This is a genomic window from Acinetobacter sp. WC-743 (assembly GCF_000335555.1).
Classification (GTDB): domain Bacteria; phylum Pseudomonadota; class Gammaproteobacteria; order Pseudomonadales; family Moraxellaceae; genus Acinetobacter; species Acinetobacter bereziniae.
In genome coordinates, this window is record NZ_AMFQ01000060.1 from 1 (window position 1) to 89,894 (window position 89,894).

Genomic DNA, 89,894 nt, shown 5'->3' on the forward strand with positions numbered 1-89,894 from the left:
CTGATGTGTGCTGAGAAAACAGGAGGTTTTAACTTGGTAAACTATAGACACTCATCAGGAGTTTACCATGAGCAAGAAACAGAAGACTTACACCGCAGAATTTAAAGTTGAAGCAATAAAATTGATTGAAGCCAATCAAGGCAATGTATCGGAAACAGCCAGACAACTTGGCATTTCAATGCAAACTCTTTCAAATTGGAATAATAAAGCAAAGACTGGCACCTTAGCAGGCACTAAACAATATTCACCTGATCTAAATGCCTTACTCGAAGAAAATAAAAAGCTCAAACAACAGCTCAAAACAGCTGAAATGGAACGTGAATTTCTAAAAAAGGCAGCAGCGTACTTTGCGAAAGAAAGTCAGTAAGGTACGCCTATATGAAACAGCAAAGATATTTATTCCCGATTAGCTTTATGGCTAGATTACTTCACGTTTCAGTGTCACGATTTTATGATTGGCTAAAACGAGGCATGAATAAAAGATTGGTTCAGCGAAATCAACAGACAATTTTGGTCAAAATAGCTCATGAGGAAACTAAACAAAGCTATGGCTATATTCGATTAACTAAGCATTTACAAGCGCAAGGTATCAAAATCAGTACGTATGCTGTACGTCAAATAAAAAAGCTCAACCAGCTGTATTGTAAGCGTCATAAGCGTTTCAAAAGAACTACGAAGAGTGATCATAATCGAGCGATCTACGCAAATTTACTAGAGCAACAGTTTTCAATGACTAAGCCCAATCTTGCATGGTCAAGCGATATTACATACATTTGGACTGCTGAAGGTTGGTTATACTTGGCAGCAGTAAAAGACCTGTACACGAAACAAGTGGTTGGCTATAGCTTAAATGAGCGTATGACCGCACAACTTGTTTGCAATGCACTGACTATGGCGATTCGTAATCAAAAACCAACGAAAGGCTTAATTATTCATTCGGACAGAGGCAGCCAATATTGCAGCCATGAATATCGAAAGATACTGGAAAAATGTGATTTTCAAGGTTCAATGAGCAAACGTGGGGACTGTTACGATAATGCACCGATTGAAAGTTTCTGGGGCATACTCAAGAATGAATTAGTGCATCATTGCAACTATAAAACCAGAGATGAAGCTAAAGCAGATATTACAGAATACATTGTGTTATTTTATAATCAGCGAAGAATTCAAAAGAGTTTGGATTTTAAAACGCCAAATCAAATAGCAGAGAACTTTTATCGGTTAGCTGCCTAGCATATCCCAAGTGAAAGTCTCCTGCTAATTCAGCACATATCATATAGGTCAACCCCTTATAAAAGAAGATGGAACCTTATTTGGTACTCTTTGTGCTATTGACCCCAACCCTCAATCCGAATCACTACTACAGGAAGAGGAATTAATTAATCTTTTTGGTAAAATTTTAAGCTATATTTTGCAAGTTGAATTAAGGGAAAATGAACAAAAACGTCAAAAAGAGTTTTTTGAAGCCGTAGCCTTAAGTGATTCTTTAACAGGGTTATTTAATCGCAGAGGATGGGATCAACTTCTCGCACAAGAAGAAGCTCGATGTAAAAGTTACGGTCATCCTGCTGCTATTTTTATGATTGATCTAAATAATTTAAAAATTGTAAATGATCAATTTGGACATTTTATCGGAGACGAATTAATAAAAAAGACAGCAAATCTATTAAAAATTTGCGTCCGTAATAATGATATTGTGGCTCGGATAGGTGGTGATGAATTTGCAATCCTCAGCATTGAAAATACAAAAGAGGGAGCAGAACTTTTATTTGATAGAATTCAAGAAATTTTTGCAAATGCTAACATCAGCATTGCTGTTGGCTTCGCAATTCGAAATCCTTCTTATAGTTTATTAGAAGCGGTTCAGGAAGCTGATGAAAAAATGTATGAAAATAAACGCATGATCAAAAATTAAGATTCAATCAATTTAGTAAACTTCACATCACAATTAGCGTGAGATTCCTTTTCCTTAAAAAACCTATGAAGAACCTATATTATGGAAACCGTATCATTTATATGTTTGTTAACTCTTTCTATATTTGGTTGCGATAATTCAGAACAAATATCACCTGAACGCCAACACCTTATTGAAAAATTTCAAGAAGTTGATTTAAAAATGACTATGTATCTTGCAACGCTAGCAGGTCCCTCTACCCCATTGGAAGAACGCAAAAAAGTTATTTGCGAGGATTTCCCTGTTACCTACGAACAAGAATACCTTCCTATTTCTTTAAAGCTGGCTGATCCAAAAGATCTCAATACAAGTAAAGATCTTCAAAAAACAATAGATTCATATAAAGCTAGATACAATATTGATTGCTAATACAATATTTTAAAAAAGAAACCCCTCCTATGTGGGTTTTCTTTTACCTTAAATAAAATCCAAGACAAAGCAAAAATACACCTGGTAACATGCATAGAAGACCAACAGCTTTGGCATCATGGACACTATTTACATACTTATGAAAATAATGTGGACCAAATACAATTCCCACAAATGATAGTAAAAAACCAAAAATTATTAAGAATGGTGACATAAGCATGATCCATATAGATTGATTTTATTGTACATCACCTCAAGAGTTGTTTGATTTCGTTTACCTGTAACACCGAAATCTTATTATTACCACCAAGGTTACTGAAGGATAACCTGTAATGACTAAGTTTGACCTATCTCGCCCTGCTATATGTAGGGTTTTCTTTTGTCTATTAAAGTATAAAAATTCTAAAAATATCGGAATAAAAATAAAAATATCGGATTACCTATTGACTAATAATATCGGAAATGCGATATTAATTTCATCAGCTAACAAAAAAGCACATCCGACCTCGAAATCAAATGTGCTTTTACTCAATGAGTGAGATAAGTATGAACACAAAACCAAATTCAATCAATCCCATTGTTACACATCGTGTACAGCCTTTTAGCTTCTTTAAAATCGCCACTGTTAGTGGACTATTGACCGCTGGGGCAATCGGTCTTGCTTATGACCAAAAAACGACTGAATACAAGCCACCTATCACTGCTCCTAATGTAACACCATCAACCTATAGCGTTAGTGCTCTAAAGCTCACTTCTGAAACTTCAGGGAAAGCGGTTATCAAACTTGATAGTTTTCTGGTTTTAGTCGGCTTTGATTTTGAATCTCATCCAGATAACTACGGCGTACCTGGTTCTGAATTTACAGCAGTAGATATTACTAATTTGGCGGTTGAACAAATTACAGATATGAACGGTAACGATTGGAATGATTTCACCGATTACAACGATCACAGAAATATCAATCAGATGATTGTTGGTTATATCGAACGTAATCGATTAGTGGAGGCAGACTAATGACCTCTATTCCTCAAAAGAAAACTGAATTTATCAGCAATGAAAATGGCGAATTCCGCATGCGTATCTATTCATACGAATACATCCAAAAAGATGGCGAAATTTATCGAGTAAGTAAATCTGGCTATTTATTTCTTATCGAATTTGCTGAGCACTTAGAAAAGCCTTGGATTCGCCTCAGTTTTGAGCGTGAACGTAAATTTCAAAAGCGTAAAGCATTGGCTATTGGTCTTCAAAATTCAAATATTCCCTCTTATGAACGTCGTGCGTTTAAAAAACGTATGGGCTGGGTTGGAGCATAATCATGACAAATTCGAATAATACAAATATGGATCTTTGGAATTCTTTATGCATAACAGATCCAAAGAAAGTTAAGCCGATTACAGGTAAATCTTATAAAGGCTCATCACCTCAACCCTATTGGTTAGTTCAACGTGCTACAGAAACTTTTGGTCCTTGTGGTCAAGGTTGGGGAATTGAAATAGTTCAACAAGGTTTTCAGCAATGTAATACCGAAACAATGATGCATTATGCGACAGTCCGTGTTTGGTATATGCAAGACGGAAAAAAGTGTTCAGTGGAACACATGGGCGGAACAATGGCTATGTATAAAACCAGTACAGGCAAAATGATATACGACGAGGATGCTCCTAAAAAATCAGTCACAGATGCAATGGTTAAGGCACTTAGTTTTATTGGTTTTGCTGGCGATATTTTCTCAGGCATTTGGGATGACTGGAAATATCAGGAAATGGCTGCAGCTCATTACAATGAACAAAAACAACAGCCCTCTCAAAATCAAAATAATCAACAAAACTCTAGGCAGGCTCAACAACCTAATCGCAATCAAAACAACCAGACTAATGGTCAGCAACAAAAGCCATTGGCTCAACGTTTTAACGATGCACTTTTAGCTATAAAAGACGCCAAAAATCCTAAAACCCTTGATAAAGCAATTAACACGTTCAAAGGTACTCAATATGAGATTGGTATTTCGAATGCATGTCGTGCTCGAGCAGATCAGATGGGATGGGTTGAAGCCCCTCCTCCAAAACAAATACAACAACAGAATCAAATACATCATTGATCAAAATTATTAAATGAAGTTGTTGAACAAATATCTGCACAAAATACTAATTTTCTAAAGATTTTGTGCATTTATTTGTTTATCGATTAAGGAACAAAATTATGATTAAAACTTTAGAAATTATTTGGTTAGAACATTGTAATAAGTGTGGTTGTGGTATTGCGAATGTCCATACCAAACAAGGAAATGAAAATTTCCTTTATGAAGGCGACAAAATTAATTGTTCAAATTGCTTACATACTGATCATATTGATGTCACACATGATTATTTAGAAGATCGTGTTGCTTTTGCAGTTTGGGATGAGCTGAATACAATGGAGGAAGATTGATGGGTGTCCTTAAATATATTATTACTGTCGAGAGCGATAGTCCTCCACAGGTAATGCTCGGTCAAAATATTGGTGGTGGAATTGTTAAAGAATTGAAGGAAGTGGATGTTGAATTAGTTTCTGCTGCACAACTAGCCGAAAAATATAGTCTATCCACCACGACAATTAGAGATCGTCTTGCTTCAATAGATCAAGGTACACCTGGCAAAGCGTTATACAACCCTCGCTTAGCCCATGATTTACTCAGCACTAAAAATAAAAAAAGAGGCAGACCGAGAGCTAATTAGCTCTCACTGTCATTAAACATCTCAACTAAATCCTGCGCATCCGGATTGTAATAAGTGTTAATTAATATCCCAATTGTCTTATGTCCCGTAATTTTTGCTAAAACCTCAACTGGTAATTTGCGAACCTTAACCATCCTAGTAATAGCTTCATGTCGAGTATCATGAAAGTTGATTTCAGGAAGTTTTGCTTTTTTCTTAACCCTCATCCACATTGCACAAAATATATTCTTATCAATTGGCAATAATTTGTCATTTTCTGCAGGTATCAATGAGAGCAAGCGTTTGGCTTCTTTTGAAAGTGGTACGTTACGAGACTCACCGTTTTTAGTCATTGGCAAATGAATAAAACCATCACGTAAGTCTGCTCTACGCATAGATAATATCTCACCCTGCCTCATTGCTGTTTCAAGAGCAAACAAAAAAGCCCACGCGACATATTGTCTAGAACTGACAGGTGTTGTTGTACTGTCCCACTGCAACACTTTCAATAGAGTTTCTTGTTGTTCTGGAGAAATTCTTTGATCTCGTGATTTTTCTTTATTTGGCATTGTTACTGAGTGCCAAACGTTAGACTCAATTAAAAACAACTCTTTCATTGCATAGGTAAACACTGCAGAATAAATTGCATGTTCATTTCTTAATGTAGCTACTTTAACTTCTTTTTTTCTATTATTGCGCCATTCTGCAATATCTGCAGGCTTAAAATCATAAATTGACTTCTCAGCCAGGTTCGGGGCGATACGGTCTAAGTTTTTTATTTTAAAGTTGATGGTACGAGCCGATCGCATGTGTCGACCATGTTCTTCATAATATTTATTACATAATTGTCGAAATGGATAAGCAGGTTTTATACCTTGTTCAAGATCAGCTTTACCAGTTTTAAGTTCAAGTAGCTTGAGTGATGCCCATTGTTCACATTCTTTTGAAGTATCTCTTGTCGCTGAATATCTCTTATTATCAAAAGTTACAGTAATACGCCAACTTGATCCACGTTGTATTGGTTTTGGAAGCTTCATTCTTGGTGCAGATTTGGTGTAGATTTAGATTTATTTTAGCTAATTTATGGAAAAAAGGAAGAAAATATAGGGAATTTCGTGCAGATTAAATAAGATCTATAGTGACTTTGGAATCCGAGAAAATTAAGTAAGTATTTGTTTATTAATATATTTTATTTATTTATTTTTTTTAAAATTGAGAATATCATAAAAATGTCACCTAAAATCATTGTATACTACCTATCATTATCAAGTTTGAATGTTGCAAACTGTCCATTCTCCAAGTGAATCGCCATCAAATGAGTACTTTATTACTAATCACTGCTGCTCCAAGTTCAATTCATGCATGGCATGCATTGGGGTTAGCTCAGGCTTTAAAAGCAAAAGATCAAGAATTTCGTGTGTTCTTCTATCAAGATGGTGTACAAGTTGCCAACAACTTGCAATGGATTCCTGATGATCAACGTAATTTATCTGTAGAGTGGCAAAAACTCGCAATTCGACTTCCTGTCTGTGTGAGTGCCGCTTTAGCGCGTGGAATAACAGATCAAGAAAATGCTAAACGCCATCAAATTCAAACACATAATCTTGCAAAAGGTTTTAATCTCGTTGGACTTGGAGAACTTGCAGATGCAGTCCAATCTACAGATCGTCTCATTCAATTCTAAGTTGATCTTCCCATTAGAGTGTTGCATTTAAAAGGTGATTTGTGTGAATACTGTACTCGTGGTTATAACCCAAGCAAACTTAACCAATCTACAAGTTTATGAAAGCTTGTCTGCCACTATGGTTTTAGCTACTTTTGGTTGTAAAGTCAAAGTGTTACTCAAGGGTGCTGGACTAAGTTTGTTAAAATCCGAACTGGCGTTTGATGGTTTAAAACAAGCATTTAAACTCGCGTCAAACATGGTGGATAGCTTTGAATTTTATGATTTAACACCAGTTTTAGTAGAGAATATGAATAAAAGCTCTGCTTTTGTTACTCAATCACAACAAGAGATTGAGTTCATCGATTTGAATAGTGAATTTATTCAATCTTTTGACCGTGTTTTATATTGGTAAGATGGGCAAGGTAGATTTAAATGTCAGATAAAACACTTTACTTAATTCAATCATGCTTTTCACATACAGATCAAGTTTTAACCCAACTGGATCAAATATACTCAGTAGATGATCATATTCTTTTAATGGGAGATGCAGTGCTATATGCATCTGATCGCCGTTTAGAAAAGAAAAAAAATCTGTATATCTTGGAAAATGATACAGAAATACTTGCCGAAAAAGTTCCTGAGCATTTTAAATTGATCAATTATGCGCAATTCGCAGAACTGATTTTAGACTTCACACGTTGTATCAGTTTAAAATAAATCGCTATTTTACCCTTTGTTATCTCCCAAGTAATTTAATTGCTTTTTCAATCGAGTTACATCATTTAGGTTGTTTTATGAGTTTAGAATTAGACCAAGACGGTCACTTAGTTGATTATACGGTTTGGAATGAACAGGTTGCTCAAGAGCTGGCACAGAGTTTAGAACTCGAGCTTACACCTTGGCATTTCGAAGTTTTATATGCAGTTCGTCAATTCTATACTCAATTTGGACACTCTCCTGCGACTCGCCCATTGATTAAATTTTTAATGAAAAGCGTAAGCCCTGAGATTGATAATGCAGTGTTGCAACAAAAATTTAATACTGGACTGGTTGCTCGACATTTGAGTCGTTTGGCAGGTATTCCTAAACCCGCAAATTGTTTATGACCTATTTATATAAATTGATTCGTTCACATATCTATTAACGTGAACGAATCCCTGTAGATTATGGCTTAGATAAATAGATTATTTCACTCTTTTTCTAAGTAAATCCCATTGGTATTTGAAAAAATAGCTCAACGAAAAAGTGGGATTGGGTACATATTTCTAAGTTATGAATTTTTTAAATTTAAATAATTATCAAATGCTTAACACTTATGCCTTTCAATTAAAACATTTGTTTTGACTTCAAAAAAGTCAAATTTTCCATCCTTTCTGATGCCAACTAAATCAATACCATGATTTTGAGAATTTTGTATTGAAATAACATTACTGTATTTACCAGAATTCAAGAGTTGTGTTCTGACAAAACTTTCTCCCCACTTACCAAGTGATGTTGGTGACAAGCCTAATGGATCCACCCACTCAACAGGATTCGGCGCATATTGAAATTGATTTTCACCACGCAATAAACCAATTCTCTCATGGCTCAAGTTTCTTATAATTAAAGTATAGGTATTTAATTTTTTATTAAACAACCATTTTATCTAGGATTAAAAATATTAAATAATAAAAAAAATTGAGCTTAAATAATAATTCAAGCTCGACATTAAAAATCAATGCAAATAAAAATCAATATTTAGATAAAATTTATTCATTGCTAGTTACACAATTTGACATTTCAATACTATATTCTAATCCTTGAATATTTTTAAGAAAACTGATGTCCTTATCTACTAATTTCCCTCCTGACTCAATCGTAAGCTCTTTTAGCTTTGTAAGCTTACTTAATGGTTTCAAAGAATCAAAATTTCCCATATATGCTAACCAAACAGATTTTAAAGAGGAAATATTTGATATTCCCTCAATACAATTTTCTATTTTCTTACAATAAGTTAGCTCAATATCTTCTAAGTAAGAAAGATTTGAAAGCCAAGAAATATCTGTAATACTTGATATACTAACTAAATATAGAGCTTTTAGTTTTTTAAAATTTGATAGAGTTGACCATTTACATTCAGCACTTTTTTCAAGAGATAACGATTCCAACACATTGTTTAATGGGAAATTGAAATCTAAACTATTAAATCCTTCAATAAATAATGTCTTCAATTTCGGATGGTTAAATAAATTTTCAAACCGCTTGCTATATATTGTAAAAATTTCTTCAAGGTTACTAAATTCATGAAAATTAATTGGCTCTTTTCCACTAAATTTACAGTTTTTTATCTCAAATCTATTCGCATTTTTAAATTGATATAAATAACTACTTTTCTTTAGATCAATATTAGCTAAGTGCACTATTTTTGCTTTTTCAAAAATATGATAAAAATCCACATTATCTAGTATTGATATATTACATAAGTTAGCATCAACAATTAAATTATTTACATTTTTTTCTTCCATAAATTTAAAAACTTCTGATGCACTATCATTCTCTTCAATAATTAAAAAATTATCTAATCTTTCTTTATTAGTATTACCAATAAACATCAACCTTACCCTTATTTTTATCTACGATACATAGAACTAGTATCTAAAGTTGAAAGCGAACCTGTATTTGGTGGTCTAGCCACATTTGCTAAATTATCACGTCCTCCTTTTCTTGACATAATTAATGCTTCACTAATATTTAAATCTTTTTCTTGACATGTACCTATAGAAATATTTGGAATATCATTCATTTTTAGTTTATCTGATCGTAAATGTTGCATCAATCGTGTTCTTAAATCAACAGCTTGCCCAACATAATCACGAACAGTTCCTTTAGGTAGCCCTGAGGATTTCAATTTACGGTTATTAAGTTTTGATGGAAACACATAAATACCAGAAGCTTTTCCATTTATTCCTAATTTTTGCAGTTGCGCATCCAATGTTTTGATTATACTAGGATTTAATCTTGCCCAACCTAATAAATCCCCCCACTCAACAGGATTCGGCGCATATTGAAATTGATTTTCACCACCCAATAAACCAATCGGATCATGACTCACAAATCTTCCAGCATCAGGATCATAATACCTAAAACGGTTGTAATGCAAATCTGTTTCTATATCATAAATATAATTTTGAAAGGCTTAAGAAAAAAATTATTTATATATTTCTAAATTTTATATAAAAAAATCTTCATAAACACTAAATCCTCTTTTATTTTTTGGCCAATTATATTGCATCCTAACTAAATCTTTTTCATTTAGATTTTCAGAAAATTTTTTCTTTTTTGATTCTACTGGGCTAAAAATTTTAACATGAATATTTTCATTAAATTCCAAATCAATAATTTGAAAGCCGATAATATTATTTGGCACTGGAATTGATTGATCACATACTTTAACTATATCTATATAATCTAAACCACATAATTTTTGTGAACTTAAAAAGTTTAACATTTTAAAGAAAAAAGAATATTCCGTATTCAAATATTTTTCTTGATTATTTAAAGGCCAATCAAAAGGCAACAAGATCATAAAGACAAAATTGTTTATATTAGTAAATATATAATTTGTTTTTTTTCCAATAAAACCAATAAAAATCGATGTTTTAAAATCATTAAAATCGAAATAAAAATCTAAAACCTTACCAAAGTATTCAGACAAGACTAAATTTAGTTCCCCCCCCAAATAGTTATTATTTTTTTGAAAATAACCTCTAGTTGAAATAGCACCATGCTCAATTAATATTCTTTTATAAAACTCATAACTTATTTTGTTTTGTTCATCATACATAAAAGCTGTATCTAAAATTGTTCTATTATGTCTTGGTAAAAAAAAATTCAAATCAGCACCTTTTAAAACTAACTCTTTAAATACTTCTTTATTTCCATCAATCAATGAAACTTCCAAAGGGTTAAAAAGTGAAAGTGGATTACCATTAATATCTTCACCATACTTCAATAATAAATTCAACATTTTTAAATCATTTTTTTCACAGCATAAAGAAATTAATGATTTTCCAAATTTTTCTTTATATACATTAACTAAATTATAATTCTTAAGAAGATAATCTGCAATAAAATATGCATTACATTCAACTGCATAATAAATATAATCTAATAAATCATCATCAATATTAATTTGACTCTTAAATATTTCTAATTCATCTTTTTCAATATTTTCATAAACTGACATATATGTTATCTCATACCATTAAAAATTTTGCCTAAATCTGATAAAGCACCTTCTAAAGCATTTCCAATATCCTTCCCTTGCTTCATTGCTTTTCGTCTTGCTTTACTTAAATGATCATAAACCATTTTCGCGCTATCTTTAGTATGTACTCCGCAACCATTTTCAGCCCAAACAAAATTACGAGGATCTCTATTGATATCAAATTTTTTACCATTTGTTTTCAAATATTTTTGGACCATAAGTTGTGAAGCCAATATATATCTTCTGTTCGAATCAGACCAATTACAAGGAGCATTTTCTCTTACAATATGATGCCTATGGGGATCAGCCATATCTTTTGGCTTTGGTCCCATAGCATTTTTATCTTTTTTTGACAATTTACATTTTGCTAAACCATATGGATCCACCCACTCAACTGGATTTGGTGCATATTGAAATTGATTCTCACCACCCAATAAACCAATCGGATCATGACTCACAAATCTTCCAGCATCAGGATCATAATACCTAAAACGGTTGTAGTGCAAACCTGTTTCTATATCATAAGTCTGACCTTGAAAACGATGCGGTTGTAAAAGATAAGATTTTTCGATGGCATTCAATTCAATTGGCTGTGCTTCAACAGCTTGCCACTCAACTGCAACTGTATTACCCCATGCCTTATATACTGCTTCCCATGCAATGTCACCAGAGTGAGTTGTCAGTTCTCGTGGTGTGCCCAAATGATCATTTTGATACCAATAGATCTGATATGCTGAGTGTCGTCGCTGTTCATCATTTGCAACTTCAGGTATTGTTTGGAGACTACCTAGCCCTTCAAGTTCACCAATATTCTGTAAAGCAATGTGCTTCAGCTGATTGATCTTTTCCGTGTCCACATGAGGTAATAGATCATCATTGGCTGCCTCAGATAATTTATCATCAAGCCAGACTAGACGGGCAAGAGGTACAAAGCTATCTGCTTCATATACAGTCGTAAAAACATGCTGACCATTATAATCTTGTAAAATTCTATTCCCATCCCAAACATTCCAGACGGCTTGTTTTTGAATCAATGTTAATTGTTCTGTTTGTACTGTTTTTGAAGTAGGTTGGGTAATAGAGCGGCTCAGTACACTCGGCTGACTTGAATTCCTACCACCTAAACTGAGATTAATTGAAGAGCCAAGCCGATTCGAACTTTCAAGATTGGGTTGGATATCTTGATTTTCGATAGCTTTCGTTTTGAGCTTTACTTGATGCGTAATTAATGCCTTTTTATAGATTTGGCTTTGTTTAGCAATACGGCGACCAAATGGATCATAACAATATTGTGTTTGAATAATTTCTTGTCCACCACAATCATCAGGCTTTATCGATGTCGATGCTTTTAACTGGTTCTGCTCATCCCAATCTAAATCAATCTGTCGAGTGCTCAACTGATGTAAGACATGGTTATTGCTCAAATGTTGCTGAATATAACCAAATGCTTGTTGATCTTTCATCTGAATCCGTTTTTGAATTACCCGTCCTAGGTCATCATATTCAAAATCAACAGTTTGATGTGATTGCTCTAAATGTTTGACACGATTGTCTTTTATTTGATGATTAGATATTGAAGCATTATTTTCACCACTCGATGTAATTGGTAAAATATTACTTGCAGGATCAAATGCAAAACGTTCACGAATTTGTATAAAGTTTTCACTCTGACCTTGTGTTATCAATTCACTACTTGTTAAACGTGACAATACATCATATTGATAGATCTGTTTACGTTGCCAACCATGACTATTAGTCGTTCCAATTGCCAGAGCATTTTGTTGAGAAGCGGTTTGATAAAGATAACGCTTATCTAAAATCTCTTTCAACTGACCCGCTTTATCATAATCATACAAGCGCTCTAAACGTTTACGAGCTGGAGCATTCTCCCAAGCTACTTGCTGCTCAGTCAGTCGTCCCATTGGATCAAGTTTAAAGGTAGTATGGAGTTGTCCCTGTGTCCGTTCACTTTCCTGATGTAAGTTATCGCGTTTTAAACTGCTGATTTCATGTATACCTTCGCTGTCTTGCAATGCATAATGCCAAGCATGACCAGAACCATAGTACATGGTTTTCAATTTTCGACCATCGGGCAATATTGTTTGTATGCGATTACCCAGTTCATCATATAAATGTGTCAGATTATGTGAACGTTGTACATGTTCTTGGGAAATTTCATTATACCAGTGTGCAATTAACTGCTCTTTTGTAAGTTGCCCAATCTCGTCATAACTCAGTTTAACATGGCTATCCATATTTCGAGCTTGTAGCAATTGCCCAGCTAAATCATAGTCGTAACGTATACGCTTTTTCTCTGTCAAATCTTGATGATCGACAATATATTGTTCTAATAACTGTCCAAGCATATCCCGTTTGAAGACTGTGCCATATCGTACTTGCTTGTTTTCAGTGTACTGTCGATGTTTAACCAATTTCCCTGCTGGGCTATATTCATATTCAGTTCGTATATTGTCAAACGTGGTTTCAGCAATGACTTGATCATTGCTATCGTACTCCAAAGTCCACATTTGACCATTTTCATTGGTTAATCCAACAAAACGGCGCAATTGATCATAATGATAGGTGACAACACCATGGGCAGGATCTATACGACGTATAGGTAAACTGTCATGGCTATATTGATAGCCAGTCGTTCGTCCTAAAGCATCTCGATACTCTACTAAACGTTCTAAAACATCATATTTAAAATGCTCAATACTTTGATCCGGATAAATAATTTCACACGGTTGCTCCTGACGAGCATAGTATTTGAATCTAGTTTCATAACCTAAAGCATTTTTGACAGCAATCAAACGCCCATAATGGTCATAATCATATTGGGTAATTTTATCGCTACAGTCTTTGTATTTTTGCAAATTTGCATATCTGTCCCATAACATATGCTTATGCCCCCCTTTGGCATCAACAACAGCATAAGCCATGCCTGTAGGCGTATATTTAATTTGAGTTTTTTGCCCCAAAGCATCAGTAACGACTAGAGGTTGTCCAGCAAAGTCATAAGCTGTTGTTTGATTATGCCCTAAAGGATCTGTCACTTGAGTTAAATGACCATTTGTCCAAGATAATGAAATTTCACGCCAAATAGGAAGTTTTGTGACTGGATGATAGTCAATTAGGCTTCTAATTTTTGTCAGTTCTGCACCACTATATTGGTATTCTGTAATACCGCCATCAGCATCGGTCTTTTTAAGAAGCTGACCTGAATTATTGTAAGTATAATATTCGGAATAACCTTTTGGATCCACATATTGGATTAAATCGAAAGTATCATTGTAGTAAAATTTTTCTACTTTTTCGATTACTGTATTGGGTGCTGAAATAACATTGGTAAATCCTGCCTGATAATCAAATATAAACTCTTCACCCGTATTGATCCAATGTCGAGTAACCTTCCCTAGAGGCGAATATTCATTATATTCATAAAAACTACTCACACCACCAATCTCGTGATGTGCAGTAAGAATATGATTTTTCCATTCGTATTTGCGGCTTAGACGCAATTTGTATTGTGAAGGTTCATTAGCTTCAACAGGACTATCATCAATGTAAACATTGATTAAGTCAGCATCTTTGGAATATTCATAACGCACCAAAACTTTGACATTTAAAACATCTTCTAAATTTTCAAAGTTTCGATGGGCTTCATGTTCAGCTTGAAACAATCTTTCTTGTAATGAAACTGCATGCGCTGTAGCTGCGATGTCTAAAGGATCTCGTGTTCCCAAACCTTGTAAGAGCTTTATCTGTTTCAGTCGTATGTGATCTTGAACTTCAATAAAATCAAATGCCAGTACACGTCCTATACTATCTACAATATGACTTGGATAATTTTTCCTGACTTCATCTTTATGTAAGTACTCCAGCCCGATTCGGTTACCATAAAGGTCGTAAGTGCCTGTGCACAATAGTAAATGTTCAGGCTTTTTGCTTAGGTTTTCGACTTGATGGTGAAATTCATAATAAGTGGATGCTGACTCTAGTGTACCAATGGCAATGCGAAATTTATAAGATTTAGATTCATTTGTTTCATTTTCAACTTCACGAATGAGTGTGAAATCCTCATGAATTGAATAAAAACTATCCTCCACCTCTAAAAAAGGAAATTCAATCACTCTGCCAAAAGGCAATAGCACATCAATTCGATCATGTGCAGGTAGAACTTTTATTTGGATCGCATATGGACAATCCCATCCCTGACCAAACCATGTATATGGATTCTGTACAGTGCCTATTTCACTATTACTCGCGTAGCTACGCTGCCAAACTAAAGGAAATGCTGAGTTTAATGAGAAATCAGTATCCATATCTCCCATTAAAATCTTACAACCTTGCATAGGATTTACAGGCTTCCCTTTTAAAGCTTTTTTTGCTGCTTTCTTACAAGGCTTACACTTTTTCGGTTTTTTACCTTTGCCCTTAAAACTTGCTCCATTTTTAGCTTTTTTTGCCTTTTTCGCTAATTTTGCTGCATCGGCTGCCTTATCAGCAGCTTTAACAACTTTACGTCCGACTTTTGCACCTGTCGCAGCCCAACCTGCGAAGGGAATCATAGCAGCAGCCGAAAGTGCCGCACCAGCATAATCTCCACGTGCAAGACATATGACACAATTTAAACCGTCAGCAATTTCTCCTAGCCCTGGAATCAATCCGACCACATCTAACGCAAGTTGCAAGCCATCCAAAGCAGTATTTAACATCTCATTAAGAGATGGCATTTTGACCACTTTACCCCGTGTATTGCCTGTTTTACCGTCAGAGCCATTCATCCAAAAGCCATCATCGACTCGAACCGTCCACTTTCCATGAACTTTAAAAGTATTACTTTTATCAAGTGGATAACACTCGCCACCCACCGTTTGGCTTTTAATTCCTTTTAAAATACCGAGTTGATCACCAATGGTACGTGATACACAACTTTTATCATGTAAAACAAAAGGATGGCTATTCGCTCTAACATTATCTTGAACTTTAGCTGAATCTTTTAAAAATGCCACAACTGGATAAGGCACAGGGATATTGGGTGGTGTCTTACATACATCTGGGCATGTAAATACCACCATCCAACCCGACTCTTTTCGAAGCATTAAATTATCAGCCATATTTTTTCCTTATTATTTTCTATTTTTTTTAAGATGCCATTTCAAATAACACACCTTCAGCTTGGTCACTAAAACGTGCTTCAACTTTGGTGATTGGGGCTGTATCAGAACGAATCCATGCTTTATGGGTTAAACTGATGGTCATATTGTCTGTATCAATGAATACCGTTTCAGTGATCATTGGAAACGGAACTACTCCACCACTTTCAAAAAACATCACAATAAAGGGACGGTGCCCTAAAAAATCAACTTTTAAATAACCTTTATTTGAATCTTCTGGTTTGGTTAAATTCCAAAGTTCTAAACGGGCATTGGGGTAAAAAAATTCAATTTGCTGATCTTTAGGTGCACCATTCCAATACGCATAGTCTGTATCCTGAGGTGGGTAAGGATGTTGCTCTTCTAACCATTTTTCATCATAAGTGCCTGCTAGTGCAATTCGAGGAGACCATGATCGTCCCAAAAATCCAAAACCTGCAGGTTGATAAGGATATTGATCACTCACCTTGTCCATGATCTTTGCTGTAAGTGTGGTCTTTTTAGGATGCTTAACAATTGCAGGCTTCGGCTGACGTTGCATGTGATACTCAATACGTGGGGCTGCAATTGTTTTAAAGTTTTCGATTTTTTCATCTTTTTTACGATAAGAATTTACCTTTTCACACGCATCGAAATAACCATCTTCAACCCAACCTCGCCCAAGTGGATTGGTAAAACACATCTCATTATATAAAGTGGTACCTGTGCCATCACTTCTTTTATTTAAATGATGATGCCCTCCAAAAGCATAATCCCAACGTATAGGCAGTTGTGTAAACGGTTTTATTGATGTTCGTTTCCATCCAGGCATCAAAGTGTTTTGTTTAAACTCACTTTCACCCAGCACACTTAAGGTTTTTTCAAGTTGAGTAATATATTTCCGATGTTGTTGTTGCTTTAACGCGCGTTGATAAATTTCCTGATCTTTTTGCCATTGTCTTTTTTGTGATTCAGTCAAAGACATTAAAGGATTTAAAGGTATAGGTTCTTGAGGTTTGTCAATTTCCGACAGCGGTTCTGGGTAGCTGATTTTTAAGCGTACTGCAATTGCTGTCATTTCCTTAGCTTCAGGCGTATATGCATTGCCATTTAAAATAACATCACAAAAAGGTTTATAAGGGGCTAAATCACTCTCGACTTTTACACTACTGTGTCCAACTTCCCCCCAAAACTCATCAGCAAGACATAATGGTACAGAACCATCTGTGATTAACTCTAAACTCCACTGATCATTGCCATTTCGAACAATCTTGTAACTCACTTTCATGACCACAATTTGATGTTCTTCTTTATTTGGATCTGCTGCACTATAAAGTAATGCAGGAAATGGTGTTTGATTTTCTAATTCCACTTTAAATTCTCAATATAAAAATATAAATATTTAAAATATCCACTTTCTGATTTATCAAATCAAATATTTGAAACTATATAGATCAATTAATATCAACATCATTGCCATTAATTTGTACCAAAGTTTCACCTTCAATTAAAATCTTAACGCCTGAAATTGTGATCGTTCCATCAGACTTCAATACTAAACTTGCGGAGCCCACCTGCAATTCAAATTTATCTGCAACATCAATATTATAACTATTTCCTACACTGACATTTTTTGCCAAACCCACTTGTTCAAATTGTGCTAAGCCAACAGCTGTATTCATCGCACCAGCAACAGTTAAAGCGTGCCCTGCACCTACTGTCACAGCATAAGCAGCACCTACATTTAAAGCTTTAGCAACGGCAACACTTTCAACTTTATTTAAACCCACATTGACTGTTTGATTTTGTCCTACTGAAGTCGATTGATTCTGAGCCACTGAAACTGACTGATTTTGTGAAATATTGGCATTTTCATTTGCAACAACAGTTTTGGTACGGTTTTGCTGGATGGTGATGGTTTCGTTACCTGTTACGGTTTCTGTACGATTTGCTCCAATATTAATAGTCTCATTACTTCCAACGGTTTCCGTACGATTTACACCAATGCTAATCGTTTCATTATTTCCAACCGTTTCTGTACGATCAGCGCCAATGCTAACCGTTTCATTGCTACCGATAGTTTTGGAGCGATCCACACCGACAGAGTGAGATTCGTTATTTTCAACCTCAATTCGTTGGTCTTTTTCTGCGTGAATCCAGACTTCCTCGGCACCTTTTTTATCTTCAAAGCGAATCGCATTAGCATTATCAATCGTCGCTCCTGTGGACGAACGTGAAAGAATACCAGACTGTGTTGCATTATTCGGAAGATCCCAAGGTGGTAAATTATCTTCGTTATAAACACTTCCCGTAATAATCGGTCGGTCAGGGTTACCCTCTAAGAATTGCACAATAACCTCTTGTCCTATCCGAGGAATAGAAACCATACCAAAATTACTGCCCGCCCAAGCCGTAGCTACACGCACCCAAGCAGATGATTCTTCATTCTTTTTGCCTAAACGATCCCAATGGAATTGGACTTTAACACGACCATACTTGTCGGTATAAATCTCTTCACCTAATGGTCCTACTACAATCGCTGTTTGTAATCCATAAATTCGAGTCATTTGACTATTTAAATAAAGTATAGGCTTCCAAGGAACATCTCGTTGAATGCATGTCATTTCACAGCGATATTGCGCAGTTTCACGCTCTGTTTCGAATAAATAATTATTTCCTGCGCTGTGCTGAATACCTGTCACCAAATATTCTTTTTCTTCACCTCCGGTCCGAGATAGCTTAAACCAATGACCAATCTCGGCATAAGCATCATTGGCAACCATAAACTTCTGATTATTCAACGCAAAATCAGCTTGGCTTCTTGACACCAAATCGTTTTTACCTTGATCAAAGTCTTTAAACCCATATGCGCCTGAATATGTATAGTTTTCTAAATCCGTGAGTTGGTCTGGTGCATGAGACGAACTAAATTCAGCCTGTAAAGGATCGGGTGATTTAAAATCAAAGCTGCTCGCTGTATATTTGCTAAAACTCATTTGTGATTGATCAGCAATTGAAATGACGCCTACACCAGTATTATGTGCTTCATTACCTCTCCAAATGAGTTCTTGGTTTTGATTTTGAATCGAGTTTGTAGTTGTGGATTGATCAATAATATGCAACGTATGACCATCTTTACGGTGTTCATACCAATAAATCCACCCAGCCGCTTCCCATTGACGTTGCAAATAGTTGTAATCACTTTCATTAAACTGAACAGAAAAAGTTGTTTCAGGATCTTCACCACGAATATTCCAAGCAACATCGTGATTAATACATTTTTCAAAAAGCCTAGAACTTCTATCCTTTAATGTTTTTTCTTGGAATATCTGACAATCTTGACGATACTTTAAAAATGCTAACCACGGTTTAAGCACCATTTCATATCTGACATATGCGCCGTCATTCTTTAAAAATTTAAAGCTAAAGATATAACCATTAAAAAAACGTGAAGAACCATCGAAACGCTTCATTTCGACAGTTGCCATTTTTCCGATCATTTCTTTGAGTGGGATGTCTATACTATCCGCAAGAATTTCTATTTTGAACTCAAAATCTTGATTAAAATTTTCTGTCGCAACAATATGGTTGGCAACCATTTGATTTGCGAAAGGCACATTATTATCAGGAAAACTTAGTTTTAACATTCTGTTTTGTTGCTGAATTGAAGCAACAAGTTGTTCCATCTTTTTTGTGTAACTCATAATATTCTTCTAAATATACAAATAAAAATTTTTAAGCTTACTTTAAGAAATATAAAAGAATCATTGATGTCTTTGCGTTTATTTTTGTAGTTTATGCTGTTACCTTAATTTATATAAAATATAAACATATGAAATTCATATAAATTTTAGAATTATTTAATTCGTATCAAAAAATACTACGTCACTTACCACCAAGCGATGCATGCTGTACATTTGATTGTTATAAACTTATTTGCTTGTCCACACGTCAATCAATTATTAAATAAGGGGCTAAATACTTTCGCCCTCAATTATTTCTGTAAAAAATCATGCCTGTTTACTTTTCTCCAAATATTTAAAAAATGCAGGTGTAACGATTGGCTTTACTTGACGTGCAGTAATCGCTTGCTGACATTCCGAACAGACCAAAATCGCAGTAAATTGATGCCCACATGTTGTATGTTCAAGTGCCATTGGTGCACCTAAGCCTTCATCCATCCACTTATCTGCCCATGTCACCATCGTTAATAAAATTGGATAAAGCTCTAAGCCTTTCTCAGTTAAACGATATTCAAAACGCTCTTGTCGTTCAACATATGGAACTTTGGTAAGTATGCCATGCTCAACCAAACGCTTTAAACGTTCAGCAAGCACATGTCGGGTTACACCTAAATTTGCTTGAAAATCATCAAAACGACGCATTCCCATAAATGCATTACGAAGAATAAGCATCGTCCAACGATCGCCCAAAACTGACAATGTGCGCGCAATTGAACATGGTTGATTGCCTATTTCTTCCCACTTCATACAAACGTCCAGATAAGCTATTAGCATCTAAAATTACTTTATGTATACTATGAAAGAAACATGATAATAAAGATAGTATATTTAATGAGAATATTTTTTTCTTTGAGTTAATTTTAATGAGCAAAATTTTTATCCTCCCCCATTACGTTATAAAGCATACACTATAACTAAATGATCAATTGCCTATCGATGATGATGCAGCTCAATGATGATTGAATAAAAACAATACATGTTATTCAATATTAAAATCGCAGGATACCTCAAAGAGTTAAATGCAATAAAAGCCCAATATTGGGCTTTTATTGCATGTTTCATGTTTACTTATTGAGCAATTTGTCGATTACACCAAATTTCTTAAAAATACTGGCACGACGTTTTGGATAAATATTGGCTTTATTCAAATCACCTTTATAGTGGTCAAATACACGTTTATCCATGATCTTGAACCACCAAGCAGGGATCAAGGCTGGCAATAACATACTTGCATAACCACTTGGTAACTCAGGTGCTTCATCAAAATGACGTAATGCCTGGAATGGACGTGTAGGATAAGCATGATGATCTGAATGACGCTGCAACTGATACAGGAACAAATTCGTCACAATATTATTATTATTCCAACTGTGTTCAGGCATGGTACGTTCATATTTACCTTTTTCATCCTTTTGACGCAATAAACCATAGTGTTCGATATAGTTAATAATCTCAAACAGACCAATACTATATGCAGATTGCGTAGCCAAGTATGGCAAAATTCCTTTACCAAACAACCCCACCATTGACGAATGGAATGCTGCAGTCATGCCCCAACCTTGCAACAACTCATTGTCTTTACACCAAAATCCAAGCCCTTTTCGTTTAAGGCGGTTGGTTTCGATTTCAATTGCAGACTTAAATGATCCAATGACTGTTCGAGGTAAAAACTCATAAAAAGTTTCACCCATTTGTGAAGATGCAGGGTCTTCTGGAGTTGCTGCACGCTTATGGTGTCCATATGGATGCTCAATCCGGAAATGATTATAACCAGATGGAACTAATGCCAAGTGTGACAAAATATGATCTATACGATCATGCTTATGACTGAGTTCATGCGCTGTATTGATGGCGATACCATTAATCGCCCCCATCGAAATACCCAAGAGTATCTTATCAAGCAATGAAGTCTGCTTACGACCAACCAAATAGCATGCATACACATTTGCTGCATATTGAATCGGAATAAAAGATTTAACTAATCGAGAATAATAAGGGTCTTGTTCAAGTAATTTTACATCTTCAGCAGTTGGATTGTTTTGATCTTTACCAATCAAGGAGTCGATGGCTGGAATAATCACATGCAAGACAATCGGACCACCCAGTGCAAACACTTTTTTAAGTGGCTTAGGTGCAACATGATAGCCCGCTAAAATCCCTAAACCAATCACTGGCAAAGATGGACTAATCATCCAAAGGTAACGCTTCTTATCAAGTGCCAAACCTGACTTTGGTTTTATGTCCAGCAATTGCTGTTCAGTCAGTTGAACTGGTGCATTCATGGCTGTATCTTCCCTATCTTTCTACTTATCTATATATTTAAATAAAGATCACTTGAAAGACAGTTGTAAGCGTCCATAAAACCTATGAAAAAGTCTTTGGCATCTTCAACATAGAGATTGTCCTTTACGCACATGTTTTAATGACATCAAACCTTTTTATTATTTGAAAATAGGAAATTTAAACCATACTTATGGATGCTTTAAGTAAAATTTTTGATGATATTCATCTCAACCATTCAGAATATATTTATCTTCAAGCGCAAGGGGATTGGTCATTTCAAAGCCCTAAACAAGAAGCTGTCATTGCACATATTGTCTTATATGGTCACGCTTATTTAGAGTTTTCCCCATCGATGCATGTCACCTTACACACAGGTGATATGTTTTTAATTCCTGCAGGTTTAGCCCACACCGTAAAAAATCAGCCCAATACACAACTGGTCGAAAACTTAAATATTGAATCTCTGTTTGATGGACTTAGACAGGATGCCATTGAATTTGGTCAGGGAAGCTCGGAAAAAACTTTAATACTTACTGTCCGATGCCATATGAATGCCATTATGGCACGCCCATTAATTAATGCACTCCCTCCCTTTCTACACATTCAAAATGCGCTGAGTGATGAAGCACCTGAGTGGCTTAAAATTGGACTTTATTTTGTATCCGCTGAAACGCGTAGAACTGTCGCAGGCAAGAATAAGATCATGGATCATGTGGTCAGCATTTTAATGATTGAGTCTGTACGAGATTACATTGAGCAAATGCAAGATCATAATAACTGGTTGAATGCTTTGATTCATCCTGAACTATCAAATGCCTTGGCAGCCATCCATAGCCAACCCCAACATAACTGGACTGTTGAAAGTTTAGCTGAAACCTGTTGTATGTCCCGCTCAAAATTTGCCAGCCTGTTTAACCAAATTATTGGCGAGACACCATTGGCTTATTTACAACAACATCGTTTACGTCTTGCCAGTCAGCTGCTTAAACAAGGTCAACTCTCTATTCAACAAATTGCCCATCAAGTGGGCTATTCTTCCGAAACCGCATTCAGTCAAGCATTCAAAAAACAATTTGAGCTTAGCCCGAGTCAATACCGCAATCAACTCTAAAACTTTACGAGACAGTTCCAGAATACATAATCCAATAAAAAAAAGCGCCGAAGCGCTTTTTTTTATTGGATGTTTTCTCAATTATTTAATCTTAGCTTGAGATTTTAAATAACGAGAATAATCATCAAGCAATTGTTCCCCACGGAATTTTTGGTACATTTGAGTCAACTGCTGAACTTCAGCAGGATTCATTTGGGCAATATCTACTTTTTTCACATTGGCAACCGCTACAACAACCAATTCATCAGGTAACTTCGCAGTAGTCACAGACCACATACCTGCTTTGGGTACAGGTTGACTAAATGCAGCACGCTCAATTTCGCGTTTAAGTCCCTGTGAACGCGTAAATGTTCCTGCATGTACAAAATTAGATTGGTATTTCGCTGTCACTGCTTGTGCAGGTAACTTTTTAAAATCTTCAATCATTGCATTTAATTTTGCGTGTGCTGCATCAAATGCTTTTTGTTCAATCAACTGTGCTTTTACACGCGCTGTTGCCTGAGCCAGAGGTTGAGTGCCCGCTGGGTAGTATTTACGAACTTTTATCCATACCACATCACCATTGGCAGTTTGTATATTACCTGAAGCTGATGTATTGCCGTTTTTAATATCTTCAGCAAATAATTTCGTTTTAACCGCAGGATCTGCTAAAACTGGATTAGTTGTCGCTAAATTCACATTCTTCGCTGATTGGACCTGTACTGTTTTCACTGCTTGTGCCACAACATCAAGCGAGTCGCTATTCACAACCTGGTCATTTAAACTATTTACAGTATCAGAGAAGTAATTTGCAGATTTGTTTTTCAGCACTTCGGCTGTTAATTCTGCTTTTTTGCTTTCCAATGATGGAATTGTTCCAGCGGGTGTATTGACTTCAATAATATGATAGCCGAACTCTGTTTTTACAGGTTTCGCCACTTGACCATTCGCAGTTGAAGCCACAGCTTTATCAAAATCAGCACCAAACACACCTGGAGCATAGGCTGCAAGTGCACCACCTTTTGCTTTAGAATCTGGATCTTCAGAATATTGTGCAGCCGCTTGAGCAAAAGTCATACCTGCTTGAATTTTTGCATAAACCTCATTCGCCAAAGTTGCAGCTTGCTCAGGACTACGTGAATCCGTTGTAATCAGGATGTGTTTTACATCATGCTTTAAATTTTGCTTATATTTTTCTACAAATTGCGCATAGGCTTGATTTAAATCCGCATCAGACACCGCAGCATTTGGTTGAGTCAATGTCGCAGGACTAAGCACAACATAATCAACATCTACAGCCGCAACCTGTTTAAATTTATTGAGATGTTTGTTGTAATAATCCGCAATTTCTTGATTCGTCACTTTAACATTCGCTTTATAATCATCCAGCTTCACACTCGATAAAAATAATTCACGTTGTTCAGATTGAAGATTAGCAATTTGTTGAATATCAGATTTACTAATCAAAGCATTATCTGAAATCGTTGAACTCAGAATACTCAATGCAAAATCTTGACGAATATTTTGAATAAATGCCTGACTGGTTAAGCCTTGTGAACGTAAATAATTCGCATATAGATTATTTGAAAATTTACCATTTTCCTGAAAAGCAGGAATCTGTGCAATTTTCTGTTCAATCTGAGTATCGCTTAAAGTCACACCTAATTTATCTGCCTGTTGTCTTAGAAGACTTTGACTGATCAGATAATCAAGTGCTTTATTTGCAATAAATTCTTTATTCAACAGTGACTCGTCCCCATGCACACTAGGATTTGCCAATAATTGATCCGTATAGCTTTTGGTGACCGTTTCTAACTCTTTTTTAGAAATATCTTGACCATTAACAGTTTTAGCGACATCTGCTTTTTGCCCACCACTGAAATAACCTTCAATACCGACCACGGCAAATGGCGCTAAAAATAACACAAGGAGAACTTTACCAAACCAGCCCCTTATGAGAGTGCGAAACGATTCCATGAGTATTCCAATATTATATTTCGTAAGGATTCTAACTGAAATTGTGAAATGAATGAACGAGCAATCACTGATAATTTAATTTTATTTCATAAAAAACGCGCCACGAGGGCGCGCTTTCGATAAGCTCAGATTAAGCTACTGAGTCTTTTAAGCCTTTACCAGCTTTAAAGCTAGGTACTTTGCTTGCTTTAATCTGAAGCTCTTCACCAGTTTTAGGGTTACGACCAGTACGTGCAGCGCGGTCTTTAACACTAAAAGTACCAAAGCCTACTAAAGTCACTGTGTCGCCTTTTTTAAGCGCTTCACCAATTGAAGCAATAGTCGCATCTAATGCTTTACCTGCATCAGACTTTGACAATCCCCCTTTTTCTGCAATCGCATCGATTAATTCTGATTTATTCATGAAGATTACGTCCTCTTATTTCGTTTGTTTAAGTTCCAAGGCTGTAGATCAAAGGCCATGACGACTTTATAGCAATGCTTTGGGGGGAAACGCAAGACTCCAAACACGCTTTTCTCAAAAATTACGACTAAAAATGAGTTTTTTTTTTGATTCACCCCAATTATTTCATTTTTTGAGCAACTGCTCGCGTAAGTTTTGGTTCTCTTCTACTAAGGCATCCACCTTGTGATGTAATTGCATTATTAAGTTCTCTAGGTGCTGAAGATCCTTTGCAGTGACCAAACCAATTCGATTAAGCGAATGATTTACGCCATGATCGAGAAGCTTTTCTACCTTGTCCTTAGTTTCTGTGACAGACTCTTTAGTTTTCTCCGACACTTTGTTCACTGTTTGATCAGTAACTTCAACCGTTTTTGATTCAAGCTCTTCTCCAACTTTGACTAAAGAGTCAAATAACTTATTGCCTTCTTCTTCAGCACGCGAAAAAGCCCCCAACCCGGCCAACCAAATCTGTTTTGTATATTTTCTAAAATCCAATGCTGATTTTTTATGATGTCTAGGTTTTGTATGTGATTCATGCTGTTCATTTTGGTCTTCCTGAAGACCGAATTGTTCTTTATTGCTCTTTTTCATATCCTGCTCCATTTGCCCAAAACTCCAGCTTTTAATGACCTATATGACCAAATTATGTAGAAAATATATCTATAATATCAAATAAAACTATTGAACCTTTTGCTAAACTGTTCTACAAAAGCAAAGTAATTGTTTAATGTTAAGGAACACTTGCCAATTCAACAATGGTCATTCAATTATTTTTTTTATATGATTGTTGAAATAATGTGTTTCATATCACGGATGAAATTGTTTCAAAGTTATTTTAGAGATCGGATTCTCAATTTGTTATAGGAATGTTTTATGAATGAATCGCAACAAAAGCAAGGTCACTCTCGTTTGTTGCTAAACATTGTCATGATTATCTTGGAAACCATTTATTCTTTTGTATTAAAACATGATCGTGTTGTTCGCTTACAAGCTAAAAAATTTGTCGAACAGCAAATGACCATCAAGATAAATAGTTACATTCCTTATTTTGATTTCTATATTCAATTTACAGACCGTGGCATTTTGTTTGACTTGCAAGCGCCAGAAAAACCTGTCGATCTTTCTGTGAGTAGCACATTAATTGATTTAATTCAGATTTTTGTTTTTGCCAATCGCCGTAGTATGAAAAAAATGCGTTTGGAAGGCAGTGATATGGTGAAAGATCAATTTCGAGATCTGGTCATTCATTTAACTGCACCCAAACTCTTGTCCGATTGGAAACAGTGGTTAACTCATCCTGATGATGACAGTCAGACACGTGCATCAAAAAAACGTATTGCACCCTTACTTGAAAAAATTGATCAGCAACGCTCAAAGATCAACACCCTTCAGGTTGAGGTAAAGCAATACCAAAATCGAGTTCGACGCCTACAGCAAAATCAACAGCGTTTATATACGGCTTTAGGTGTAATAGGCTTTCTATTTGTTGCACTAATCATGTATAATTTATGGCAAATATTCATGTAAAATATTTTATTAGATTTCATCCTTATAACAATAATAATTAATTCTGACTAATTTAGTCAGAATTAATCTTAAAAATACTTGACTAATTTAGTCAGGATTCATAAAATTCATACATCTAGTCTAAAACATGTGTATCGAATCATGCGCCTAACTACTCGCGGTCGCTATGCAGTGACTGCACTACTCGACCTAGCATTGCAGCCTACTGAACAAACGATTACGCTTGCAGAAATTGCAGCCCGCCAAACGATCTCTGTCGCTTATCTTGAACAATTGTTCGCTAAATTAAAGCGTCATGGCTTAGTTTCAAGTGTTCGTGGCGCGAATGGTGGCTATCACTTAGCGCGTCATGCTGAAGAAATTACTGTCTTAGAAATTATTGAAGCTGTAAATGAAACTGTGGATGCAACTCGTTGTGATCATAAAGGCAATTGCCAAAATGGTGCGATGTGTTTAACTCACGATTTATGGCAAGAACTCTCTCTCCATATTGCCGATTATTTAGCTAAAATCACCCTTGCCGATTTAGTCGCACGCGACAATGTACAAACCGTTGCAGTTCGCCAAAATTCAGCACCACATGATTCAGCCCTTTTATCGGTTACAGGTATTTGACATGAAACGTCCGATTTATCTTGACTATGCAGCAACTACGCCTGTTGATCCTCAAGTAGCAGAACGCATGATGGAGTGTTTAACCTTTGATGGTACCTTCGGAAATGCAGCTTCTCGCTCTCATGCTTATGGATGGCAAGCTGAAGAAAAAGTTGAATATGCACGTGAACAAGTCGCAAATTTAGTTAAAGCTGATCCACGAGAAATCGTATGGACATCAGGTGCTACTGAATCTGATAACCTTGCGCTAAAAGGTATTGCTCAATTTTATGGTTCGAAAGGCAAACATATCATTACTAGTAAAATTGAACATAAAGCAATTTTAGATACCTGCCGTGAATTGGAAGAAGAAGGTTTTGAGATTACTTATCTTGAACCAGAACCTAGAACAGGTTTAATTACGCCAGAAATGGTTCAAGCTGCACTTCGTCCAGACACCATTCTTGTTTCATTAATGATGGTGAATAATGAAATCGGTACAGTAACTGATGTTGCTGCGATTGGTGAACTTACTCGCGCCAACAAAACTTACTTCCATGTAGATGCTGCGCAAGCTGCTGGTAAAGTTGAAATTGATCTTTCAACCATGAAAGTAGACTTGATGAGCTTCTCTGGTCATAAAGTTTATGGACCTAAAGGTATCGGTGCATTATTTGTACGTCGTAGCCCTCGCGTACGTCTTAAAGCACAAATTCACGGTGGTGGTCATGAACGTGGTATGCGTTCAGGCACACTTGCTACTCACCAGATTGTGGGTATGGGTGAAGCATTTGAACTTGCAGGTAAAAACTTACATGCAGAACAAGCGCGCTTACGTGTACTTCGTGACAAGCTTTGGAATGGTTTACAAGATTTAGAACAAGTGTTCTTAAATGGTCACCCTGAATATAACGTTGCAAACTACTTAAATGTAAGTTTCAACTTTGTTGAAGGCGAATCATTGATGATGGCATTGAAAGATGTTGCGGTTTCATCAGGTTCAGCATGTACATCTGCAACACTTGAACCATCTTATGTGCTTCGCGCACTTGGTCTTTCTGATGAATTGGCGCATAGCTCAATTCGTTTCAGCTTCGGTCATTATACGACTGAAGAAGACATTGACCATGTGATTAAAATTTCTAAAGCTGCTGTAGAGAAATTACGTGAACTTTCTCCGCTTTGGGATATGTACAAAGAAGGTATCGACTTAAATTCAGTTGAATGGGCTGAACACTAAGTTTCTAAAATCAAACACGGCATTTTATTGAAAATCAGTGAAATGCCACCATATTAGACTGTAGCAATACATATTATCAACGCTGACCCCGAGGTTTGGAGAAGCATCATGGCTTATAGTGAAAAAGTAATTGATCATTACGAAAACCCTCGTAATGTTGGTGTTTTGGATAAAAATGCAGAAAATGTTGGTACAGGTATGGTGGGTGCACCTGCATGTGGCGATGTGATGCGTTTACAAATCCAAGTAAATGACAATGGTGTGATCGAAGAAGCACGCTTTAAGACTTATGGTTGTGGCTCTGCAATTGCATCCAGCTCATTAGTCACCGAATGGTTAAAAGGTAAAACTTTAGACGAAGCACAAGCGATTAAAAATATTGATATCGCAACTGAACTTGCTCTTCCTCCTGTAAAAGTGCACTGTTCTGTACTTGCAGAAGATGCAATCAAAGCTGCTGTTGAAGATTACCGTAACAAGAAAACTAAAGCTTAATATCTGTTGCTTAAGTTTTTACAGATAATTTTTTAATGGAGTTTTCATGATCAATTTAACTGAAAATGCTGCAACTCATATCAGCAATTACTTAAAGAATCGCGGTAAGGGTGAAGGTATTCGTCTTGGTGTGAAAACTTCAGGCTGTTCTGGTTTGGCATATGTACTTGAGTTTGTTGATGATATCGATGAACACGATCAAATTTTTGAACAGTTTGGTGTTAAAGTTTTTGTAGACCCTAAAAGCTTGGTGTATCTCGATGGCATGGAAATGGACTATGTAAAAAATGGTCTCAATGAAGGTTTCGAGTTTAATAACCCCAATAAAAAAGGTGAATGTGGTTGTGGTGAATCTTTCACTGTATAATCACCCTGCACTTTTTTCATGTTAAAACAGTGTCTTGCACTGTTTTAATCATATTTAATTACCCTGTTTTCTTGTAAAACATCGTGGATGAGTATCTCCCATGAGTCATTTTGAGTTGTTCGATCTCCCTGAAGCACTCGATATTGATTTAGCAACATTAAAAGCTAATTTCTTAAACTTGCAACAGCAATATCATCCAGATAAATCGGATGATAAAGACAAAGCTTTAATTAAATCGAGTGAGATTAATCAAGCGTATAAAGCCCTATCTCATGTAGATAGCCGTGCAGCATATTTACTTTCACTCAAAAAGCAAGATCATCACTTAGATCAATCCATTAATGATTTTGAATTTTTGCAGTCTGCCCTCGAAATTCGTGAACAACTCGATGAAGCAACCGATACAGAACAGTTGCATTCTCTCAAAAAAGAAGTGCAACAATGGATCGAGGGCTTAGTCCGGGAATTCAAAATTGATTTTGAAGAAGAAGACTGGGCTGAAGCACGTGATACTGTGCGAAAATTGCGTTTTTTCCAAAAAGTCATGAATGATATTGATAAAGCCGAAGATCAACTTCTTGATGATGAAGATTTTAGCTTAGATGATGATTTCTAACTTTTAATTTTAACTACATGTTGAACATGACTTTGTTTTTTAGCTTTTATTTTAAGGATGTAACAAATGGCACTCTTGCAAATTGCTGAACCAGGACAATCAAGTGCGCCACACGAACACCGTATTGCCATTGGAATAGACTTAGGTACAACGCATTCGTTGGTTGCTACAGTACTTTCAGGCAAAGCCAAAGTACTGAATGATGAACAAGGTCGTGTGTTACTTCCCTCTATTGTGCATTACTCTAAAAACTCAACAGAATACGGTGATGCAGCAAAACCATTCATCACAACTGATCCTAAAAATACGATCGTTTCTGTAAAACGTTTTATGGGGCGTTCAAAAGCTGATATTAAATTTCAACATCCGCATACTTTAACAGGTGCTGATAATGAAATGCCAACTTTTGAAACCACACAAGGTCGAAAAACACCTGTAGAAATCTCAGCTGAAATTTTAAAGCAACTCAAAGATCGTGCTGAAAAGAGTCTAAGTAATCCTGTAAATGGTGCTGTCATTACAGTTCCTGCATATTTCGATGAAGCTCAGCGCCAAGCAACACGTGATGCAGCAGAATTGGCGGGGCTGAATGTATTACGCTTATTAAACGAACCTACTGCGGCAGCCGTAGCCTATGGTTTAGATCAAGACACCAACCTTGCAACAGATCGTAATTACGTCATCTACGATTTAGGTGGCGGTACTTTTGACGTTTCTATCTTACGTTTCTCGCAAGGTGTTTTTGAAGTTTTAGCCACAGGCGGTCATACCGCACTCGGCGGCGATGATTTAGATCGTTTGATTGTGAAATGGGCAAAAAAACAACTTAATATTGAGACTTTGGATGATGCAGAATATGCACATTTCATAGTTTCTGCACGCAAAGCCAAAGAAGCCTTGAGTGATGCAGAATCTGTTGATATAAAAGTACTGACACACCATCTTACACTAGATCGCGCAACCTTCGAACAAATTATCCAAGTAGCACTTGATAAAACAATAAGTGTATGTAAACGCGTAATGCGCGATGCAAAGCTTACACTTGATGATATTCAAAATGTGGTACTTGTAGGTGGCTCTACTCGTTCTTATGCTGTTCAAAAAGCTGTTCGTGAAGTATTTAACCAAGAACCACTGTGTACAATTAATCCTGATGAAGTCGTGGCTATCGGAGCGTCTATCACGGCGAATCAACTGATTGGTAATTCAAAAGATGGTTCATTACTGCTCGATGTAACCCCTCTTTCACTGGGTCTTGAAACCATGGGTGGGCTGGTTGAGCGTCTAATTTCTCGCAATACGGCAATCCCTGTAGCACGCCGTCAAGAATTCACGACCTATCAAGATGGTCAAACTGCCATGTTGATTCATGTTGTTCAAGGTGAACGTGATTTGGTCGAGCACTGTCGTAGCTTAGGGCGCTTTGTATTACACGGTATTCCACCTATGACCGCTGGTCAGGCGCGTATAGAAGTGACATTCCAAGTTGATGCCGATGGTTTACTTTCCGTGTCTGCAAAAGAAACCACTTCTGGTGTTCATGCCAAGATTGACATCAAACCTTCTTACGGTCTTTCAGAAGCAGATACGGAACGCCTTTTAATTGATGGTTATAAGTTCGCTGAAGAAGACAAGCATTTACGTCACTTGAATGAAACAAAGGTTGAGGCTCGTCGTGAACTCGAGGCATTAGAACAAGCATTGAAAGTGGACAGCAAATTACTCGATCCTGAACAATTACAAGGATTAAATCTTGCAGCTGAACATTTAAAAGCACAGCTTGAAACAGACGATATCAAATCTATCGAACATGCTGTTGAGCAATTAAAAATTCATAGTGATGCTTTTGCTGCAGAGCGAATGAATCAGCATATCGATCAAGCGCTCAAAGGCACCAAACTTGATGACTGGTCAAACTCAAACTAATTTTTAAGGTAAAGACTATGCCACGTATTAAAGTACTACCTCATGCAACAATTTGTCCAAATGGTGCTGAGTTTGAAGTTGAACCAAATGCCAATCTTTGCCAAAGCTTATTAAGCAATGGTATTAAAATTGAACATGCCTGCGATATGTCTAAGGCATGTACAACATGTCATGTCATTGTACGCAAAGGTTTTGATGCACTTGAAGAAATGGATGATATTGAAGCGGATTTACTTGATCGTGCTTGGGGCTTAGAACCTGACTCACGACTTTCTTGCCAAGTTAAAATCACGGATGAAGATATGGAAGTTGAAATTCCTAAATACACCATTAACCATGCTTCTGAAAACCACTAAATAATTTTTAAAAGTGCTGAATAAAAAGCAAATAAAAACCACTCAACATGAGTGGTTTTTATTTGCTTTTACTTATTGCTCAGTCTTTAAGTGATAACAACAGACTTAAATGTTCAATGTAAAATTTTAAACCTGCCTAGCGAATTTCATCTTCAGCATTTAGTCTTGCAACACCTTGCGCATTGGTCAGTCGCTGCTGAACTTTAATACGATCGACCATTTTTTCAAGTACTTCAACCAGCTCTGGATACTCAAAGTTTTGCACTTCTTCTAAATTAAGCACCAAATGAAAACCTTTATATTCATAGTCAAACCATTGCTGATTTTCATTTTTACTGGCTGAGTATTTCTCCATGACCTGCCAAGTTCTCACTTTACCTTGAATACCTTTTAATTCAATTGGTGATTTTGGCGCACAGAGATAATCATTTTTAATCAATTTATAGGTTTCATCTGAAACAAGAATTTCATCAATATCCGCAGCGTACTGTAAACGCGCTGCCAAATTTGCATCGCGACCAACAATCGTATAAGCCATACGATGTACAGCACCGTAATTTCCAACGTGACAATAGCCTGTACTTACCCCCATACGGATATGCAATGGCGCATAGCCCATTTTCACCCAACGTTCACGTAGAAACTTCATTTGCTGTCGCATGGCAATTGCCATATCGATGCAGTTTTTAGCATCCTGTTCCACACCTTGTGAATCTGGATCACCAAAGAAAATCAGAATCGCATCGCCCATGAATTTATCAATGGTCGCACCATATTGCTTGGCAATTTCAGTCATATGACTAAGATAATCATTGAGTACAAATGCCAAATCATCAGGAATTAATGTTTCTGATAACTCAGTAAAGCCCTGAATATCTGAAAAGAAAACAGTGATCTTTTTACGTTTATATTCAATTTTCGCTTCGGTATCGCCACGCATGATCGCTTGCCAAAGCTGCAATGGAGCATAGCGACTGAGTTGATTTGACAACTCAATGTAGCGATTCATTTCATTAAAATAGGTATTTTTTTTGATTTCTACACTTTTAATACGACGATTTTGATAATAATTACCGATATTAACAAACAAAATAATTCCAATAAAAGACAGCACAGAAAGTTCAGGGCTGGTTTGTTGGAAATAATCGTAAAAGCCAAAAATGAAAATAATATTGGTATAGAAAACAATGAAAGCAATCAAGATAGCCAAAGAAGCCATCATGAAAGAAATTTTACTGTTGATGGCGGTATAGATCAGCGCAAATAAAAGTACAAAAGAAACAACTAGACTTAAATGTACTGCTGCTAATGCTGTCGAAACAACAATAACATCCACCAAAAAATAGATATTTTTACGGATTTTTGAGCCGTATGAATATTCCAGCCATCGAGAAAATTTGGGGCTGGCTAAGAAAATAAAACCAATAAAAAAGGGAACATAGAACTGATAGTTAGCAACAGGAGAAGTAAAATAATAAATGATAACAAGCAGTGCAATAATCAAATATCCCATAAAGCGCTGGAATATTTCAAATTGCTTAGGCTCTTTATCTAACATACGTTCAAATGGCAAAATATTTTACCTCGAATGTCATTTTATTAAACACTTCCCTTGTGCTGTTTTAAAAACTTAGTCCATACGCCAATCAAACGGCATATCACCTTGACCACGCAATGCCAACATTAATGTCTGACGCATATGTGCCAACACTTCATTGGTATATGGAACAGCTTGTAAACCAAATACAGGCTTAGGCCAAGCTACATCATTTTGATAACGCACGACATGATGAAAATGCAATTGTGGGACCATATTACCCAATGCAGCCACATTCATCTTGTCAGCGCGGAAAACACGTGACAGTTGACTAGATAACCAGCTCGACTCACGCAAAAACTGTTCTTGATCAGCTTGACTCAATTCATATAATTCAGTGATACCAGGTACACGTGGAATAAGAATTAACCACGGAAATTGCATATCATTCATTAAACGACATGTTGAAAGCGGAAAGTCGCCTACAAAAAAAGTATCTTGAGCAAGTTGTGGATGCAAACTAAACATATCTTTATAAATGACGCAAAATTAAAAGGATGGCTAATACTAACACATCGGTTTTCGTGTGAATATTGGTTATCTCGTGTTTCGGTACAAATAAACACAGTTTGCTTTGAACCTGATCACAATTACACTTTATAGAATCATTGTTTTTTTTCAAGATCATCTCTGAAAAAAAACAATGATTTTTTCTCAGTTCTGAATAAAGATTATTCATCTTCAACATATTGATAAATTAACGCTTTAATTCAGCAAGCAAGTTATTCAATAAATCTTGCACAAACTGAATGCGCTTCTCATATTCTTCCAACATCACCATCACTTTCAGACGTTGACCACCTTCCATACGGAACCAGGTCGGATGTTTTTGCATCATTTGAATGATACTGATTGCTTGCACGGGTGTATCAGGTGAAAATTCAATCACCCCACCATGTGCCCCGATATCAATTTTGGTGATTTCTAACTGCTCTGCCTTGATACGGATTTGATGCACACTAAATAACTGCTTGACGGGTTGTGGCGGCACACCAAAACGGTCTATCAGCTCCATCCGAATATTGTCTAATTTGTCGGCTGTATCTGTATTACTGATCCGTTTGTAGAACATCAGTCGTTGATGTACATCACCTAAGTATTCATCAGGTATTAATGCTGGCATGTGTAAAGTAATTTCAAAGGTGAGCGAAAGTGGTGTATCAAAATTAGGCGTTTTACCTTGTTGAATTGCTTTCGTCGCTTTGGCCAACATTTCCATGTATAAACTATAACCGATAGCATTCATTGAACCACTTTGTTGTTCACCCAGTAACTCACCAGCGCCACGTATTTCTAAATCCTCTGTCGCTAACATAAAACCAGCACCAAGATTTGATGCTCTTGAAATTGCGTCTAAACGTTTTTCTGCATCACCTTTTAGACCTTTAAGCGAAGGTACCATCAAATATGCATACGCTTGATGATGTGAGCGCCCTACACGACCACGCAGCTGATGTAATTGTGCAAGCCCTAGCTTGTCAGCACGTTCAATGATAATCGTATTGGCATTCGGGACATCAATTCCCGTTTCAATAATGGTCGAACACACCAAGACATTATATTCTTTATGATAAAACTGCTGCATGACTTGTTCTAATTCACGCTCACGCATTTGACCATGTGCAACAGCGACACGTGCCTCAGGAACCAATTGACGAATATTCTCTGCAGCACGTTCAATGGTATCTACTTCATTATGTAAGATGTAGACCTGACCGCCACGAAGCAATTCACGCAAAATTGCTTCCTTCATGGTTTCATTAGTTTGCTCATTGACAAAAGTTTTCACAGCTAAACGGCGTGCCGGTGGCGTTGCAATGATCGAAAGATCACGCATTCCCCCAAATGCCATATTCAGCGTCCGCGGAATCGGTGTAGCTGTCAATGTCAGCATATCGACATCAGCACGCATGGCTTTAATGCGCTCTTTATCTCGCACACCAAAACGATGCTCTTCATCCACAATCATCAAACCTAAGTTTTTGAATTGCACATTTTCCTGAAGAATTTTGTGGGTTCCAATGACAATATCAACTTTTCCCTCGACCAAATCCTCAATTGTTTTGACATGACTTTTACTGGTACCAAAACGTGAAAGTACTTCAACACGGATGGGCCAATCAGCAAATCGGTCTTTAAAGGATTCATAATGTTGTTGTGCCAACAATGTGGTTGGAACAAGAACCGCCACTTGTCGATTGTTCTGAACGGCAACAAAGGCTGCTCGCATCGCAACTTCTGTTTTACCAAATCCCACATCACCACAGACCAAGCGATCCATCGGTTTGGCTTGTTGCATATCATACAATGTTGCTTCAATTGCATTGGCTTGATCTAGCGTTTCTTCATAGGCAAAGCCACTGGAAAACTGCATATATGCACTTTGATCCAATTCAAAACTGATACCCGGTTTTGACTGGCGTCGCGCTTGAATATGTAATAATTCAGCAGCGACATCGTGAATTTGTTCGAGGGCTTTTCGTTTCGCTTTGTTCCATGCATCAGTTCCAAGCTTATGCAAAGGCGCTAAGTCTGGATCACCACCACTAAAACGACTAATAAGATGTAGATTTGTCACAGGCACATAAACTTTTGCATCATCTGCATAGTTGAGTTGCAAAAACTCATAATCCTGATCATCGATATTCAGTGTAACCAAACCCGCATAACGACCAACACCATGATCGATATGAACCACAGGTGCCCCAATATTCAGTTCAGTCAAACTTCGAATCAAAAACTCTTCTGAAACTTCTTGTTGACGCTTACGACGGCGCTGTACAACGCGATGTTCATAAAGCTGATTTTCAGAAATTACCGACAACTCATCACTAATCACTAGACCACGGTCTAAAGGCGCGTTAGTGATCGCAACGGAAAAATTTGATTGCTGAAAAATTTGGAAATTCTCTACAACAGGAATTTCCCCTAAACTTGCTCTTAACGCATCTTTTAAGGTTTCACGACGTCCAGCACTTTCGGCCACCAATAACACAGGATGATTGGCATCATCGACATATTGCTTGACGACTTTAAAAGGTTGCTCTTGCTTCGGATCAACAGGTAATTTTGGCGGTATTTCAACAGATAAATTAATACAGCCTGCTTTTAATTCAATCTGCTCTGTAGACGCAATAATTCTTGCAAATTGATTCAACTGTTCAAACAGCTGATTGGGTTGTATAAAAATTTCTTCAGGAGGCAGTAATGGCTGATCAATATTGTGCCGTCTATCTTCATAACGACGCATGACATCTGCCCAAAACTGGATTAAACCGTCCTCAATATACTTATCTGTAATGACAATTGCATTGCTTGGTAAGTACGATGTCAAACAACTTTGTGTCTGCATTGCAGTTTGGGTAAAAAATAATGGAAAATAAAAGTCTAATCCTGGCGATGCAATTCCCTCTAATACATCTTGATAAATTGGATTTTTCTTAGGATTTGCTGTTGGAAAGCTTTCCGCATAGCGATCTCTAAATATAGAGCGTGCTTCTTTTAAAGGAAATTCTTTTGCGGGTAATACAGTGAAATGCTCAAGTTTTGTTGTGGTTCTTTGGGTCTCAGGATCAAAAAATTTTAAACTGTCGATTTCATCATCAAACAGATCTATACGAATCGGTGCACTTTGCCCAGATGCATAGATATCCATGATGCTACCGCGTACCGCAAACTCACCGTGATCATAAACCGTATCGACTAAATGATAACCTGCTTGAACTAGTTTTAATTTTTGTTGTTCTAAATCGAACTTCTGACCAACCTTAATATCAAAATGTTCCCCTAAAATCCATGATGTAGGTGCAACACGCTGTGCCAATGTTGTAGCCGATACCAACAAAATACCTTTTTGGGGCATATTGGCAAGAATAGACAGCCGTTCAGACACAATATCTTGATGAGGTGATAAACGATCATATGGCAATATTTCCCAATCCGGAAAAATTGTCGGTTTAACACCATAAAATTCAAGTTCACTTTCAAGTTGTGTTAAGTGCTGATTATTACGCGCGACCAGCACAAACAGTTGCTCAGACTTCTCCGTTATTTCCTTAAAAAGTAAGGCAGCAGAAGAACCAAGCATTGTACCAATCCAGCGCTTTTCGCCTGCTTTCAATTGTTTTAAATTAAGGTCAGAGATTTCTTGTTTAAACATATTTGTATCGGGTCTAAAAGACATAAGTCATAGTTTAACATGATGACTTTGTTGAGTTCAGTGATTTTCTTTGTTCAATTTATTTGGCTGATGACTAAATACGACTAATTTCCCATCAGGATAAAACCCACGCCAACCACAAGGCAGACCGCCTGCATAATAAACCTGTAAAATCTCTTGCCAAATCGGTGGAAAATAGCCATTTGCATAACAATTAAAAATATAACCGATATCATGCATGATTAATTCGTGAGCTATTCCTATTCCATCAAATGTTGTCCACTTTTCAAGTAATCCATTCAAATTTTTTGTGAACAAATCGTAATAGTTATTTTGCTGTAATTGATAATCAATTCTTGAATTCAATTTCCAATCAAAATCTTCTGGAAACTGTGAATCAATGACTGTTTCCCAATCTGTAAATTTCTCCCAACTATTGTCCGTTGCAAAATCCATCGCTAAGCTGATGTCTGAAGTAATAAAATAATCTTTATTCGATGTATAAGGTTGACTAAAAAAATTATCACCCTCTAGAAATTGAATAAATTCTCCAGCTAGCTCAACAACTTCAACCCAATTATTTGCAATTAACATTATCTACCTTTTCCGGTTCTTGTCATCATTAAAAAAATTTCCGCACATGCTTCAAATCATTTATCTATATCTATGAATATACATTTTGCGAAAAGTTAATAATCGTCATGGAGCCTAACATTTATATAATGATTTATTTTTCTCTTTTAAATTCTTTATAGTAATCATTTAGTTTCCGAACAATTTCTTTAAACTGCTTTAGATTTTCTTCAGTATTGCCTAATCGAGCGACATAACGACCAGAGGCAATTTCTAAATCAATCTTTTCATTGATCAAGATTGCTTTATAAAACAGTGCCTGCAAATCATCAAAATTATTCAGTTTACGATTAGAAAAGTATTCAAGTCGTTCCGCCAATTCTGTATTTAAAACTATACCATCAACAACAAAACCATTTTCAGCATCAATTTGAATATGATGTTGTTGTAAAAAAGCTTGTTCCGCTGAGTTTCTATTGTTTTTAAATAAAGCTGCTATCTTCGTTAACATGTTTAAAACTCAACCCATAAACAATACAAACCAGTATCTTAACAAATTCAGCTAGAAATCGCTGTAAGAAGGACGTTTTCACGCCCTTCTTTGCTCATACCAATTAATGATTTATTCATCGCCCAAGTCATCTAAGAAATCTACGGTAGGTACAAAGAAAAGTGTTCCTGTTACAGCCGTACTAAAATCAAGCAGACGATCTAAATTTCCTTCATCATCCCCTTGAAACATATGCTCCAACATTTGTCGAGTGACGCTAAATTTTCGGGCATAACCAATAAAGAAAGTACCATATTCGTTCTTAGATGGATTGGAAAAAGGCATATTTGCACGCATGATTTTTAATTCATTACCTTGCTCATCATGCGCCTTACTGACCACATTGTGTGCTGTTTTGGGTTTGACATCATCCCCCAACTCAACATCGTTAAACTTTTTCCGTCCAATCACTTTTTCTTGTTCTTCATCACTTAGCTCTCGCCACTTATCCATATCGTGCATATATTTTTGAATGAAGGCATAACTGCCACCTTTAAATAATGGATCTTCATTACCCACTAAAGCGTATTCAGCGGCAATTTCCGTTTCAGGATTTTCAGTACCATCCACAAAGCCAATAATCGCACGACCATCAAAATATCGAAAACCATTCACCTCATCAATCGGATAACTCACCTCTTTTAATTGCGTATTGATGATATTCGCCAGTTCAAAACATAATGCTTGGCGATTTGCACGGATATGAAAGAATAAGTCTCCATCAGTAGATACAGCGGTGTATTTAGGTCCTTGTATTTCTTTAAACGTCTCTAATTCTTGTGGCTTTGGGTGATTTGGAAATAAGCAATCCCAAGCACGTGCACCAAATCCTAATACAGCACTAAATTGTTCATCAGGATAACGGTTGCTTAAACTACGTGTTAATGCAGAAAAGTTAGCTGCGAAATCAATCACCGTATCGACAACCTCAGCCCCTTGTTTTAAACCCAATACAATAAATAAAGCATTTTCTCCTGGGCGATTTATCACAGGTTGAATTCGAGTTAAAGTCATTCCAGTTCTCAAGTATATTTTATTAGTGACAATCTATCATAGACTGATTTTAAGCTTAAGTTTTATCCGTGTAATCATGATATTTTTCTATGGAATTGATGGTTTAGACAACAACAAAAAAGCATAGTTCACATATTTAAAAAACAAAATCAACTCGCTAATTACATAAGATGCTGATGAATGGTGTTTTCAATCCTTTTGCTATCGGTATGCATAAATCTTAAAACTACCGTTGTGTTCGTATTCCTGATACATCACATTCAAACTTTTCAAAATATTTCGAAATTGATCAGTCTGATCTAAAATTTTGTCAGCAATTAAACGTCCTTGATGTTCACTTAACATCGGTTTTACAATCAGATATTCAATACTGTTAAAAATAGGCATGCCTTCTTGATAAAATGGTTGCCAATCCCCAAAGTACCACGGGACTGTATTTAAGAATTGTGTTTCCGTATTTTGATCAATTGGATCTTTGAGCAGTTTCGTCATAAAAGCAGGTGGAAAATCCAAGCGATTGATGGCATCTAAAAGTTTGATCCATTTTGAATCACTCATATAGGATGCCAACTGTCGCTGCTGTACAATTTCTCGGATCTTCAAAACCTGCTTTTTATAATTAGAATCATTTTTCAATGCATCTATATGATACTGATATTCGATATAATTTTCAGGGATACCCACATTACACTCTTTACACAAAGCAGCTTAAATTAGGTGCTTTAGTTATGTTAACTCGCCATATTGCTTTTGCAAATAATTCACAATTGACTCAGATTCAAACAATTTTGCGCCTGTATTTGGATCTTCCAAATATGGTACTTGAATGTCCTGCTTAACTCTGCCCATAACAGGAACAATTTTTTCACGCTTTCCACCCTTTAGTGGTACATATTTACCTGGTTTTAAACGTAAAGCTGCTGGACCTTGGTCTTGCCAGCATTCTTTTGCAACATTGTGGAATACAAATGGAATTTCCAGTTCTGTTAATACACCCCGTACGATACGCGTGTATGGGCTTGCTTCAAAACCCCACAAGTTGAGCAATTTTTCAGGCGCAGCACGATCAATAATTTTTGGATTTACCCATACACCACGTGCGCCATTAATAACCGTCCCCACCAAAGCAACCACTGGATATTTCGGATAATGTGCGTATTTCTTTGGAGTTTTACCACTTTTACCATAATGTTTGAATAAATAATCAATAATAGCCACTGATTCATACATGGCTGTTCCAGTATTTTCATCCACAAAATAAGGAAAACGTAACTTGCCACCATTTTCTTTGACAATCTTACGGTATTTATTTCCACCTTTAGGACATGGATAAACTTCATAGTCCAAGTTCAGCAAAGTTAGAACTTCTCGCACACGGCGGCAAAATGGAGAACCTTCAAACTCATAGAGCTTTAAGGCTTTTTGAGGTTGATTCGGAAATGCTGTTCCAGTCACTCCGCGTCCTCCAGCAGTCAGCGTTGAAGCTAATGCTTGTACAACTTTAATTTGATGATGCACCATTTTGCTACCCTCGAGCAGTCACTCTATATTTTTTATAGAGCGCCTATAAATCCAATAGTTTTTCTTTTGAAACCACAATTCCGTTGTTGTCTGCATAAACATAATCACCAGAATTAAAGCTTACACTGCCAAAATATAGTGGAAGATCAACTTCGCCTATGCCCTTACGATGACTTTTTTGCGGAATTGAAGCCAATGCATGCACCCCCAAATCAAGCTCAGCAAGTGCATCTACATCACGAACACAGCCATAAATAATGACACCATTCCAGTGATGTTTTACCGCAGATTCAGCAATCATATCGCCCATTAATGCACAACGCATGGATGCACCGCCATCCACAACCAAGACTTTACCAGCGCCCTCTGTCGCCAATAACTCTTTTACACGAGAATTATCTTCAAAGCATTTCACTGTTACGATTTGACCGCCAAACGTTTTGCGCGCCCCATAACTTTTAAAGAACTTGCCATCTAATGAAGGGATCAGCGTTTGAATTTCTTTATCTGGATTGTCATCGAGTAAATCACAAGTTACGAAAGGTACTGTTGTCACGTTAGTTCTCCCTAATTAGGCATTTTGTATGTGTAAATTATCATAAATTTCAATTTTCTGAGTTTGCGTTTGTGCAGCCTCGACCATAGTATGAGCCACTTGCTGTGCTGTCACTGGCTTATATTTAAAAGAATTGGGTACCCAGTGTGAAAATCGTCTATAAAGCTTTTGTGACACATCCTCAAAAAATCTTTTTTCATTTCTTTCACCCAACAATAAAGATGGTCGAATAATTGAAAAGCGATATAAATCTAGTTTCTGAATATAGGTCTCAAGTTCACCCTTAACCCTGTTATAAAAAATTGGTGAACCCGCATTTGCGCCCATAGCACTGACTAAAATTAAATGTGTTTCTGTTGTTTCAAATAAATCTGCAAAGTGCGCATTAATTTCAAAATCAATATTGTAAAAAGCTTCTTTAGAGCCTGCTTTTTTGATGGTAGACCCTAAGCAACTAAAGGCATGACTATAGCCATTCACATCTTGATCATTTAATAACAGAAAATCCTCTAAGACGAATTGCTCAACTTTTTTGTATGGGTTAAATTCAGCAATTTGACGACGAACAATTACGGTAATTTTTTCACATTCTGCAAGCGAATTAAGTTGCTCAATTAAACATTGACCGACTAAACCTGTTGCTCCAATCACAATCGCATTTTTTATCGAATTAGTCATTTTTTAAACAATCTCCTAGATTTACTACTAATCTAACGTTTTATTTCAAATTTTTCTTCAACAAAAATGTTGTCAAAGCATGTCAAGACTTGACTTTGCCGACCTCTTTAATCACAATATGGCACTTGTTTACGGGCTGGTGATAATCCTCTGATGTTGGTTTTCAGATGTGATTTCAGCCCGCCCAGACCAATCTAATCAAGGAGTGCACGAGTGGCAAACTCTGCTCAAGCAAAAAAACGTGCTCGTCAAAACGTTAAAGCACGTAAACACAACGCAAGCTTGCGTTCTATAGTACGTACTTATATCAAACGCACAATCGCTGCAATCGCTACTGGTGAATATGCTGCTGCAACTGAAGCTTATAAAGCTGCGGTTCCAGTAATTGACCGTATGGCTGATAAAGGTATCATCCATAAAAACAAAGCTGCTCGTCATAAGAGCCGTTTAAATGCACAAGTTAAAGCTTTAGCTAACTAATTTATGCATGTAAAAAAAGCCCTTTACAGGGCTTTTTTTGTACCTAAAAATCAATCACTTACACAAGGTATCTACAATATTTTTGAATAAATCAAATGCACTTTATTTTTTAGAGATCATGTATTGACTATCTGCTTATATAGCATTTAGGTCAATTAAATGTTCTTCAATAAATGCTTGTTGCTTTGCAGTGAACTTTGACATATTTCCTCCTGCAAAACTCTAGCCCCCACCTTATAAGCCATTTATCTAAATTAAAGCTTATTAGCTTTTCTATCTCTGATAGCTATCACATTCTCTTTAAAAAAAGGCAAATATTATTTCTACTCACGCCTTAACATGATGTGAAATCAAAACTGTTGCTGTTGACAATATTCCTTCCTGACGCCCTGTAAAACCTAATTTTTCTGTGGTTGTTGCTTTCACACTAATTTGAGTTACTTCAACATCTAACACATCAGCGATACTTTGACGCATTTCCAAATTATGCTTGGCTAGTTTTGGACGCTCACAAGCAACCGTAATATCGGCATTATTCAACACATAGCCACGATCCAAAACCAATTGATAAACGTGTTTTAATAATTTTCGGCTATCTGCCCCCTTAAATTCTGCATCCGTATCAGGAAAATGCTGCCCAATATCACCAAGCGCCAGTGCGCCTAACAAGGCATCACACAATGCATGAAGTACCACATCACCATCTGAATGTGCTTTTAAGCCATGAGTATGAGGAATTTGAATACCTGCCAAAGTAACAAAGTTACCTTCTTCAAAGGCGTGTACATCCATTCCTTGCCCTATACGAATCGGTATGCTCATTTTCAACTCCCTTTATGCAGTTTTTAAGTTTTAAAAATCTTGTATTCGTACTTTCTCTTTCGCTATAGTACGTATGCAAACATTGTGAAAGTATAAGCGATCATGCTGTTGAATACAGAATTTAATCAAATTAAAACACTTTTATCTGGTCTCATTTTGAGCTGTATCAGCACGTCTGCTGTTTATGCACTCCCGATTGACTGCAAACATGAAGACTCTGCTTTATTAAAGAAACTGTGTAGTACACCCTACAAAGAACTTCGTGGTCAGCTTAATGAAAGTTACCTCACCACCTATCTGGTCACTGATGCACCTGTACGCTTAGTCAATGATACCCATCAATTATGGCTTAACCGTTTAAGCCAATGTAAAACTTCAGATTGCATCAAACAACAGTTTGATATTCGCCTTGAAGATTTAAACTTTTACACATCGATGAATCAAAGTCTTACACAGCACTTTATTAAATATGAACATGGAAAAATTGCAAAACAACCGATTCATTTGCAAATACACCAATTAAGTAAGGATCGCATTAAAGTTGAAGGCATTGCATACCGCAATCCTAATAATCGCAAAGAAGCTCAAACCGTTTCATTGCTGGCATATACGACCCCTGAAAAAAAGAATGAAATCTTAGACAACGAACACGACTGTAAATACACATTAAACTTCCAAAAAGCGATTTTATCTGTTTCCACACAACAAAAAGGTTGTGAACGTTTTAGTGGTATCTATCGCCTTTATGATTAGCAATTAAAATACGATCAGGAGAAAATAATGAATATAAAACTTGAGCTTGATCCAGAAAAATTAGCGATATTATCAGAATGCATACAAAACTATGATGTGGGTTCAGACCAAGATGAATGGCCAAATAATATTCTTTCACGCTTTACCCAAGTCTATAATGATGGAACGATTACAAAACATCCAGCACGTCTAAATCACATAATTGATGAGAACGAATTAGCGTTGTGCCAAAGGCTCAGTACTCAAATTGCCAAGATTATGGCAAATGTAGAAGTTGGCATGGGATCGAATTCTGGTGATTATTTTCAAGCATTTTATATCGCCTATCCAAATGGTTTAAGCAATAAGACAATTAGCGCTGAGCTCATTCAACACGCATTTGCCAATACGATTTTTCCGCTTGCAACAATTACGGTAGAACCATTCACTACGAATACAATATGGTGGAATGAAGTTGAACAAGATGGTGAAGGATCACCCGAAAGTTATTTTGAACCTTGGCAAAATATGCGAGCTTGGTTTACTCAACAACAAGATTTTATTGACTCCGCCTTTATCCGTATCGGTGATGCAACATTATTAGAGCAAATTGATGATAAAAACTATCCCAAAGGAACAGTGATTACGGGTTGTGTATTACCAAGGCTTGCCTTAGGTTTAACAGCCAATGGGAGCTTAATAGGGTTGTTTGGTTATGTTGTCCAAACTTAGTTTTTTCTAACATATTCAACCAAACTTGGGCGATATTTAACATGGATAAAAAATTTATTTCGCTACTATTACGCAATCAATTCTATCCACTTTTAAAAGCACAAGGCTTTACTAAAAAAGCTGATGTATTCTGGCAAGTGGATGGTGAAGTGATTCGAATTGTTGATATTCAGCATTTCAAAAAAAGACACTGTTTTCAAATTAATCTAGGCATACATCTTATTCCATTAGGTGAATATGTAATGGGTTGTACGGGGAGACGCTTAGAGTTTGAAAAAATGCGTGATTATGACTGTGCATGGCGTGGTTCAATTATTTCTGGTTTAGTGAATGACTATGATAGTGATTGGTCATATACCCAATCAGAGCAAGATGCGATTCAAATGGTTGAATTTTTAGTTTCTGAATGGAATCGCCAAAGTCAGCTTTTTTTTGGAGAAATGGCACAATGGCCAGAAGATTTCATCAAAAAGGCAACACAGGCAATCAAAGAACCTTTACATCCAAGTGAAATGTGTACTTTATGCTATGTCTCTGCTGCAGCAGGTGATTTGGAACTGGTAAAAGATTTAGCAGAAGTTGCACTTCCCTCTGTCCCTGAGCGTGCAACATCCTTAAAAGCCCGTTTAGAAGCTTTCCTTCAAGACCCAAGTTTGGCTATTCCGCAAATCACCCAATGAATCTCTAAATTCAAACTCAGTGTTTATTCATCAAATTGAAATATTTGTTATATTTTCTAACAACTTTAAATATACGATTTAAATCATTACACTTTATTTCCCGCCCCATTTCACTTATATATAAGTATATATAAATAGTCTGATGACATATTTGTTGTAAATACCGAACACCAAATGATAGAGGATAAAAGGTGTTGCTATGGATTTGAACATGTATATCACCAATAAGTTTAAGAATTTCAATGAGTTTCTAGAAACTCATTGGCATGACTACCCCAATAAATACAAAGAAATCCAAACCTTGTTGTTTTTTCAGGCTTACACCACCACCCCATTTTCTGATAAATTTGAAATCAACATTTACCAAGCTTTAAAATATCCAACACTTAGACATTATTTCCAACTAATTGAAAAATATATTAATACCCCGCCGAAACAACTTTTTCCAAGCTCATTTCATCGCCCTTATGAACACATTTTAAATGAATTAAAATACTTGAGTTTTTATCAGGATCCTTTTGAGGTTCATAAAAAATTAGAAAAAATCAGAGATACCTTCAATAAAATTTCTATACCTGTTTCAAGCCATGACATTTATAGAGACATTTTGCAGCAACTTAGCGCGAGCTTTGAATATATTGCAAACCCCAAAGTTGCAAATGAGCTAAAAACCAAACTGATTTATCAATGGCAAGATATTCATAATTTAGAAACCGTAACGGCTTATAAATCATTAGAAAAAATTAAAAATACTTTAAAAAATTATCAACAGATTGCTCACTCTGACTTCTATTTGAATCTGATACAACTGGGTGAAAATCAAAGGGTCGAATTTAAAGAGCGCACTACAGATTTACTCACCAATCGTAAATCTGACAAATGGGTGAAAGCCTGTTTTGCCTTTATGAATACAAGAAATGGTTATGTGTTTATTGGGGTAGCTGATGATCTAAAAATCGTGGGGGTTGAACAGGAACTTGCTGAACATTTTAATGATTCACTTGATTTAATGAAAAGAAGTTTGATTGATAAACTTGCCCATGAAAGCAATAAAATCTCAAATATTTACACGACTTTGGAAGAAATACAGATTCAAGGAAAAACTATATTGGTGTTCAAATGTAATAAGTCCGATCGCCCTTTATACTATAAAGGTGAATTATTTATGCGAACCAATGGACAAACAACACGAGTCCCACCTGAACTTATCGAAAGTTTTCGTGTAGAATTTTATTGTTAGCCTCGTTACTTAAAACATTGATCGAGAAGAATTAAAATATGAATTATCCCCAGTTTAAATATCATCCCAATGCATACAAACTGAATCTGTTTGAAAAAGAAAATGGTATTTGTTCGATTTGCAATGAACAACGTGATTTAAAGTACGTATGTTCTTTCTATAGCGTAGATGAACCCGATTATATCTGTCCGTGGTGTATTGCCAATGGTGCAGCAGCACAAAAATATGATGGTGAATACAATGATTACTGTGGCATTGAAGGCGTTTCTTCAAACCCAGATGATGCATCCCCGAAAATCGATCCTGAATTTTTAAATGAAATCTGTACCCGAACACCAAGTTATCATAGTTGGCAACAAGAAGTTTGGTTGGTACACTGCAATGAGCCATGCCAGTTTATCGCTTATGCAGATAGTGAAATGCTTAAACCGATTTGGGAAGAAGTCCAAGCCGATATCGAAGAAAATGGTTATCCAGTAGAGCTTATCCAGGATCACCTCAGGATCGATGGTGATTTAACAGGTTATCTGTTTCAATGCCTTCATTGCCAACAACATCGCTTACATATCGATTGTAGTTAAAAAGAGAAATAAAACAGCATACTTGTGGCTCAATAAATAGTAACTTTATCAATCGCCTAGCGAGATAATAATTGAGTCAAATGCTGTTTAATCTCAAGCCACTCTTCTTTCAAAATACTATACATCACCGTATCTCGAACAGAACCATCTTTTCTTAGGGCATCTTGACGTAGAATACCATCACGTTGAGCACCCAATCGTTCAATTGCTTTTTGACTCTTTACATTGCGTATATCCGTACGTAAGGCAACTGAATTGGCGTGCAAAGTCTCAAAAGCATATTGAAGAAGTAAAAATTTACAACTGGTATTGATGTGGCTACGTTGAGCAGATTGGGCATACCAGGTATAACCAATCTCAACCCGACGTACATCCCAAACAAAATCTCTAAAACTGGTTGTACCGACGATACGATGTGTATGTTGATCTAAAACTACAAATGGAACACGTAAACCTTGTGACTTTTGCTCAAGCGCTTTAGCGATATAAGTCTGAATCTGCGTGTAATGTGGCACCGAAGTATATTCTAGCTGCCATAGTTTTCCATCTTTACATACCTCGATTAGCGCCTTTTCGTGCTCAACCTGCAAGGGCAACAGCTGTACATGCGGTGTTTGCAAGGCTGCATAAAGCGGTGAAAAAATATCTTGATTCATAGCAGTTACACCGATGTAGAGGAAGCTCCCCGATTGTCCGCTATATTTTTGAATCTTTTATGATCAAAATATGAAGTTCTCATGACAACTTTTCAAACGAAGGCAAGAGATTATTTTTTAGACCATGATTCCACAACGCAATTCGTTAAAAATTTGAAAATTTAAAACGCTAAAGCCACAGGTTAATTTTAGAATCTAAATCGCCAACGCTAGGCAAATCACACCGAGTAAACCCAAAACTAAACCTAAAGCTGTAACAACTTTGAGTTTTTCTTTAAAAATTACCAAACCTGCCATCACCCCCATTAAGACCACCAAAATATTCATTCCAGCAAAAACAACTGCAGGAGAATCTTTGAGTAAAAGATGAGCTTTGACATACAATGCAATATTGGCAAAATTTAAAACGCCTAACACCAGTCCTGCACATAAATTTTGGATTTTCCATTGTGTCTTTTGAAGTACTAAATAGCCTATTGATAAGACAAAAGAACAGATAAACATCAGGGTGAGTGTGACTGGAAATTGAAGCCCCAAACTGGTTGTATATTTCAATAAAATATCAACTAAGGCATAGCCTCCCCATACACTGAGTAAGTACAGCATGCCCTTTTTATTAATAGATTGATTTGATGCATCCGAATGTGAAAGTACAATACATAAAACTGCAAAAATCCCTAAACCAATACCGATTATTTTTAATTGGTTGAACTGTTCTTGAAATAAAAAATATGCAGCCAAAAGTGATAAAACAACCGATAAACGCTGAGCGATTTCAGTTCTCAGTATTCCTGCACTTTGTAATGATTTAGACAAACAAAAGAAAATACTCGGTAATACAACCCCAAGCCCAACAATCAACCACCAAGGTGTATTTGAAATTGAAATATGCACCAAATCTGGCTTAAACCAAAGATAACTCAATAAACTTGCAATCGCATAATTCCAAGCAATCATCTGTAATGCATCAAAGCCTTTTTGTTTGGTAAATTTTAAAAGCATTGAGACCAACACACTACATAAAGCTGCTGAAAATATGAGTTCCATAATTGAGTTTCATCCGATCAGTTTGTTGGAGAAATTTTCGAAAAATTTATCCCAGAATAACGTTGTCTAACATTTAGCCAGCAAAAAGCCCACTACACTAGAGTGGGCTTTCTATGTTCAATCATCTTTAAAGATTATTTATAACGATCAACCATTTTTTCTAAAGAAATTGGGCGAATTTTGTCTGCATTACCCGCAGTACCAAATGCTGTGTAACGATCTACACAAATTTGTTTCATTGCTTCGACAGTTTCACCAAAGAATTTACGTGGATCAAATTCACTTGGTTTTTCAGCCATCATACGACGCATTGCACCTGTAGAAGCTAAACGTAAATCTGTATCAATATTGATTTTACGTACACCATGTTTGATGGCTTCAACCAATTGCTCAACAGGAACACCATAAGTTTCTTTGATGTCGCCGCCATATTGGTTAATCACAGCCAACCACTCTTGTGGTACAGAGCTTGAACCATGCATAACAAGGTGAGTATTTGGTAGTGCCGCATGAATTTCTTTAATACGGTCAATTGCTAAGATGTCGCCTGTAGGTGGACGTGTAAATTTGTAAGCACCATGCGAAGTACCAACAGCAATAGCTAAAGCATCAACATTAGTATCAGATACAAATTGACGAGCTTCTTCAACAGAAGTTAGTAATTGAGAATGATCAAGAACGCCTTCAGCACCCACGCCATCTTCTTCGCCAGCCATACCTGTTTCAAGGCTACCTAAACAACCAATCTCACCTTCTACTGAAACACCACAAGCATGTGCCATTTCAACAGTACGGCGAGTTACATCGACATTATATTCATAAGAGGTTGGTGTTTTACCATCAGCACCCAATGAACCATCCATCATCACTGATGAAAAGCCTAGTTGGATTGAGCGTTGGCAAACGTCTGGGCTTGTACCATGATCTTGGTGCATCACCACTGGAATATGCGGCCACTCTTCGATCGCAGCTAGAATTAGATGACGTAAAAACGGTGCACCTGCATACTTACGCGCACCAGCAGAAGCTTGCACGATTACAGGCGAATTTGTTTCGTCAGCGGCTAACATAATTGCGCGCATTTGTTCTAAGTTGTTTACATTAAACGCTGGAACACCGTAGCTATGCTCACCGGCATGATCCAAGAGTTGGCGCAATGAAATAAGAGCCATAATATCCTCCCAAGTAATGCCCCATATTCTACATGCTGATTTATTTCAATTCAGCAACAATATTGACTATTTCATAAAAAATCCCCGCGTTTGCGAGGACTTTTAACAAATAACAACATTTAAAAAGATTATTGAGCTTTAGGCGCTTCTTCTTCTGTCGCTGGAGTTGCTGCATCAGCAGGTGCATTGGCTTTCTCAGCAGGAACATCAGTATTTTTTTCATCCAAAACAGGTTGATCAATTGCATCAATCGCAGCTTGTTGTTCTGGAGTCGTATTTGCTGATTCAGTTGCAACAGCTTCAGAAGTAGAAGTTTGTTCCGAAGCTGGCGCTTGTTCTTTTTTAGAACATGCTGTAAGAGCCAAAGGAGCAAGAATAAGAGCGACAAGTGCAAATTTTAATTTCATCACATTTCCCAGTGTTGGTGATTGGATTTATCTTAGTTTATTGCAGTTATATTTCATTTTTATTACTTTAAAGTGAATCAACTTTATGAAAAAAGGCTGACACATGGTCAGCCCTTCATCAAAACGTCATCATTACTTAAATATCAATTACGCACGTTCAAGCAAAACCGCAACTGCTGGAAGGGTTTTTCCTTCAACAAACTCAAGGAATGCACCACCACCTGTTGAAATATAACCAATTTTGTCAGCAACTTCATATTTATCAATAGCAGCCAAAGTATCACCACCACCTGCAATCGAGAATCCTGCCGATTCAGCAATTGCCAATGAAAGTGTCTTTGTACCTTCACCAAATTGATCAACTTCAAAAACGCCAACTGGACCATTCCAAAGAATTGTTTTCGACGTCTTTAAAATCTTTGCAAACATTTGCGCTGTTTCTGGACCAACATCTAAAATCATGTCATTGTCAGCAACATCTTCAACCTTTTTAACCACTGCTTTCGCTTTTGCCAATGAACCTAAGAAGTCTGCAAAATCGATTTCTCCAGCATCCGCAACCACAACATCTGTAGGAAGTGGAACAGATACTTTAGCAGCGATTGCTTTAGCGGTATCAATTAAATCATTTTCACATAATGATTTGCCGACATTGAAACCCGCTGCGGCTAAGAAAGTATTGGCAATTCCGCCACCCACAATCAATTGATCGCAAATGTCTGAAAGTGATGTTAAAACATCAAGCTTGGTTGAAACTTTTGAACCTGCAACAATTGCAACCATTGGCTTTTCAGGTGTTTGAAGCGCACGACCTAAAGCATCTAATTCTGCTGCAAGCAATGGACCTGCTGCTGCAACTTTTGCTAAACGAGCAACACCTTCAGTTGAAGCTTCCGCACGGTGCGCAGTACCAAATGCATCCATGACAAATACATCGCAAAGCGCTGCATATTTTGCTGCAAGATCAGCATTGTTTTTCTTTTCACCGACATTGAAACGACAGTTTTCAAGTAAAACAACTTGACCAGCTGCAACCTCAACACCATCTAAATATTCTGTAAATAATTTAACTTCCTGACCCAATGCCTCAGTCAAATAAGCTGCTACAGGAGCCAATGATTGTTCTTCTTTTGGTTCACCTTCAACTGGACGACCAAGGTGAGAATAAACCATTACCGCAGCCCCTTTCTCAAGGGCTAATTTAATAGTTGGTAACGCAGCGCGTAAACGTGCATCACTGGTAATCACACCATTTTTAACAGGTACGTTTAAGTCTTCACGAATAAGTACACGCTTGCCTGTTAAATCGAGGTCAGTCATACGCTGAAAATTCATGTATAGCTCTCTTATAGATATTAAAAATCGCGTAGATTCTAAATGATTACACAAAAAAAGGTTAGATACTTTTGTAGAAAAGCTGTAGAAATGTTGAGATTTGATTATTATAGGACAAACTTTTTAATTTTATACGCTTATGTCTTTTCATCCAGATCCTAAAATCAATGGTTTAAATGTTTTAGGTGAGCCTTTAGCAAGTTGTTGCTTTTCACCCATCACTGGTTATTTTCGTAATGGTTTTTGTCATACAGCCACAACGGATTTAGGTCAACATACCGTATGTGCTGAAATGACCTCTGAATTTCTCAATTTTTCTCAAAAAGTGGGTAATGATTTAATTACACCTCTTCCTGAACACGGCTTTCCTGGACTTCAACCTGGAGATTTCTGGTGCTTATGTGTCACTCGTTGGGTTGAAGCTTACCAAAATGACATGGCGCCTCGGGTGAAACTACAAGCATGCCATCAAGCTGTTCTGGCATATGTGCCTTTAGATCTTTTAATGGAATACGCAGTATAACTGGGCACATAAGACGAAACATGACTCATTCTGAAATTATTTTGGCATCTTCCAGTCAAACCCGTAAAGATTTAATGAATCGTATAGGCTTGGAGTATCGTTGTATTTCACCTGATATTGACGAGTCTCCAAAAAATGAATCTCATGCAGATGATCTGGCGAAACGCTTGGCTTTTGAAAAAGCTAGAATCATTGCAAAGGCACATCCCAATGCAATTGTGATCGGGTCAGATCAAGTCGCATGGCGTGAAAATGCCCCTCAAGAATTTATTGGAAAACCCTTAGCCATAGATAAGGCAATTCAACAACTTCAAGCAAATTCTGGTAAAAATGTCTTTTTTAGTACTGCTTTAAGTGTTCAGCACTTAGCTACAGGCTTTGAACATACTTTGGTCGAACATTATCATGTGAAATTTCGTGATTTAACGCTTGCAGAAATTGAGCGATATATTGAAATCGACCAACCTTTACATTGTGCTGGTAGTTTTAAATGTGAAAGTCTAGGCATCAGTTTGTTTGAACAAATGATTGGGCAAGACCAAACAACCTTGATGGGTATGCCCATGATTCAGCTATGTGGGATTTTAAGGGAACTTGGAATTCAGATGCCTTAATAAGCTTCTGTTTGTTATGAGATCAATTTTAATATGATTTTCTTACTCAACCTTATATTAATTTATAGCAACCATTTTATTAATTTTTTGCCCTTTACGTAGAATTTCTAAGATAACAAAACCTTTTTTTAAATTATTTGAGGATTCAACAAAACTATTCACATTCATAATATTATCGTTACCTATTTTTAGAATAATATCATTTTTTATAATTTGACTGGCTGCGGGAGATTGAGCTGATATCTCAATTACTTTAACTCCTGTCATTAACCCCACTTTATTTTTTTCATCATCTGATAAGTCTTTTGGGTATATACCAGTTACTGAGTTAAATTTATAAAAATAAGATACTTTGTATTCAATCGAGCTTACCGAACGTTGTGATGACCGAGTTAAAGATCCATTTATATATGTTTGAGAACCACTATTATAACTTTCAAAATCTTTTTGAGATTGAGGAATCTCACTAAAATTTGATAATTTATAATCTGTTACTATTGATGTAACATTGTGATCAGACTTACTGAAAAGAACAATTTCTGCTCCTAGTTTTTTGCATTATTTTGTAACTTGGTAATACTACTGGCATAATTTGAAAAAATTGAACTATCTAGATAAGTTTCTAATTTAATAGGTATATATCCATTTTTGATTAAATTCTCTAAATCTTCCTCAAAATTATCTGTTTTAATTATTTCAGGCTTAGATTGAGCTGGATATTTTTGATTGTTATTTAAATTATTAAAAGACATATTTTCCGCATTAGCATTTGTCACGGTTAAAAGTAAAATCAAGGAAAAAAATTTAAATTTCATATGAAGACCAATTTTTTATTGCTTAAATTTATCCAATTCTATAAGAATTTTTAATAGAAAATCCATAATCCTATGTTAATTATATTTGCTTTTATCTTGCACTACCTTTCATCCCATAAGACAATAGCACATTATAGATTCAAATTTGCTTAGGCTATTTTCATGTCACTTCCTTTAGATGTTCTTGGTGGAATTACTGCTGAACAATTTCTCGCAGAATATTGGCAAAAAAAACCATTATTAGTCCGCAACGCACTTCCCGAAATTGCAGAGATTTTAGTACCTGATGACGTGATGGAGCTTGCACTTGATGAAAACATCACTGCACGTCTAATCAAACAAAAAGACAAAGACCCAAATCAATGGTCAGTAAAAACATCCCCTCTCATCAAAGGTGATTTTCAAAAAATGCCTAAACTTTGGACCTTATTGGTTCAAGCAGTTGATCACTACTCTTTCGACTTGGCAGAACTTTGGAAGAAATTTCCTTTTATTCCTCAATGGCGCCGTGATGACATCATGGTCTCTTACGCACCTAAAGGTGGTTCAGTCGGTCAGCATTTTGACTTTTATGATGTTTTTCTCGTACAAGGCTTTGGACATCGACGTTGGCAGTTGGGACAAATGTGTGATGCTGAGTCTGAGTTTGTCGTAGGACAACCATTAAAGTTGCTCCCGAATATAGAGATCAATTTTGATGAAGTTTTAGCACCCGGAGATTTGCTTTACGTACCTCCAGGCTTAGCACATTATGGTGTTGCAGAGGACGAATGCCTCACCTACTCTTTTGGTTTCCGTATGCCAAATATTGCTGACATGATGGATCGTGTAAGTGATAAATTTGTAGAAGACCAACGCTTACGTAATCCCTTGTTAGATGTATTACGACATAAGCAAAACCCCATTGGGCAAGTGACTCAAGCTGAACTCGAGTATTTAAAAACAGAATTATTGGCTCAATTAAATCAATCTGATGTATTAGAAGATGCGATTATGAGTTTGATGGCTGAACCTAAATATCCTGAAAATATTCCAGATGCGGAAGCAATTGGGACGGGTGATTTGGAAGAAGTACTTGAGCAAGGTTACTTACTCCAAATCGAACCAGCATCAAGATTGATCTATCTTGAACAAAACAATCAACTATTGTTCTGGGCAAATGGTGAATCTATCTGTATTTCTACTGTATTTACACCATTTTTAAAACAGATTGCAGATGGTCACGCTGTAGCATTAAATCCTCAATTATCTGAACAAGAAATTTTAGAAGATATTGCGGGTTTATTGAATGAATCTATCTTGATGCTTGTTCCCACTGATGAATAAAATTCGCAATCTAGCTCTAACAATGCAACGCTTAGATAAAGCCTGAAAATTCAGGCTTTATCTCTATCAATTCACTTTCAACATAATTTTTAAGAAATAATTCCCTCATGTTTGCTCAAGCTGATTTTTGAGTGAGCTTGAGAACTTAACTGATACTTTAATGTCTCATTTTCCTGCTTTAGATTTTTTATTTTAAAAAACTGGAACAATAGCCCGATATAAGCAATAACAACGATCACAGAAACATAAATGGCTAAAAAACTGATACTAGGGTTTAACAATTTTGTCAGAAACTCTTCAAACATTTTCGATTCCTTTTTATTTTCGATACATTATTCGACACACAATATAGGCAAAGTACCTCAAATCTTCAAAAAAAGAAATCATTCCTGTATTAATCTAGAACCATTCTCAAGTCTAACAAATCGTTACTTGAGCTCTTTTGTAAATTTAGGCAACTTAACACCAGATAATGAAAGAGATATTCCAACATGGCAAGCCCTGCGCAAGCAATTCGACATCAACTTTTAAATACATTTTTCTCCCGTTATTCCGTTTGGTTCATTTGTATTTTTCTCTCGTTATTTTTAACTTGGATTATTTTTTTTAATGAAGGTCATTATATCTATTATTTCTTTTCAGACACCGTTCTGAATTTAGCATGGGTTGTTTTCTCGATCCTTGCTGCGATAGGTTTTGCCGACATTATTCAAACACAACATTCTATTCTAAGAAATTACCCTTTGATGGGACATTTTCGCTTTTTCTTTGAAGATATACGCCCTGAAATCCGTCAATATTTTATTGAATCTGATAATGATGCTTTACCCTTTTCACGTGCACAACGAAGTCTTGTTTATCAACGTGCCAAAAATGAAAATGCAGACAAACCCTTTGGTTCAATTATCGATGTATATCAAGAAGATTATCGTTTCTTAACTCACTCGATGACACCTAAAACTCCCGCTGACTTTAATACATTCAGAATCAGTATCGGCAATGATCAATGCACTCAACCCTATAGCGCATCGATCATGAATATCTCTGCAATGAGTTTTGGTAGTTTAAGTGCTAACGCTATTTTGGCTTTGAATACAGGCGCAAAAAAAGGCAACTTTTATCATGATACTGGTGAAGGAAGTCTAAGCCCTTATCACCTCAAACCAGGTGGTGATATTGTTTGGGAAATTGCCAGTGGTTACTTTGGCTGCCGAACTTTAGATGGCAAATTTGATCCTGAAAAATTCAAGCAACAAGCGGCTTTGCCCCAAATCAAAATGATTGAAATTAAACTGTCACAAGGCGCAAAACCGGGTCATGGCGGAATCCTTCCAAAAGATAAAATTACTAAAGAAATCGCTGAAATACGTGGTGTTTCAATGGATGTTGACTGTGTTTCACCAGCGTCGCATTCAGCATTTAGTACACCGATTGAAATGATGTACTTTATTCAGCAATTACGTGAATTATCGAATGGTAAGCCTGTCGGATTTAAACTATGTATTGGTCAGCCTTGGCAGTTTATGAGTATTGTCAAAGCAATGTTACAAACCAAAATTGTACCTGACTTTATCGTTGTGGATGGTTCAGAAGGTGGTACAGGTGCAGCTCCAATTGAGTTAATTGATCATATGGGAACACCTTTGCGTGAAGGTCTACTGTTTGTTCACAATACCCTCGTTGGCGCAGGTTTACGCTCCCAAGTTAAAATCGGGGCAAGTGGTAAGATTATCAGCGCCTTTGATATTGCAAGTACGATGGCAATGGGTGCAGATTGGGTTAATTCCGCTCGAGGCTTTATGTTTGCAGTTGGCTGTATCCAAGCTCAAAGCTGCCACACCAACCAATGCCCAGTAGGTGTCGCAACACAAAATAAAGAACGCCAAAAAGCACTTGATGTTCCATCAAAAGCAGATCGTGTATTCAACTTTCAAAAAAATACCTTAAAAGCACTGGCTGAAATGATTGCTGCAGCAGGATTACAACACCCAGCTGAAATCAAAGCACATCATCTTGCGCAACGTATTAATGACCGTGAAATCAAGAATTATGCTCAATTGCACTTTTGGATGAAAGATGGTGAGTTATTGTGTTGTGAAGATAAAGATGAAGAAAATTTCTATTTTAGAATGTGGAATTTAGCAAGCGCTGAACGCTTTTAAACAACCAGAACTAAGCATCTGATTAAGGAGATCATCATGATCTCCTTTTTTCGATGTTAAATCCTGTACGACTTGGTCGTGCAATTGCAGCTAGATGTACGGGTTTAAAATTGCCTTGCTTCAATTCTTTAAGATTTACCATTTGAAATAATTCAACGGATTGATATCCCAAATAAGCATAAATATCTTTGCTGAATGAAAATTTTAAGAAAACAGCATAACAAAATTGAAAATAATAATAGCCTGCTATACTGATAATAAATGCAACACAGGCTGCAAAAATATCAAATAAGATAAAGCTAACTAAAACAATAAAACCTAATATTAATCTTAGAGTTTCCATATATTTTTCGTGGTTACTTTGTGGGAATGGCGGTCTTTGTAATACCTGTAGCAACTCCTCATCTATGGTTAAATACTGATGATAATCATAAATCAACCAAGCATATTGACCTGTTGAATCCGCTCGTTGAGAAATGATCATCTCTATCTCAGTACCTTGAACAAAGTGGAAATCATCTAAATAACTATAGAAATTTGTTCCTTGCAGATTAAATCTCACTTCAGTTAAAGCATCAGGATATGCAGTGGTTGATTCCCTCTTTTCTATTATATATTGATCCAATATTCCAGAAATGGATTCCACTTTAAATTTGGCAAGTTCATGTTGAGTTAAACCAAACTGGACCAATTTTTGAGTGTGCTGCGCTAATTGAGTTTTTAATTCTCTATCATTTCGACCAAGCCTCAATTGATTGATTAAGCTTAAATCATACAATTGATCAAACTCATAGAAATATGAATTCGTGAGTTTTAAACTGTCTAAAGTTCTTTTACTCAAGACAGGTAGCTTTAACATATGAAACAAAGCTTCAATATTGCTGGTTTTTTGTCGATTTAATTTTAGACATTCAAAAATAAAGTAAACAAAGCAACTGACCAAAGTCAGTATTGCCAAATGCATAAACGTATCAAAATAATAAATAGTTCCATCCATAAAATATTGATAAAAAGGATATACAACGACAGCAAACAACAAAACAGCCATGCTAAAACTGAATGATTTACGCAAATTCAATACTGCATCAAAGTGATCAACTGATTGAATCTGATCATTCAAATAAAGTATTTGCTTGGTTTTATTGAATACCGCATATATATCCTTATCCAAAGAATTAAAAATTACTTGGACATCATCGTGTAATTCAAAAACTTGTGATTGTATTTTCGTCCCACGATATTTTCTTTTTTCAATTTTTAAGATGAATATCCCTGTTGCTGTATATTCTACAAAACTAATATTTCCACTTTCTTCAGCAAGATTATCTATATGCATCATTTCTTATAAGCTTAAATTCTATCTAAAGATATTGTTTAACCATATCTTTTTCATATTAAAAACAGCAATTGATTATAACCCGAATATTGATGGATACTGATAACAAAATAAAGTTTTAAATCATCATTTTTCTACACATTACATTTTAGTTTAAAATATCAGTACCTGGTCATTTTACATCTACCAGTAAATGCTCACCTATCACATTTCATCATCCAAACAGGAGGATAAATGGTTAAAAACATATCAACATTTTCTCAGATTCCTCACTCTATAAAAAAGCAGAGAAAGAACGAATTTTAAATTTAATCAGGTGTTGAAAAAAGTGAACAAATAAAGTCTGTAGTTATACAACACATGAATTACTTAAAGACTACGTTTAGTTGGATAAAAATTATGCAAAATAACAAACACGCATCAAAAGAATATCAACTCATGCACTTTTTAAAATACTTATCCATCGGCATGACTCTTACAATGTCATTACATTGTTATGCTACTGTGGGAGGGGGTCAACACATTGAAGTACTCGGCTATGAAACAAAAGAACAAAAACTTTATTTACTCAGACATTTTGAAGATGAAAGTGGACGCCTAGCACAATTATATTATTACCAGTTAAATAGCAAATCACCAGATCGTTTGATTGAAGTTAAATCCCTCTACGTTCATCCTAAAACTCACCAAATTGATTATGATCAAGATGGTACTCAATTTGAAAAAGACCTCGCGAAAATAAAAAAGCGATTGATACCTCTGCTTACTGGCAATGCCAATACGGCAAAAATTCAGATCGTGAAAAGTCAAACACGATACGTTCCTGCTTGGCATGATCAATCAGAAAAGATTCCTCAGTATAAAACATTATATAGGGTTAGCACTGCTACGTTAAAAAGCAGCAATCAACAAGCACTACAGTATGCACAAACAATAAAAATCACACAAAATTATGTCATACCTAATCAGAATAAGATGTTAGTTATTGTCAAATATTACGGTATTCCTGAAGAAACAGGTTATGATATTGAAGATCCTGTTTTATTATTACCTGCAAAATGATGAGGCAAAAATGTCAAAAATAATCGCATCAAGCATTTTACTGATGTTCAGTTGTGCAGCTTTCGCAAATGATTACAGCAATATTACGCTGCAAGTTCTCGGTTATGATTCAAAGACTAAACATGTATTTGTTGTTGAAAATTCAAAAAGTTATTCCTTTCCTAAAGTTTACTATTATCCCCTAAACGAGAAAAAGTATGATTTGCCAAAATATGATGAAAGATTCTCTGCAATTAAAGACCAAGCCACATTTAATCAAGCATTAGTCAAGATTCATACCCAACTTAAGCCACTTAAAGCATTAGATGTGCGTGATTTTAAGCTTAATTTACTTGAACAAAATGTCTCATCAGCACAAGGTACAGAATCATTGAGTAAAGTATACAGCTCAATATTCACAGTTCTGAATGCCGAAAATCAAAGTAAAGCAATGAATTTAACTAGTTACAACACTGACATTAAACTGAAACAAGCTTTTGAACTACCAAAAAACAAAGGTACTCTGATTACTTTTGAATCTCTGAGCTTACCGTTTGATGAGGGGTATACACGTGAAGAAGTTGTGATTCTTTTCCCTAATGGTCAGCTTCCTCAATAAGTAAAGCCTCTTAGGAGGCACTACTATAAAATAAACATATCATCATCCATCAATTTTATTTGGCGTCATTAAAACATTCTTAACATACAATAAATCCATATCCATCTTACTTTCCTGTAAGTTGTTAAGGATTGAATCCTCATGATTACTCAAGGAATATGCTTTTAATTTTCTAAAATTCATATTTAAAACTCATTACATCTCGCCCCCCAGATGAACGTTATCAAGTATAAAATTATACTAACAAAGTATCATTTACCTCTAAAAATCATGATCTAATAATTAAGTTTAAATAAAAAATAAACGTTTTATATGCTTTTTATCTGTTCTCGATCCAATGATGTGAAACCGCAATCACTTTATAAATTAAGGAAAAGTTATGAAATTTGAAATCAACAACCCTAAAAAAACTGCACTGTTGATCATAGACATGGAAAACGATTTTGTTAAACCTGATGCATCTATGTGGGTCCCAATGGCAACAGAAATTGTTCCCAATATAAAAAGTTTAGTTACCATAAGCAGAGAAAAAGGGTTAACAATAATCTATACAACTCATGTACATCAAAAAGACCGAAGCGATATGGGACTAATGTCAGATTTTTGGTCTCCGATAGATCAACAATCAGCTTTGGTAGATCACACCGAAGGTGTTGAAATTTACCCTGATCTTGCACCGCAAAAAGATGAGATTGTTATTAAAAAAAATCGTTACAGTGCTTTCTACAACACCGATTTAGATCAGTATCTAAAAAAATTAGGAATTGAGACGCTTATTATTACAGGAACAGTAACAAATATGTGCTGTGAATCGACTGCCCGTGATGCACATTTTAGAAATTATAAAGTGATTTTTGTATCTGATGGTACAGCCACTATGGATCATCCCGATCTGGGTGCTGGAGCAATGAGTGCACAAGCGGTTCAAAAAGCGACTCTAACAAGCCTTTCACTCTGTGTTGCAGAAATTGCATCAACACATGAGGTGATAAAAAGATTATCGTTTTTTCGTTGAACAATACATAGATAAAGCCTGAATTCAGGCTTTATCTATAAACATGCGAATAATTGAAAATTAGGCAGCTGAACGTTCAGCGATTGGAACAACTTTACGAAGTTCTGGTCCTGTATAATCCGCACTTGGACGAATAATACGATTGTCTGCACGTTGTTCCATGACATGTGCAGCCCAACCAGTAACACGAGACATCACAAAAATTGGGGTAAACAATTTAGTCGCAATATCCATAAAGTGATAAGCAGATGCATGGAAGAAGTCTGCATTACAGAACAATTTCTTCTCACGCCACATCACTTCTTCACAACGAACAGATACTGGATAAAGTACTGTATCACCTACATCTTTTGCTAAACGCTCAGACCAAATTTTGATAATGCCGTTACGAGGATCGTTGTCTTTATAGATCGCATGACCAAAGCCCATGATTTTTTCTTTACGCTCAAGCTTGCCCAGCATTTCACGCTCAGCTTCTTCAGGAGAGGTCCAGTTTTCAATCATTTCCATAGCCGCTTCATTTGCACCACCATGCAATGGACCACGAAGTGAACCAATTGCACCTGTAATACATGAATGCATATCAGACAAGGTTGATGCACAAACACGTGCTGTGAATGTAGATGCATTAAACTCATGCTCAGCATAAAGAATTAACGAAACATTCATCACTTGTTCATGCAATTCATTCGGTTTCTCACCACGAAGTAAATGCAGGAATTGAGCGCCAATTGAATCATCATCGGTATTTTCTTCAATACGCACGCCATCATGGCTAAAACGATACCAATAACAAATGATTGCTGGCAAAGTCGCTAGAATACGATCTGCAACATCTTGCTGTTGTTCAAATGACTTTTCTGTTTCAAGATTACCTAACATTGAAACGCCTGTACGCATCACATCCATTGGGTGTGAGTCAGCAGGAATACGTTCCAAGACTTCTTTTAACGCTTGTGGTAATTGACGCAAAGATTTTAATTTTGCCTTATATGCAGCCAATTGTTCTGCGGTCGGTAATTCACCAAAGAAAATCAGATAAGCAACTTCTTCAAATTGGCAATTTTCTGCAAGGTCTTGCACATCGTAACCACGATAGGTTAAACCTGCGCCACTTTTACCTACAGTAGAAAGTGCTGTTTTACCAGCAACTTGACCGCGCAGTCCTGCGCCTGTGAGTACTTTTCCTTCAGCCATTTTATTATTTCTCCTGCGTGAACAGCTTGTCTAGAGTATTTTCAAAAGTGTGATAATCAAGGAATTCGTAAAGCTCTTTACGTTGTTGCATGGTATCCAATACATTGACTTGAGTACCATTTTCACGAATAGATCGAAAAACTTCGAGTGCAGCTTTTTGCATTGCACGTGTTGCAGATAATGGATATAGCACCATGCTAATGCCCTGCTCACCTAACTCTTCAGTGGTGTAATACGGGGTATCACCAAATTCGGTGATATTGGCAAGTACAGGTACACCTACTGCATCACATACGGTTTTATACATAGTGATGTCCGTCATGGCTTCAGCAAATATTGCGTCAGCACCCGCTTCAACACAGGCACATGCACGGTCAATAACCGCTTGTAATCCTTCTTTTTGTAAGGCATCTGTACGTGCCATTACGACAAAGTTTGAATCGGTTTTAGCATCGACTGCTGCTTTAATACGATCGACCATTTCTTGCTGAGAAACGATTTCTTTATTTGGACGGTGCCCGCAACGCTTTTGCGCCACTTGATCTTCAATATGAACAGCAGCAGCACCTGCACTAATCATTTGTTTTATTGTACGTGCAATATTAAAAGCACCGCCCCAACCTGTATCAATATCGACCAATAATGGTGTGTCTACACGTTCTGTAATACGGCGAACATCTTCCAATACATTGTCTAAGCTCGTCATCCCTAAATCTGGTAAACCATATGAATAATTGGCTACCCCAGCACCTGAAACATAGATTGCTTTATAACCCACTTGTTTCGCCATCATTGCGGCATAGGCATTGACTGTACCAATGATTTGTAATGGTTTTTCCACTTCTAGCGCTTGTCTAAATCTTAAGCCTGCAGACGTTTGTTGTGTCATATTCCCTTCCACAGTGGTCACTTGTTTATTGAGTTTTGAGTATAGCCATAATTTGTAAATCGCATATGACCATTTAGGTATATTACTCTAAAACTTTAGTCAAAGAAAAATGAATTTTGATTCATTTTTTCAGTTTAATGCACAATTTCTAACCAAACAAGACAAATCAATACTGACAAAGAAATTTATTGACATTTTTGCTATAATAATTAAAACGTACTTTTTATTCGCAATTTATGAACCAAGATTTAGCACATATTGAAGCCTCTGGATGTGATTTTCCACAAACAAAACGTGGTCATGAACGTCGTTTGGCATTATTGATTAGTGCAAATCAACTTTTTTTGGAACATGGTTATGATGCGGTGTCACTCGATGACATTGTCAATCATGCGGGTGGTTCAAAGGCGTCGATTTATAAGTATTTCGGCAATAAAGAAGGTCTATTTACCGCAATTTGCGATTATCGCCGTGATCTTTTTTTTAAAGATATCTGCCGACCGTTCAACCCATCATGTAATGATCTTCGTGCTTATCTAATTACCACCTTAATCACCTTCTATAAGCATATGATCATGCCCGATAACATTGCATTTATACGTCTGATCTTTGAACGCTCACAAAAAGATCCACAATTGGCACTCTATATTCATGAAAAGGGTCCCAAACAAGTCCAACTTTCGATTGCCAGTGCTTTAGAACGTTATGCAGAAAACCAAAAACTGGTCTGTGAAAATCCACTTTATTCAGCACAATTCTATTTTGGCATCCTTAGAAATTTAGAATGGCGAATCTTGATGGGGATTGAGATTAAAGATTCTGATCAAGAAATACTCGATTGCATCAGTTATTGCGTAGATCGCTTCCTACAAGGGCATCAAAAGGTCTAATTTTTTTGCGTTTTCATATTCATATAGTATATTAGATGATTCTCCTTTTTATTTTCATCAACCAACAATGAATTGTTGGTCAATTCGCTATTGGCTTTGACTAGACAATTATTGTGGAGTAACCATGGCTCTACGACATTTTCTTACTTTACGTGACTTATCCACTGCTGAACTGAATCGCATCATCGAACGCGCTATAGAGTTAAAGCGAAAACAGCACAATAACGAAGTATTCCAACCTTTTGTTGGAAAAGTCATGGGGATGATTTTTGAAAAGTCGAGCACCCGTACTCGTGTCTCCTTTGAAGCTGGTATGAGCCAGTTTGGTGGCAGTGCAATTTTTCTATCATCTCGTGATACACAGCTTGGACGTGGTGAGCCGATTGAAGATTCAGCTCGTGTCATTTCTAGCATGCTTGATATCGTCATGATTCGTACTTTTGGTCATGATATTGTCGAACGTTTTGCTGAATATTCTTCTGTGCCTGTGATCAATGCATTGACCGATGACCATCACCCATGCCAGTTATTGGCTGATGTACAGACCTTTGTTGAACATCGTGGTTCAATTGAAGGAAAGACAGTGGCTTGGATTGGGGATGGCAATAATATGTGTAACTCCTATATTGAAGCAGCACATATGTGGGGTTTTAAATTAAAAATTGCTTCGCCAAAAGGTTATGAACCAAAACCAGAATTTCTTTCTGAGTTTGCCCATTGTGTTGAACTGTTTGAATCTGCTGAAGATGCTGCTGTAAATGCAGACCTCATAGTCACCGATGTTTGGGCAAGTATGGGACAAGAGGAAGAACAAAAAATTCGTGAAAAAGCTTTCGCTGCTTATCAGGTCAATGAAAAATTGATGGATTTAGCACATCCTGATTGTTTATTTATGCATTGTCTTCCTGCACATCGTGGTGAGGAAGTTTCTGAAAATATGTTGGATCATAAAAATGCAGTGGTGTGGGATGAAGCAGAAAATCGCTTACATGCACAAAAAGCATTGGTTGAATTCTTGATCAATGAAAACTTAAAAAAAGATTAGTTTTCTAAAGTTATGATCAAATCATATCTATAAAATAAGCACCTCAATCGGTGCTTATTTTTTATCTATCGATGCTAATCAATAAACTTCAAATTTTAATATCCACTAAATCGCTTGAATACACCTAGAAATGCCTGATTGAAAAGAAATTAACTAGATTTTATTTTTCCAATACGATAGATGTAAATTATATGATCATAAGGATAACAACATCGCCATGAAAAAATTAATACTGTGTAGTTTGTTGGTTAGTGTCGCTTTTCCTTTAAACGCTAAGAACTTGACCATTACGCTTGATCTGTATGAAAGTTATGGCACAATGAATCAAGAACAAAAAAACAGCTTATTTAATCGTCCAATTGTAGGTGAAGCATTTTATCTGCCTCGACATAGTATTGTGGGTGTCACTGGTAGCATAAAAAAATGTGGTTTTTTAAGCTTTCCCTGTTTTAAAAAGAAATCCAAGCAAATTCAAATTAATGCAGTCAAAAACTTAGCAACAAATACGCTGACCTTTCAGGTTCCACTTTCTACTGGTACTCTATATAAATTAGAAAGCTTTACTGTGATAATTCCATTTAAACATAATATAAGTTCATCTGATGGACTTGTTATTCGTGCAAGCGGATCTGAGCATCATCGGTTGATTCAACCAGTCTCTATAGGTAATGGCTTTGAAGGTTTAAAGGGAACGCTCAGTTTTAGTCAATCTGGATTTTCAACTCTTGATACTGTTGCAGGCGCGATAGATCCAAATCAGACGCCGCCCTACCAGTTTTTTAAAACACATCCATATTTAGGGTATTTTACCAACCAAAATATCAGAGCAATTCCAAACTATATTTCGAGTGATCTAAAATCACCTTATCCAGCGGAAATTGCAAATTTGGAAAAAATCTACTCAGCAAAGCGCTTTGATGCTCAGCTAGACGGTCATCAATTTACTGCTGTAGAAATAAGTGCCAAGCAAAAAAAGGATCTAAAATGTAAAAGTACTTTTGGGGATTACAAATACACGTTATTTTTTATTGATGGACAGCTCAGCTATTACAGTACAACTCTCGCTGACATGAGGACATGTGAAACTCGCTATACCACAGCGATTTGGAATGAGCATGGTGAAGTATATGATTATCAAGTACATAAATCTTCAAGTGCCCAACCATTTCAATATGGAGGATGGCGGAATACATGCAATATAGAAAACAATTCAAATATTGGTTTTTGCAATATACAACCACCTGATCAACACGCTTTAAAGCATTTTGAAAAAGAAGCAAATCGAGTTCTGCATTTTTTCCCAATACCTTAACATAGGTGAATGATGTAAGCTTTTGATAAAAGTAAGTCACAACACTGGTACATATTGTTTGATTGAGTATAATAAATCCATATTTTTAATAAGTGTATTATTCAAATGAATTTCAAAATAATATCTTTATCGATCACTACTTTTTTACTCACTCAATCGATCCCAAGTTATGCAACTGAATTGGATGACTATTTAATTCAAAATCAACTTATTGAACAAAATTACAAAATTAAGGATTCAAAAAATTTAGATGATGTTTTAAATGCCTTAAGTGATGAGGATTCACGTGTACTACCCGTTCAAATTGACCAAAATACTGTGATCGAAAAAATACGTTTGTATCATGATCACATTGATCTCGAAGGACTTATTACATCCGAAAATTTCAAACAGTTTGCTGATAGTATGGGGAAAGAAAAAACTCAGCAATTTCTCATGCAAGGTATGCTTGAAAACTGTGGTTTAATTTTTGAAAATGAATTCCAAAGACGAAATCCCTATTATGTGAAAATGAAACTAAGTTCAGCAGAAAAAGTATATGAGCTAAAACTTAAAAATGATCAATGTCAATTTTAAAATTGACATTTCCACGCTTCAACAGTTTGATAGAACAAGATGTTGAAGCGATATTCCCAAGAAACCCTGTTTATCTATGTTTTAAAAAATAATTTACAAATATGTTAAAATTGAAATAATTTTCAATATTTTAGCTAACTGTAACAATTTTGTCATGTAGAATACTTACTATGCCCATCAAGGTCGTTAAGACAGTTTCAAATGACGCAGATCATGCCCGCTTCAAAAAATTTATCCTCAACTGAATTTCAACACAGTTCAAGTAGCTACATCAATCGTGAAATTTCATTGCTAGAATTTCATAAACGCGTATTGGCACAAGCCAAAGATAAAAATCATCCCTTACTTGAACGTTTAAATTTCTTAATTATTTTTTCACGTAATTTGGATGAATTTTTTGAAATTCGTGTAGCTGGACTCATGAAGCAAATTGACTTCAAAACCATTACTAGTGCGCCTGATGGTATTCCCAATGAAGTGATCATTGAACAAATCTCAGCAAGTGCTCACCTTGCGATTCAAGAGCAATATGACACTCTAAACCACATACTGTTACCAGAACTTGAAAACTATGGCGTTAAATTCATCCAATATCACAATATCTTAGAAAAACATCTGGATTGGATTAAGCACTACTTCTTTAAACAAGTTCAGCCTGTCGTTACCCCTATCAGCTTGGATCCAGCACATCCATTTCCTCGACTGGTCAATAAAAGCTTAAATTTTATTGTCACCTTAGAAGGAAAAGACGCATTTGGTCGACAAATTGAATTGGCAATTGTTCCTGCTCCACGTTCATTACCGCGTGTGGTGCGTCTACCTGATGAACTGACAGGTGGCGAAGAACATTATATTTTGCTGTCTGCAATCATCCAACAACATATCAGCGATTTATTCCCAGGAATGACTGCAACGGGCTGTTACCAATTTCGCGTGACACGGAATGCTGATTTGACACTCGCAGAAGATGTTGATGACCTCGCTGTTGCTTTGAAAGACGAGTTATCCTCACGGCGTTTTGGTCGTGCGGTTCGATTAGAAATTGCTGACAATTGTCCTCATTCAATCAATCATTATCTTTTAGAACAGTTTGATCTTGATCCACAACACCTATATCAAGTGAATGGTCCTGTTAATTTGACCCGATTAATCACCAACTTTGATATTCCTGAATTACGTTTTAAACCTTATCAAGCTGTTATTCCTAAAGCACTTCGAAATTCGAATAAAATCTTTGAAGTACTGACTAAGCAAGATGTACTTTTACACCATCCGTTTGATTCATTTAAACCCGTCATTAACTTATTGCGTGAATCGGCACAAGATCCAAACGTACTTGCCATCAAGCAAACCTTGTACCGTAGTGGACCTGATTCAGAAATTGTACAAGTGTTGGCAGAAGCTGCTCGCAATGGCAAAGAAGTTACGGCAATCATTGAATTGCGTGCTCGCTTTGATGAAGAATCCAATATTACAGTGGCTAATATTTTGCAAGAAGCTGGTGCAGTTGTGGTTTATGGAATTGTTGGCTACAAAACCCACGCCAAAATGATTTTAATTGTACGGCGAGAAGCTGGAAAACTAAAACGTTATGTTCATCTTGGCACGGGAAACTATCATGCTGGAAATGCGCGTATGTACACCGATTACGGTTTACTCACGACACATGAAGAAATCTGTGAGGACGTTCATAAAATCTTCCAAGAACTAACTGGTATGGGGAAACTGTTAAAGCTGAAAAAATTATTTCATGCACCCTTCACCTTACATGCACAGCTTTTGCATTTAATTGAACAAGAAACAGCACATGCCAAAGCAGGTAAAAAAGCCAGAATTATCATTAAAGTAAATGCTTTAACTGAACCAAAACTCATCTCAGCATTGTATACAGCCTCACAAGCTGGTGTAAAAATTGATTTGATCATACGTTCAATCTGCTGTTTAAGACCGCAAATACAAGGGCTTTCCGAAAATATTCGCGTGCGTTCGATTGTAGGACGCTACCTGGAACACACCCGAGTTTATTATTTCTATAACGATGGTCAGGATGAGTTGTATTGTGCCAGTGCAGACTGGATGGGCAGAAATCTGTTTTCACGTGTTGAAACCTGCTTCCCAATCGAAGATAAAAAACTTAAAAAGCAAATCATTGACTATGGTTTACTCAGCTATCTAAAAGACAATGTTCGCGCTTGGGAATTAGATGCAAATGATCAATGGCATGCAATAAACCCAAAAGCTGCAGAAGAAGTACATATTGCACAACAAGTGTTAATGCAACAACGTACACTTCCAACCACAGCTTAAACAACAATTACTTCACTTAGCAAAATCATATGTATTCTCCAGCCTTTCTTTTATCTTTTAGAAGAAAGGCTATTTTGATTAACTCAGATGAAGTGCTGATCATGTACCACAAAGTGCATTCAATATTTGTGTATTTTTAACTGTGTTTAAAGACCGATTCCATCAATAATGCCCTGTTGTTTAAATGCTTGTAATTCATTATCAGTATAGAGTTGCCCTAAAATCTCTTTTGTATGCTCTCCCAAACGTGGGGGAGCATTGCGATATTGAATCGGTGTTCCTGACATTTTGATCGGTGAACCAATCATTTTAAAGTCAGTATTATCCGCATGTGGAATATTGACAACCATGTTACGAGATTGGATTTGCGGCTCTTGTAAAGCATCTGCAACAGAATTAATCACACCTACAGGCACTTTGACAGCATGAATGGCATCTACCCAATGTCTAGCATCATGCGTCAGGAAATATTCAGACAAAATCGCTATTAATTCATGCCGATATTTCACCCGATCTTGATTACGAAGGTAATTTGAATTTTCCAATAATTCAGGTTTGCCTATCGCAATACACAAATCTTTAAATTGCTTGTCATTTCCACAGGCAATAATAAATTCTTTGTCTCGCGCTTTAAAAGTTTGATATGGCACGATATTAGGATGACTATTGCCCATCCGTTTAGGTGTACAACCTGAACTTAAATAATTCATTCCTTGATTCGCTAAACCAGCAACCTGTACATCGAGTAGTGCTAAATCAATGTACTGACCTACTCCTGTTTGCTGGCGAGCAATAATCGCAGCTTGAATCGCAATGGTTGCATATAAACCTGTTTGAATATCCACAACCGCTACACCGACTTTTTGTGAACTTGCGCCCAACTCACCTTCTTGTTCTCCCGTGATACTCATCAATCCTGACATGCCTTGGATGATAAAATCATAGCCTGGCTCTTCAGCACGTGGTCCATCTTGACCAAAGCCTGTAATTGAGCAGTAAATTAGCTTTGGATTAATCTGGCTCAAAGTTGCGTAATCCAAACCATATTTTTTTAATGATCCGGCTTTAAAATTTTCGATGACCACATCCGCGGTTTGAGCAATATGTTGTACCAGTTTTTGACCTTCTACAGTTGCAATATCAATGGCAACAGAAGATTTGTTCCGATTTGCAGATTGGTAATAACCTGACTCCCGAGTAGTTTGACCATGTTGATTCAGCATCCAAGGTGGTCCCCACATACGGGTATCATCTCCCACTTTAGGGCGTTCGATTTTAATGACTTCTGCACCTAAGTCTGCCAACACTTGCCCACACCACGGACCTGCAAGTACTCTACTGAGATCTAAAACTCGAATTCCTTTTAATGCACTCATTTATTTTGCCTCTATTCGAGGAGTGATGAACACTCCCTCAAACTCATGATTGAATCGGACTTACAAACAATTCGTTATATTTACGATATGCCATAAGCGCTTAATATGCTTAGATCAATAACTATTGTTGTTGTGGATCATATTGACGATCTTTAATAAATAATCCAGGAAGTACCCCTGCGACAAAATATGCAGCCCCCATAACAATAAAGGCAGTCATAAAAGTCCCTCCTGAGGCTAAAAATCCGATGGTTGCTGGCGCAATTGCAGCACCAACACGTCCAATGTTATATGCACCGCCAATTGCTGTACCACGAACGTCAGTCGAGAATGATTCTGCCATATAGGTTGCATTCACACCGTAAGGAATTCCATACAGGAAGCCAAACGTGACCAATAAATACAAAATATTGTCTGGTGTATTAAAGAAAATAATGATTGGAAGGAAAATCGCACTGGCAAGCGTACCAAATACAAATACTGCTCGACGATTAAATTTATCTGCGAGATAACCTGCCAATATTTTGCCTAGAATCATCGCTGTATATGAACCTACCATATAGCTGGTTAGATTTTTAAAATTCATATGCACTTCAGTTTCAAGATAGCTTGGCATCCAGTTATTGATACCGTAATAACCAAATTGTAAAAAGAATGCCGTCGTCATCCATAGTAAAAACATTTTACGATGTTTAAAGTTGGCAAAAATCTGCTTGTAGATGCTGCCACTTTTTGGTTTTTCTCGAATTACAACTTCAGGCGTCTTTTTCGTTTGCATTTGATCAATTTTGGTCAACTGCCAAGATTTTGGTTCTGGAACAAATCGTTGTAAGAAAATATTGATAAATGCAGGAATGACTGTAATGAAAAATAATACACGCCAACCATGTTCTGGAATAATCGCACCCGCCAAAAGTGTTGCTACAATGTATCCTACTGTTTGCCCAGTCTGTAATGTACCCAATACAGTTGTGCGATAAGTAGTAGGCACATACTCAGCCATTAAGGTATTACATGCCATATATAACGCACCGATTCCTAATGCACCAATAAAACGCAATGCCATAAATTGCTCAAAGCTTTGCGTAAAACCTAACAGACATGTTGCTACGGAAAAGAAGGTCACCGAATTTGCAATGGTGCGCACCCGACCAAACTTATCACAAGACCACCCTCCTAAGATTCCACCAATCCCCATTCCTGCTAATGATGCACTCCCTAGAGCACCCGCTTGAAAAGTAGATAATGCAAACTCACCCTTTAAACTGGTTAAACTATAGGACAACAACATAATATCTACGCCATCAACCACCATGGCAAAATATGCAAATAACAATGCCCATTTCCATGTGTTGGGTCCTATTTTTTCATAAGTCCCAATATTCGAAGGCATTGTGCCTTTTGCTGTAATTGCAACAGATTGAACCTCATTGTTCATTTTTCCTTTACCTCATTTTCCCAAATGAGTCATCGCTTATCTTTCATCTTTACTCTACTGCTTTCTTTATTATTTTTATTGAGTACCATCTAGGAGTGAAGTTAGGGTATTTAAGTAGAATAGTTAAAGATAATGAGATATTTTCACGATGAATCCTTCTATCGTATATATGTTTACCTTATTTTTGTGAAATTTAAGGTAAAAAAAGCCTTAAGGGATGCTGATTCAACATCCCTGTTTTAAAACTTATAAATTAATTAGAAAAAGCAGCGATACCCGTTTGTGCGCGTCCAAGAATCAAGGCGTGGACATCATGTGTACCTTCATAGGTATTAACCACTTCAAGATTGACCAGATGGCGAGCAACCCCAAATTCATCACTGATGCCATTTCCGCCCATCATGTCTCGAGCAACACGAGCAATATCTAAGGCTTTACCGCAGTTATTACGTTTAATTAAGGAAGTTCCTTCCACCGAAGCAATTCCCTCATCTTTCATACGTCCAAAGCGCAAAGCAATTTGTAAACCTAGTGCAATTTCGGTTTGCATATCTGCCAACTTCTTTTGCACCAATTGGTTTGCTGCCAAAGGACGACCAAACTGTTTGCGATCCATTGTATATTGATGAGCAGTATGCCAACAGAACTCAGCAGCACCCATTGCACCCCAAGCGATGCCATAACGAGCGCTGTTTAAGCAAGTAAAAGGACCCCTTAAACCACGAATTTCAGGAAATGCATTTTCTTCAGGAACAAAAACATTGTCCATGACAATTTCACCAGTAATCGAGGCACGCAAACCCACCTTGCCATGGATTGCAGGTGCTGAAAGTCCTTCCCAACCTTTTTCTAAAATAAAGCCCCGAATCTCACCAACATGACCTTCCGCTGAAACTTCCTTTGCCCAAACCACAAATACATCTGCAATTGGACTATTGGTAATCCACATTTTCGCACCCGTCAGACGATAACCACCTGCAACTTTTTTTGCCCGTGTAATCATACTTCCAGGGTCAGATCCATGATCAGGTTCGGTTAAACCAAAACAGCCAATAAACTCACCAGATGCCAGTTTTGGTAAATATTTCTGCTTCTGTTGTTCTGAGCCAAATTCATTAATAGGTACCATCACCAATGAACTTTGTACACTCGCCATTGAACGATAGCCCGAATCCACACGCTCGATTTCACGGGCAATCAGACCATAACTCACATAATTAAGCCCTGCACCGCCATATTGCTCAGGAATTGTAGGTCCTAATAACCCCAATTCTCCCATTTCACGAAAAATTGAAATATCTGTCTGTTCATGGCGAAACTGCTCAAGCACTCTAGGCATCAATTTATCTTGTGAATAGGCATAGGCAGCATCACGGATCATACGCTCTTCTTCAGTGAGTTGCTGTTCCAATAAAAAGGGATCTTGCCAATTAAACTGTACACGTGGTTTTTTTGCTGAATTGACCATTTGATTCATCGCATCCTCTGCTTGATGTATTTTGTGTTCTTGTCCTTGATGTTATGTGTGAAAAATCATTCTTTCAAACGATAAATTCTCATTCAGATATTCCATTTATGCATATCTTATGTTCTTATAAATCTAAGAATAAATCATATTTTATTGTTGAAATAATCCATACAACTGCTCATCTTGCTGTATTTTTATAGGCTTTTTAGAAATATTAAAAATTATGGAACTATTGTTGATGATTTATTTTTGCTAAAACGACATCTGCAGATGTTCAGTGTGACTTCGAAATAAACCAAGCTATTCAAGGAAAGAATATGCGTAGAATGATTCCCTCATTACAATCTTTAATTTGTTTTGAAGCTGCTGCGAAACATTTGAGTTATACCTTTGCTGCACAAGAATTGCATCTCACACAAAGCGCAATCTCTCGTCAGGTCCAGCAATTAGAAGATTTTTTGGGGCTACATTTATTCAATCGAACTCGACATGGCGTTGAACTAACCCAAGCAGGTGAACACTATTATAAAAATATAAAATCTCATTTATTGGGTATTGAACAAAGTACGCTTGATTTAATCAGTCATAAAGGTTTAGGCGGTACATTAAAGCTCGGTGTGGTTCCAACATTTGCTACACGTTGGTTATTGCCTAGACTTTATAAGTTCAATGCAGTCTATCCAGAAATCACCATTCACCTTGAAACCAGCACCAAACCCTTTTTATTCAGTGAACATATTTTTGATGCCGCCATTTATACGGGAACACCCGAACAAATCGAAAATTGGCCCGGTGCAAAAATTCATTTTTTAATGAATGAAGATGTGGTACCTGTCTGTTCAGCTGATTTAATTTTTAAGTATTTCCCCGAATTAAAAGCACCTTCAGGACATTTAAGTCGTAGCTTGACTGCGGAAGAAATAGCAACTTTACCTTTACTACAACAAACCACACGCCCCTATATTTGGAAAGAATGGTTTGAAGTGAATGGCTATGAACATCCCTTTGCCTTAGAGGGACAAAGGCATGAATTGTTTTCAATGCTTGCTGTAGCAGCTACACATCATATGGGTGTTGCACTTATTCCACAGAAATTGCTGGAAAAAGAACTACGCTCAGGTGATTTAGTGATTGCCTCTGATATTAAACTCAAAGGCTCACGTGCCTATTACTTTGTCTATGCAGAACAACAACAATCGCCATTGATTGCGAAATTTGTTGAGTGGCTGCTTGATGAAGTAGAAATCTCCCAACATACATTTATGAAATAATCAGCTCATCTGGATCTACATCGAGTATTTTTAAATTAGATTTAAGCACTAAAGCCGATATAGCGATAAATTTCTTGAACACCGACGGCACCTAGGCTGGTTTTGTAAATGATATAATCAGTATATGTACTTTGAGTCAGTTCTTCATAGATGTTAAGCCCTTGATCATCATGTTGATGAATTTCATCCACGCTGCGTTGCATTGTCTGTTCAAACGCATCTGAGATATATTCAAAACCTAAATCCATCGCAATAAACAGAGTATGTTCACAAGGTTGAAGATATTGCTCTTCATTCCAATCAATAACTGGATGTCTGCAATGGGGGCATGTAACATTTTCTTGAGAATTTTCTAGAGTGATCAGTTGAAATGGCATACGCTTTAGAACAAAATAAAATTGTATTTTAAACCAGTTAGCAAAATTAAACACTGAATTTAGACGATGCTATCGCAGGTTCAAAATTACGGGTTAAAACCTTTTATAAATACAGAAAAGATAGATAAGGATACTATGTCAACGATTGAAAAAGCGATTGCTTTAGCAGCTCGTAAACACGCAGGTCAAAAAGATAAAGGACAACAACCCTACATTTTCCATCCATTGAGATTAATGTTTAAAGTTAAAACTTCTGAACAGCAGATTGTGGCTGTATTGCATGATATTTTAGAAGATACTGATACAACTGTGGTCGATTTAATTTCCCTTGGTTTTAGTCAAGAAATTGTTGATGCCATCCTTGCCTTGACCAAAAAAGAAAATGAATCACGTATCGAAGCGGCTTATCGTGCTGTAAAAAATCCAATTGCAAGAATTGTCAAATTAGCTGATGTGGCAGACAATATGGATCTTTCTCGTATTCCGCATCCAACGACCAAAGATCTTTTAAGATTGGAAGAATATAAACAGGTTCAATTTATTCTGATGGCGGGTACGGCTTAAACTCTTTGTTTTTTCACAATTTCACAATTGACTCAATGCAACAATTAAGGTTAAAAATGCCAAATTGTTGCATTAATGGAATGGCTCATGCTGACTGATTTGGATGATTTTTACTGTTTTGGTTTGGTGGTTGAACATGGCGGATTTAGCGCTGCTGAACGTGCGACCGATATTCCAAAGTCTAAGCTGAGTCGTCGAGTCTATAATCTTGAAGAAAAATTAGGCGTTCGTCTGATTCAACGTAGTTCTCGTCATTTTGCTGTGACTGATATTGGTATGAACATATATCGCCACGCACAAGTCATGATGAATGCAGCTCAATCTGCACATGATTTGGTCGATCATCTCAGCGAACAACCACGTGGACTGATTAAAGTCAGTGTACCCGTTACTGTTGCCCAAAGTGAATTATCCAAAATTTTACCTGCTTTCTTAAAAGCCTACCCTGAAATTAAAGTTCAACTGTTGGTCAGTAACCGCCGCGTCGATATTATCAATGAAGGCTTTGATCTTGCTTTGCGCGTACGTGCAAATTTAGATGATGACCCAAGTTTAGTATTAAGAAAATTTGGTAATATTGAGCAACATCTTCTTGCAAGCCAAGCCTACTTAAATGAATTTGGGATGCTAAAAAAACCAGAAGATTTAACTGAACATCGTATTTTAAGTATGGTCGATGAACATTTGGATCAGCAAATGATTTTGCATGATGGTCAGAACCAACAGAAAAAAATTAAAGTCAATCCTGTTCTTATGGGATCAGATTTGATGATGCTGGCAAAATTAGCCAGTCAAAACTGTGGGATTGCACTTCTTCCAGATACGATTGCCAATGATTTTGTTGCATCAGGTGAATTGGTCCGTGTATTGCCAGATTGGAAAGCACCTCATGGTATTTTTCACGCAGTTTATCCTTCACGCCGTGGTTTACTCCCTGCTGTAAGGGTGTTTATTGACTATTTGGTTGAACACCTTAGCAATCGTTAGTTCGCATTTCACTCCTGTGTTGAAAATAAATGATCCACGGAGTCTGATCTATAGGCAGAATAAATTAAGTAAGATGGGCTGTTATTTGGTGTCCATCTATAGCTATTTTTGATACCATCATCACTGCTTAATTCCAACGTTTTTCTGATTTATATGACTTCATCTTATCAACAACAACTTGATGCCAAAATTGAACGTATTCAAACGCAGTTTGCTGAATTTAATCCACCATCACTTGAAGTTTTTGCTTCACCGGAACAAAACTTTCGTATGCGTGCAGAATTTCGTATTTGGCATACAGAAGACGATATGTTCTATGCCATGTTTGAACGGGATGAAAATCAACAAAAAACAGTTGCACGTATTGATGAATTTCCTATAGCAGATCTTAGTATCAATCAACTTATGCCAATTTTATTGGCTGAACTAAAAGCCAATCCGATCTTATCCAAACGTCTTTTTGAAGTGCACTTTCTTGCAACACTGAAAGGCGAAATGCTGGTCTCATTAATTTATCGTGCACCTTTGAATGAAGAATGGGAAGTTTTAGCAAAACAATTGGCTGAGAAACTCAATATTAAAATTATTGGACGTAGTCGCGGTCAAAAATTAGTATTGAGCGATGAGTTTGTTGTTGAAGAATTGCAGGTATTTGAAAGAAAATTTCAGTATAAACAAATCGAAAGTAGTTTTACTCAACCTAATGCGCAAGTTTGCCAAAAAATGTTGCAGTGGGCTTGCCAAGCAGTGAATGGCGACAATCAAGACTTGCTTGAACTCTATTGTGGTAATGGTAACTTCACCCTTCCATTGTCATTAAATTTTAATCGTGTTTTGGCAACTGAGTTAGCGAAGTCTTCTGTTTATGCAGCGCAATGGAATATTGAACAAAACAAGATTGATAATATTCAAGTAGCACGACTATCTGCTGAAGAATTTACCCAAGCTTATAATGGTGAACGTGAATTCCGTCGTTTGCAAGAAGCAGAAATTGATGTGCAAAGCTATCAATTTGATACGGTTTTTGTCGATCCGCCTCGTGCAGGGATTGATGACGATACGCTAAAATTACTGCAAGGTTTCGAGACGATTCTTTATATCTCATGTAATCCAGATACACTTTACAGCAATCTGGAAACCCTCACAAAGACTCATAAAATTGTTAAATTTGCAATGTTTGATCAATTCCCCTACACCCACCATGTTGAATCTGGGGTTTTGCTTAAAAAGATTTAAACAATTTATTACAACCATGACATGCCATGACAGATTTCATGGCATTTTTATTTCTTAATAATATTTATTTATATCAATAACATATCATATTTTCTTATATTTAAATTCAAAAAAGCAACTTAGAAAATTTTCAATGATTGGCAAATTTAGTCTATAACTCGACCATTTACCTTAGCAGCCATCTTGAATTTTATAAAAAAACGTCTATATTTCGAACTATGTTAGGTTGCGTATGAAGGCTCTATGAGTTTTTGGCAAAAGCTGTTTATGGCTAAAGATACTGTGCAAAATGAACATAAAAATCAGATTGCATGTGTTGAAAATGATTGCTCTTGTAAATCCAATGATCAACTCTTATCCGCGTTGATGAACACTACAGATCAAGATGTGATTACTGGAATTAAGAAAGTACTGATCTCAAGAGGTTTCAGTAAAAAAGAGTTAAACCAATTACAGCATCCACCTATTCAATAGTCATGGATGACCGATAAAAAGCATTCAGTTTACTGGATGCTTTTTTAATTCAAATACAACAAATTTTGCTGTTTTAACTGAGCTTCTATACAATTATTTGTAATAATATAAATGTGAAGAATTCATCTTGAAAATAAAAAATCTCTTATTATTATTATCATTGAGTTGCACAATCGTCTACGCTGAGATCAGTGACAATGATATTGAAAGCATTGAAAATTTAAGTGATCAGGTTTTGGGAAATAAAAAACTAGCCAAACTAGAACCTCAGATCAAAGCTCAAATCAAAAAATCACAGCCCACTGTGCAACAATTATTCAAAGCTGAAGAAATTGATTATAACGATTCAGTTTATTTACACAATTATGCGATCATTACTTCTGGCTATGCTGAATATTTACTTGATCAACATTGCACAGAGCAGTCTCATCCTATTCAAGAACTCACAGAACAAGCCTATCTTGCATTAAAGAAACGTGACCCGAAAGATGCCATTGCATTGAATAATTTTGGACTTTTCTATGCACAAATGTCTGTATATTATCGAAAAAATAGTGATCCAACTCCTCGTTTAACTTATTTACTTAAAGCGGAGCAATTGTTTGAAACCTTGATTCAAATTGAACCTGACGATGAAGAATATCAAAGGAACTATTATGCTGTATTAAGTGATAAATTAATGTTGCTATACAAGTATCATCGAGATATAGAAGAACAGAAACGTTTAGTGAACATCCTCAAAAAGCCTTTATTTGAGTATCTATCCAATCCTGAACAAGCCTTTGACTCTGGAAACTTTATCATTCTTGCGCAGCAATACTACCAAGGCTTGAATAGAGAGAACCCCAAAGCAGCTGAAAGATGGTTAAGGGATAATCAACAAAAAATTGAAACAGTGGTCAATAAAAATCGTAAGCATACTCAGCGTGAAAATGAATTTTTAGCTGAATTTTATGCCTTATTGAATCAACCCGCAAAAGCACTCTCGTATTTAAAGCAATTAGAATTTTCAGATGAGAACAGCACTGAACCTTCTTCTTTTGAAGATGAGCCCAATCTAGCAAATTTAAGATTGAACCCTGAATATCAAAAATGGTTTAAAAAATATACTCAAGATTATCAAGAATACCAGAAAGCATTACCTGAAGTTTGTAAAATAACTCAGTTAGAAATATTGGGTTCGCATTAATCTAAAATCTAAATCTTAAATTGAAACTATTCGAGACGTCTTTAGCGAATCAACCCTTGTGGCTGTAAAATAATCACCAAAGCTCCGATGATGACGATACATCCTCCAAGTAAATCCCAACGGCTGAGACTAACTTGATCAACAAATCTCAGCCACATTAAGGCCGAAAAAATATAGATTCCGCCATATGCTGCATAAATCCGCCCAGATGCTGCTGGATGTAAAGTTAAAAGCCAAACAAATACGGCTAAGCTTAAGGCAGTAGGTATCCATAACCAATGGCTTTTGTTTTGATTTAAAATGAGATAAGGAAAATAACAACCTAGAATTTCAGCAACTGCCGTGACTAAAAATAATAAAATCGTGGTGAACAGTTTATTAAATGCAATATCCATTTCTACTCAAGCGTAATTGATATTGTAAAAGTATAGGTGATTTTCATAGAATATCAGCAATAAATTTAATTTCCTTGATGACTGATTCAATTTTTAGTATTCAACTATTGCCTATGTTGAACTAAAAAAAGAAAATCCTACATTAAAGCATCCATCAATTATTTTATACGCAAACAAATACGATAAAATAATAATCTCTAAAATCTTGGCGTCTTAAATGAACATCCACTATACCTTATGTGGTTTCTTACTGATCTTGTTTTTCAGCCAACAAACAAAAGCAGCAACATTTACGCTTCCGCTTTGGACAAACACATCCATCACAACACAAAATCCAAATACAGTTATTAAACATGGTACAGTCAGCCACATTGACTCCCCCTATCTCAACGTATATACACCAAAATATAATAACCATGTTGCAGTTATGACGATCAGCGGTGGTGGATATGCCCGAGAAGAACTTGCCAAAGAAAGTACACCTACATCAGCGTTTCTACAACAACACGGTTTTACTGTTTTTGAATTGGTTTATCGATTGCCCAATCAAGATAACAACGATGCGCTTGCACCATTTCAAGATGGACAAAGAGCCATTCAAATAATTCGTTCACAAGCAGAACGATTCCATATTGATCCTGAAAAAATTGGTGTATTGGGGTTTTCTGCTGGCGGGCATTTAGCAGGTATGCTTGCTACCCAATGGTCACATCAATTTTCAACACTGCATGATTCAATCGATCAAGTCTCAGCTCAACCCAATTTTGTCGCATTACTTTATCCTGTGATTAGTATGCAAACCCCCTTAGATCATACGCATGCTTATAAAAGTTTAATGGGGAAAAATCATGATTCAGTAAAACAAGCATTTTTTTCAGTCAATTTACAGGTGAATCAACTTACTCCTCCAATATTTTTAGCACATGCGCTTGATGATCGAATTGCACCTGTTCAACATAGTTTAGATATGCAAATGGCTTTAGATAAAAACAAAATCCCTTATGAATTACATATATTTAAAAATGGTGGACATGGCTGGGGTTTAGGAAAGACAAATACAGAAACAACGCAATGGCCAACATTATTCTTAACATGGCTGCAAAATATGAATATTGTAGAAACTGATTATTCAAATAAAAAATAACCCGCAATCAATGCGGGTTATTTTCTAAATCACTAAGGCTAAGCATCGTCCATCATTATGCTGGTTCAGCAGTTTGGTCTTCAAAAACCTCAAGTGTTAAGCCAACAGCTTTGCCATTCTCTTTTTTCACAGACACTGCGACATTACCGCCATGATCTGCTAGCTCACCGAAGAGAATCATTTCAGCAAGCGGTTTCTTCAGATGTTCTTGAATTAAACGTTGCATCGGACGAGCGCCCATCAAACGGTCATAACCATTTTCAGCCATCCAATCACGCGCAGATTGATCAACTTCAAGTACAACTTTCTTGTCATCAAGCTGTGCTTGAAGCTCAGTTAAGAACTTATCTACTACAGATTCAATCACGGTTGTTGGTAAAGCTTTAAACTGAATCACGCCATCTAAACGATTTCGGAATTCTGGAGCAAATGCACGCTTCATTGCTTCCTGATTGTCATTACTGTTGTCTTGCTCTGTAAATCCAATACTGGTACGAGAAATACTTTCGGCTCCAATATTGGTGGTAAGCACAATAATCACATTGCGGAAATCAGACTTACGCCCATTATTATCAGTTAACGCCCCATGATCCATGACTTGTAATAACAAATTGAATACATCTGGATGCGCTTTTTCAATTTCATCCAATAACAATACGCAATGCGGATTTTTATGGATGGCATCCGTCAGCAAACCACCTTGGTCATAACCCACATAACCAGGAGGCGCACCGATCAATCGAGATACCGCATGACGTTCCATATATTCAGACATGTCGAAACGCACAAGTTCAACACCGAGTAATTTTGCCAATTGTTTGGTGACTTCGGTTTTACCCACACCTGTAGGACCAGCAAACACAAAACTACCGACTGGTTTATCTGGTGCTTTTAAACCAGCACGTGACAATTTAATCGCAGATGCTAATGCACTAATCGCTTCATCTTGACCAAATACAACACGCTTAAGATCACGCTCCAAATATTCCAATACAGATTTATCATCTTTAGAAACAGTTTTAGGCGGGATACGTGCAATCTTAGAAATAATATCTTCGATATTTTCAACCGTGATCAATGTATCATCTTGTTCTGCTTTCAAACGGCGTTGCGCACCTGCTTCATCAATCACATCAATCGCTTTGTCAGGTAAGAAACGATCATTGATAAATTTAGCAGAAAGCTCAACCGCTGACACTAAAGCTGAATCTTCATATTTGACATGATGAAAATCTTCAAATTTGCTTTTCAACCCACGTAGAATATCGATTGTCTCTGAGATAGAAGGCTCATTCACATCAATTTTTTGGAAACGACGTGATAAAGCATGATCTTTTTCAAAAACTTGACGATATTCTTGGAAAGTCGTTGAACCAATGCAACGTAAAGTCCCATTTGCCAATGCAGGTTTGATCAAATTGGATGCATCCATCGTGCTGCCCATACTTGAGCCAGCGCCAATAATCATATGTATTTCGTCAATAAACAAAATCGCATCGGGTTTCTTTTTCAAAGCGTTCAGTAGTTGTTTTAAACGTTTCTCAAAGTCACCACGATATTTAGTACCTGCAACTAAAGCCCCTATGTCTAGACTAAACACTTCAGCATTGGCAAGTGGTTTAGGCGCTTTACCATTCACGATTAACCAAGCAAGACCTTCAGCAATTGAAGTTTTACCCACACCAGGGTCACCGACCAATAAAGGGTTATTTTTCCGACGACGGCAAAGGATTTGAGCAGCACGCTCAATTTCTTTTTCACGACCAATTAAAGGATCAGTTTTACCTTTTTGCGCTTCAATATTCAAATTTAAGGTATATAGCTCAAGTGGACCTGCATTTGCTGAAGCGCTTGATTCACCTTCAAGATCATCAGATTCTTCTTCAACCTGAATCTCTTCTTTACGCGCACCATGCGATAAATATTGAGTCAGCGTTAAACGATTGATTTGATGACGTTTGAGCAAATACACAGCAAAAGAGTCACGTTCAGAGTACATTGCAACCAGAACATCCGCACCTTCTACAGTACGATCACCACCACTCGATTGAACATGGAAAATTGCACGTTGCAATATACGATCAAAACTTTCAGTTGGATGAGGGGCTTGGTCGTTGTTTTCTCCGAGTTTAGGCGTATGTTGCTCAACATACTCCTCTAATTCTTTACGCAAACTGATAATTTCAGCACCGCATGCTTTCAAAGCATTTACCGCTGAGTCGTTATCGAGTAAAGCTAATAATAAATGTTCAACCGTAAGAAACTCATGTCTCTTTTGACGAGCCATGCTAACAGCCAAACGGAGTGAAACTTCTAATTGACGACTGAGCATGAAACCCCCTTATTCTTTTGGCTCAATCTGACAAAGTAATGGATGACCTTGAGATCGAGCGTAGTTATTTACTTGGTTGGCTTTTGTTTCCGCAATATCTCTCGGATATACGCCAGCTTCACCTTTGCCTTCATAATGTACTGTTAACATTACTTGAGTGGCTTGGTCAAGATTCAAAGCAAAGTATTGTTGTAAAATTTCAATAACAAAGTCCATTGGCGTATAGTCATCGTTTAGTAAAATGACTGAATACATCGGTGGTCTTTTTACTTCAGGGGGTGCTGTTTGGACAGCAACATCCCCCTGTTCGTGATGAGGATCTTCAGATTGGCTTGCACGAATATTCAAATGCCAATCTACATATCCTGAATCACGGAACGATGATTTCACTTCATTTAAACTCATTTGACGCTTATTAGTTCGCATATTTTCCAAAATACTTATGATTTATTGAGAATTAGCTTCTGCTTGAGGTACCTCAGCAGCAAATGCGGCTGCACTGTCCACAGCCTTTCCGCGTGACCAACTGAATCGCTTAATGACTGGCGTAGCACCATTTAAACGCACTTCGATAAATTGTGGGTTGAAACCTTTCGGCATCGTCCAGCGACCTGTTAAACGCTCATAATCCGTAAAATTGTAGTTCGCATCACTCATTGGCACAGTCAACACTTCTGTACCACTAATTAAGCGAATTTCCACTGTACCTGTTGCACGTCTTGGACTCACTTGAATCAGATCAAGTTGATATTCATAAGCATTTTCAGGCAAAGGTTTAACCGCAAGATTTTGAATCGTTAAACTTAAACCACCGCGTTGTTTTAACACTTCACGGTAAATTGCACTCATCACGTCGACTTGTGATTTTTCTGCATTGGCTTTATTCAATGCTTCTAATAAATCATTGGCATTAGAAACAGCCACATCACGTTCTTGTACAGTCGCATTTAAGTTTTTATTTAACGTAGCCAGTGTCGTTTTTTGTTGTTTAACCACTTCTACCAATTGTTCTGCGTCTGCATCAAAACCAACAACCGTCAGTCCTTGGCGGTGTCCAACTGTATAGCCTAAAAGTACACTACCCGCACATAATACGACACCCCCGATCACCAACGGCATATTGCCTTTTAGAAAAGGTTTTTTTGGTGTTTGAGCTGGTTGTGACGCGGTATTTGTTTCTGTGTTCTGCATCGTCATCTCTAAAGTATTGATCGCATCAAAACACACATTTAACCGCAAAGTTAAATGTGTGTGAAGTTATAAAGCGTTTTTTATGGTAATAATCCGATACCTTGTAAACCAGCATCTTCAGCAAAACCAAACATTAAGTTCATATTTTGTACTGCCTGACCTGCAGCCCCTTTAACTAAATTATCTTGCACCGATAATACAATCAACTTTTTCGGTTGAGGTTTGTACAACGCAATTCTTAATTGGTTTGCACCACGTACTGAACGTGTTTCTGGTGAACTGTTGGCTGGCATTACATCGACAAAGGCTTCATCAGCATAAAACTGCTCATAAAGTGTTTGTAAATCAGCCTGCTCACCTTCATCAGTCAGATCAATATAAATTGTACTGAGCATACCACGAATCATCGGCACCAGATGAGGTACAAAGAGGATGTGATCAAATACACCTTGTTGACCTGAAATATTTTCAAGTGCTTCGACAATCTCCGGATGATGTCGATGTCCTGCAACCCCATAAGCCTTGAAGTTATCGGCATTTTCAGAATAGATCATACCTAGACTGGCTTTACGTCCCGCACCAGAAACACCTGATTTTGCATCAATAATAATACTTTCAGGTTTAACCAATGTTGCAGCTTGTTTGAACAAAGGCGCTAAACCCAGTTGTACAGTTGTAGGATAACAACCTGGATTCCCAACCACCTTAGCTTGTTTGATTTGTTCACGATTAAGCTCAGACAAACCGTATACTGAATCTTTTAAAATGTCGGGACAAGCATGCTGCATACCGTACCATTTTTCAAATTGGGCTAAATTCTGCAAACGAAAATCAGCTGCTAAATCAATAACTTTAGTGTTTGATGCTAATAGCTCTTTGGCATGTTGCATTGCAACACCATGCGGCGTCGCGAAAAATACTACATCACATTTTTTTAGTTCATCAATTTTTAAATCTGAATAGTGAAGTGTCGTATGTCCACGTAAACTAGGAAACATATCATCTACTCGACGACCATCTTCAGTACGCGATGTCAGTACATTCACTTGAACATTTGGATGTCGCAGTAAAAGACGCAACAATTCAACGCCTGTATAACCCGTTCCACCGACAATACCCACTGAAATCACGTTTTTTACCTCGATTTAAAAGTATCCATTCTGTTGGACAGTAGTATGACAGGAAGTTTATGCTTTCTAAACTGTTTTACTTGGTTTTTATCATTTTTAATATCATTGCAAATCTTAATTTCTAATTATCCGTGCATTCATTAGCCCTGGATAATACAATTACGACCAGCACGTTTGGCGGCATATAAGCATTTATCTGCAGATTCTATACCGAGTGCTAAATTTCGATACTGTAACTGAACCAGCCCGAAACTGGCTGTTAATAAGATATTTTTAGAAGAAAAAACCTCCTTTTCAATACTTATACGTATTTTCTCAGCAATTTTATAGGCAAGTTCAGTATCGGCAGCCTGTAATAGAACAATGAATTCTTCTCCTCCAAAACGCCCGACCAAGTCTTCTTCTCCAACATTTTGACTGACCAAATCACTGACTCTCTGTAAAATTTGATCACCAATCAAATGCCCGTGGGTGTCATTAATTTTTTTAAAATGATCAACATCACACATCAATACAAAATATTGTGTTTGAGATAAATCAATTAAGCTTGTTTTTGCAGCATCATAGAACCCACGGCGATTAAGCAAATGTGTCAGTGGATCTCTTGAACGATCATCATTCAGTTTTAAAATGATATCCCGAACCAGTGTTCCAACAACAATAATCGCAAACCACAAGCTCAACAGAATACTTGCAGCTAACATCATGAGCCACCAAGCAGAATCTACAAGCATATTCGATTGAATATTTTGCAGACAGAAGTAAACAATAATGCTACGGGAAAAAGTATATAAAACAATGAAAAGATAGGAATAATCTACTAATTTATTAAGCCAGTCACGATGTTGATAATCTTTAAAAAGTGAGGGCAAAACCAAAGACTCAATCGTCGCAATGGCTAGATTCAAAATCAGCATTCTGACCCAAAGCTGTTCATCAACATATGAAAAGTAAATCATGAACGGCAGTGTTAAAGCTATCAAAACAAATGCCAGTAGATTGTGAGCATTTCCATCTTTGCGTAATGCCATGGCATAAGCACTTGCCCAAGCTCCGAGTAAATAGAAACAGCCTAAAAGTGGTGCTGTTAATGTCAACTGTTGGTTGGTCATAAAGCTTTGTGAAGCCAAAGAAAATGACGGCACAATATAACCATGATCCTAGCCAAAGTAATGGACACACTGTCCCTCTGAAGATAATGTAACGTTAACTTTGGAGATGTACACATGGCTAAACGCTTTAGTCCAGAATTTAAACAGCAAGCAATTGATTATGCACTTGCGAACTCACATGAATCATTAGCATCAATTGCGGTAAAGCTTGGTGTTGGTTACTCGACACTTGATAAATGGATTCGTACTGCTAATCCAGAAGGATCAAGCAAACGTCAGTTAACACCTGAGCAACAGCGAATATTAGATCTAGAAAAAGAAGTCAAACAACTCAAAGAGGCAAATGACATACTAAAAAAAGTGCATGTGTATTTCCTCACCGATCAAGGCAAGAGAAGTACACGGTAATCAAAGACTTTGCAATGGAAAAGGTTAAAGTCACTGTACTGTGCAAACAATTAGGTGTCAGTACTTCGGGGTTCTATGCATGGAGAAAACGTCAGGTACGTATAGCAAAGCAGTATGATGATTTACAAGCGGTGTATTGGCAGCACCACGCTCGTTTAGGTGCACCATCCCTCGTTCATGATATGCATGACCTAGGTTACAGCATGAGTGAGCGCACAATAGGTCGAATGCTTAAAAAACTAGGATTACACAGTAAAATTGCCCGTAAATATAGGCATACGACTGATTCAAATCATCGTTTGCCAACAGCACCAAATTTGTTAGATCAACAGTTCACTGTAACTGAGCCAAATAAGGTCTGGACGACTGATATTACGTATATTCGAACGAAGGAAGGCTGGTTATATTTATGCGTGATGCTAGATCTATTTAGCCGACGTATCGTCGGTTGGCAGACAAGTACACGAATAGATCGTCAATTGGTATGTGATGCGTTTAACTATGCACTTGCACGTCAGGGTTATCCAACAGGCTTGATGATTCATTCGGATCAAGGCAGTCAATATTGCAGTCGCGATTTCAGAGCTGTATTACTGACAAATAAGGCAATACAAAGTATGTCACGTAGGGGAAATTGTTGGGATAACGCAGTAACAGAAAGTTTTTTCCATACATTGAAAGGGCATGTGGTACATGACAGTGTATTTTCTACAAGAAAAGAGGCAAATTCGGTCTTGTTTGAATATATTGAAGTTTACTACAATCGAATCAGAAGGCATTCTGCAAATGGTTGGTTAAGCCCTGAAGCTTTTGAGCAGAAATATTTTAAGAATTTAGAGGGAAGTACTGTCCACGATAGTGTCTAGGATCACAAA

General features: G+C 36.7%; 89 protein-coding genes and 3 pseudogenes. 47 read left to right on the top strand and 45 right to left on the bottom strand.

The genetic code is table 11. The features are described from left to right. Positions 1–67: 67 nt before the first annotated feature. From ACINWC743_RS07365 to ACINWC743_RS07400, 8 genes and pseudogenes are all read left to right on the top strand, one after another. Positions 68–1,233, top strand: a protein-coding gene (locus ACINWC743_RS07365) for an IS3-like element ISAba21 family transposase (RefSeq protein WP_085947548.1) whose coding sequence is annotated in 2 segments (ribosomal slippage) — positions 68–326 and positions 326–1,233 — 1,167 coding nt in all. Because the reading frame shifts where the segments join, the coding sequence is not laid out codon by codon here. Positions 1,234–1,273: 40 nt separating this feature from the next. Then, positions 1,274–1,915 (top strand): annotated as a pseudogene (locus tag ACINWC743_RS07370) (GGDEF domain-containing protein); the annotation flags it as partial. Between the two features lie 81 nt (positions 1,916–1,996). Continuing rightward, positions 1,997–2,323 carry a hypothetical protein gene (locus ACINWC743_RS07375; RefSeq protein ID WP_005029070.1) on the top strand — a complete coding sequence of 109 codons (327 nt, stop codon included), beginning with the start codon at positions 1,997–1,999 and terminating at the stop codon, positions 2,321–2,323. 546 nt (positions 2,324–2,869) lie between these two features. Beyond that, on the top strand, positions 2,870–3,337 hold the full coding sequence (locus ACINWC743_RS07380) for a hypothetical protein (RefSeq protein ID WP_009584980.1): 468 nt from the start codon (positions 2,870–2,872) through the stop codon (positions 3,335–3,337). After that, positions 3,337–3,639: a hypothetical protein gene (locus ACINWC743_RS07385; protein WP_005029076.1), complete on the top strand. Its 303-nt coding sequence runs from the start codon at positions 3,337–3,339 to the stop codon at positions 3,637–3,639. Before ACINWC743_RS07380 ends, ACINWC743_RS07385 begins: the two co-directional genes overlap by 1 nt. 2 nt (positions 3,640–3,641) lie before the next feature. Further along, the gene (locus ACINWC743_RS07390) at positions 3,642–4,424 is read left to right on the top strand and encodes a hypothetical protein (RefSeq protein ID WP_009585012.1); all 783 of its coding nucleotides are present in this window, start codon (positions 3,642–3,644) and stop codon (positions 4,422–4,424) included. Positions 4,425–4,525: 101 nt separating this feature from the next. Then, positions 4,526–4,753, top strand: a complete 228-nt coding sequence (locus ACINWC743_RS07395) for a hypothetical protein (protein WP_009585018.1) — start codon at positions 4,526–4,528, stop codon at positions 4,751–4,753. Continuing rightward, a complete protein-coding gene (locus ACINWC743_RS07400; RefSeq protein ID WP_035300618.1) occupies positions 4,753–5,040 on the top strand; it encodes an HTH domain-containing protein in 288 nt (95 codons plus the stop codon). Before ACINWC743_RS07395 ends, ACINWC743_RS07400 begins: the two co-directional genes overlap by 1 nt. Here ACINWC743_RS07400 and ACINWC743_RS07405 read toward each other — a convergent pair. Then, the gene (locus ACINWC743_RS07405) at positions 5,037–6,056 is read right to left on the bottom strand and encodes a site-specific integrase (protein ID WP_009584974.1); all 1,020 of its coding nucleotides are present in this window, start codon (positions 6,054–6,056) and stop codon (positions 5,037–5,039) included. The two genes, ACINWC743_RS07400 and ACINWC743_RS07405, sit on opposite strands and share 4 nt — an antisense overlap. Positions 6,057–6,334: 278 nt before the next feature. Here ACINWC743_RS07405 and tusD point away from each other — a divergent pair, with 278 nt between their 5' ends. The 4 genes from tusD (at position 6,335) to ACINWC743_RS07425 (ending at position 7,791) form a co-directional block, all read left to right on the top strand. Then, positions 6,335–6,703, top strand: a complete 369-nt coding sequence (gene tusD / locus ACINWC743_RS07410; protein ID WP_004830867.1) for a sulfurtransferase complex subunit TusD — start codon at positions 6,335–6,337, stop codon at positions 6,701–6,703. Between the two features lie 43 nt (positions 6,704–6,746). Next, entirely contained in the window at positions 6,747–7,097 is a 351-nt protein-coding gene (locus tag ACINWC743_RS07415) for a hypothetical protein (protein ID WP_004830868.1), read from the top strand. Between the two features lie 20 nt (positions 7,098–7,117). Further along, entirely contained in the window at positions 7,118–7,402 is a 285-nt protein-coding gene (locus tag ACINWC743_RS07420) for a DsrH/TusB family sulfur metabolism protein (protein ID WP_004830869.1), read from the top strand. 77 nt (positions 7,403–7,479) lie between these two features. Next, the gene (locus ACINWC743_RS07425) at positions 7,480–7,791 is read left to right on the top strand and encodes a TusE/DsrC/DsvC family sulfur relay protein (protein ID WP_004830870.1); all 312 of its coding nucleotides are present in this window, start codon (positions 7,480–7,482) and stop codon (positions 7,789–7,791) included. Positions 7,792–7,991: 200 nt separating this feature from the next. Here the strand turns inward: ACINWC743_RS07425 and ACINWC743_RS07430 are convergent, their stop codons facing one another. The 9 genes and pseudogenes from ACINWC743_RS07430 to ACINWC743_RS07470 all read right to left on the bottom strand — a co-directional run bounded on the left by ACINWC743_RS07430 (position 7,992) and on the right by ACINWC743_RS07470 (position 22,094). Further along, a complete protein-coding gene (locus tag ACINWC743_RS07430) occupies positions 7,992–8,321 on the bottom strand; it encodes a hypothetical protein (protein ID WP_227510911.1) in 330 nt (109 codons plus the stop codon). 112 nt (positions 8,322–8,433) lie between these two features. Then, positions 8,434–9,276, bottom strand: a complete 843-nt coding sequence (locus ACINWC743_RS07435; RefSeq protein WP_009584978.1) for a hypothetical protein — start codon at positions 9,274–9,276, stop codon at positions 8,434–8,436. Positions 9,277–9,689: 413 nt separating this feature from the next. After that, a pseudogene (locus tag ACINWC743_RS25265) lies at positions 9,690–9,857 on the bottom strand (RHS repeat-associated core domain-containing protein); the annotation flags it as partial. 36 nt (positions 9,858–9,893) lie between these two features. After that, positions 9,894–10,910, bottom strand: a complete 1,017-nt coding sequence (locus tag ACINWC743_RS07445) for an ankyrin repeat domain-containing protein (protein ID WP_009584975.1) — start codon at positions 10,908–10,910, stop codon at positions 9,894–9,896. Between the two features lie 5 nt (positions 10,911–10,915). Then, entirely contained in the window at positions 10,916–16,051 is a 5,136-nt protein-coding gene (locus tag ACINWC743_RS07450) for a PAAR-like domain-containing protein (protein ID WP_009584984.1), read from the bottom strand. Between the two features lie 28 nt (positions 16,052–16,079). Beyond that, entirely contained in the window at positions 16,080–17,441 is a 1,362-nt protein-coding gene (locus ACINWC743_RS07455) for a DUF2169 family type VI secretion system accessory protein (protein ID WP_009584985.1), read from the bottom strand. A gap of 82 nt (positions 17,442–17,523) precedes the next feature. Next, positions 17,524–19,773 (bottom strand): type VI secretion system Vgr family protein, encoded by a 2,250-nt coding sequence (locus ACINWC743_RS07460; protein ID WP_035300622.1) that lies wholly within the window; start codon positions 19,771–19,773, stop codon positions 17,524–17,526. Between the two features lie 306 nt (positions 19,774–20,079). Then, entirely contained in the window at positions 20,080–20,559 is a 480-nt protein-coding gene (locus ACINWC743_RS07465; RefSeq protein WP_004830878.1) for a winged helix-turn-helix transcriptional regulator, read from the bottom strand. Between the two features lie 317 nt (positions 20,560–20,876). Then, entirely contained in the window at positions 20,877–22,094 is a 1,218-nt protein-coding gene (locus tag ACINWC743_RS07470) for an alkane 1-monooxygenase (RefSeq protein WP_009584976.1), read from the bottom strand. A 191-nt stretch (positions 22,095–22,285) separates the two neighbouring features. Here ACINWC743_RS07470 and ACINWC743_RS07475 point away from each other — a divergent pair, with 191 nt between their 5' ends. Beyond that, positions 22,286–23,206 (top strand): AraC family transcriptional regulator, encoded by a 921-nt coding sequence (locus tag ACINWC743_RS07475; protein ID WP_004830880.1) that lies wholly within the window; start codon positions 22,286–22,288, stop codon positions 23,204–23,206. Positions 23,207–23,287: 81 nt separating this feature from the next. Here ACINWC743_RS07475 and ACINWC743_RS07480 read toward each other — a convergent pair whose 3' ends face one another. The 3 genes from ACINWC743_RS07480 to ACINWC743_RS07490 all read right to left on the bottom strand — a co-directional run bounded on the left by ACINWC743_RS07480 (position 23,288) and on the right by ACINWC743_RS07490 (position 26,210). After that, a complete protein-coding gene (locus tag ACINWC743_RS07480) occupies positions 23,288–25,162 on the bottom strand; it encodes a SurA N-terminal domain-containing protein (protein ID WP_035300627.1) in 1,875 nt (624 codons plus the stop codon). A gap of 130 nt (positions 25,163–25,292) precedes the next feature. Then, positions 25,293–25,565, bottom strand: a complete 273-nt coding sequence (locus ACINWC743_RS07485) for an HU family DNA-binding protein (RefSeq protein ID WP_004720620.1) — start codon at positions 25,563–25,565, stop codon at positions 25,293–25,295. Positions 25,566–25,730: 165 nt separating this feature from the next. Continuing rightward, positions 25,731–26,210 carry a phasin family protein gene (locus tag ACINWC743_RS07490; RefSeq protein WP_009585000.1) on the bottom strand — a complete coding sequence of 160 codons (480 nt, stop codon included), beginning with the start codon at positions 26,208–26,210 and terminating at the stop codon, positions 25,731–25,733. Between the two features lie 270 nt (positions 26,211–26,480). On the opposite strand from ACINWC743_RS07490, the gene ACINWC743_RS07495 reads away from it, so the two are divergent. The 8 genes from ACINWC743_RS07495 (at position 26,481) to fdx (ending at position 32,728) form a co-directional block, all read left to right on the top strand. Further along, positions 26,481–27,134 carry a hypothetical protein gene (locus tag ACINWC743_RS07495; protein ID WP_004830883.1) on the top strand — a complete coding sequence of 218 codons (654 nt, stop codon included), beginning with the start codon at positions 26,481–26,483 and terminating at the stop codon, positions 27,132–27,134. 141 nt (positions 27,135–27,275) lie between these two features. Next, positions 27,276–27,749, top strand: coding sequence for an Rrf2 family transcriptional regulator (locus ACINWC743_RS07500; protein WP_004830884.1), 474 nt, complete (start codon positions 27,276–27,278; stop codon positions 27,747–27,749). 1 nt (position 27,750) lies between these two features. Then, positions 27,751–28,968 carry an IscS subfamily cysteine desulfurase gene (locus ACINWC743_RS07505; protein ID WP_004830885.1) on the top strand — a complete coding sequence of 406 codons (1,218 nt, stop codon included), beginning with the start codon at positions 27,751–27,753 and terminating at the stop codon, positions 28,966–28,968. A 108-nt stretch (positions 28,969–29,076) separates the two neighbouring features. Continuing rightward, positions 29,077–29,463 (top strand): Fe-S cluster assembly scaffold IscU, encoded by a 387-nt coding sequence (gene iscU, locus ACINWC743_RS07510; RefSeq protein ID WP_004830886.1) that lies wholly within the window; start codon positions 29,077–29,079, stop codon positions 29,461–29,463. Positions 29,464–29,509: 46 nt separating this feature from the next. Next, positions 29,510–29,830, top strand: coding sequence for an iron-sulfur cluster assembly protein IscA (iscA, locus tag ACINWC743_RS07515; protein WP_004830887.1), 321 nt, complete (start codon positions 29,510–29,512; stop codon positions 29,828–29,830). A gap of 100 nt (positions 29,831–29,930) precedes the next feature. Further along, the gene (gene hscB / locus ACINWC743_RS07520; RefSeq protein WP_009584991.1) at positions 29,931–30,446 is read left to right on the top strand and encodes a Fe-S protein assembly co-chaperone HscB; all 516 of its coding nucleotides are present in this window, start codon (positions 29,931–29,933) and stop codon (positions 30,444–30,446) included. A 66-nt stretch (positions 30,447–30,512) separates the two neighbouring features. Next, positions 30,513–32,372: a Fe-S protein assembly chaperone HscA gene (hscA, locus tag ACINWC743_RS07525; protein ID WP_009584987.1), complete on the top strand. Its 1,860-nt coding sequence runs from the start codon at positions 30,513–30,515 to the stop codon at positions 32,370–32,372. A 17-nt stretch (positions 32,373–32,389) separates the two neighbouring features. Beyond that, positions 32,390–32,728, top strand: a complete 339-nt coding sequence (fdx, locus tag ACINWC743_RS07530) for an ISC system 2Fe-2S type ferredoxin (protein ID WP_004830890.1) — start codon at positions 32,390–32,392, stop codon at positions 32,726–32,728. 136 nt (positions 32,729–32,864) lie between these two features. Here the strand turns inward: fdx and ACINWC743_RS07535 are convergent, their stop codons facing one another. The 10 genes from ACINWC743_RS07535 to ACINWC743_RS07580 form a co-directional block, all read right to left on the bottom strand. Beyond that, entirely contained in the window at positions 32,865–34,301 is a 1,437-nt protein-coding gene (locus ACINWC743_RS07535; RefSeq protein ID WP_004830892.1) for an adenylate/guanylate cyclase domain-containing protein, read from the bottom strand. 57 nt (positions 34,302–34,358) lie between these two features. Then, a complete protein-coding gene (locus tag ACINWC743_RS07540) occupies positions 34,359–34,793 on the bottom strand; it encodes an HIT domain-containing protein (protein ID WP_004830893.1) in 435 nt (144 codons plus the stop codon). Between the two features lie 229 nt (positions 34,794–35,022). Further along, positions 35,023–38,484 (bottom strand): transcription-repair coupling factor, encoded by a 3,462-nt coding sequence (gene mfd, locus ACINWC743_RS07545; protein WP_009584992.1) that lies wholly within the window; start codon positions 38,482–38,484, stop codon positions 35,023–35,025. A gap of 57 nt (positions 38,485–38,541) precedes the next feature. Beyond that, entirely contained in the window at positions 38,542–39,078 is a 537-nt protein-coding gene (locus tag ACINWC743_RS07550) for a hypothetical protein (protein WP_009585016.1), read from the bottom strand. Positions 39,079–39,211: 133 nt separating this feature from the next. Further along, entirely contained in the window at positions 39,212–39,568 is a 357-nt protein-coding gene (locus ACINWC743_RS07555; RefSeq protein ID WP_004830897.1) for a hypothetical protein, read from the bottom strand. A gap of 111 nt (positions 39,569–39,679) precedes the next feature. Beyond that, positions 39,680–40,621 carry a Dyp-type peroxidase gene (locus tag ACINWC743_RS07560; RefSeq protein WP_009584993.1) on the bottom strand — a complete coding sequence of 314 codons (942 nt, stop codon included), beginning with the start codon at positions 40,619–40,621 and terminating at the stop codon, positions 39,680–39,682. A gap of 201 nt (positions 40,622–40,822) precedes the next feature. Further along, positions 40,823–41,305 (bottom strand): DUF6678 family protein, encoded by a 483-nt coding sequence (locus ACINWC743_RS07565; protein ID WP_009584995.1) that lies wholly within the window; start codon positions 41,303–41,305, stop codon positions 40,823–40,825. A gap of 42 nt (positions 41,306–41,347) precedes the next feature. Continuing rightward, a complete protein-coding gene (locus ACINWC743_RS07570; RefSeq protein ID WP_009585005.1) occupies positions 41,348–42,142 on the bottom strand; it encodes a glutathione S-transferase N-terminal domain-containing protein in 795 nt (264 codons plus the stop codon). A gap of 43 nt (positions 42,143–42,185) precedes the next feature. Further along, positions 42,186–42,698 (bottom strand): ribonuclease E activity regulator RraA, encoded by a 513-nt coding sequence (rraA, locus tag ACINWC743_RS07575; protein WP_004830901.1) that lies wholly within the window; start codon positions 42,696–42,698, stop codon positions 42,186–42,188. Positions 42,699–42,713: 15 nt separating this feature from the next. Further along, positions 42,714–43,376 (bottom strand): NADH(P)-binding protein, PF13460 family, encoded by a 663-nt coding sequence (locus tag ACINWC743_RS07580; RefSeq protein ID WP_009584994.1) that lies wholly within the window; start codon positions 43,374–43,376, stop codon positions 42,714–42,716. Between the two features lie 213 nt (positions 43,377–43,589). On the opposite strand from ACINWC743_RS07580, the gene rpsT reads away from it, so the two are divergent. Continuing rightward, the gene (rpsT, locus tag ACINWC743_RS07585) at positions 43,590–43,856 is read left to right on the top strand and encodes a 30S ribosomal protein S20 (RefSeq protein WP_009584990.1); all 267 of its coding nucleotides are present in this window, start codon (positions 43,590–43,592) and stop codon (positions 43,854–43,856) included. 327 nt (positions 43,857–44,183) lie between these two features. On the opposite strand, the gene ispF is transcribed toward rpsT, so the two are convergent. Then, on the bottom strand, positions 44,184–44,678 hold the full coding sequence (gene ispF / locus ACINWC743_RS07590; RefSeq protein WP_004830903.1) for a 2-C-methyl-D-erythritol 2,4-cyclodiphosphate synthase: 495 nt from the start codon (positions 44,676–44,678) through the stop codon (positions 44,184–44,186). Between the two features lie 102 nt (positions 44,679–44,780). On the opposite strand from ispF, the gene ACINWC743_RS07595 reads away from it, so the two are divergent. The 5 genes from ACINWC743_RS07595 to ACINWC743_RS07615 all read left to right on the top strand — a co-directional run bounded on the left by ACINWC743_RS07595 (position 44,781) and on the right by ACINWC743_RS07615 (position 48,643). Beyond that, a complete protein-coding gene (locus ACINWC743_RS07595) occupies positions 44,781–45,431 on the top strand; it encodes a hypothetical protein (RefSeq protein WP_009584986.1) in 651 nt (216 codons plus the stop codon). A gap of 27 nt (positions 45,432–45,458) precedes the next feature. After that, the gene (locus tag ACINWC743_RS07600) at positions 45,459–46,142 is read left to right on the top strand and encodes a hypothetical protein (RefSeq protein ID WP_009585001.1); all 684 of its coding nucleotides are present in this window, start codon (positions 45,459–45,461) and stop codon (positions 46,140–46,142) included. A gap of 41 nt (positions 46,143–46,183) precedes the next feature. Beyond that, entirely contained in the window at positions 46,184–46,822 is a 639-nt protein-coding gene (locus ACINWC743_RS07605) for a DUF4304 domain-containing protein (RefSeq protein ID WP_009584998.1), read from the top strand. 199 nt (positions 46,823–47,021) lie between these two features. Next, positions 47,022–48,062, top strand: a complete 1,041-nt coding sequence (locus ACINWC743_RS07610) for a helix-turn-helix domain-containing protein (RefSeq protein ID WP_009585003.1) — start codon at positions 47,022–47,024, stop codon at positions 48,060–48,062. A 38-nt stretch (positions 48,063–48,100) separates the two neighbouring features. Further along, complete coding sequence (locus tag ACINWC743_RS07615; RefSeq protein ID WP_009584983.1) at positions 48,101–48,643, top strand: CbrC family protein; 543 nt, start codon at positions 48,101–48,103, stop codon at positions 48,641–48,643. Between the two features lie 56 nt (positions 48,644–48,699). Here ACINWC743_RS07615 and ACINWC743_RS07620 read toward each other — a convergent pair whose 3' ends face one another. The 5 genes from ACINWC743_RS07620 to ACINWC743_RS07640 all read right to left on the bottom strand — a co-directional run bounded on the left by ACINWC743_RS07620 (position 48,700) and on the right by ACINWC743_RS07640 (position 53,260). Beyond that, positions 48,700–49,299 (bottom strand): GNAT family N-acetyltransferase, encoded by a 600-nt coding sequence (locus ACINWC743_RS07620; RefSeq protein ID WP_005029141.1) that lies wholly within the window; start codon positions 49,297–49,299, stop codon positions 48,700–48,702. 195 nt (positions 49,300–49,494) lie between these two features. After that, entirely contained in the window at positions 49,495–50,346 is an 852-nt protein-coding gene (locus tag ACINWC743_RS07625; RefSeq protein WP_009585004.1) for a DMT family transporter, read from the bottom strand. Positions 50,347–50,480: 134 nt separating this feature from the next. After that, positions 50,481–51,518: a class II fructose-bisphosphate aldolase gene (gene fba / locus ACINWC743_RS07630; protein WP_004830911.1), complete on the bottom strand. Its 1,038-nt coding sequence runs from the start codon at positions 51,516–51,518 to the stop codon at positions 50,481–50,483. A gap of 128 nt (positions 51,519–51,646) precedes the next feature. Continuing rightward, entirely contained in the window at positions 51,647–51,925 is a 279-nt protein-coding gene (locus ACINWC743_RS07635) for a hypothetical protein (protein ID WP_004830912.1), read from the bottom strand. A 147-nt stretch (positions 51,926–52,072) separates the two neighbouring features. Further along, positions 52,073–53,260, bottom strand: coding sequence for a phosphoglycerate kinase (locus ACINWC743_RS07640; RefSeq protein WP_009585009.1), 1,188 nt, complete (start codon positions 53,258–53,260; stop codon positions 52,073–52,075). 139 nt (positions 53,261–53,399) lie between these two features. Between ACINWC743_RS07640 and ACINWC743_RS07645 the strand changes: the two genes are divergently transcribed. Both ACINWC743_RS07645 and ACINWC743_RS07650 read left to right on the top strand, forming a co-directional pair. Further along, on the top strand, positions 53,400–53,783 hold the full coding sequence (locus ACINWC743_RS07645; protein WP_004720680.1) for a DUF2237 family protein: 384 nt from the start codon (positions 53,400–53,402) through the stop codon (positions 53,781–53,783). A 20-nt stretch (positions 53,784–53,803) separates the two neighbouring features. After that, a complete protein-coding gene (locus tag ACINWC743_RS07650) occupies positions 53,804–54,397 on the top strand; it encodes a Maf family protein (RefSeq protein ID WP_009584997.1) in 594 nt (197 codons plus the stop codon). A 57-nt stretch (positions 54,398–54,454) separates the two neighbouring features. Here the strand turns inward: ACINWC743_RS07650 and ACINWC743_RS25270 are convergent, their stop codons facing one another. Both ACINWC743_RS25270 and ACINWC743_RS07660 read right to left on the bottom strand, forming a co-directional pair. After that, a complete protein-coding gene (locus ACINWC743_RS25270; protein WP_336020733.1) occupies positions 54,455–54,934 on the bottom strand; it encodes a PDZ domain-containing protein in 480 nt (159 codons plus the stop codon). Positions 54,935–54,942: 8 nt separating this feature from the next. Continuing rightward, entirely contained in the window at positions 54,943–55,212 is a 270-nt protein-coding gene (locus tag ACINWC743_RS07660) for a hypothetical protein (RefSeq protein WP_035300634.1), read from the bottom strand. 162 nt (positions 55,213–55,374) lie between these two features. On the opposite strand from ACINWC743_RS07660, the gene ACINWC743_RS07665 reads away from it, so the two are divergent. Next, positions 55,375–56,538 carry a cupin domain-containing protein gene (locus ACINWC743_RS07665; protein ID WP_009585010.1) on the top strand — a complete coding sequence of 388 codons (1,164 nt, stop codon included), beginning with the start codon at positions 55,375–55,377 and terminating at the stop codon, positions 56,536–56,538. An 89-nt stretch (positions 56,539–56,627) separates the two neighbouring features. Here the strand turns inward: ACINWC743_RS07665 and ACINWC743_RS07670 are convergent, their stop codons facing one another. Then, the gene (locus ACINWC743_RS07670; protein WP_009585007.1) at positions 56,628–56,843 is read right to left on the bottom strand and encodes a hypothetical protein; all 216 of its coding nucleotides are present in this window, start codon (positions 56,841–56,843) and stop codon (positions 56,628–56,630) included. 186 nt (positions 56,844–57,029) lie between these two features. Between ACINWC743_RS07670 and ACINWC743_RS07675 the strand changes: the two genes are divergently transcribed. Then, a complete protein-coding gene (locus tag ACINWC743_RS07675; protein ID WP_004830921.1) occupies positions 57,030–58,700 on the top strand; it encodes an FMN-binding glutamate synthase family protein in 1,671 nt (556 codons plus the stop codon). 34 nt (positions 58,701–58,734) lie between these two features. Here the strand turns inward: ACINWC743_RS07675 and ACINWC743_RS07680 are convergent, their stop codons facing one another. After that, positions 58,735–60,039, bottom strand: a complete 1,305-nt coding sequence (locus ACINWC743_RS07680) for a hypothetical protein (protein ID WP_035300637.1) — start codon at positions 60,037–60,039, stop codon at positions 58,735–58,737. Between the two features lie 435 nt (positions 60,040–60,474). On the opposite strand from ACINWC743_RS07680, the gene ACINWC743_RS07685 reads away from it, so the two are divergent. The 3 genes from ACINWC743_RS07685 to ACINWC743_RS07695 all read left to right on the top strand — a co-directional run bounded on the left by ACINWC743_RS07685 (position 60,475) and on the right by ACINWC743_RS07695 (position 62,711). Continuing rightward, on the top strand, positions 60,475–61,098 hold the full coding sequence (locus tag ACINWC743_RS07685) for a hypothetical protein (protein ID WP_035300652.1): 624 nt from the start codon (positions 60,475–60,477) through the stop codon (positions 61,096–61,098). A gap of 10 nt (positions 61,099–61,108) precedes the next feature. Continuing rightward, the gene (locus ACINWC743_RS07690) at positions 61,109–61,696 is read left to right on the top strand and encodes a hypothetical protein (RefSeq protein ID WP_009585015.1); all 588 of its coding nucleotides are present in this window, start codon (positions 61,109–61,111) and stop codon (positions 61,694–61,696) included. 379 nt (positions 61,697–62,075) lie between these two features. Then, positions 62,076–62,711 carry an isochorismatase family protein gene (locus tag ACINWC743_RS07695; protein ID WP_009584969.1) on the top strand — a complete coding sequence of 212 codons (636 nt, stop codon included), beginning with the start codon at positions 62,076–62,078 and terminating at the stop codon, positions 62,709–62,711. 60 nt (positions 62,712–62,771) lie between these two features. On the opposite strand, the gene prpC is transcribed toward ACINWC743_RS07695, so the two are convergent. After that, a complete protein-coding gene (prpC, locus tag ACINWC743_RS07700; RefSeq protein ID WP_009585013.1) occupies positions 62,772–63,908 on the bottom strand; it encodes a 2-methylcitrate synthase in 1,137 nt (378 codons plus the stop codon). Positions 63,909–63,912: 4 nt separating this feature from the next. Then, positions 63,913–64,797, bottom strand: coding sequence for a methylisocitrate lyase (prpB, locus tag ACINWC743_RS07705; RefSeq protein WP_004830929.1), 885 nt, complete (start codon positions 64,795–64,797; stop codon positions 63,913–63,915). 236 nt (positions 64,798–65,033) lie between these two features. On the opposite strand from prpB, the gene ACINWC743_RS07710 reads away from it, so the two are divergent. The 5 genes from ACINWC743_RS07710 (at position 65,034) to ppk1 (ending at position 70,927) form a co-directional block, all read left to right on the top strand. Continuing rightward, positions 65,034–65,687 carry a TetR/AcrR family transcriptional regulator gene (locus ACINWC743_RS07710; protein ID WP_005029173.1) on the top strand — a complete coding sequence of 218 codons (654 nt, stop codon included), beginning with the start codon at positions 65,034–65,036 and terminating at the stop codon, positions 65,685–65,687. A 124-nt stretch (positions 65,688–65,811) separates the two neighbouring features. Then, entirely contained in the window at positions 65,812–66,732 is a 921-nt protein-coding gene (argF, locus tag ACINWC743_RS07715; RefSeq protein WP_004830931.1) for an ornithine carbamoyltransferase, read from the top strand. A gap of 217 nt (positions 66,733–66,949) precedes the next feature. After that, positions 66,950–68,044, top strand: a complete 1,095-nt coding sequence (locus tag ACINWC743_RS07720) for a hypothetical protein (RefSeq protein WP_009585014.1) — start codon at positions 66,950–66,952, stop codon at positions 68,042–68,044. A gap of 105 nt (positions 68,045–68,149) precedes the next feature. Beyond that, a complete protein-coding gene (locus ACINWC743_RS07725; protein ID WP_009585008.1) occupies positions 68,150–68,620 on the top strand; it encodes a hypothetical protein in 471 nt (156 codons plus the stop codon). Between the two features lie 201 nt (positions 68,621–68,821). Beyond that, positions 68,822–70,927: a polyphosphate kinase 1 gene (ppk1, locus tag ACINWC743_RS07730; protein WP_009585017.1), complete on the top strand. Its 2,106-nt coding sequence runs from the start codon at positions 68,822–68,824 to the stop codon at positions 70,925–70,927. Positions 70,928–71,073: 146 nt separating this feature from the next. On the opposite strand, the gene ACINWC743_RS07735 is transcribed toward ppk1, so the two are convergent. The 3 genes from ACINWC743_RS07735 to ACINWC743_RS07745 form a co-directional block, all read right to left on the bottom strand. After that, on the bottom strand, positions 71,074–72,303 hold the full coding sequence (locus ACINWC743_RS07735; protein WP_009584996.1) for a CaiB/BaiF CoA transferase family protein: 1,230 nt from the start codon (positions 72,301–72,303) through the stop codon (positions 71,074–71,076). A gap of 121 nt (positions 72,304–72,424) precedes the next feature. Beyond that, positions 72,425–73,741 carry an MFS transporter gene (locus ACINWC743_RS07740; protein ID WP_009584972.1) on the bottom strand — a complete coding sequence of 439 codons (1,317 nt, stop codon included), beginning with the start codon at positions 73,739–73,741 and terminating at the stop codon, positions 72,425–72,427. 253 nt (positions 73,742–73,994) lie between these two features. Beyond that, on the bottom strand, positions 73,995–75,218 hold the full coding sequence (locus ACINWC743_RS07745; RefSeq protein WP_009585011.1) for an acyl-CoA dehydrogenase: 1,224 nt from the start codon (positions 75,216–75,218) through the stop codon (positions 73,995–73,997). A gap of 308 nt (positions 75,219–75,526) precedes the next feature. Here ACINWC743_RS07745 and ACINWC743_RS07750 point away from each other — a divergent pair, with 308 nt between their 5' ends. Further along, entirely contained in the window at positions 75,527–76,480 is a 954-nt protein-coding gene (locus ACINWC743_RS07750; RefSeq protein WP_005029191.1) for a LysR substrate-binding domain-containing protein, read from the top strand. Positions 76,481–76,521: 41 nt separating this feature from the next. Here ACINWC743_RS07750 and ACINWC743_RS07755 read toward each other — a convergent pair whose 3' ends face one another. Beyond that, the gene (locus ACINWC743_RS07755; RefSeq protein WP_009584977.1) at positions 76,522–76,857 is read right to left on the bottom strand and encodes a hypothetical protein; all 336 of its coding nucleotides are present in this window, start codon (positions 76,855–76,857) and stop codon (positions 76,522–76,524) included. A 135-nt stretch (positions 76,858–76,992) separates the two neighbouring features. Between ACINWC743_RS07755 and ACINWC743_RS07760 the strand changes: the two genes are divergently transcribed. From ACINWC743_RS07760 to ACINWC743_RS07780, 5 genes are all read left to right on the top strand, one after another. Next, positions 76,993–77,421: an HD domain-containing protein gene (locus ACINWC743_RS07760; protein WP_004830942.1), complete on the top strand. Its 429-nt coding sequence runs from the start codon at positions 76,993–76,995 to the stop codon at positions 77,419–77,421. A gap of 87 nt (positions 77,422–77,508) precedes the next feature. Further along, positions 77,509–78,408, top strand: coding sequence for a LysR family transcriptional regulator (locus tag ACINWC743_RS07765; protein ID WP_004830943.1), 900 nt, complete (start codon positions 77,509–77,511; stop codon positions 78,406–78,408). 153 nt (positions 78,409–78,561) lie between these two features. After that, complete coding sequence (gene trmA, locus ACINWC743_RS07770; protein WP_009584982.1) at positions 78,562–79,644, top strand: tRNA (uridine(54)-C5)-methyltransferase TrmA; 1,083 nt, start codon at positions 78,562–78,564, stop codon at positions 79,642–79,644. Between the two features lie 243 nt (positions 79,645–79,887). Then, complete coding sequence (locus ACINWC743_RS07775) at positions 79,888–80,118, top strand: hypothetical protein (protein WP_004830945.1); 231 nt, start codon at positions 79,888–79,890, stop codon at positions 80,116–80,118. A 127-nt stretch (positions 80,119–80,245) separates the two neighbouring features. Then, positions 80,246–81,307, top strand: a complete 1,062-nt coding sequence (locus ACINWC743_RS07780; RefSeq protein WP_009584970.1) for a tetratricopeptide repeat protein — start codon at positions 80,246–80,248, stop codon at positions 81,305–81,307. Positions 81,308–81,348: 41 nt separating this feature from the next. Here the strand turns inward: ACINWC743_RS07780 and ACINWC743_RS07785 are convergent, their stop codons facing one another. Continuing rightward, positions 81,349–81,702: a YnfA family protein gene (locus ACINWC743_RS07785; RefSeq protein ID WP_009585019.1), complete on the bottom strand. Its 354-nt coding sequence runs from the start codon at positions 81,700–81,702 to the stop codon at positions 81,349–81,351. Positions 81,703–81,919: 217 nt separating this feature from the next. On the opposite strand from ACINWC743_RS07785, the gene ACINWC743_RS07790 reads away from it, so the two are divergent. Further along, positions 81,920–82,846 (top strand): alpha/beta hydrolase, encoded by a 927-nt coding sequence (locus ACINWC743_RS07790; protein WP_009585002.1) that lies wholly within the window; start codon positions 81,920–81,922, stop codon positions 82,844–82,846. A gap of 55 nt (positions 82,847–82,901) precedes the next feature. Here the strand turns inward: ACINWC743_RS07790 and clpA are convergent, their stop codons facing one another. The 5 genes and pseudogenes from clpA to ACINWC743_RS07815 all read right to left on the bottom strand — a co-directional run bounded on the left by clpA (position 82,902) and on the right by ACINWC743_RS07815 (position 88,699). After that, entirely contained in the window at positions 82,902–85,178 is a 2,277-nt protein-coding gene (clpA, locus tag ACINWC743_RS07795; protein WP_004830949.1) for an ATP-dependent Clp protease ATP-binding subunit ClpA, read from the bottom strand. A gap of 9 nt (positions 85,179–85,187) precedes the next feature. Continuing rightward, on the bottom strand, positions 85,188–85,604 hold the full coding sequence (clpS, locus tag ACINWC743_RS07800) for an ATP-dependent Clp protease adapter ClpS (protein WP_004830950.1): 417 nt from the start codon (positions 85,602–85,604) through the stop codon (positions 85,188–85,190). Between the two features lie 21 nt (positions 85,605–85,625). Beyond that, positions 85,626–86,369, bottom strand: coding sequence for a DUF6776 family protein (locus tag ACINWC743_RS07805; RefSeq protein WP_004830952.1), 744 nt, complete (start codon positions 86,367–86,369; stop codon positions 85,626–85,628). A gap of 80 nt (positions 86,370–86,449) precedes the next feature. Then, the gene (gene argC, locus ACINWC743_RS07810) at positions 86,450–87,499 is read right to left on the bottom strand and encodes an N-acetyl-gamma-glutamyl-phosphate reductase (protein WP_004830953.1); all 1,050 of its coding nucleotides are present in this window, start codon (positions 87,497–87,499) and stop codon (positions 86,450–86,452) included. Positions 87,500–87,639: 140 nt separating this feature from the next. Continuing rightward, a pseudogene (locus ACINWC743_RS07815) lies at positions 87,640–88,699 on the bottom strand (diguanylate cyclase domain-containing protein). Positions 88,700–88,725: 26 nt separating this feature from the next. On the opposite strand from ACINWC743_RS07815, the gene ACINWC743_RS07825 reads away from it, so the two are divergent. Then, a protein-coding gene (locus tag ACINWC743_RS07825; protein WP_085947547.1) for an IS3-like element ISAbe12 family transposase occupies positions 88,726–89,885 on the top strand; the annotation gives its coding sequence in 2 pieces (ribosomal slippage) (positions 88,726–88,963 and positions 88,963–89,885; 1,161 coding nt in all). Positions 89,886–89,894: the final 9 nt, after the last annotated feature.

Bases quoted from the DNA above. Each gene is read 5' to 3' on its own strand.
- ACINWC743_RS07375 (WP_005029070.1), top strand. From the start codon at position 1,997: ATGGAAACCGTATCATTTATATGTTTGTTAACTCTTTCTATATTTGGT.
- ACINWC743_RS07380 (WP_009584980.1), top strand. From the start codon at position 2,870: ATGAACACAAAACCAAATTCAATCAATCCCATTGTTACACATCGTGTA.
- ACINWC743_RS07385 (WP_005029076.1), top strand. From the start codon at position 3,337: ATGACCTCTATTCCTCAAAAGAAAACTGAATTTATCAGCAATGAAAAT.
- ACINWC743_RS07390 (WP_009585012.1), top strand. From the start codon at position 3,642: ATGACAAATTCGAATAATACAAATATGGATCTTTGGAATTCTTTATGC.
- ACINWC743_RS07395 (WP_009585018.1), top strand. From the start codon at position 4,526: ATGATTAAAACTTTAGAAATTATTTGGTTAGAACATTGTAATAAGTGT.
- ACINWC743_RS07400 (WP_035300618.1), top strand. From the start codon at position 4,753: ATGGGTGTCCTTAAATATATTATTACTGTCGAGAGCGATAGTCCTCCA.
- ACINWC743_RS07405 (WP_009584974.1), bottom strand. From the start codon at position 6,056: ATGAAGCTTCCAAAACCAATACAACGTGGATCAAGTTGGCGTATTACT.
- tusD (WP_004830867.1), top strand. From the start codon at position 6,335: ATGAGTACTTTATTACTAATCACTGCTGCTCCAAGTTCAATTCATGCA.
- ACINWC743_RS07420 (WP_004830869.1), top strand. From the start codon at position 7,118: ATGTCAGATAAAACACTTTACTTAATTCAATCATGCTTTTCACATACA.
- ACINWC743_RS07425 (WP_004830870.1), top strand. From the start codon at position 7,480: ATGAGTTTAGAATTAGACCAAGACGGTCACTTAGTTGATTATACGGTT.
- ACINWC743_RS07435 (WP_009584978.1), bottom strand. From the start codon at position 9,276: ATGTTTATTGGTAATACTAATAAAGAAAGATTAGATAATTTTTTAATT.
- ACINWC743_RS07445 (WP_009584975.1), bottom strand. From the start codon at position 10,910: ATGTCAGTTTATGAAAATATTGAAAAAGATGAATTAGAAATATTTAAG.
- ACINWC743_RS07450 (WP_009584984.1), bottom strand. From the start codon at position 16,051: ATGGCTGATAATTTAATGCTTCGAAAAGAGTCGGGTTGGATGGTGGTA.
- ACINWC743_RS07460 (WP_035300622.1), bottom strand. From the start codon at position 19,773: ATGAGTTACACAAAAAAGATGGAACAACTTGTTGCTTCAATTCAGCAA.
- ACINWC743_RS07465 (WP_004830878.1), bottom strand. From the start codon at position 20,559: ATGAAGTGGGAAGAAATAGGCAATCAACCATGTTCAATTGCGCGCACA.
- ACINWC743_RS07470 (WP_009584976.1), bottom strand. From the start codon at position 22,094: ATGAATGCACCAGTTCAACTGACTGAACAGCAATTGCTGGACATAAAA.
- ACINWC743_RS07475 (WP_004830880.1), top strand. From the start codon at position 22,286: ATGGATGCTTTAAGTAAAATTTTTGATGATATTCATCTCAACCATTCA.
- ACINWC743_RS07480 (WP_035300627.1), bottom strand. From the start codon at position 25,162: ATGGAATCGTTTCGCACTCTCATAAGGGGCTGGTTTGGTAAAGTTCTC.
- ACINWC743_RS07485 (WP_004720620.1), bottom strand. From the start codon at position 25,565: ATGAATAAATCAGAATTAATCGATGCGATTGCAGAAAAAGGGGGATTG.
- ACINWC743_RS07490 (WP_009585000.1), bottom strand. From the start codon at position 26,210: ATGGAGCAGGATATGAAAAAGAGCAATAAAGAACAATTCGGTCTTCAG.
- ACINWC743_RS07495 (WP_004830883.1), top strand. From the start codon at position 26,481: ATGAATGAATCGCAACAAAAGCAAGGTCACTCTCGTTTGTTGCTAAAC.
- ACINWC743_RS07500 (WP_004830884.1), top strand. From the start codon at position 27,276: ATGCGCCTAACTACTCGCGGTCGCTATGCAGTGACTGCACTACTCGAC.
- ACINWC743_RS07505 (WP_004830885.1), top strand. From the start codon at position 27,751: ATGAAACGTCCGATTTATCTTGACTATGCAGCAACTACGCCTGTTGAT.
- iscU (WP_004830886.1), top strand. From the start codon at position 29,077: ATGGCTTATAGTGAAAAAGTAATTGATCATTACGAAAACCCTCGTAAT.
- iscA (WP_004830887.1), top strand. From the start codon at position 29,510: ATGATCAATTTAACTGAAAATGCTGCAACTCATATCAGCAATTACTTA.
- hscB (WP_009584991.1), top strand. From the start codon at position 29,931: ATGAGTCATTTTGAGTTGTTCGATCTCCCTGAAGCACTCGATATTGAT.
- hscA (WP_009584987.1), top strand. From the start codon at position 30,513: ATGGCACTCTTGCAAATTGCTGAACCAGGACAATCAAGTGCGCCACAC.
- fdx (WP_004830890.1), top strand. From the start codon at position 32,390: ATGCCACGTATTAAAGTACTACCTCATGCAACAATTTGTCCAAATGGT.
- ACINWC743_RS07540 (WP_004830893.1), bottom strand. From the start codon at position 34,793: ATGTTTAGTTTGCATCCACAACTTGCTCAAGATACTTTTTTTGTAGGC.
- mfd (WP_009584992.1), bottom strand. From the start codon at position 38,484: ATGTTTAAACAAGAAATCTCTGACCTTAATTTAAAACAATTGAAAGCA.
- ACINWC743_RS07550 (WP_009585016.1), bottom strand. From the start codon at position 39,078: ATGTTAATTGCAAATAATTGGGTTGAAGTTGTTGAGCTAGCTGGAGAA.
- ACINWC743_RS07555 (WP_004830897.1), bottom strand. From the start codon at position 39,568: ATGTTAACGAAGATAGCAGCTTTATTTAAAAACAATAGAAACTCAGCG.
- ACINWC743_RS07560 (WP_009584993.1), bottom strand. From the start codon at position 40,621: ATGACTTTAACTCGAATTCAACCTGTGATAAATCGCCCAGGAGAAAAT.
- ACINWC743_RS07570 (WP_009585005.1), bottom strand. From the start codon at position 42,142: ATGGTGCATCATCAAATTAAAGTTGTACAAGCATTAGCTTCAACGCTG.
- ACINWC743_RS07580 (WP_009584994.1), bottom strand. From the start codon at position 43,376: ATGACTAATTCGATAAAAAATGCGATTGTGATTGGAGCAACAGGTTTA.
- ispF (WP_004830903.1), bottom strand. From the start codon at position 44,678: ATGAGCATACCGATTCGTATAGGGCAAGGAATGGATGTACACGCCTTT.
- ACINWC743_RS07595 (WP_009584986.1), top strand. From the start codon at position 44,781: ATGCTGTTGAATACAGAATTTAATCAAATTAAAACACTTTTATCTGGT.
- ACINWC743_RS07600 (WP_009585001.1), top strand. From the start codon at position 45,459: ATGAATATAAAACTTGAGCTTGATCCAGAAAAATTAGCGATATTATCA.
- ACINWC743_RS07605 (WP_009584998.1), top strand. From the start codon at position 46,184: ATGGATAAAAAATTTATTTCGCTACTATTACGCAATCAATTCTATCCA.
- ACINWC743_RS07610 (WP_009585003.1), top strand. From the start codon at position 47,022: ATGGATTTGAACATGTATATCACCAATAAGTTTAAGAATTTCAATGAG.
- ACINWC743_RS07615 (WP_009584983.1), top strand. From the start codon at position 48,101: ATGAATTATCCCCAGTTTAAATATCATCCCAATGCATACAAACTGAAT.
- ACINWC743_RS07620 (WP_005029141.1), bottom strand. From the start codon at position 49,299: ATGAATCAAGATATTTTTTCACCGCTTTATGCAGCCTTGCAAACACCG.
- ACINWC743_RS07625 (WP_009585004.1), bottom strand. From the start codon at position 50,346: ATGGAACTCATATTTTCAGCAGCTTTATGTAGTGTGTTGGTCTCAATG.
- fba (WP_004830911.1), bottom strand. From the start codon at position 51,518: ATGGCTCTTATTTCATTGCGCCAACTCTTGGATCATGCCGGTGAGCAT.
- ACINWC743_RS07635 (WP_004830912.1), bottom strand. From the start codon at position 51,925: ATGAAATTAAAATTTGCACTTGTCGCTCTTATTCTTGCTCCTTTGGCT.
- ACINWC743_RS07640 (WP_009585009.1), bottom strand. From the start codon at position 53,260: ATGAATTTTCAGCGTATGACTGACCTCGATTTAACAGGCAAGCGTGTA.
- ACINWC743_RS07645 (WP_004720680.1), top strand. From the start codon at position 53,400: ATGTCTTTTCATCCAGATCCTAAAATCAATGGTTTAAATGTTTTAGGT.
- ACINWC743_RS07650 (WP_009584997.1), top strand. From the start codon at position 53,804: ATGACTCATTCTGAAATTATTTTGGCATCTTCCAGTCAAACCCGTAAA.
- ACINWC743_RS07660 (WP_035300634.1), bottom strand. From the start codon at position 55,212: ATGAAATTTAAATTTTTTTCCTTGATTTTACTTTTAACCGTGACAAAT.
- ACINWC743_RS07665 (WP_009585010.1), top strand. From the start codon at position 55,375: ATGTCACTTCCTTTAGATGTTCTTGGTGGAATTACTGCTGAACAATTT.
- ACINWC743_RS07670 (WP_009585007.1), bottom strand. From the start codon at position 56,843: ATGTTTGAAGAGTTTCTGACAAAATTGTTAAACCCTAGTATCAGTTTT.
- ACINWC743_RS07675 (WP_004830921.1), top strand. From the start codon at position 57,030: ATGGCAAGCCCTGCGCAAGCAATTCGACATCAACTTTTAAATACATTT.
- ACINWC743_RS07680 (WP_035300637.1), bottom strand. From the start codon at position 60,039: ATGATGCATATAGATAATCTTGCTGAAGAAAGTGGAAATATTAGTTTT.
- ACINWC743_RS07685 (WP_035300652.1), top strand. From the start codon at position 60,475: ATGCACTTTTTAAAATACTTATCCATCGGCATGACTCTTACAATGTCA.
- ACINWC743_RS07690 (WP_009585015.1), top strand. From the start codon at position 61,109: ATGTCAAAAATAATCGCATCAAGCATTTTACTGATGTTCAGTTGTGCA.
- ACINWC743_RS07695 (WP_009584969.1), top strand. From the start codon at position 62,076: ATGAAATTTGAAATCAACAACCCTAAAAAAACTGCACTGTTGATCATA.
- prpC (WP_009585013.1), bottom strand. From the start codon at position 63,908: ATGGCTGAAGGAAAAGTACTCACAGGCGCAGGACTGCGCGGTCAAGTT.
- prpB (WP_004830929.1), bottom strand. From the start codon at position 64,797: ATGACACAACAAACGTCTGCAGGCTTAAGATTTAGACAAGCGCTAGAA.
- ACINWC743_RS07710 (WP_005029173.1), top strand. From the start codon at position 65,034: ATGAACCAAGATTTAGCACATATTGAAGCCTCTGGATGTGATTTTCCA.
- argF (WP_004830931.1), top strand. From the start codon at position 65,812: ATGGCTCTACGACATTTTCTTACTTTACGTGACTTATCCACTGCTGAA.
- ACINWC743_RS07720 (WP_009585014.1), top strand. From the start codon at position 66,950: ATGAAAAAATTAATACTGTGTAGTTTGTTGGTTAGTGTCGCTTTTCCT.
- ACINWC743_RS07725 (WP_009585008.1), top strand. From the start codon at position 68,150: ATGAATTTCAAAATAATATCTTTATCGATCACTACTTTTTTACTCACT.
- ppk1 (WP_009585017.1), top strand. From the start codon at position 68,822: ATGACGCAGATCATGCCCGCTTCAAAAAATTTATCCTCAACTGAATTT.
- ACINWC743_RS07735 (WP_009584996.1), bottom strand. From the start codon at position 72,303: ATGAGTGCATTAAAAGGAATTCGAGTTTTAGATCTCAGTAGAGTACTT.
- ACINWC743_RS07740 (WP_009584972.1), bottom strand. From the start codon at position 73,741: ATGAACAATGAGGTTCAATCTGTTGCAATTACAGCAAAAGGCACAATG.
- ACINWC743_RS07745 (WP_009585011.1), bottom strand. From the start codon at position 75,218: ATGAATCAAATGGTCAATTCAGCAAAAAAACCACGTGTACAGTTTAAT.
- ACINWC743_RS07750 (WP_005029191.1), top strand. From the start codon at position 75,527: ATGCGTAGAATGATTCCCTCATTACAATCTTTAATTTGTTTTGAAGCT.
- ACINWC743_RS07755 (WP_009584977.1), bottom strand. From the start codon at position 76,857: ATGCCATTTCAACTGATCACTCTAGAAAATTCTCAAGAAAATGTTACA.
- ACINWC743_RS07760 (WP_004830942.1), top strand. From the start codon at position 76,993: ATGTCAACGATTGAAAAAGCGATTGCTTTAGCAGCTCGTAAACACGCA.
- ACINWC743_RS07765 (WP_004830943.1), top strand. From the start codon at position 77,509: ATGCTGACTGATTTGGATGATTTTTACTGTTTTGGTTTGGTGGTTGAA.
- trmA (WP_009584982.1), top strand. From the start codon at position 78,562: ATGACTTCATCTTATCAACAACAACTTGATGCCAAAATTGAACGTATT.
- ACINWC743_RS07775 (WP_004830945.1), top strand. From the start codon at position 79,888: ATGAGTTTTTGGCAAAAGCTGTTTATGGCTAAAGATACTGTGCAAAAT.
- ACINWC743_RS07785 (WP_009585019.1), bottom strand. From the start codon at position 81,702: ATGGATATTGCATTTAATAAACTGTTCACCACGATTTTATTATTTTTA.
- ACINWC743_RS07790 (WP_009585002.1), top strand. From the start codon at position 81,920: ATGAACATCCACTATACCTTATGTGGTTTCTTACTGATCTTGTTTTTC.
- clpA (WP_004830949.1), bottom strand. From the start codon at position 85,178: ATGCTCAGTCGTCAATTAGAAGTTTCACTCCGTTTGGCTGTTAGCATG.
- clpS (WP_004830950.1), bottom strand. From the start codon at position 85,604: ATGCGAACTAATAAGCGTCAAATGAGTTTAAATGAAGTGAAATCATCG.
- ACINWC743_RS07805 (WP_004830952.1), bottom strand. From the start codon at position 86,369: ATGCAGAACACAGAAACAAATACCGCGTCACAACCAGCTCAAACACCA.